The sequence below is a fragment of the Burkholderia territorii genome, assembly GCF_001718335.1.
Taxonomy (GTDB): domain Bacteria; phylum Pseudomonadota; class Gammaproteobacteria; order Burkholderiales; family Burkholderiaceae; genus Burkholderia; species Burkholderia territorii.
This window is the reverse complement of sequence record NZ_CP013366.1, coordinates 1,824,547-1,938,057: the sequence shown is the minus strand read 5'-3', so window position 1 is coordinate 1,938,057 and position 113,511 is coordinate 1,824,547. Positions and strand designations below refer to the sequence as shown.

At 67.1% G+C, this 113,511-nt stretch carries 106 protein-coding genes and 1 pseudogene (2 of these 107 cut by a window edge); 65 read left to right on the top strand and 42 right to left on the bottom strand.

The genetic code is table 11. The features are described 5' to 3' along the window. Positions 1-806 carry the 5' portion of an endonuclease/exonuclease/phosphatase family protein gene (locus WS51_RS19505; protein WP_069229669.1) on the bottom strand. The gene continues 49 nt to the left of window position 1, outside the view, so only the first 806 of its 855 coding nucleotides appear in the window; its start codon is at positions 804-806; its stop codon lies beyond the left edge, outside the window. A gap of 210 nt (positions 807-1,016) precedes the next feature. Here WS51_RS19505 and rlmD point away from each other — a divergent pair, with 210 nt between their 5' ends. Continuing rightward, positions 1,017-2,414, top strand: a complete 1,398-nt coding sequence (rlmD, locus tag WS51_RS19500; RefSeq protein WP_081053231.1) for a 23S rRNA (uracil(1939)-C(5))-methyltransferase RlmD — start codon at positions 1,017-1,019, stop codon at positions 2,412-2,414. A gap of 67 nt (positions 2,415-2,481) precedes the next feature. On the opposite strand, the gene WS51_RS19495 is transcribed toward rlmD, so the two are convergent. Then, the gene (locus WS51_RS19495) at positions 2,482-3,180 is read right to left on the bottom strand and encodes a Bax inhibitor-1/YccA family protein (RefSeq protein ID WP_006761414.1); all 699 of its coding nucleotides are present in this window, start codon (positions 3,178-3,180) and stop codon (positions 2,482-2,484) included. Positions 3,181-3,430: 250 nt separating this feature from the next. Here WS51_RS19495 and ndk point away from each other — a divergent pair, with 250 nt between their 5' ends. The 17 genes from ndk to WS51_RS19410 all read left to right on the top strand — a co-directional run bounded on the left by ndk (position 3,431) and on the right by WS51_RS19410 (position 22,125). Continuing rightward, positions 3,431-3,856, top strand: coding sequence for a nucleoside-diphosphate kinase (ndk, locus tag WS51_RS19490; protein ID WP_006478674.1), 426 nt, complete (start codon positions 3,431-3,433; stop codon positions 3,854-3,856). Between the two features lie 55 nt (positions 3,857-3,911). After that, positions 3,912-5,051, top strand: a complete 1,140-nt coding sequence (rlmN, locus tag WS51_RS19485) for a dual-specificity RNA methyltransferase RlmN (RefSeq protein ID WP_059449873.1) — start codon at positions 3,912-3,914, stop codon at positions 5,049-5,051. A 136-nt stretch (positions 5,052-5,187) separates the two neighbouring features. Further along, positions 5,188-6,219, top strand: a complete 1,032-nt coding sequence (locus tag WS51_RS19480) for a helix-turn-helix domain-containing protein (protein WP_059790364.1) — start codon at positions 5,188-5,190, stop codon at positions 6,217-6,219. Between the two features lie 106 nt (positions 6,220-6,325). Then, entirely contained in the window at positions 6,326-7,630 is a 1,305-nt protein-coding gene (gene ispG / locus WS51_RS19475) for a flavodoxin-dependent (E)-4-hydroxy-3-methylbut-2-enyl-diphosphate synthase (protein WP_059449871.1), read from the top strand. A 21-nt stretch (positions 7,631-7,651) separates the two neighbouring features. Next, the gene (gene hisS, locus WS51_RS19470) at positions 7,652-8,992 is read left to right on the top strand and encodes a histidine--tRNA ligase (RefSeq protein WP_059449870.1); all 1,341 of its coding nucleotides are present in this window, start codon (positions 7,652-7,654) and stop codon (positions 8,990-8,992) included. 55 nt (positions 8,993-9,047) lie between these two features. Then, positions 9,048-9,677 carry a tetratricopeptide repeat protein gene (locus WS51_RS19465; RefSeq protein WP_059449869.1) on the top strand — a complete coding sequence of 210 codons (630 nt, stop codon included), beginning with the start codon at positions 9,048-9,050 and terminating at the stop codon, positions 9,675-9,677. 40 nt (positions 9,678-9,717) lie between these two features. After that, positions 9,718-10,863 (top strand): outer membrane protein assembly factor BamB, encoded by a 1,146-nt coding sequence (bamB, locus tag WS51_RS19460; RefSeq protein ID WP_069229668.1) that lies wholly within the window; start codon positions 9,718-9,720, stop codon positions 10,861-10,863. A gap of 247 nt (positions 10,864-11,110) precedes the next feature. Continuing rightward, positions 11,111-12,448 (top strand): ribosome biogenesis GTPase Der, encoded by a 1,338-nt coding sequence (der, locus tag WS51_RS19455; protein WP_059449867.1) that lies wholly within the window; start codon positions 11,111-11,113, stop codon positions 12,446-12,448. Positions 12,449-12,589: 141 nt separating this feature from the next. Then, positions 12,590-12,829 (top strand): RNA chaperone Hfq, encoded by a 240-nt coding sequence (gene hfq, locus WS51_RS19450; RefSeq protein ID WP_006399927.1) that lies wholly within the window; start codon positions 12,590-12,592, stop codon positions 12,827-12,829. A 72-nt stretch (positions 12,830-12,901) separates the two neighbouring features. Further along, positions 12,902-14,077, top strand: coding sequence for a GTPase HflX (gene hflX, locus WS51_RS19445; RefSeq protein WP_174906025.1), 1,176 nt, complete (start codon positions 12,902-12,904; stop codon positions 14,075-14,077). A 47-nt stretch (positions 14,078-14,124) separates the two neighbouring features. Further along, positions 14,125-15,480, top strand: a complete 1,356-nt coding sequence (gene hflK / locus WS51_RS19440) for an FtsH protease activity modulator HflK (RefSeq protein WP_069229667.1) — start codon at positions 14,125-14,127, stop codon at positions 15,478-15,480. A gap of 15 nt (positions 15,481-15,495) precedes the next feature. Further along, entirely contained in the window at positions 15,496-16,395 is a 900-nt protein-coding gene (gene hflC, locus WS51_RS19435) for a protease modulator HflC (protein ID WP_059449864.1), read from the top strand. 36 nt (positions 16,396-16,431) lie between these two features. Next, on the top strand, positions 16,432-16,623 hold the full coding sequence (locus tag WS51_RS19430) for a DUF2065 domain-containing protein (protein ID WP_009687995.1): 192 nt from the start codon (positions 16,432-16,434) through the stop codon (positions 16,621-16,623). A gap of 101 nt (positions 16,624-16,724) precedes the next feature. After that, positions 16,725-17,873, top strand: a complete 1,149-nt coding sequence (locus WS51_RS19425) for an ATP phosphoribosyltransferase regulatory subunit (RefSeq protein WP_069229666.1) — start codon at positions 16,725-16,727, stop codon at positions 17,871-17,873. A gap of 113 nt (positions 17,874-17,986) precedes the next feature. After that, a complete protein-coding gene (locus WS51_RS19420) occupies positions 17,987-19,333 on the top strand; it encodes an adenylosuccinate synthase (RefSeq protein WP_059449862.1) in 1,347 nt (448 codons plus the stop codon). A gap of 8 nt (positions 19,334-19,341) precedes the next feature. After that, the gene (locus tag WS51_RS19415) at positions 19,342-19,938 is read left to right on the top strand and encodes a phosphoribosyltransferase (RefSeq protein WP_059449861.1); all 597 of its coding nucleotides are present in this window, start codon (positions 19,342-19,344) and stop codon (positions 19,936-19,938) included. 273 nt (positions 19,939-20,211) lie between these two features. Further along, the gene (locus WS51_RS19410) at positions 20,212-22,125 is read left to right on the top strand and encodes a potassium transporter Kup (protein ID WP_059952184.1); all 1,914 of its coding nucleotides are present in this window, start codon (positions 20,212-20,214) and stop codon (positions 22,123-22,125) included. A 112-nt stretch (positions 22,126-22,237) separates the two neighbouring features. On the opposite strand, the gene WS51_RS19405 is transcribed toward WS51_RS19410, so the two are convergent. Continuing rightward, entirely contained in the window at positions 22,238-24,562 is a 2,325-nt protein-coding gene (locus tag WS51_RS19405) for a Tex family protein (RefSeq protein ID WP_069229665.1), read from the bottom strand. Positions 24,563-24,722: 160 nt separating this feature from the next. On the opposite strand from WS51_RS19405, the gene WS51_RS19400 reads away from it, so the two are divergent. From WS51_RS19400 to WS51_RS19390, 3 genes are all read left to right on the top strand, one after another. Next, the gene (locus WS51_RS19400; protein WP_059449858.1) at positions 24,723-25,472 is read left to right on the top strand and encodes a hypothetical protein; all 750 of its coding nucleotides are present in this window, start codon (positions 24,723-24,725) and stop codon (positions 25,470-25,472) included. A 77-nt stretch (positions 25,473-25,549) separates the two neighbouring features. Next, complete coding sequence (locus WS51_RS19395; protein ID WP_059450027.1) at positions 25,550-25,765, top strand: YdcH family protein; 216 nt, start codon at positions 25,550-25,552, stop codon at positions 25,763-25,765. A gap of 55 nt (positions 25,766-25,820) precedes the next feature. Beyond that, entirely contained in the window at positions 25,821-28,064 is a 2,244-nt protein-coding gene (locus tag WS51_RS19390; RefSeq protein WP_069229664.1) for an ATP-dependent DNA helicase, read from the top strand. An 82-nt stretch (positions 28,065-28,146) separates the two neighbouring features. Here WS51_RS19390 and WS51_RS19385 read toward each other — a convergent pair whose 3' ends face one another. Beyond that, complete coding sequence (locus tag WS51_RS19385) at positions 28,147-28,971, bottom strand: outer membrane protein assembly factor BamD (protein WP_044848889.1); 825 nt, start codon at positions 28,969-28,971, stop codon at positions 28,147-28,149. Between the two features lie 41 nt (positions 28,972-29,012). Between WS51_RS19385 and WS51_RS19380 the strand changes: the two genes are divergently transcribed. From WS51_RS19380 to phaR, 6 genes are all read left to right on the top strand, one after another. After that, positions 29,013-30,218 (top strand): RluA family pseudouridine synthase, encoded by a 1,206-nt coding sequence (locus WS51_RS19380; RefSeq protein WP_059770082.1) that lies wholly within the window; start codon positions 29,013-29,015, stop codon positions 30,216-30,218. Positions 30,219-30,224: 6 nt separating this feature from the next. Further along, positions 30,225-31,064: a peptidoglycan editing factor PgeF gene (pgeF, locus tag WS51_RS19375; protein WP_069230019.1), complete on the top strand. Its 840-nt coding sequence runs from the start codon at positions 30,225-30,227 to the stop codon at positions 31,062-31,064. Positions 31,065-31,433: 369 nt separating this feature from the next. Continuing rightward, on the top strand, positions 31,434-33,308 hold the full coding sequence (gene phaC, locus WS51_RS19370; RefSeq protein ID WP_069229663.1) for a class I poly(R)-hydroxyalkanoic acid synthase: 1,875 nt from the start codon (positions 31,434-31,436) through the stop codon (positions 33,306-33,308). A gap of 99 nt (positions 33,309-33,407) precedes the next feature. Next, positions 33,408-34,589 carry an acetyl-CoA C-acetyltransferase gene (locus WS51_RS19365; protein ID WP_059806627.1) on the top strand — a complete coding sequence of 394 codons (1,182 nt, stop codon included), beginning with the start codon at positions 33,408-33,410 and terminating at the stop codon, positions 34,587-34,589. Between the two features lie 118 nt (positions 34,590-34,707). After that, complete coding sequence (locus tag WS51_RS19360; RefSeq protein WP_059451434.1) at positions 34,708-35,448, top strand: 3-ketoacyl-ACP reductase; 741 nt, start codon at positions 34,708-34,710, stop codon at positions 35,446-35,448. A 118-nt stretch (positions 35,449-35,566) separates the two neighbouring features. Beyond that, a complete protein-coding gene (phaR, locus tag WS51_RS19355) occupies positions 35,567-36,133 on the top strand; it encodes a polyhydroxyalkanoate synthesis repressor PhaR (RefSeq protein WP_011549704.1) in 567 nt (188 codons plus the stop codon). A 156-nt stretch (positions 36,134-36,289) separates the two neighbouring features. Here phaR and WS51_RS19350 read toward each other — a convergent pair whose 3' ends face one another. Next, positions 36,290-36,544 carry a hypothetical protein gene (locus WS51_RS19350; protein ID WP_059451433.1) on the bottom strand — a complete coding sequence of 85 codons (255 nt, stop codon included), beginning with the start codon at positions 36,542-36,544 and terminating at the stop codon, positions 36,290-36,292. Positions 36,545-36,759: 215 nt separating this feature from the next. Here WS51_RS19350 and rimO point away from each other — a divergent pair, with 215 nt between their 5' ends. From rimO to WS51_RS19330, 4 genes are all read left to right on the top strand, one after another. Then, positions 36,760-38,121 carry a 30S ribosomal protein S12 methylthiotransferase RimO gene (gene rimO / locus WS51_RS19345; RefSeq protein ID WP_059451432.1) on the top strand — a complete coding sequence of 454 codons (1,362 nt, stop codon included), beginning with the start codon at positions 36,760-36,762 and terminating at the stop codon, positions 38,119-38,121. A 3-nt stretch (positions 38,122-38,124) separates the two neighbouring features. Continuing rightward, positions 38,125-39,051 (top strand): sugar kinase, encoded by a 927-nt coding sequence (locus tag WS51_RS19340; protein ID WP_060360086.1) that lies wholly within the window; start codon positions 38,125-38,127, stop codon positions 39,049-39,051. A gap of 16 nt (positions 39,052-39,067) precedes the next feature. After that, the gene (locus WS51_RS19335) at positions 39,068-39,610 is read left to right on the top strand and encodes a hypothetical protein (RefSeq protein WP_059544752.1); all 543 of its coding nucleotides are present in this window, start codon (positions 39,068-39,070) and stop codon (positions 39,608-39,610) included. Between the two features lie 113 nt (positions 39,611-39,723). Then, positions 39,724-40,908: a cystathionine beta-lyase gene (locus WS51_RS19330; RefSeq protein WP_059502161.1), complete on the top strand. Its 1,185-nt coding sequence runs from the start codon at positions 39,724-39,726 to the stop codon at positions 40,906-40,908. Between the two features lie 84 nt (positions 40,909-40,992). Here WS51_RS19330 and serB read toward each other — a convergent pair whose 3' ends face one another. After that, positions 40,993-41,838, bottom strand: a complete 846-nt coding sequence (gene serB / locus WS51_RS19325) for a phosphoserine phosphatase SerB (protein WP_069229662.1) — start codon at positions 41,836-41,838, stop codon at positions 40,993-40,995. 189 nt (positions 41,839-42,027) lie between these two features. After that, positions 42,028-42,969, bottom strand: a complete 942-nt coding sequence (locus tag WS51_RS19320; protein ID WP_059502156.1) for a LysR family transcriptional regulator — start codon at positions 42,967-42,969, stop codon at positions 42,028-42,030. A gap of 123 nt (positions 42,970-43,092) precedes the next feature. On the opposite strand from WS51_RS19320, the gene WS51_RS19315 reads away from it, so the two are divergent. The 3 genes from WS51_RS19315 to WS51_RS19305 all read left to right on the top strand — a co-directional run bounded on the left by WS51_RS19315 (position 43,093) and on the right by WS51_RS19305 (position 45,643). Continuing rightward, positions 43,093-44,109, top strand: a complete 1,017-nt coding sequence (locus WS51_RS19315) for a zinc-binding alcohol dehydrogenase family protein (RefSeq protein ID WP_069229661.1) — start codon at positions 43,093-43,095, stop codon at positions 44,107-44,109. A gap of 249 nt (positions 44,110-44,358) precedes the next feature. Next, positions 44,359-44,910, top strand: coding sequence for a DUF6013 family protein (locus tag WS51_RS19310; protein WP_059951909.1), 552 nt, complete (start codon positions 44,359-44,361; stop codon positions 44,908-44,910). Positions 44,911-45,169: 259 nt separating this feature from the next. Then, positions 45,170-45,643 carry a PliI family lysozyme inhibitor of I-type lysozyme gene (locus WS51_RS19305; RefSeq protein WP_059502152.1) on the top strand — a complete coding sequence of 158 codons (474 nt, stop codon included), beginning with the start codon at positions 45,170-45,172 and terminating at the stop codon, positions 45,641-45,643. Between the two features lie 42 nt (positions 45,644-45,685). Here WS51_RS19305 and WS51_RS19300 read toward each other — a convergent pair whose 3' ends face one another. Further along, the gene (locus tag WS51_RS19300) at positions 45,686-46,489 is read right to left on the bottom strand and encodes an ABC transporter permease (protein WP_059502150.1); all 804 of its coding nucleotides are present in this window, start codon (positions 46,487-46,489) and stop codon (positions 45,686-45,688) included. Then, complete coding sequence (locus WS51_RS19295; protein WP_059849098.1) at positions 46,486-47,187, bottom strand: ABC transporter ATP-binding protein; 702 nt, start codon at positions 47,185-47,187, stop codon at positions 46,486-46,488. Before WS51_RS19295 ends, WS51_RS19300 begins: the two co-directional genes overlap by 4 nt. 152 nt (positions 47,188-47,339) lie before the next feature. Here WS51_RS19295 and WS51_RS19290 point away from each other — a divergent pair, with 152 nt between their 5' ends. Both WS51_RS19290 and WS51_RS19285 read left to right on the top strand, forming a co-directional pair. Further along, positions 47,340-49,637: an AsmA family protein gene (locus WS51_RS19290; protein ID WP_069230018.1), complete on the top strand. Its 2,298-nt coding sequence runs from the start codon at positions 47,340-47,342 to the stop codon at positions 49,635-49,637. 131 nt (positions 49,638-49,768) lie between these two features. Continuing rightward, positions 49,769-51,361, top strand: coding sequence for an ABC-F family ATPase (locus tag WS51_RS19285; protein WP_059451421.1), 1,593 nt, complete (start codon positions 49,769-49,771; stop codon positions 51,359-51,361). Between the two features lie 225 nt (positions 51,362-51,586). On the opposite strand, the gene WS51_RS19280 is transcribed toward WS51_RS19285, so the two are convergent. Next, positions 51,587-52,633 (bottom strand): zinc-dependent alcohol dehydrogenase family protein, encoded by a 1,047-nt coding sequence (locus tag WS51_RS19280; RefSeq protein WP_069229660.1) that lies wholly within the window; start codon positions 52,631-52,633, stop codon positions 51,587-51,589. Between the two features lie 133 nt (positions 52,634-52,766). On the opposite strand from WS51_RS19280, the gene WS51_RS19275 reads away from it, so the two are divergent. Beyond that, positions 52,767-53,231: an Lrp/AsnC family transcriptional regulator gene (locus tag WS51_RS19275; protein WP_059451419.1), complete on the top strand. Its 465-nt coding sequence runs from the start codon at positions 52,767-52,769 to the stop codon at positions 53,229-53,231. Between the two features lie 34 nt (positions 53,232-53,265). On the opposite strand, the gene WS51_RS19270 is transcribed toward WS51_RS19275, so the two are convergent. Further along, a complete protein-coding gene (locus WS51_RS19270; protein ID WP_059451418.1) occupies positions 53,266-53,631 on the bottom strand; it encodes a hypothetical protein in 366 nt (121 codons plus the stop codon). Positions 53,632-53,899: 268 nt separating this feature from the next. Here WS51_RS19270 and WS51_RS19265 point away from each other — a divergent pair, with 268 nt between their 5' ends. The 3 genes from WS51_RS19265 (at position 53,900) to WS51_RS19255 (ending at position 57,363) form a co-directional block, all read left to right on the top strand. Beyond that, a complete protein-coding gene (locus tag WS51_RS19265) occupies positions 53,900-55,336 on the top strand; it encodes an aldehyde dehydrogenase family protein (protein WP_059849096.1) in 1,437 nt (478 codons plus the stop codon). A gap of 129 nt (positions 55,337-55,465) precedes the next feature. After that, on the top strand, positions 55,466-56,656 hold the full coding sequence (locus WS51_RS19260; RefSeq protein ID WP_059451607.1) for an NAD(P)H-dependent flavin oxidoreductase: 1,191 nt from the start codon (positions 55,466-55,468) through the stop codon (positions 56,654-56,656). Between the two features lie 65 nt (positions 56,657-56,721). Beyond that, entirely contained in the window at positions 56,722-57,363 is a 642-nt protein-coding gene (locus WS51_RS19255) for an OmpW/AlkL family protein (RefSeq protein ID WP_059451416.1), read from the top strand. 75 nt (positions 57,364-57,438) lie between these two features. Here WS51_RS19255 and WS51_RS19250 read toward each other — a convergent pair whose 3' ends face one another. Further along, positions 57,439-57,642 carry a DUF1289 domain-containing protein gene (locus WS51_RS19250; protein WP_027784516.1) on the bottom strand — a complete coding sequence of 68 codons (204 nt, stop codon included), beginning with the start codon at positions 57,640-57,642 and terminating at the stop codon, positions 57,439-57,441. A 361-nt stretch (positions 57,643-58,003) separates the two neighbouring features. Between WS51_RS19250 and WS51_RS19245 the strand changes: the two genes are divergently transcribed. From WS51_RS19245 to WS51_RS19230, 4 genes are all read left to right on the top strand, one after another. Beyond that, entirely contained in the window at positions 58,004-59,098 is a 1,095-nt protein-coding gene (locus tag WS51_RS19245) for a polyamine ABC transporter substrate-binding protein (protein ID WP_059544735.1), read from the top strand. 86 nt (positions 59,099-59,184) lie between these two features. Continuing rightward, positions 59,185-60,345, top strand: coding sequence for an ABC transporter ATP-binding protein (locus WS51_RS19240; RefSeq protein WP_059451414.1), 1,161 nt, complete (start codon positions 59,185-59,187; stop codon positions 60,343-60,345). Then, positions 60,342-61,271 carry an ABC transporter permease subunit gene (locus WS51_RS19235; RefSeq protein WP_069229659.1) on the top strand — a complete coding sequence of 310 codons (930 nt, stop codon included), beginning with the start codon at positions 60,342-60,344 and terminating at the stop codon, positions 61,269-61,271. The genes WS51_RS19240 and WS51_RS19235 overlap by 4 nt, the downstream gene beginning before the upstream one ends. Beyond that, positions 61,268-62,089: an ABC transporter permease subunit gene (locus WS51_RS19230; protein ID WP_059451412.1), complete on the top strand. Its 822-nt coding sequence runs from the start codon at positions 61,268-61,270 to the stop codon at positions 62,087-62,089. Before WS51_RS19235 ends, WS51_RS19230 begins: the two co-directional genes overlap by 4 nt. Positions 62,090-62,174: 85 nt before the next feature. On the opposite strand, the gene WS51_RS19225 is transcribed toward WS51_RS19230, so the two are convergent. The 4 genes from WS51_RS19225 to WS51_RS19210 form a co-directional block, all read right to left on the bottom strand. Next, positions 62,175-63,785, bottom strand: coding sequence for an RICIN domain-containing protein (locus tag WS51_RS19225; RefSeq protein ID WP_069229658.1), 1,611 nt, complete (start codon positions 63,783-63,785; stop codon positions 62,175-62,177). 138 nt (positions 63,786-63,923) lie between these two features. Continuing rightward, positions 63,924-64,730, bottom strand: a complete 807-nt coding sequence (locus WS51_RS19220; RefSeq protein WP_069229657.1) for a sulfite exporter TauE/SafE family protein — start codon at positions 64,728-64,730, stop codon at positions 63,924-63,926. Between the two features lie 18 nt (positions 64,731-64,748). Continuing rightward, positions 64,749-66,440, bottom strand: coding sequence for a bifunctional protein tyrosine phosphatase family protein/NAD(P)/FAD-dependent oxidoreductase (locus WS51_RS19215; RefSeq protein ID WP_059979224.1), 1,692 nt, complete (start codon positions 66,438-66,440; stop codon positions 64,749-64,751). Positions 66,441-66,467: 27 nt separating this feature from the next. Then, positions 66,468-67,352, bottom strand: a complete 885-nt coding sequence (locus WS51_RS19210; protein WP_059451408.1) for an MBL fold metallo-hydrolase — start codon at positions 67,350-67,352, stop codon at positions 66,468-66,470. A 249-nt stretch (positions 67,353-67,601) separates the two neighbouring features. On the opposite strand from WS51_RS19210, the gene WS51_RS19205 reads away from it, so the two are divergent. Further along, positions 67,602-69,029, top strand: a complete 1,428-nt coding sequence (locus WS51_RS19205) for a sigma-54 interaction domain-containing protein (RefSeq protein WP_069229656.1) — start codon at positions 67,602-67,604, stop codon at positions 69,027-69,029. A gap of 69 nt (positions 69,030-69,098) precedes the next feature. Here WS51_RS19205 and WS51_RS19200 read toward each other — a convergent pair whose 3' ends face one another. From WS51_RS19200 to WS51_RS19185, 4 genes are all read right to left on the bottom strand, one after another. Next, positions 69,099-70,127, bottom strand: coding sequence for a MerR family transcriptional regulator (locus WS51_RS19200; RefSeq protein ID WP_059451406.1), 1,029 nt, complete (start codon positions 70,125-70,127; stop codon positions 69,099-69,101). Positions 70,128-70,250: 123 nt separating this feature from the next. Continuing rightward, on the bottom strand, positions 70,251-71,837 hold the full coding sequence (locus WS51_RS19195) for an efflux transporter outer membrane subunit (protein ID WP_069229655.1): 1,587 nt from the start codon (positions 71,835-71,837) through the stop codon (positions 70,251-70,253). 2 nt (positions 71,838-71,839) lie between these two features. Beyond that, on the bottom strand, positions 71,840-74,986 hold the full coding sequence (locus WS51_RS19190) for an efflux RND transporter permease subunit (RefSeq protein ID WP_069229654.1): 3,147 nt from the start codon (positions 74,984-74,986) through the stop codon (positions 71,840-71,842). Beyond that, positions 74,983-76,092, bottom strand: a complete 1,110-nt coding sequence (locus tag WS51_RS19185; RefSeq protein WP_059502128.1) for an efflux RND transporter periplasmic adaptor subunit — start codon at positions 76,090-76,092, stop codon at positions 74,983-74,985. Before WS51_RS19185 ends, WS51_RS19190 begins: the two co-directional genes overlap by 4 nt. A 195-nt stretch (positions 76,093-76,287) precedes the next feature. On the opposite strand from WS51_RS19185, the gene WS51_RS19180 reads away from it, so the two are divergent. After that, the gene (locus WS51_RS19180; RefSeq protein WP_059451402.1) at positions 76,288-76,908 is read left to right on the top strand and encodes a TetR/AcrR family transcriptional regulator; all 621 of its coding nucleotides are present in this window, start codon (positions 76,288-76,290) and stop codon (positions 76,906-76,908) included. A gap of 82 nt (positions 76,909-76,990) precedes the next feature. Here WS51_RS19180 and WS51_RS19175 read toward each other — a convergent pair whose 3' ends face one another. Together WS51_RS19175 and WS51_RS19170 are read right to left on the bottom strand one after the other, a co-directional pair. Then, entirely contained in the window at positions 76,991-78,724 is a 1,734-nt protein-coding gene (locus WS51_RS19175; RefSeq protein ID WP_208606678.1) for a ClcB-like voltage-gated chloride channel protein, read from the bottom strand. Positions 78,725-78,839: 115 nt separating this feature from the next. After that, entirely contained in the window at positions 78,840-79,916 is a 1,077-nt protein-coding gene (locus tag WS51_RS19170; RefSeq protein ID WP_059502124.1) for a YeiH family protein, read from the bottom strand. A gap of 111 nt (positions 79,917-80,027) precedes the next feature. Here WS51_RS19170 and WS51_RS19165 point away from each other — a divergent pair, with 111 nt between their 5' ends. The 8 genes from WS51_RS19165 to WS51_RS19130 all read left to right on the top strand — a co-directional run bounded on the left by WS51_RS19165 (position 80,028) and on the right by WS51_RS19130 (position 87,824). Beyond that, the gene (locus WS51_RS19165; protein ID WP_069229652.1) at positions 80,028-80,921 is read left to right on the top strand and encodes a LysR family transcriptional regulator; all 894 of its coding nucleotides are present in this window, start codon (positions 80,028-80,030) and stop codon (positions 80,919-80,921) included. 172 nt (positions 80,922-81,093) lie between these two features. Next, on the top strand, positions 81,094-81,858 hold the full coding sequence (locus WS51_RS19160; protein WP_059771311.1) for a sugar phosphate isomerase/epimerase family protein: 765 nt from the start codon (positions 81,094-81,096) through the stop codon (positions 81,856-81,858). Between the two features lie 28 nt (positions 81,859-81,886). Continuing rightward, entirely contained in the window at positions 81,887-82,879 is a 993-nt protein-coding gene (locus tag WS51_RS19155; RefSeq protein ID WP_059771308.1) for a sugar kinase, read from the top strand. A 109-nt stretch (positions 82,880-82,988) separates the two neighbouring features. Then, on the top strand, positions 82,989-84,269 hold the full coding sequence (locus WS51_RS19150) for an MFS transporter (RefSeq protein ID WP_059502117.1): 1,281 nt from the start codon (positions 82,989-82,991) through the stop codon (positions 84,267-84,269). Positions 84,270-84,274: 5 nt separating this feature from the next. Further along, positions 84,275-85,240 carry an NAD(P)-dependent oxidoreductase gene (locus WS51_RS19145; RefSeq protein WP_069230017.1) on the top strand — a complete coding sequence of 322 codons (966 nt, stop codon included), beginning with the start codon at positions 84,275-84,277 and terminating at the stop codon, positions 85,238-85,240. 321 nt (positions 85,241-85,561) lie between these two features. Then, positions 85,562-86,605, top strand: coding sequence for a LacI family DNA-binding transcriptional regulator (locus tag WS51_RS19140; RefSeq protein ID WP_059451395.1), 1,044 nt, complete (start codon positions 85,562-85,564; stop codon positions 86,603-86,605). 54 nt (positions 86,606-86,659) lie between these two features. Further along, complete coding sequence (locus tag WS51_RS19135; protein ID WP_069229651.1) at positions 86,660-87,448, top strand: YhfC family intramembrane metalloprotease; 789 nt, start codon at positions 86,660-86,662, stop codon at positions 87,446-87,448. Positions 87,449-87,461: 13 nt separating this feature from the next. Further along, positions 87,462-87,824, top strand: a complete 363-nt coding sequence (locus tag WS51_RS19130; protein ID WP_059451393.1) for a DUF3022 domain-containing protein — start codon at positions 87,462-87,464, stop codon at positions 87,822-87,824. Between the two features lie 45 nt (positions 87,825-87,869). Here WS51_RS19130 and WS51_RS19125 read toward each other — a convergent pair whose 3' ends face one another. Then, positions 87,870-88,301 carry a PGDYG domain-containing protein gene (locus WS51_RS19125; protein WP_059451392.1) on the bottom strand — a complete coding sequence of 144 codons (432 nt, stop codon included), beginning with the start codon at positions 88,299-88,301 and terminating at the stop codon, positions 87,870-87,872. 130 nt (positions 88,302-88,431) lie between these two features. Next, positions 88,432-88,956: a Spy/CpxP family protein refolding chaperone gene (locus tag WS51_RS19120; RefSeq protein ID WP_059502112.1), complete on the bottom strand. Its 525-nt coding sequence runs from the start codon at positions 88,954-88,956 to the stop codon at positions 88,432-88,434. Positions 88,957-89,295: 339 nt separating this feature from the next. On the opposite strand from WS51_RS19120, the gene WS51_RS19115 reads away from it, so the two are divergent. Together WS51_RS19115 and WS51_RS19110 are read left to right on the top strand one after the other, a co-directional pair. Further along, positions 89,296-89,760, top strand: a complete 465-nt coding sequence (locus tag WS51_RS19115) for an Lrp/AsnC family transcriptional regulator (protein WP_006481526.1) — start codon at positions 89,296-89,298, stop codon at positions 89,758-89,760. Positions 89,761-90,218: 458 nt separating this feature from the next. After that, the gene (locus WS51_RS19110; RefSeq protein ID WP_059451390.1) at positions 90,219-91,319 is read left to right on the top strand and encodes a saccharopine dehydrogenase family protein; all 1,101 of its coding nucleotides are present in this window, start codon (positions 90,219-90,221) and stop codon (positions 91,317-91,319) included. Between the two features lie 119 nt (positions 91,320-91,438). Here WS51_RS19110 and WS51_RS19105 read toward each other — a convergent pair whose 3' ends face one another. Together WS51_RS19105 and cydX are read right to left on the bottom strand one after the other, a co-directional pair. Further along, on the bottom strand, positions 91,439-92,056 hold the full coding sequence (locus WS51_RS19105) for a P-loop nucleotide/nucleoside kinase family protein (protein WP_059451389.1): 618 nt from the start codon (positions 92,054-92,056) through the stop codon (positions 91,439-91,441). After that, the gene (gene cydX, locus WS51_RS19100) at positions 92,053-92,199 is read right to left on the bottom strand and encodes a cytochrome bd-I oxidase subunit CydX (protein ID WP_069229650.1); all 147 of its coding nucleotides are present in this window, start codon (positions 92,197-92,199) and stop codon (positions 92,053-92,055) included. The genes WS51_RS19105 and cydX overlap by 4 nt, the downstream gene beginning before the upstream one ends. A gap of 181 nt (positions 92,200-92,380) precedes the next feature. Between cydX and corA the strand changes: the two genes are divergently transcribed. Next, a complete protein-coding gene (corA, locus tag WS51_RS19095; protein ID WP_059451605.1) occupies positions 92,381-93,358 on the top strand; it encodes a magnesium/cobalt transporter CorA in 978 nt (325 codons plus the stop codon). A 12-nt stretch (positions 93,359-93,370) separates the two neighbouring features. On the opposite strand, the gene WS51_RS19090 is transcribed toward corA, so the two are convergent. Next, positions 93,371-93,658 (bottom strand): YciI-like protein, encoded by a 288-nt coding sequence (locus tag WS51_RS19090; protein WP_059451388.1) that lies wholly within the window; start codon positions 93,656-93,658, stop codon positions 93,371-93,373. Between the two features lie 467 nt (positions 93,659-94,125). Here WS51_RS19090 and WS51_RS19085 point away from each other — a divergent pair, with 467 nt between their 5' ends. From WS51_RS19085 to WS51_RS19060, 6 genes and pseudogenes are all read left to right on the top strand, one after another. Continuing rightward, a complete protein-coding gene (locus WS51_RS19085) occupies positions 94,126-94,614 on the top strand; it encodes an aminoacyl-tRNA deacylase (RefSeq protein WP_059771298.1) in 489 nt (162 codons plus the stop codon). 301 nt (positions 94,615-94,915) lie between these two features. Then, positions 94,916-95,285 (top strand): annotated as a pseudogene (locus WS51_RS19080) (helix-turn-helix domain-containing protein); the annotation flags it as partial. A gap of 835 nt (positions 95,286-96,120) precedes the next feature. After that, positions 96,121-96,540: an organic hydroperoxide resistance protein gene (locus WS51_RS19075; RefSeq protein ID WP_059502201.1), complete on the top strand. Its 420-nt coding sequence runs from the start codon at positions 96,121-96,123 to the stop codon at positions 96,538-96,540. Between the two features lie 64 nt (positions 96,541-96,604). Next, positions 96,605-96,931, top strand: a complete 327-nt coding sequence (locus tag WS51_RS19070) for a DUF4148 domain-containing protein (protein WP_069230016.1) — start codon at positions 96,605-96,607, stop codon at positions 96,929-96,931. 71 nt (positions 96,932-97,002) lie between these two features. Next, complete coding sequence (locus tag WS51_RS19065) at positions 97,003-97,332, top strand: DUF4148 domain-containing protein (protein WP_069229649.1); 330 nt, start codon at positions 97,003-97,005, stop codon at positions 97,330-97,332. Positions 97,333-97,473: 141 nt separating this feature from the next. Continuing rightward, complete coding sequence (locus WS51_RS19060) at positions 97,474-98,235, top strand: GNAT family N-acetyltransferase (protein WP_069229648.1); 762 nt, start codon at positions 97,474-97,476, stop codon at positions 98,233-98,235. Between the two features lie 81 nt (positions 98,236-98,316). On the opposite strand, the gene WS51_RS19055 is transcribed toward WS51_RS19060, so the two are convergent. The 4 genes from WS51_RS19055 to WS51_RS19045 all read right to left on the bottom strand — a co-directional run bounded on the left by WS51_RS19055 (position 98,317) and on the right by WS51_RS19045 (position 100,680). Next, positions 98,317-98,772 (bottom strand): MarR family winged helix-turn-helix transcriptional regulator, encoded by a 456-nt coding sequence (locus tag WS51_RS19055; RefSeq protein ID WP_059502091.1) that lies wholly within the window; start codon positions 98,770-98,772, stop codon positions 98,317-98,319. A 127-nt stretch (positions 98,773-98,899) separates the two neighbouring features. Next, positions 98,900-99,043, bottom strand: a complete 144-nt coding sequence (locus WS51_RS32585; RefSeq protein WP_167357996.1) for a hypothetical protein — start codon at positions 99,041-99,043, stop codon at positions 98,900-98,902. Then, positions 99,040-99,411: a GFA family protein gene (locus WS51_RS19050; protein ID WP_059806532.1), complete on the bottom strand. Its 372-nt coding sequence runs from the start codon at positions 99,409-99,411 to the stop codon at positions 99,040-99,042. The genes WS51_RS32585 and WS51_RS19050 overlap by 4 nt, the downstream gene beginning before the upstream one ends. Before the next feature lie 168 nt (positions 99,412-99,579). Beyond that, a complete protein-coding gene (locus tag WS51_RS19045; protein ID WP_069230015.1) occupies positions 99,580-100,680 on the bottom strand; it encodes an NAD(P)H-dependent flavin oxidoreductase in 1,101 nt (366 codons plus the stop codon). Positions 100,681-100,868: 188 nt separating this feature from the next. On the opposite strand from WS51_RS19045, the gene WS51_RS19040 reads away from it, so the two are divergent. Both WS51_RS19040 and WS51_RS19035 read left to right on the top strand, forming a co-directional pair. Beyond that, positions 100,869-102,035 carry a hypothetical protein gene (locus WS51_RS19040; RefSeq protein ID WP_236872371.1) on the top strand — a complete coding sequence of 389 codons (1,167 nt, stop codon included), beginning with the start codon at positions 100,869-100,871 and terminating at the stop codon, positions 102,033-102,035. A 450-nt stretch (positions 102,036-102,485) separates the two neighbouring features. Continuing rightward, on the top strand, positions 102,486-103,943 hold the full coding sequence (locus tag WS51_RS19035; protein WP_060360103.1) for an MFS transporter: 1,458 nt from the start codon (positions 102,486-102,488) through the stop codon (positions 103,941-103,943). A gap of 77 nt (positions 103,944-104,020) precedes the next feature. Here the strand turns inward: WS51_RS19035 and WS51_RS19030 are convergent, their stop codons facing one another. From WS51_RS19030 to WS51_RS18980, 11 genes are all read right to left on the bottom strand, one after another. Beyond that, positions 104,021-104,914: a LysR family transcriptional regulator gene (locus tag WS51_RS19030; protein WP_069230013.1), complete on the bottom strand. Its 894-nt coding sequence runs from the start codon at positions 104,912-104,914 to the stop codon at positions 104,021-104,023. Positions 104,915-105,033: 119 nt separating this feature from the next. Then, on the bottom strand, positions 105,034-105,861 hold the full coding sequence (locus WS51_RS19025; RefSeq protein ID WP_069229647.1) for an alpha/beta hydrolase: 828 nt from the start codon (positions 105,859-105,861) through the stop codon (positions 105,034-105,036). Positions 105,862-106,122: 261 nt separating this feature from the next. Then, positions 106,123-106,506 carry a VOC family protein gene (locus WS51_RS19020; protein ID WP_060338685.1) on the bottom strand — a complete coding sequence of 128 codons (384 nt, stop codon included), beginning with the start codon at positions 106,504-106,506 and terminating at the stop codon, positions 106,123-106,125. A gap of 25 nt (positions 106,507-106,531) precedes the next feature. Then, positions 106,532-107,494 (bottom strand): hydroxymethylglutaryl-CoA lyase, encoded by a 963-nt coding sequence (locus WS51_RS19015; protein ID WP_069229646.1) that lies wholly within the window; start codon positions 107,492-107,494, stop codon positions 106,532-106,534. Positions 107,495-107,523: 29 nt separating this feature from the next. After that, positions 107,524-108,714 carry a CaiB/BaiF CoA transferase family protein gene (locus tag WS51_RS19010; RefSeq protein WP_069230012.1) on the bottom strand — a complete coding sequence of 397 codons (1,191 nt, stop codon included), beginning with the start codon at positions 108,712-108,714 and terminating at the stop codon, positions 107,524-107,526. Between the two features lie 349 nt (positions 108,715-109,063). After that, positions 109,064-109,276 carry a hypothetical protein gene (locus WS51_RS19005; RefSeq protein ID WP_059502077.1) on the bottom strand — a complete coding sequence of 71 codons (213 nt, stop codon included), beginning with the start codon at positions 109,274-109,276 and terminating at the stop codon, positions 109,064-109,066. A gap of 233 nt (positions 109,277-109,509) precedes the next feature. Then, positions 109,510-109,947: a hypothetical protein gene (locus WS51_RS19000; protein WP_059771004.1), complete on the bottom strand. Its 438-nt coding sequence runs from the start codon at positions 109,945-109,947 to the stop codon at positions 109,510-109,512. 179 nt (positions 109,948-110,126) lie between these two features. Further along, entirely contained in the window at positions 110,127-111,050 is a 924-nt protein-coding gene (locus WS51_RS18995) for an ABC transporter permease (RefSeq protein ID WP_059544685.1), read from the bottom strand. Continuing rightward, positions 111,050-111,922, bottom strand: coding sequence for an ABC transporter permease (locus WS51_RS18990; RefSeq protein ID WP_059771265.1), 873 nt, complete (start codon positions 111,920-111,922; stop codon positions 111,050-111,052). The genes WS51_RS18995 and WS51_RS18990 overlap by 1 nt, the downstream gene beginning before the upstream one ends. A gap of 46 nt (positions 111,923-111,968) precedes the next feature. After that, positions 111,969-113,048, bottom strand: coding sequence for an ABC transporter ATP-binding protein (locus tag WS51_RS18985; protein ID WP_069229645.1), 1,080 nt, complete (start codon positions 113,046-113,048; stop codon positions 111,969-111,971). A 49-nt stretch (positions 113,049-113,097) separates the two neighbouring features. Further along, positions 113,098-113,511 carry the final stretch of an ABC transporter substrate-binding protein gene (locus tag WS51_RS18980; RefSeq protein ID WP_069229644.1) on the bottom strand. It continues 753 nt past the right edge of the window, so only the last 414 of its 1,167 coding nucleotides appear in the window; its start codon lies off the right edge, out of view; the stop codon is at positions 113,098-113,100.

Sequence of the window (113,511 nt, the reverse complement as noted above, 5' to 3'; positions counted from 1 at the left end):
GCGTCGATCTCGCAGCGCGTGACGCGTGGCAGCAGCGTATCGGTCACGAACACGAAATCGCACGTGAGCGGTCCTTCCGACCATTGCACCGTGTCGTAGACGCCGGCTGTCGGCGGCGGCGTGCAGCCCGGGTGGCGGGCAAGCCACGCATCGACGAACGACGGCGCGTCCGCGATCGGCGCCAGCATGCGCTGGTACGCGTCGCTGCCGAACGCGCTGTTGAAATCGCCGCAGACGATTGCATCGCGCGGCTGGTTGGTCGCACTGAACGGCCCCGTCGCATTTTCCGCGGGCGCGGGCCGATCCGCGTGGGCGCACGCTTCGCGGTGCCGGTCACGCAACGCATCGACCTGCGCGAGTCGCTGGCGCGCCGAATAGAATTCGAGGTGCGTCGTGACGACCCGCAGCGGGCCCGACGGCGTCACCACCTCGACGTCGAGCGCGACACGCGGCATCGACGGCGCGCTTGCGTCGGCCGGCCATGGCAGCAGTTGGCGCAGTATGCGCCGAACGGGCAGCCGGGTGGCGATCGCATTGCCGAACTGGCGGCGCGGCGCGCCGGGTTCGAGCGCCGGCAGGTCGGCGCCGATCGCGTCGACGACCGTATAGCCCGGGAGCAACGCCGCCAGTTCGGCGAACTGGTCGGGGCCCGGCCGGCCGGGCAGTGCGCCGAAGCCGCGCGTGACTTCCTGCACACACAACACGTCGAAGTCGCCGAGCTGGCGGGCGGCGGCGATGGTGCGCGGGAGATCGACGACGCCATCGGCGTCCCGACCCCATTGAACATTCCAGTCGATCAGTCTCATGGTCGAGTCTCCTGAGTCTCGTGCGAGTGAGCAGGGCTTGTGCCGCCCGGTGGCCTGCGAGACGCCTCGCATGCAGGTGCCGACAGCGCCTTCGTGCATCACGCGATGCGGCAGACGTATCCGTATCGATGCTTGCGCGACGAAAGCGGGCGATGCGGGCTTTCGTCGTCTACAATCTCGCCTTCTTCAACGTTTTGTCAGGAAAAGCTGGTGTCCGAAGCCGTCCCCACTTCTGCGCGCAAATCGAAAAATGCGCCCGTCGCGCCCGGGCCTGCCCCGGTTCTAGAGATCGAATCGCTCGACATGGAAGCGCGCGGTGTCGGCCGCACGGCGACCGAGGACGGCTCGCCGGGCAAGGTGATCTTCGTCGAAGGCGCGCTGCCCGGCGAGCGCGTGACCTATTCGAGCTATCGGCGCAAGCCGAGCTACGAGCAGGCGACCGTTGTCGATATTCTGCGCCCGAGCGTGCTGCGCACGCAGCCGAAGTGCGAATTCTTCGGCACCTGCGGCGGCTGCTCGATGCAGCATCTCGACATGCGCGCGCAGGTGGCGATCAAGCAGCGCGTGCTCGAGGACAACCTGTGGCACCTGTCGAAGCTGCGCGCCGAAACGATGTTCGCGCCGATCCACGGCCCGTCGTGGGGCTACCGCTATCGTGCGCGCCTGACCGTGCGCAACGTCGCGAAGAAGGGCGGCGTGCTGGTCGGGTTTCATGAAAGGAAGAGCAGCTATGTCGCCGACATGACGAGCTGCGAAGTGCTGCCGCCGCACGTGTCGGCGATGCTCGTGCCGCTGCGTCGGCTGGTGGAAGGGCTGTCGATCCGTGACCGGATGCCGCAGATCGAGCTCGCGGTCGGCTCGCAAGTCACGGCGCTCGTGCTGCGCGTGCTGGAGCCGATCAATGCCGACGACGAAGCGTTGCTGCGCGCGTTCGCCGACGAGCACAAGGTGCAGTTCTGGCTTCAGCCGAAGGGCCCGGACACGGTCACGCCGTTCTATCCGCTCGACGTGCCGCTCGACTACACGCTGCCGGAGTTCGGTATCCGCATGCCGTTCAAGCCGACCGACTTCACGCAGGTCAACCATCAGATCAACCGCGTGCTGGTGGGCCGCGCGCTGCGCCTGCTCGCGCCGTCGCGCGACGATCGCGTGCTCGACCTGTTCTGCGGGATCGGCAACTTCACGCTGCCGCTCGCGCGGCTGTCGCGCGAGGTGATGGGCATCGAAGGCAGCGAGACGCTGACCACGCGCGCGCTGGCGAATGCGCGCGAGAACGGTGTCGACGGCCACACGACGTTCGCGTGCCGGAACCTGTTCGAGGTCACGGGTGACGACCTTCGTGCGCTCGGCGCGTTCGACAAGTTCCTGATCGACCCGCCGCGCGAAGGCGCGCTCGCGGTGTCGAAGGCGCTGGCCGAAATCGCGCAGAGCGGCGAAGGCCCGCTGCCGAAGCGTATCGTCTACGTGTCGTGCAATCCGTCGACGCTCGCGCGCGATGCAGGGCTGCTCGTGCACGAGGCCGGCTATCGGCTGAAGGGCGCCGGGGTCGTGAACATGTTCCCGAATACGTCGCACGTCGAGTCGATCGCGCTGTTCGAGCGGGACTGAGCGGACGGGCGGCGGACGTAAAAAAACCGGCCTTCGAGGCCGGTTTTTTCATGGGAGGCAGCGACCGTCAGTTGCGGTTGCCGCCGAAGATGCCGAGCAGCGCGAGCAGGTTCGTGAACACGTTGTACAGATCGAGGTAGATCGCAAGCGTGGCCGAGATGTAGTTCGTCTCGCCGCCGTTCACGACGCGCTGGACGTCGAACAGCATGTAGGCCGAGAAGATCGCGATCGCGAGCACCGACACGGTGAGCATCAGCGCCGGCAGTTGCAGGAAGATGTTCGCGACCGACGCAAGCAGGATCACGATCACGCCCATGAACAGCCACTTGCCGAGCCCCGAGAAGTCGCGCTTGCTGACCGTGGCGATCGTCGCCATCGCGGCGAAGATGATGCCGGTGCCGCCGAACGCGAGCATGATCAGCGACGGGCCGTTCGAGAAGCCGAGGATGAAGCTCAGCAGGCGCGACAGCATCAGGCCCATGAAGAACGTGAAGCCGAGCAGCACGAATACGCCGGCCGCGCTGTTTTTCGTTCGCTCGATCGCGAACATGAAGCCGAACGCGATCGCGAAGAACGCGAGCAGGCTCATCATCGGGCTCGTGGCCGCGAACAGCGAGAAGCCCGTCGCGACGCCGACCCATGCCCCCAGCACCGTCGGCACCATCGACAGCGCGAGCAGCCAGTACGTGTTCCGCAGCACGCGATTGCGAACCTCCGCGGTGCTGACGGAGCCGCCGCGGCCGAAATTGTACGGATAGTCGTTCATGGTTTCTCCTAACATTGAACGCGTGGGCGTCCGGGGCCGGTTCGGCGCACGCGGTGTGCGGCGCAGCAAACCGGAGCAGCTATGGCTAAGATACGTTCCGTGCCGCGAGGTTTCAATGGCCGCGCGGCGCAAAAACATATGGATTCTGAACCTTTCATTTGTGTAAGGGTTCAATCGCAATGATACACGGGATCGTGCTACAATAGCGGATTCATTTGAACCTGTAACTTCTTAATTTCTTGGAGTTTTTATGGCAATCGAGCGCACCCTGTCGATCATCAAGCCGGATGCGGTGGCAAAGAACGTGATCGGCCAGATCTACAGCCGTTTCGAAGGCGCCGGCCTGAAGATCGTCGCATCGCGCATGGCACACCTGTCGCGTGCGGACGCAGAGAAGTTCTACGCAGTTCACGCGGCACGTCCGTTCTTCAAGGATCTCGTCGATTTCATGATCTCGGGCCCGGTGATGATCCAGGTTCTGGAAGGTGAAGGCGCGATCCTGAAGAACCGCGACCTGATGGGCGCGACGGATCCGAAGAAGGCGGAAAAGGGCACGATCCGCGCCGACTTCGCCGACAGCATCGACGCGAACGCCGTGCACGGCTCGGACGCTGCCGAAACGGCCGCGGTCGAAATCGCGTTCTTCTTCCCGGAAATGAACGTCTACTCGCGCTAAGCCCTGGCTGGCAACACGTAGGCAGGATTCAGCGCACGCGGCAAGGCAGCACATCATGACGAGCGAAACTTCCGTCAATCTTCTCGACTTCGATGCCGAGGGCCTTGTCGCGTACTGCGGCAGCCTCGGCGAGAAGCCGTTCCGCGCCAAGCAGTTGCAGCGCTGGATCCATCAGTACAACGCCGCCGATTTCGACGGCATGACCGATCTCGCGAAGTCCCTGAGAGAAAAGCTCAAGGGCCGTGCGTCGATCGTGATGCCCGATATCGTCAGCGATCACGTTTCCACCGACGGCACGCGCAAGTGGCTGATCGACGTCGGAAACGGCAATGCGGTCGAAACCGTTTTCATCCCGGAAGAGACGCGCGGCACGCTGTGCGTGTCGTCGCAGGCCGGGTGTGCGGTCAACTGCCGCTTCTGCTCGACGGGCAAGCAGGGTTTCTCCCGCAACCTGTCGACAGCCGAAATCATCGGCCAGCTCCGGATGGCCGAATTTGCGCTGCGTGCGTCGCTCGGTCGCGCACCCGGTCCGAACGGCAAGGCCGAACGGGTCGTCACCAACGTGGTGATGATGGGCATGGGCGAGCCGCTGCTGAATTACAGCGCGGTCGTGCCCGCGATGCGGCTGATGCTCGACGACAACGCCTACGGGCTGTCGCGCCGCCGCGTCACCTTGTCGACGTCCGGCGTGGTGCCGATGATGGACCGCCTCGGCGCCGAACTGCCGGTTGCACTCGCCGTTTCGCTGCACGCGCCAAACGACGCGTTGCGCGACGAGCTGGTGCCGCTCAACAAGAAGCATCCGCTTCGCGAGCTGATGGCTGCGTGCCAGCGTTATCTGAAAGTTGCGCCGCGCGACTTCATTACTTTCGAATACTGCATGCTCGACGGCGTCAACGACACCGAAGCGCATGCGCGCGAACTGCTGGCCGTCACGCGCGACGTGCCCTGCAAGTTCAACCTGATCCCGTTCAATCCGTTTCCGGAGTCGGGCCTCATCCGCTCGAAGCCGGAGCAGATCAAGCGCTTCGCACAGGTCCTCATCGACGCGGGTGTCGTCACGACCGTGCGCAAAACGCGCGGCGACGACATCGACGCCGCGTGCGGCCAGCTGGCCGGCGCCGTGAAGGACCGCACGCGCCTGGCGGAGCGAACGGGCGCAGCAGCAAAAATCATCGAGGTTCGGGCGGTTTGACGGGGATGCCCGGACTTTTTGGCGGTACAACACGCGAATAGCGATCGGTCGCGGCGCCTCTGCGCCGCGCATGATATGGACGGTTGCGGGAGCCGGCGGCGCCCGCCAGTGAAGAAGAATCGACGCGAGGACAAGGATGAGTGAGCCGCAGCCGACAAACGGCGCAGAGACGAATGCCGCGAAGCCGGCGCAGGCAGGGCTTGAATCGCTGGCGGCCGTCGGCAGCCGGCTGGCGCAGCTCCGGGAAGCGAAGGGCTGGACGGTCGACGACGTGTCGGCGCGGCTCAAGGTCGCGCCGCAGAAGCTGCGTGCGCTCGAGGCAGGCGATATCAGCCATTTGCCGGGTGTGACGTTCGCGCTCGGTGTCGTGCGCAGCTACGCGAAGATGCTCGGTGTCGATCCCGAGCCGTTTGCGCAGGCATTGCGCCGGGAGCGCGGGGTGCCGGAAGTCGATCTGTCGATGCCCGCGTCGTCGGGCACCGATCTGCCGCGCGGCCGCGTGTCGATTCCGCTCGGCGGCTCGTCGCGCCATCACCCGTGGCTGTGGGGAACGGCGATCGTCGTCGTCGCGGTGATCGCGGTACTCATGTGGCACACTGGCGGCGACTCGTCGAGCTGGCTTGCGCGCTTCAAGGGCGGCGGCGAGACCGAACACGCATCGGCGGCGAGCGCGCCGGCGGCGTCTTCCGCCGAAGAGGCGGCCGCGGGCGGCGCATCGACGGCCGCCGGCAATGAAGTTCCGGCGCAGGGCGCAGCGTCCGCCGCGGCGCCCCAGGTCGTTGCTTCGGCTGCTCCGGTCGCCTCGGCGCCGGCGCCGGCCCCGACGGCCGCCGTACCTGCGTCGCAACCGGTCGTCGCGACGGCCGCGGCGAGCAGCGCGGCCGCGCCGGCGCAGCCCGCGAGCGTCGTCGTGGCGGCGGGCCAGTCGATGGTCGAACTGAAGGTCAAGCAGGATTGCTGGTTCAGCGTGCGCGACAAGAACGGCAAGGAGCTGTTCTCGGCGCTGGTGCGGGCCGGCGAAACGAAGCAGGTCGCCGGCGACGGGCCGTTCAAGGTCACGATCGGCAACAAGGCCGGTCTCGATACGGTCGCGTTCGACGGAAAGCCTGTCGATCCGGCGAAATATTCGGCAGCGCGGGGTAACGTGGCGCGGTTCACGTTGCCCTGACGTCAAGCGCCGTGACGCAGGCCCGTCCTGGACGGGTCGCTGGGGCACGGCGCTATTTCAATTCATGCGCCGCCTTGCGGCGCATTCCGCGTAAATGGATCTATCGATGCAATCCGAAGCTCAATCCCCACGCAGCAGTCAGATTTGTTCAACCGAGCCGGTGTTCGGCGGGCATCAGCCGCGTCGCGTGTCGCATGCGGTGGATGTTCGCTGGGGCGGGCAGCTCGTGACCATCGGCGGCAATGCGCCGGTGCGCGTGCAGTCGATGACGAATACCGACACGGCCGACGCGATCGGCACGGCGATCCAGATCAAGGAACTCGCGAATGCGGGCTCCGAGCTGGTGCGCATCACGGTCAATACGCCGGAGGCGGCCGCCGCCGTGCCGGCGATCCGCGAGCAGCTCGACCGGATGGGCGTGACCGTCCCGCTCGTCGGGGATTTCCACTACAACGGGCACCTGCTGCTGCGCGACTACCCGGGTTGCGCGGAGTCGCTGTCGAAGTACCGGATCAACCCGGGCAACGTCGGCCAGGGCGCGAAGCGCGACACGCAGTTCGCGCAGATGATCGAAGCGGCGGCGAAGTACGACAAGCCGGTGCGGATCGGCGTGAACTGGGGCAGTCTCGACCAGGACCTGCTCGCGCGCATGATGGACGAGAACGCCGCGCGTTCGCAGCCGTGGGACGCGCAGAGCGTGATGTACGAAGCGCTGATCCAGTCGGCGATCGGCTCGGCCGAGCGCGCGGTCGAGCTGGGGCTCGGCCGCGACCGCATCGTGCTGTCGTGCAAGGTCAGCGGCGTGCAGGACCTGATCGCCGTGTATCGCGAGCTCGCCCGCCGCTGCGGTTTCGCGCTGCACCTCGGCCTGACCGAGGCCGGCATGGGCTCGAAGGGCATCGTCGCGTCGACCGCCGCGCTTGGCGTGCTGCTGCAGGAAGGAATCGGCGACACGATCCGCATTTCGCTGACGCCGGAGCCGGGCGCATCGCGCACGGGCGAAGTGGTCGTCGGCCAGGAAATCCTGCAGACGATGGGCCTGCGCTCGTTCGCGCCGATGGTGATCGCGTGCCCGGGCTGCGGCCGCACGACGAGCACGCTGTTCCAGGAGCTCGCGATGCAGATCCAGACGTATCTGCGCGAGCAGATGCCGGTCTGGCGCAAGGAATATCCGGGCGTCGAGAAGATGAACGTCGCGGTGATGGGCTGCATCGTCAACGGCCCGGGCGAGTCGAAGCACGCGAACATCGGCATCAGCCTGCCGGGTTCGGGCGAAAACCCGGCCGCGCCCGTCTTCATCGACGGCGAGAAGGTCAGGACGCTGCGCGGTGAGCGGATCGCCGAGGAATTCCAGCAGATCGTCAGCGACTACGTCGCACGCAATTACGGCCGCACCGAGGCCCTGAATTAAATTCGTCCACACACACGAACGATGACTGAACAGAAACGCAAGATCGAGAAGCTCACCGGCGTCAAGGGCATGAACGACATCCTCCCGCAGGATGCCGGCCTCTGGGAGTTCTTCGAAGCTACCGTGAAATCGCTGCTGCGCGCGTACGGCTATCAGAACATCCGCACGCCGATCGTCGAGCATACGCAGCTCTTCACGCGCGGCATCGGCGAGGTCACGGACATCGTCGAGAAGGAGATGTACAGCTTCACCGACGCATTGAACGGCGAGAACCTGACGATGCGCCCGGAAAACACCGCGGCCGTCGTGCGCGCGTCGATCGAGCACAACATGCTGTACGACGGCCCGAAGCGCCTGTGGTACATCGGCCCGATGTTCCGTCACGAGCGTCCGCAGCGCGGCCGCTATCGCCAGTTCCACCAGGTCGGCGTCGAGGCGCTCGGCTTCGCGGGCCCGGACGCGGATGCCGAAATCATCATGATGTGCCAGCGCCTGTGGGACGACCTCGGCCTGACCGGCATCAAGCTCGAGATCAACTCGCTCGGCCTCGCCGAAGAGCGTGCCGCTCACCGCGTCGAACTGATCAAGTATCTCGAGCAGTTCGTCGATGTGCTGGACGAGGACGCGAAGCGTCGCCTGTATACGAACCCGCTGCGCGTGCTCGACACGAAGAACCCCGCGCTGCAGGAAATCGCGCAGAACGCGCCGAAGTTGATCGACTTCCTCGGCGACGAGTCGCGTGCCCATTTCGAAGGGCTGCAGCGCCTGCTGCTCGCGAACAACATCCCGTTCAAGATCAACCCGCGTCTCGTGCGCGGCCTCGACTACTACAATCTGACCGTGTTCGAGTGGGTGACCGACAAGCTCGGCGCGCAGGGCACGGTCGCGGCCGGCGGTCGCTACGATCCGCTGATCGAGCAACTCGGCGGCAAGCCGACCGCCGCGTGCGGCTGGGCGATGGGCATCGAGCGCATCCTCGAGTTGCTGAAGGAAGAGGATCTCGCGCCCGAGCAGGAAGGTGTCGACGTCTACGTGGTGCACCAGGGCGAGACGGCGCGCGAACAGGCGTTCATCGCGGCCGAGCGTCTGCGCGATACGGGCCTCGACGTGATTTTCCACTGCAGCGCCGACGGCGGCCCGGCAAGCTTCAAGTCGCAGATGAAGCGGGCCGATGCGAGCGGTGCCGCATTCGCGGTGATCTTCGGCGAAGAAGAGGTCGCGAACGGCACGGTGGGCGTGAAAGCGTTGCGCGGCACGGGCGAGGACGGGGAAAAGAACGTTCAGCAGACCGTACCGGTCGAAAGCTTGACCGAATTCCTAATCAATGCGATGGTTGCATCCGCCGAAGACGGCGACGACTGATCGCGCTGGCATTCGCTCGACAAGAAAAGCCTGAAAAGGAAGGAATCGCTCGCCGATGAGTTATCACGACGAACAAGAATCGATTGAAAGTCTGAAGGCGTGGTGGGCCCGCTGGGGCAATCTCACCACGTGGATCGTGCTTGCGGCGCTGGTCGTCGCGGCCGGTTTCAACGGCTGGAATTACTGGCAGCGCCGTCAGGCCGCCGAGGCTTCCGGGTTGTACGAGCAGGTGCAGAAGGCCGCCGCCGCGAACGACAAGGCGACGATGGCCCGCGCGGCCGCCGACATGGAGGACAAGTTCGGCAGCACGCCGTATGCGCAGATGACCGCGCTGACGGCCGCCAAGACGCTGTACGCGGCCGGCGACGCCGCGGGTGCGAAGGCGCAGCTGCAATGGGCCGTCGATCACGCCAAGGACGACGAATACAAGCAGATTGCGAAACTGCGTCTCGCATCGCTGCTGCTCGACGAGAAGGCGTACGATGCGGGCCTCGCACTGCTGTCCGGCACGCCGGTCGATGCATTCAAGGGCCTCGTGGCCGATCGCCGTGGCGATCTGCTTGCGGCGCAAGGCAAGACCGACGATGCGCGCGCCGCGTACAAGCTTGCGCTCGACGGCCTGTCACAGGACGACCAGTCCGCGCGTCAGCTCGTGCAGTTCAAGCTCGATGCGCTCGGCGGCTGATCCCGGCCCCCTCAACCTCTTAACTCTGCTTCGCTAACCGATGAATTTGCTGAAACGTTACGCTGTGCCCGTAGCCTGCGCGGCGGCTGTCCTGGCATTGGCGGCCTGCTCGTCGTCGAAGGACGCGCGCCGCGTGCCGACACCGCTCACCGAGTTCAAGCCCGTCATGGACGTGCAACAGGTCTGGAAGGCGAGCGTCGGCAAGGGCGGGCGCTACCTGTTCTCGCCGGTGGCCGTTGGCGACGCCGTCTTCGCGGCGGGCGAGAACGGTTCGGTCGAGAAGATCGATGCGAAGACGGGCCAGACGCTGTGGCGCACGAAGGTCGGTTCCGACCTGTCGGCCGGTGTCGGCAGCGACGGCAACCTGACCGCGGTCGGCGCGCTGAAGGGCGGTGTGTTCGTGCTGGGCGCGGACGGCAAGCAGTTGTGGAAGACGAGCGTGCAGGGCGAGATCTTCTCGCCGCCGCTGGTCGGCAACGGTCTCGTGATCGTGCGCACGATCGACGGCCAGGTGATCGCGTTCAACGCGCAGACGGGCGAGCAGAAGTGGAACTACCGCAACCGCGCGGTGCCGCTGAACCTGCGCGTGTCGGCCGGCATGACGTTCGCCGGCGATGCGGCCGTGCTGGCGGGCTTCCCCGGTGGCGGTCTCGTCGCGATCAACCTGCAGACGGGCGAGCCGTTCTGGCAGACGCCCGTGTCGTTCCCGAAGGGCGTGACCGAAGTGGAGCGCATCAACGACGTCAGCGGTCCGCCGACGCTCGTGGGTGCCGAAACGTGCGCGGTCACGTTCCAGGGTCAGCTCAGCTGCTTCGACGCGAACTCGGGTCGCCCGCTGTGGGAAAAGGCATTCTCGAGCCGAAGCGGCCTCGCACAGGACGATTCGGTCGTTGCCGGCGGCGACGACTGGTCTGTCGTGTCGGCTTATGATGCGGCGACCGGCAACCAGCTCTGGCGCAACGACAAGCTGAAGAGCCGCGACGTCGGCGTGCCTTACCTGCTCGGCCATGCGGTCGTGATGGGCGACTACCAGGGCTTCGTGCACTTCCTGTCGCGCGAAGACGGCAGCTTCATCGCCCGGATGAAGACCGACGGCAGCGCGATTACCGCGGCGCCGGTCCTGGCGGGCAACACGCTCGTCGTGCAGACGAAGGACGGCGGCCTGTACGGGTTCCGTCCGCGCTGACGCGCCAGGCAACGAGCGCAATCGCGGCGCGGCGGGCTGGTCCCGCGCGCGCGGTTGCGCGACATGAAGGCGGCCGGTGTCCCCGGCCGCTCGGTATTTGAAAGGCAGTTCGAAACGAAAGACGACGGCGCGCAACGCGCGCCCGGCGCGCGCATCCGGCGCGGCGCGAATTCGTGATATTTTCATTCAGCGCAGCCGCCCGCAGCAGCGGGCCTCCCGCTGCTGCGCATCACCGTAGAAAACACAGATGAAACCGGTCATTGCCCTCGTTGGGCGCCCCAATGTGGGGAAATCCACGCTGTTCAACCGGCTCACGCGCTCGCGCGATGCGCTGGTCGCCGACTTGCCCGGCCTGACGCGCGATCGCCATTATGGCGAAGGGCGGGTCGGCGCACGGCCTTACCTGGTCGTCGATACCGGCGGCTTCGAGCCTGTCGCGAAGGACGGCATCCTGCACGAGATGGCACGTCAGACGCGGCAGGCCGTCGAGGAAGCCGACATCGTCGTGTTCATCGTCGACGGCCGTAACGGCCTCGCGCCGCAGGACAAGTCGATCGCCGACTACCTGCGCAAGACCGGCCGTCCGATCTTCCTGGTCGTGAACAAGGCCGAGGGGATGAAGTACACGGCGGTCGCGACGGACTTCTACGAGCTCGGGCTCGGCGATCCGCGCGCGATCTCGGCCGCGCACGGCGACGGCGTGACCGACATGATCAACGAAGCGCTGGAAGTCGCATACGCGGGCCAGCCGGAGGAAGCGGACGAGGACGATCCGTCGCGCGGCATCAAGATCGCGATCGTCGGCCGGCCGAACGTCGGCAAGTCGACGCTCGTGAACGCGCTGATCGGCGAGGACCGCGTGATCGCGTTCGACATGCCGGGCACGACGCGCGATTCGATCTACGTCGACTTCGAGCGCAACGGCAAGAAGTACACGTTGATCGATACCGCGGGCCTGCGACGCCGCGGCAAGGTGTTCGAGGCGATCGAGAAATTCTCGGTCGTGAAGACGCTGCAGTCGATCTCCGACGCGAACGTCGTCATTCTTCTGCTGGATGCGCAGCAGGACATTTCCGACCAGGACGCGCACATCGCCGGCTTCGTCGTCGAGCAGGGCCGTGCGCTCGTGATCGGCGTCAACAAATGGGACGGCCTCGACGACCACGCGCGCGATCGTGCGAAAGCGGATTTGACCCGCAAGCTGAAATTCCTCGATTTCGCGAAATCGCACTACATTTCGGCCGCGAAGAAGACCGGCATCGGCGCGCTGATGCGCTCGGTCGACGACGCGTATGCGGCCGCGATGGCGAAACTGCCGACGCCGAAGCTCACGCGCGCGCTGATCGAGGCAGTCGAGTTCCAGCAGCCGCGTCGTCGCGGCCCGGTGCGTCCAAAGCTGCGCTATGCGCACCAGGGCGGCCAGAATCCGCCGCTGATCGTCATCCACGGCAACGCGCTCGACGCGGTGACGGAAACCTACAAGCGTTACCTCGAAAACCGATTCCGCGAAACTTTCTCACTGACCGGGACTCCATTGCGCATAGAGTTCCGTTCGTCGAACAACCCGTACGCGGACAAGGGCTGAAGCAGGTCTCGCAACGACCAGGCCGCATGGCCTATGCCCGGGCGGGGCATGCAAAATCAGCTATAGTGTAGCGATTGGCGCCGGATCTCTTTTTCTTCGTCGCCAATCCAGATCAACCTGCAAAAAAAGATGGAGTACGCCATGAGCAACAAAGGGCAATTGTTACAAGACCCGTTTTTGAACGCACTGCGCAAAGAGCACGTTCCCGTTTCGATCTATCTCGTCAACGGCATCAAGCTGCAAGGGAACATTGAATCGTTCGACCAGTACGTCGTGTTGCTCCGTAATACGGTGACCCAGATGGTTTACAAGCACGCCATCTCGACGGTCGTGCCGGCGCGCCCGGTGAATTTCCACCCGGACGCGGAAGCCTCGTCCTAACCCATCGCAGCGGCCGGCGTCCGGTCGCCGCGAGCGACCGATGCCAGCCGCCTTATCTTGACACCCGATAATTTGATCAACGCAGCGCTCGTCGGCATCGATTTCGGCAAGACCGATTTCGAAGCCAGTCTCGAAGAACTCAGTCTTCTCGCCTCCAGTGCGGGGGCCCGTCCCGCCGTCACCCTCACCGGTCGTCGCGCCAGTCCCGATGCCAAGATGTTCATCGGCAGCGGCAAAGCCGAAGAATTGCGGCTCGCGTGCGACGCGCACAACGTCGAAATCGTCATCTTCAATCACGCCCTGGCACCGGCCCAGCAACGCAATCTGGAGCAGGCGCTTAACAGGCGGGTGGTCGATCGCACGAGCCTCATCCTCGATATCTTCGCGCAGCGTGCCCGCAGCCACGAAGGCAAGCTGCAGGTCGAGCTCGCGCAACTGCAATACCTGTCGACCCGCCTGATTCGCGCGTGGACCCACCTGGAGCGGCAAAAGGGCGGTATCGGCCTGCGCGGCCCCGGTGAAACCCAGCTCGAAACCGACCGCCGGCTGATCGGCGAGCGCATCAAGATGCTCAAGTCGCGGCTCGACCGGTTGCGCCGGCAGCACAGCACGCAGCGACGCCAGCGCGCGCGCAGCGGCACGATGTCGGTGTCGCTGGTCGGCTATACGAACGCGGGCAAGTCGACGCTGTTCAATGCACTGACGAAAGCGCAGGCCTATGCGGCCGACCAGCTGTTCGCCACGCTCGATACGACGTCGCGCCGGGTGTACCTCGGCGACGAGGCGGGCCAGATCGTCGTGTCCGACACGGTCGGGTTCATTCGCGAACTGCCTCACCAACTGGTTGCCGCGTTCCGCGCGACCCTCGAGGAAACGATCCACGCGGATCTGCTGCTGCACGTCGTCGACGCGTCGAGCGCGGTGCGGCTCGAGCAGATCGAGCAGGTCAACGGCGTGCTGCACGAGATCGGTGCGGACACGATCCGGCAGGTGCTGGTGTTCAACAAGATCGATGCGGTGCCCGAGCTGGCGGCCCGGGGCGACGCGGTCGAGCGGGACGAGTATGGTAATATTTCGCGCGTCTTTTTGAGCGCACGCACCGGTCAAGGTCTGGATACGTTGCGTGCCGCCATCGCCGAGATCGCCTCCGCGGAACACCTTTCCGGCGCGACGTTACCCAACGGCGCGCTCGACGGCGCACCCGCTGAACCACGCGAAGACCACACGATTTCCGAACACGGGCGCTAACCGGTCCCGGCCGGTTCGCCGGCGTCCAATCTGGTGAACAAACTCTGGTGAACGAATACAACGAGCGGAGTACCTGGCGGCGGATGCGCGCCTTGCTGTCGATCAACGATCCCCGCTGGGGGCGCGGCGACGGCAAGGGCAACGACGGATCCCGTCCGCGTGCGAACGAATCGAAGCGTCCGCCCGGTGGCGACGGTGACGGTCCGCCCGATCTCGACGAGATGTGGCGCAACTTCAACCGGCGTCTGAGCGGCCTGTTCGGCGGCAAGGGCGGCAACGGCTTCCGGCCCGACAACGGCCGGGCCGCGCGCGTTGGCGTCGGCATCGTGATCGGCGTGCTGGTCGCGGTCTACGCGGGCAGCGGGCTGTTCGTCGTGCAGGACGGCCAGACTGGCGTCGTGCTGCAGTTCGGCAAGCTGTCCGGCACGGTTGGGCAGGGCGTCCACTGGCGCGCGCCGTATCCGTTTGCGTCGCACGAGATCGTCGACACTTCGCAGGTCCGTTCGATCGAGATCGGCCGCAACAATGTCGTGCGCCTCGCAAACGTGAAGGAAGCGGCGATGTTGACGCGCGACGCCGACATCGTCGACGTCCGTTTCATCGTCCAGTACCGGATTCGTTCCGCAACCGACTACCTGTTCCGCAGCGTCGATCCGGAGCGCAGCGTGTCGCAGGCCGCGCAGGCCGCGGTACGCGCGATCGTCGGCACGCGCAGCGCCGCCGACATGCTCAACCAGGATCGCGACGCCCTGCGCGAGCAATTGTCCGCCGCGATCCAGCGCGATCTCGATCGCTACCAGTCGGGGCTGGAGATCACGGCCGTCACGATGCAGAGCGTCGCGGCGCCCGAGCAGACGCAGGCCGCATACGCCGAAGTCGCGAAGGCGCGCGAGGATCGCGAGGCCGCGAAGCGTGCCGCGCAGGCCTATGCGAACGACCTGCTGCCGAAAGCGCAGGGCGATGCGGCGAAACTCGCCGACGAGGCGAAGGCGTATGCCGATCGCGTGGTCACGGAAGCGGAAGGCGATGCCGACCGGTTCAAGCAGGTCTATGCGCAGTACTCGAAGGCGCCCGCGGTGATCCGGGAGCGGATGTACCTCGAGACGATGCAGGACATCTATTCGAAAGCGACGAAGGTGTTCGTCGGCAACAAGGGCGGTAACAGCGTCGTGTATCTGCCGCTCGACAAGCTCGTCGAGCAGGGGCGGCAAAACGCCGCGAATGCCGCGCTGCCCGCCGGTGCATCGGCGCCCGATGCGGCGTCGGCTCCGGCCGCCGCGGCATCGAACGCACCCGCGAGCGCGCCTTCGGCTTCGGCCGCGGCGGCGCCCGCGCCGGGCAGCGATGTGCTGCGGTCGCGCGAAGCGTTCCGCAGCCGCTCGCGTGAAGACGATACGAAGTAACGGAGAGCGCAGAACATGAACCGAATCATTGCGCTCGTCGTCGCAATCGTGATCGCCGCCTTCGCGGCGTCGTCGACCGTCCTGACCGTCGACCCGCGCCACACTGCCGTGCTGTCGGGCCGCGATGGCGCGCAACCCGAACTCGCGGGCCCCGGCATCCATTTCAAATTGCCGCCGCCGCTGCAGACGGCGACGCTGATCGACACGCGCCTGCAATCGCTCGAGTCGTCGGATCCGCTGCAGCTGGCGACCGAAGACAAGCACGACCTGCTCGTCGCGTATGTGGTCAAGTACCGGATCAGCGATCCGATGAAGTATTTCACGGCGACGGGCGGCGACCCGGCGGCTGCCACCGAGCGTCTGGCCGGCGAGATGAAGAGCGCGCTCGGCGACGCATTCGGCAAGCGCGCGCTCGACGACGCGCTCGGCGGCCAGCGCGACGTCGCCAATGCGGTGCGCGAAGCGGTGCGCGCGACGGCGTCAGGCGTCGGTATCGACGTGGTCGACGTGCAGTTGACGCGCGTGGACTTGCCGGCCGCGCAGACGGATGCCGTCTATCAGCGGATGATCGCCGCGCTGCGCGACCAGGCCGCACAGGTGCGCGCGGAAGGCGCCGCCGATGTCGAACAGATCAAGGCCGACGCGGAACGCGAACAGCAGGCGGTGCTCGCGAATGCGTACAAGTCCGCGCAGACGATCAAGGGCGAGGGCGACGCGAAGGCTGCATCGATCGCCGCCGATGCATTCGGCCGCGATCCGCAGTTTTACCAGTTCTACGCGAGCCTGCAGGCTTACCGGAATACCTTCAAGCGCAACGACATCATCGTCGTCGATCCCGACAGCGAGTTTTTCCGTTTCATGCGCAGTCCGACGGGCGGTGCCGCACCGGCGGCACCCGCTCCCCGCAAACACTGACCTTGGGGCGCCGCGTCGAGCGGCGCCGTCGCTCGCATGGATCTGGCTGGCTCGTTGTTGCTCGCGGTAGCACTGATGCTGATCATCGAGGGGGCATTCCCCTTCGTGTTTCCCGTCGCCTGGCGCGACACGTTTCGTAGAATAGCGGAGCGGCCGCCGCATCATATCCGGATCGGCGGGCTCATCGTGATGGCGCTCGGGCTCGTCCTGCTGCTGCTCGCCACCTGATCCGGACGGCGCACCCGCCGTTCGTTCCGCCCGATTTCCAATTTCCGATTCATCTCGCGGCGCGCGTGTCGCGCCCTGTTTCCTGTCGTAGGACCGTACCGATGTCGACCTGGTTACTTCCCGAGAATATCGCCGACGTACTGCCGTCGGAAGCGCGCAAGATCGAGGAGCTGCGCCGCAGGCTGCTCGATCGCTTCCGTTCGTACGGCTACGAAATGGTGATGCCGCCGCTGCTCGAATATCTCGAGTCGCTGCTGACGAGCGGCGGCGCCGACCTGCGCCTGCGCACCTTCAAGCTGGTCGATCAGTTGTCGGGCCGCACGCTCGGCCTGCGCGCGGACATTACGCCGCAGGTCGCGCGCATCGATGCGCACCTGCTGAACCGCCAGGGCGTGACGCGCCTCTGCTATGCGGGCCACGTGATGCACACGCGTCCGCGCGGCCTGCATGCGACGCGCGAACAGATCCAGATCGGTGCCGAAATCTACGGGCATGCCGGGCTCGAAGCCGATCTCGAGATCCAGCAGTTGATGCTCGACGCGCTGCATCTTGCGGGGCTGTCGCGGATCCGTCTGGATCTTTGCCATGCGGGTGTGCTCGCGGCGCTGCTCGCACGCGACGCGCAGGCCGCCGAGCGTGGCGAGGCGCTGTACGACGCGCTGTCCGGCAAGGACGTGCCGCTGCTGAACGAACTCACCGACGATCTCGGGGCCGATACGCGCGCGGCGCTGCGTGCGCTGCCGCATCTGTACGGCGACGCGAGCGTGCTCAACGAGGCGCGCGCACGCCTGCCGGTGCTGCCGGAGATCACGCGCGCGCTCGACGATCTCGCGCAGCTCGCGGCGCAGGCGAAGGGCGTCGAGGTGGCGATCGACCTCGCCGACCTGCGCGGCTACGCGTACCACAGCGGAGCGATGTTTACGGCATACATCGACGGCGTGCCGAACGCGATCGCGCGCGGCGGCCGCTACGACCATGTCGGGCAGGCGTACGGTCGCGCCCGCCCGGCGACGGGCTTCTCGCTCGACCTGCGCGAGCTCGCCCGGATTTCGCCGATCGAGGCACGCGGCACCGCGATTCTCGCGCCGTGGGCGCAGGACGACGCGCTCAGCGCTGCCGTCGCGGCGCTGCGCGATGCGGGCGAGGTCGTGATCCAGGCGTTGCCGGGGCACGACCATGTGCTCGACGAATTCGCCTGCGACCGGTCGCTCGTCGAGCGTAACGGCGCATGGGTGATCGAACCCCGTTAAACAGGCGTTCGCGGGCCGTCGTTCGGCGTGCATATCGTTGAAGCGAAACGGAAAAATTCGGAATCGCCCGCGAACATAGGTAGAATACGTTTTTAACCAGCTAACGAATCAACATGTCTGCCAGCGCAGTGAACGTGACTCCCGGGCGCAATGTCGTCGTCGTGGGAACGCAATGGGGTGATGAAGGCAAGGGCAAGATCGTCGACTGGCTGACGGACCACGCTAAGGGCGTCGTGCGTTTCCAGGGCGGTCACAACGCCGGCCACACCCTCATCATCGGCGGCAAGAAAACCATCTTGCGCCTCATTCCGTCGGGCATCATGCGTGAAGGCGTCGCCTGCTACATCGGCAACGGCGTCGTCCTGTCCCCCGAGGCACTGTTCAAGGAAATCGGCGAGCTGGAAGAGGCCGGCGTCAACGTGCGCGATCGCCTGTTCATCTCCGAAGCCACGACGCTGATCCTGCCGTACCACATCGCAATCGACCAGGCGCGCGAAGCACGCAAGGGCGCGGGCAAGATCGGTACGACCGGCCGCGGCATCGGCCCCGCGTACGAAGACAAGGTCGGCCGCCGTGCGCTGCGCGTGCAGGACCTGTTCGACGCGAAGACGTTCGCGGATCGCCTGCGCGAAAACCTCGATTTCCACAACTTCGTGCTGACCCAGTACCTGGGTGGCGCGGCCGTCGATTTCCAGGCCACGCTCGACACGATGCTCGGCTACGCCGATCGCCTGAAGCCGATGGTGGCCGACGTGTCGCGCCGCCTGTACGACGCGAACAATGCCGGTCAGAACCTGCTGTTCGAAGGCGCGCAAGGCACGCTGCTCGACATCGACCACGGCACCTATCCGTTCGTGACGTCGAGCAACTGCGTCGCGGGCGCGGCATCGGCCGGCGCAGGCGTTGGCCCGCAGAAGCTGAACTACATCCTCGGCATCACGAAGGCATACTGCACGCGCGTCGGTTCGGGCCCGTTCCCGAGCGAGTTGTACGACGCGGACAATCCGCAGCGCCAGGATCAGGTCGGCGTCACGCTGGCGAACGTCGGCAAGGAATTCGGCTCGGTCACCGGCCGTCCGCGCCGCACCGGCTGGCTCGACGCGGCGGCACTGCGCCGCTCGATCCAGATCAACGGCGTGTCGGGCCTGTGCATGACGAAGCTCGACGTGCTCGACGGTCTCGACGAAGTGAAGCTGTGCGTCGGCTACAAGATCGACGGCAAGGACGTGGACATCCTGCCGCGCGGTGCGGCCGACGTCTCGCGTTGCGAGCCCGTGTACGAAACGTTCGCCGGCTGGAAGGAAAGCACCGTCGGCATCAAGACGTGGGATGCGCTGCCGGCGAATGCCCGGGCATACCTGACCCGTGTCCAGGAAGTGGCCGGCGTGCCGGTCGACATGGTCTCGACGGGGCCGGATCGCGACGAGACGATCCTGCTTCGCCACCCGTTCAAGGTGTAATTCTCAGCATGACGCAGCAAATCACGATGACGGCGGCAGACTTGATGACCGATCCGCGCAACGACGACAAGAACCTGTGGGTAGGCTGGGACGAATACCATCGTCTGATCGAGCTGCTCGCGCTCCAGGTGCATGCATCGGGCTGGAAGTTCGACCAGATCCTGTGCCTCGCGCGCGGCGGCCTGCGCGTCGGCGACCAGCTTTCGCGCATCTACGACGTCCCGCTCGCGATCCTCGCGACGAGTTCGTATCGCGAAGCGGCCGGCACCCAGCAGGGCGAACTCGACATCGCGCAGTACATCACGATGACGCGTGGCAACCTCGAGGGCAACGTGCTGCTGGTCGACGATCTCGTCGACTCGGGCGTTACGCTCGCGCGCGTGCAGGAGCACCTGAAGGAGCGCTATCCGGCGGTCAAGGCCGTGCGCTCGGCGGTGCTCTGGTACAAGGGGTGCTCCAAGGTCAAGCCCGACTATCACACGCAATATCTGCCGACGAATCCGTGGATTCATCAGCCGTTCGAAGAGTGGGACACGGTTCGTCCGCACAATCTCGAGGCATGGATCAAGCGCGGTCGCGCGCAGCGCGACGGCTCGGGCGCGTGAGCGGCCGGCCGATCGAAGGAAAGCCTTGTACGGCGCCGCTTGCGGCGCCGTTTTTTATTGCGGCGCCGGGCCGGCGGGCGCCACAATGGGGCCTCGTGATAGGCAGATTGCGCGGCCCCGGCTATGATGGCAGCCCTGCCACAGCTTGCGCAGGATTGCATGCGCAGCGTGGATCACGTGGCTTCAGGGCAACAGGGCAGGACGGTTTTTCAGGGGGGCGCGAGTAGAATAGCGCTCGTTTTGTCCGAACCGGACCCGATTATTTAGCTTCATATGAACGACACGATCCAGGCGACCGACGCAGCCCATGCGCATTCGACGCACCAACATTCGATGCGGGCGCTTGCGATAGCGGCCATCGGCGTCGTATTCGGCGACATCGGCACCAGCCCGCTGTATTCGCTGAAAGAGGCGTTCAGCCCCGCACACGGCATTCCGCTCACCGAAAGCTCGATTCTCGGCGTGATCTCGCTGTTGTTCTGGGCGATCATCCTGGTGGTCGGTATCAAGTATCTGCTGTTCGTGATGCGGGCCGACAACAATGGCGAGGGCGGCGTGCTTGCGCTGATGGCGCTGTCGTTGCGGCCGCTCGACTCGAAAACGCGTGTCGCGGGCGCTTTGATGGCGCTGGGTATCTTCGGCGCGTGCATGTTCTACGGCGACGCCGTGATCACGCCGGCAATTTCCGTGATGTCGGCGGTCGAAGGCCTCGAGATCGCGACGCCGCACCTGTCCCATCTCGTGATGCCGATCACGATCGTGATCCTGATCGCGCTGTTCTGGATCCAGCGGCACGGTACCGCGACGGTCGGCAAGCTGTTCGGGCCGATCATGGTGTTGTGGTTCATCGCGATCGCGGCGCTCGGCGTGTATCACATCGTGCGCGTGCCGGGCATCATCGCGGCGATCAACCCGTATTACGCGGCGTCGTTCATGTCGGAGCACGTGCTGCAGGCGTATGTCGTGCTCGGTTCGGTCGTGCTGGTGCTGACGGGCGCGGAAGCGCTCTACGCGGACATGGGTCACTTCGGCGCGAAGCCGATTCGGCTGGCCGCATACGGGCTCGTGATGCCGTCGCTCGTGCTGAACTACTTCGGCCAGGGCGCGCTGCTGATCCAGAACCCGAAGGCGATCGAGAACCCGTTCTTCCTGCTGGCGCCGGACTGGGCGCTGCTGCCGCTCGTGGTGCTGTCGACGGTCGCGACGGTGATCGCTTCACAGGCCGTGATCTCCGGTGCGTATTCGCTGACGTCGCAGGCGATCCAGCTCGGCTACGTGCCGCGCATGAAGGTGCTGCACACGTCCGAGCTGGCGATCGGCCAGATCTACGTGCCGGTCGTGAACTGGCTTCTGTTGTTCGTGATCCTCTGCATCGTGATCGGCTTCAAGAGCTCCGACAACCTCGCGGCCGCGTACGGTATCGCGGTGACGGCCACGATGGTGATCACGACCGTACTCGCGGCCGTCGTGATGGTGAAGGTGTGGAACTGGAACCGGTTGCTGGTCGGCGCGATCATCGCGGTATTCCTCGCGGTCGACCTGGGCTTTTTCGGCGCGAACCTGCTGAAGGTCGCGCAGGGTGGCTGGCTGCCGCTCGGCATCGGCGCGCTGTTGTTCTTCCTGCTGATGACCTGGTACAAGGGCCGTCACATCGTCAAGGAGCGTACGGCTGCCGACGGTATCCCGCTCGAGCCGTTCCTGCAGGGGCTGCTCGCGCATCCGCCGCACCGTGTGTCGGGCACCGCGATCTACCTGACCGGCAACGACAAGCTCGTGCCCGTCAGCCTGCTGCACAACCTGAAGCACAACAAGGTGCTGCACGAGCGTACCATATTCCTGACGTTCGTCACGCGCGACATCCCGTACGTGCGCGACGACAAGCGCCTGAGCGCGCGCGATGCGGGCGGCGGCCTGTACATCGTGAAGGCCGAATACGGCTTCAACGAGACGCCGGACGTGAAGGCGGTGCTCGAGGAGTTCGGCCGCACGCACGAGATGACGTTCGAACTGATGGACACGTCGTTCTTCCTCGCGCGCGAAACGGTCGTGCCGACGCATCTGCCCGGCATGTCGATCTGGCGCGAACGCGTGTTCGCATGGATGCATCAGAACGCGGCGAAGCCGACCGACTTCTTCTCGATTCCGGCGAACCGCGTCGTCGAGCTCGGCACCAAGATCGAAATCTGACCGGCGCGGGGGCGGCCCATGCGGCCCGTGCCCATCCGGCAGCACCTGTCGGAGCCAAGAAAAAGCCCGCCTTCCGGCGGGCTTTTTTCGTGCGGCGACAACCTTCGTGTGGTCAGCGCTTGAGCTTCGCGAACGCCGCGGCCATCGCGCCGGCCGGTTCCGGCTCGCGCGAACGCTGCACTCGTGCCGCACCGCGGCCGGCATTGCCGCGGTCCTGGACGCCGCGCGGCGCCATGCCGGGCGCGGCGGCTTCGTCGTCGAGGCGCATCGTCAGCGAAATGCGCTGACGCTTCACGTCGACGTCGAGCACCTTGACCTTTACGACCTGGCCGGCTTTGACGACTTCGTGCGGATCCTTGATGAACTTCGTCGACATCGCCGACACGTGGACGAGGCCGTCCTGGTGCACGCCGACATCCACGAATGCGCCGAACGCCGCGACGTTCGTCACGACACCTTCGAGCAGCATGCCCGGCAGCAGGTCGGAGACCTTCTCGACGCCGTCACGGAACGTCGCGGTCTTGAATTCGGGGCGCGGGTCGCGACCCGGTTTTTCGAGTTCGGCCAGGATGTCGCGCACGGTCGGCAGACCGAAACGTTCGTCCACGAATTCGGCGGGCGACAGGCCGGACAGCGCATCGCGGCTGCCGAGCACGTCGTCGATCCGCTTGTTGATCTTCGCGAGGATTCGTTCGACGACCGGATAGGCCTCAGGGTGGACCGACGAGCGATCGAGCGGATTCTCGCCGCCGTTGATGCGCAGGAAGCCGGCTGCCTGTTCGAAGGTCTTGTCGCCGAGGCGCGGCACCTTGCGCAGGTGATCGCGCGACGGGAACGGCCCGTTCGCGTCGCGGTAGTCGACGATGTTGCGCGCGAGCGTGGCGTTCAGGCCAGAAACGCGTGCGAGGAGTGCGACCGACGCGGTATTGGCGTCGACGCCCACCGCGTTCACGCAATCCTCGACCACCGCATCGAGCGAGCGGGCGAGTTCGCGCTGGTTCACGTCGTGCTGGTACTGGCCGACGCCGATCGCCTTCGGCTCGATCTTCACGAGCTCGGCGAGCGGGTCCTGCAGACGGCGGGCGATCGACACGGCGCCGCGCAGCGACACGTCGAGTTCCGGGAATTCCTTTGCAGCCAGCTCGGACGCCGAGTAGACCGACGCGCCGGCTTCCGACACGACGATCTTCTGCAGCCGCAGTTCGGGGTGCTTCGAAATCAGCTCGCTCGCGAGCTTGTCGGTTTCACGGGACGCGGTGCCGTTGCCGATGCTGATCAGCTCGGCCTGCGTCTGCGCGGCGATACGCGCGAGCTTCGCGAGCGAGCCGTCCCAGTCGCGGCGCGGCTCGTGCGGGTAGATCGTGTCGGTGGCGAGCAGCTTGCCGGTGCGGTCGACCACGGCAACCTTCACGCCCGTGCGCAGGCCGGGGTCGAGACCGATGACGGCCTTCGGGCCGGCCGGCGCGGCCAGCAGCAGGTCTTTCAGGTTGCGGGCGAACACGCGGATCGCTTCGGCTTCCGCCGTTTCGCGCAGTTGCGTGAGCAGTTCGTTCTCGATGTGCGGCTGCACCTTCACGCGCCAGCACCAGCGGCACACGTCGGACAGCCATTTGTCCGCCGGGCGGCCCTGGTTCGCGATCCCGAAATGGCGCGCGATCATCGCTTCGCCGGGATGCGGGACCTGTGCGTCGAGTTCCTCGCCGAGCCCGAGCTTGACGGTCAGCACGCCGGCATTGCGGCCGCGGAACAGCGCGAGCGCGCGGTGCGACGGCACCGTCCGGATGGTTTCCGCGTAGTCGTAGTAGTCGCGGAACTTCTCGCCTTCCTCGTTTTCCTTGCCTTCGACGACCGCGGAGGACACGACGCCCTGGCTGTGCAGGTAGTCGCGCAGCTTGCCGAGCAGTTCGGCCGTTTCGCCGAATTGCTCGGACAGGATATCGCGCGCGCCGTCGAGCGCGGCTTTCACGTCGGCGACGCCCTTGTCGGCATCGACGTACGCGGCGGCTTCCGTCTGCGGATCGAGCAGCGGATTCGCCAGCAGTGCCTGCGCGAGCGGCTCGAGGCCGGCTTCGCGGGCGATCTGCGCGCGCGTGCGGCGCTTCGGCTTGTACGGCAGATAAAGGTCTTCGAGCACCTGCTTGCTGTCGGCCGCGTCGATCGCGGCGCGCAGCTCGTCGGTCAGCTTGCCCTGTTCGTCGATGCTCGACAGGATCGCCGCGCGGCGATCCTCGAGCTCGCGCAGATACAGGAGGCGTTCCTCGAGCTGGCGCAGCTGCGTGTCGTCCAGGTTGCCGGTCACTTCCTTGCGGTACCGGGCAATGAACGGAACGGTCGAGCCTTCGTCGAGGAGTTGCACTGCCGCCGCGACCTGGCGCGGCTGGACGGACAGTTCGGTGGCGATGCGCTGTACGATCTTGAGTGCTACGGTTTCCGTCATGTCGTGGATGATCTGCCTGCTGAAATCGCGGCACGGGCCGGCAGGCCGCGTGCGGCGGGCTGCGAGACGGGCCCGCCGGCCCAGTTGCCGCGGGTGAGTGAAGCGGGGCATTTTGCCATAAATGGCGGAGCGTCCAGCCGGGGGTGATAGAATTTGACACATGTCCCGCAGCTTTCCTACGACGTTGCCAACTTCCCGCATTTCTCTCGTCGCGCTCGGCGCAGCGCTTGCCGCGGCTTTGTCCGCCGGGTCCACCGTCGCGTACGCGCAGGCATCGGGCGCAAGCGCGCCGGACGCCGCAGCGGCCGCGCCCGTCGCGCCCTCAGCCACGCAGGATTTTGACGCGCGTCAAAAAGTGCTCAATCAGCGTTCCGCGGAAAACGATTATCGTTATGCCGTGGCGGAGCACGATTGCTACAGCACGTTTTTCGTCAACCACTGTCTCGGCAAGGCGCGCGACCGGATGCGCGAGGAGCGGGCGAGCATCCGTCAGGAGCAGCTCGCGCTCGACGACGAACAGCGCGCGGTGCGGGCGCAGCAGCGTGACCAGCAGCAGGCGTTGAAGCAGGCGCAGAATGCGGCGGAAGCGCCGCAGCGCGCGGCGAACGATGCGGCGAACGCGGCTGCATTCCGCGACAAGCAGGAGCAGAATGCACTGAAGCGGGCGCAGCGCGGCGCCGAAGGGCCGCAGCGCGCCGCGAACAAGCAGGCATACGACCAGAAGCAGGCAGATTTTCAGCGCAAGCTCGACCAGGCGCGCCAGCAGGGCGCGCAGAAGGCGCAGGAGCGGGCGGACAACGCCGCGCGCTACGAGCAGAAGCAGAAGGAAGCTGCCCAGCACAAGGCCGATGTCGAGCGGCGTCAGCAGGAAGCGGCCGAGAAGGCCAAGCAGCAACAGCAGGGGCAGTAACGTGTCGGATTGATCCGGAGTCAGTCTCGTGCGTGCCGGCACGCCAGTCGGCGCGCTGCTTCGATGAGGAGGCGCATATGCAAAATCGTCCCACGGAACAGCAGCAGGAATTGCACAACCGTTTGGCTGCATTGCAGGAGCAGCACCGGCAGCTTGCTCGGGAGATCGAGCTGAAGGAAGGACACTCCGACATCGACGACATCACGCTGCACCGGCTGAAGAAGGAAAAGCTGGCCGCCAAGGACAAAATCATTTTGCTGCAATCGCAGCTGGAACCGGATAAGCGCGCCTGAGCGCGGCCTGGCAAGCGCCGGCGCCGCCCGGGCGCTGGACACAGGAACGCTTGCCTTGAATTCACCGCTTGAAGCCAACCCCGATGCCCGGCGTGACGCGTCGTCCGCCGGGCGCGTTCGTGCGCCCGAAGGCACGTTCGAGCTGAGCCGCAAGCGCGTCGACGAACTCGACACGATCTTCGGCGACGGCGGATTGCTCGCGCGCGCGCTCGACGGCTATCACCCGCGTCAGTCGCAGATCGAGATGGCGCGCGCGGTCGCGTCCGCGATGGAAGCGTCCGCGCGCCGGATGCCCGAGCCCGAAATCTTCGAGACCCGCAAGCGGCCGGCACGCCGCCTCGGCGAAGGCGACAAGGCGGGCGAATCCGCCGCGGAGGGGGCTGCGGTCGAAGCCGACGGCGACGCCGGCGACAACACGCTGATCGTCGAGGCCGGCACCGGTACCGGCAAGACCTACGCGTACCTGGTGCCCGCGATGCTGTGGGGCGGCAAGGTGATCGTGTCGACCGGCACGAAGCACCTGCAGGACCAGCTGTTCCAGCGCGACATCCCGACGGTGCGCAACGCGCTCGCGGTGCCGGTGACGGTCGCGATGCTCAAGGGCCGCGCGAACTACCTGTGCCACTACTACCTGCAACGCACGGCCGACAACGGCCGGCTGCCGTCGCGCCAGGACACCGCGTACCTGCAGGAAATCGTCCGGTTCGCGAAGATCACGAAGAGCGGCGACAAGGCCGAGCTCGCGAGCGTGCCGGAGACGGCGCCCGTGTGGTCGATGGTCACGTCGACGCGCGACAACTGCCTCGGCCAGGAGTGCCCGCACTACAAGGAATGCTTCGTGATGCAGGCGCGCCGCGAGGCGCAGCAGGCGGACATCGTCGTCGTGAACCATCACCTGTTCTTCGCGGACATCATGCTGCGCGACACCGGGATGGCCGAACTGCTGCCGAACGCGAACACGGTGATCTTCGACGAAGCGCACCAACTGCCGGAGACGGCCACGCTGTTCTTCGGCGAGACGCTGTCGACCACGCAGATTCTCGAACTCGCGCGCGACACGGTGGCCGAAGGCCTGAGCCATGCGCGCGATGCAGTCGAGTGGGTGAAGCTCGGCGGCGATCTCGAACGGGCGGCGCGCGACCTGCGTCTCGCGTTCGCGAACGACCAGATCGTGCGCATGTCGCTGGCGCAACTGGGCGACGATCATCCGATGTTCGGCGCGCTCGACGCGCTCGAAGTGGCGCTCGATGCGCTTGCCTCGGCACTCGCGAGCCAGGCCGAGCGGGCCGAGTCGCTCGGCGCGTGCCTGCGGCGCGCGCGCGAACTGCAGGACCTGCTCGCGGGCTGGGTCACGCCCGGTGCGGCGGAAGCGGCCGCGAAGGCCGATGCGGAGGCTGCCGGTGACAAGACGGCGACCGACGACCCGAACGAAAAGGTGCGCTGGGTGGAAGTATTCGCGCATACCGTCCAGCTGCACGAAACGCCGCTATCGGTCGCGCCGATTTTCGCGAAGCAGCGCGCCGGCGTGCCGCGCGCGTGGGTGTTCACGTCGGCGACGCTGTCGGTGCGTGGCGACTTCACGCACTACGCGGCCCAGATGGGCCTCAGCTCGCGGCGCTCGATGACCCTCGCGAGCCCGTTCGACTATCAGACGCAGGGCTTGCTGTATGTGCCGCGCAACCTGCCGCAGCCGTCGTCGCCGGCATTTACCGATGCCGTGTTCGATGCCGCGTTGCCGGCGATCGAGGCATCGGGCGGCGGCGTGTTCATGCTGTGCACGACGCTGCGCGCGGTCGACCGGATCGCGTCGAAGCTGCGCGACGTGATCGAGTCGCGCGGCTGGAACACGCCGCTGCTCGTGCAGGGCGATGCCAGCCGAACCGAACTGCTCGACCGCTTCCGCTCGTACGGCAATGCGATCCTCGTCGGCAGCCAGAGCTTCTGGGAAGGTGTCGACGTGCGCGGCGACGCGCTGTCGCTCGTCGTGATCGACAAGCTGCCGTTCGCACCGCCCGACGATCCGGTGCTGGCCGCGCGGCTCGACGCGCTGACGAGGAAAGGCTTGAGCCCGTTCGCGGTTCACCAGTTGCCCCAGGCCGTGATCACGCTGAAGCAGGGTGCAGGCCGCCTGATTCGCGCGGAGACCGATCGCGGCGTGTTGATGATCTGCGACACGCGGCTCGTCGACAAGCCTTACGGTCGGCGAATCTGGCAGAGCCTGCCGCCGTTCAAGCGCACCCGCGAGATCGCGGTCGTGCAGGACTTCTTCGACGAGCATCGCGCGGCGAAACGTGCGTGACGCGCGCGGCCGCCTGCTGCGGGCGGCACCAACAAAAAACCCGGCTCGATGGCCGGGTTTTTTGTTGATGCGCGGGCGCCGCTCAGAACTGCCACCACGACTTCTTCGTGCCGGGGCGCGAGTGGCCGGTGATGTACGGGCTGTCCGGGAAGGTGCCCGCGAGCACGCGCTTCGTGTCTTCCGCCAGTTCCGGCTGGTTCAGCTTGCCGTACGACAGGATCATGATGTGCAGCGCGTCCTCGATCGCCGGCGCGCCCTTGTAGTCCTTGATCGCGAGCTGCGCGCGATTGATCGCCGCGACATAGGCGCCGCGCCGATAGTAGTAGTCGGCCGCGTGCACTTCGTGCGACGCGAGCGCATTGACGATGTAGCGCATCCGGGCGGCGGCGTCGGGCGCGTACTTGCTCTTCGGGTAGCGGTCGACCACGACCTTGAATGCGTCGTACGATTCGCGCAGTGCCTGCGGATCGCGCTCGCTCATGTCCTGGCCGGAGAAGCGGCCGAACAGGCCGAGATCGTCGTTGAAGTGGATCATCCCCTTCAGGTAGTACGCGTACGGGATATCCGGGTGATCCGGATGCAGCTGGATGAAGCGGTCGACGGCCTGGTCGGCGGCTGCCGCTTCGTTGTCCTTCCAGTTGCAGTACGCGACGTTGATCTGCGCCTGTTGCGCGAAATGGCCGAACGGATCGCGGCCTTGCAGCGATTCGAAGTATTTCGCGCACTTGCCCCAGTCGCCGCCGGACAGTGCGTCCTGGGCCTCTGAGTATAATTTGTTGTTCGACCAGGTAGCCGTCTCGTCCTGCTTCTGCGGCAAGCCGTGGCAGCCGGCGATGAGGGCCGCGGCCGCTACCACCGCAGCTCGGGCGGCGACGGTTTTGGCCGTACGTTTGGTCGAATTCATCATGCTCGCATGTCCTAGCTTCAAGTCTCGGTGACCCAGTCTAAATGACCCGTTCAAGTTCGCAGAATGCCCCGCGGGGCAAGTCAAATCGCGAAGATTATAGCCCAAGCGATCGGCCCGCCGACGCTGCGTCGGGGGATTCCCCCGATGACGATCTGGCTGCAGACGCGATGCAGCCGCCTGTCGTGCCGTCCGCGGCGGCCGACGAGGCGCCTCGTGTCGTCGAAGTGCCGCTGTCGCTCGCGGGCGAACGCCTCGACAAGGCGCTTGCCCAGCTGTTTCCCGAATTCTCCCGCAGCCGCCTGCAGAGCTGGATCGAGGCGCAACGCGTGCTGGTCGACGGCGCGCCGGCGAAGATCCGCCAGCCGGTGCCGCTCGGCGCGAGAATCGAGCTCGTGCCCGACCTGCTGCCGGAACAACTGGCGTTCACGCCGGAGCCGGTGCCGCTCGACGTGATCTACGAGGACGACGCGCTCGTCGTCATCAACAAGCCCGCGGGCCTCGTCGTACACCCGGCCGCGGGCAACTGGAGCGGCACGATCCTCAACGGCCTGCTGCACCGCTACGGCGACGCGGCGGCCGGCCTGCCGCGCGCGGGCATCGTGCACCGGCTCGACAAGGAGACCTCCGGCCTGATGGTGGTTGCGCGCACGCTCGCCGCGCAGACCGACCTCGTGCGCCAGCTGCAGGCGCGCACGGTGAAGCGCCGCTATTTCGCGCTCGTGTGGGGCATGATGCCCGAAGACGGCACGATCGACGCGCCGATCGGCCGCGACCCGCGCGAACGCACACGCATGGCCGTCGTCACGGGTGCGTCGGGCAAGCCCGCGCGCACGCATTTCCGCACGGTTGACACATGCATGTGGCAACGTCAGCCGGTGTCGGCGATCCAGTGCGATCTCGAGACTGGCCGCACGCACCAGATCCGCGTGCACTGCTCGCATGTCGGGCATCCGCTGCTCGGCGATCCGGTGTACGGGCGCGCGCGCGGCAAGCGCTCGGTCGCGCCGCTGCCCGGCGGGTTCGCGCGGCAGGCGCTGCACGCGTGGCGGCTCGGCCTCGTGCATCCGGTCACTGGCAAGACGATGCAGTGGCGTTGTCCGCTGCCGGACGACATGAACGAGCTCGTCGCGGCGCTCGGCTTCGGGCAGGGTGACGAGGAGTTCGACGACGACGGCGTCTATGACGATGACGATTTCGCCGGCGAATATCAGGATCACGACGACGATTACGACGATGAGGAGGAGTGAGTGCCGATGACGAACCTGGCGCCGTTGACGTGGCAGGACTGCGTGCAGCCCGACTGGCAGGTGTCGTCGCGCGTGCGTGCACTGATCACGACGCGCGACGGTGGTGTGAGCGAGGGCCCGTACGGGCGCTGGCAGGACGGTGCCGCGTTGCCGGGCGGAATGAACCTCGGCCTGCACACCGGTGACGACCCGGCTCATGTCGCCACGAATCGCGCGCGCTTGCTCGCGCTGGCGGGCCAGTCGCGCGCGGCATGGCTCGAACAGGTTCACGGCGCGCGGATCGTGCGTGCGGACGAGGTGATCGCGGCCGCGCCGGGGGCGGAGGCGCTCGTGCAGGCCGACGCGAGCGTGACGGATCGCGCGGGCGCCGTCTGTGTCGTGATGGTCGCGGACTGCCTGCCGGTACTGTTGTGCGACGGGCGGGGCCGCGCGGTCGGTGCCGCGCATGCTGGCTGGCGCGGGCTCGCGGCCGGCATCGTCGAGCAGACCGCTGCCCGCGTCGCGGCGCTCGCCGGTGGCGCGACGGACGAGCTGCATGCGTACCTCGGGCCCGCGATCGGCCCGCGAGCCTTCGAAGTGGGCGCGGACGTGCGCGAGGCGTTTCTCGACACGGCCACGCAGTCGGAGCATGATGACACGCGGCAAGCGTTCGCCGCGATCGACGGCGCGCCCGGCAAGTACCTCGCCGACCTCTACGCGCTTGCACGCTTGCGCCTTGCGCGCGCGGGCGTGGCGCACGTGAGCGGCGGGACCGCGTGCACGGTCACCGAACCCGCGCGCTTCTATTCGTACCGGCGCGACCGCGTGACCGGCCGCATGGCTGCGGCCATCTGGCTGGCCGATTGACGGCAGACCGCGCGCATGCGCGCGCGGCCTGGTTTGTTGCGCTGCGAAATTGGTTATTGCGATTTTGGCGCGGCAATGCGGCGTTGCATGGACAACCGAATGGATAATCGCGAAGTCAAGTCGGTCAAAATGTTTTATGTCTCGCCGGAAGCCTTGTCCCGCTTGTTGCGCGCGGATTATCTCCCGGCAGAAATGTTCGCTTGTTTGACGCAGTGCTTCACATGGGGAAAACGATAATGATAAAAATACCGCACTGCGGCAGAATCTGGAGACGCCTCTCCAGAGCATGACGGCCCGGCTCGCAGCCGGCATGCCGCGCGCGAGCAGGATTTCACGATTGACGCTCACGAATCACCGGTAAGGCAGGTAATGACAGCATCGAAAAATTCGTCGACGTCCGCTCAGGCGGGCGCTTCCGCGGGCAGCACCGGATTCTCCCAGGCCACCCAGCCGATGCAGCAGATGTTCGAGGCATGGCTGAACGCCTGGCGCGGTTTCGCCGATCCGGCGCGCGCCGCAACGGCGGCGACCACCGCGAATCCGTTCGCCGCATTCCAGTTCCCCGCAGCGGTTCCGTTCCAGATGCCGTCGATGCCCGATCTGGGCGCCTTTGGCGGCCTGGCCTCGCCGTTCGCGGGGCTGAAGCTGCCGGTGGCCGCGATCCCGCCGGAACGACTCCAGAAGCTGCAGGCCGACTATGCGCGCGACTGCGTGACGCTGATGCAGCAGGCCGCCGCCGCGAAGCTCGAGCCGCCTGAACTGAAGGACCGGCGCTTCAGCGCGGATGCGTGGAAGGCATCGCCCGCTCATGCGTTCGCGGCCGCGTGGTACCTGCTCAACGCGCGCTACCTGCAGGAGCTGGCCGACGCGCTCGAGACCGATCCGAAGACGCGCGAACGCATTCGATTCTCGGTCCAGCAATGGACGGCCGCCGCCGCGCCGAGCAATTTCCTCGCACTCAATCCCGACGCACAGAAATCGATTCTCGAAACGCAGGGCGAAAGCTTGCGGCAGGGCATGATGAACCTGCTCGGCGACATGCAGCGCGGCAAGATTTCGCAGACCGACGAATCGCAGTTCGTGGTCGGCAAGAACCTCGGGTGTACTGAAGGCTCGGTCGTCTACGAGAACGACCTGATTCAGCTGATCCAGTACGCGCCGAAGACGGACAAGGTGTTCGAGCGGCCGCTCCTGATCGTGCCGCCGTGCATCAACAAGTTCTACATCCTCGACCTGCAGCCCGAGAATTCGCTGGTCGCGCATGCGTTGTCGAGCGGCCACCAGGTGTTCCTCGTGTCGTGGCGCAACGCCGATGCATCGGTCGCGCACAAGACGTGGGACGACTACATGAACGAAGGGCTGCTCGCGGCGATCGACGCCGTGCAGCAGATCAGCGGCCGCGAGCAGATCAACACGCTCGGCTTCTGCGTCGGCGGCACGATGCTCGCGACCGCGCTCGCGGTGCTCGCCGCGCGCGGCGAACATCCGGCCGCGTCGATGACGCTGCTGACCGCGATGCTCGACTTCACCGACACCGGCATCCTCGACGTATTCGTCGACGAGGCGCACGTGCAGATGCGCGAGCAGACCATCGGCGGCAAGAGCGGCGCGGCCCCGGGCCTGATGCGCGGCGTCGAGTTCGCGAACACGTTCTCGTTCCTGCGCCCGAACGACCTCGTGTGGAACTACGTCGTCGACAACTACCTGAAGGGCCGCACGCCGGCCGCGTTCGACCTGCTGTACTGGAACAGCGACTCGACGAGCCTGCCGGGCCCGATGTACGCGTGGTACCTGCGCAATACCTATCTCGAGAACAAGCTGCGCGTGCCGGGTGCGCTGACCGTGTGCGGCGAGCCCGTCGACCTGTCGCGCATCGACGTGCCGACCTTCATCTACGGGTCGCGCGAGGATCACATCGTGCCGTGGCAAACGGCCTACGCGTCGACGTCGATCCTGACGGGCCCGCTGAAGTTCGTGCTCGGTGCGTCGGGCCACATCGCGGGCGTGATCAATCCGCCGGCGAAGAAGAAGCGCAGCTACTGGGTCAACGACAACGACCTGCCCGAATCCGCGGACGACTGGTTTGCCGGCGCGACCGAACAGCCGGGCAGCTGGTGGACGACCTGGGTCGAGTGGCTCGACCAGTACGGCGGCCGCAAGGTGGCGCCGCCGGCCAAGGCCGGTTCGGCGCAGTTCCCGGTGATCGAGCCGGCGCCGGGCCGCTACGTGTTGCAGCGCGATTGACGAAAGCCGGGCAGCGGCGCACGCTGTCCGGTGCACCGCAGTTTTTTTAACAGGGCCGGTAGCGATGCGCCGTGTCGTGCGGGCCTGGAGGAAAGGGAAATGACGGACGTAGTGATCGTATCGGCCGCGCGGACCGCGGTCGGCAAATTCGGCGGCTCGCTCGCGAAGGTCGCGGCACCGGAGTTGGGCGCGACGGTGATTCGCGCGGTGCTGGAGCGTGCGGGCGTGAAGCCCGAGCAGGTGAGCGAAGTGATCATGGGGCAGGTGCTGACGGCGGGCTCGGGACAGAACCCGGCGCGCCAGTCGCTGATCAAGGCGGGCCTGCCGAGCGCGGTGCCGGGCATGACGATCAACAAGGTGTGCGGCTCGGGCCTGAAGGCGGTGATGCTGGCGGCGAACGCGATCATGGCGGGCGACGCGGACATCGTGATCGCGGGCGGCCAGGAGAACATGAGCGCGGCGCCGCACGTGCTGCCGGGCTCGCGCGACGGGTTCCGGATGGGCGATGCGAAGCTGGTCGACACGATGATCGTCGACGGCCTGTGGGACGTGTACAACCAGTACCACATGGGCATCACGGCGGAGAACGTCGCGAAGGAATACGGGATCACGCGCGAGGAGCAGGACGCGTTCGCGGCGCTGTCGCAGAACAAGGCGGAAGCCGCGCAGAAGGCGGGCCGCTTCGCCGACGAGATCGTGCCGGTGTCGATTCCGCAGCGCAAGGGCGAGCCGCTGCAGTTCGCGACCGACGAGTTCGTGCGTCACGGCGTGACGGCGGAATCGCTGGCGGGGCTCAAGCCGGCGTTCGCGAAGGACGGCTCGGTGACGGCGGCGAACGCGTCGGGGCTGAACGACGGCGCGGCGGCGGTGCTGGTGATGTCGGCGCAGAAGGCGGCGGCGCTGGGGCTGACGCCGCTTGCGCGGATCAAGGCGTACGCGAACGCGGGCGTGGATCCGAGTGTGATGGGCATGGGTCCGGTGCCGGCGTCGCGCCGCTGCCTGGAGCGTGCGGGCTGGACGCCGGGCGACCTGGACCTGATGGAAATCAACGAGGCATTCGCGGCGCAGGCGCTGGCGGTGCACAAGCAGATGGGCTGGGACACGTCGAAGGTGAACGTGAACGGCGGGGCGATCGCGATCGGTCACCCGATCGGCGCATCGGGCTGCCGGATCCTGGTGACGCTGCTGCACGAGATGGTCAAGCGCGATGCGAAGCGCGGGCTGGCGTCGCTGTGCATCGGCGGCGGGATGGGCGTCGCGCTCGCGGTCGAGCGTCCGTAACCGTTCTTCGTCACCGTCAAACCAATCCGGGCGCCGGCCGATTGCTGCTTCGGCCGGCGCCACGTGAAGTCAGAGGGGCCTGCGGCGGCTCTCGAAACCAAAAAATGGAGTGAGATTTATGTCTCAGCGAATTGCGTACGTAACGGGCGGGATGGGCGGCATCGGCACCAGCATCTGCCAGCGTCTGTCGAAAGACGGCTTCAAGGTGGTCGCAGGTTGCGGCCCGAATTCGCCGCGCCGGGTGAAATGGCTCGAGGAGCAGAAGGCGCTCGGCTACGATTTCATCGCGTCGGAAGGCAACGTGGGCGACTGGGACTCGACCAAGGCAGCATTCGACAAGGTCAAGGCCGAAGTCGGCGAGATCGACGTGCTGGTCAACAATGCGGGCATCACGCGCGACGTCGTGTTCCGCAAGATGACGCACGAGGACTGGACGGCCGTGATCGACACGAACCTGACGAGCCTGTTCAACGTGACGAAGCAGGTGATCGACGGGATGGTCGAGCGCGGCTGGGGGCGGATCATCAACATTTCGTCGGTGAACGGCCAGAAGGGGCAATTCGGCCAGACGAACTACTCGACCGCGAAGGCCGGGATCCACGGCTTCACGATGGCGCTTGCGCAGGAAGTCGCAACGAAGGGCGTGACGGTCAACACCGTGTCGCCCGGCTACATCGGCACCGACATGGTGAAGGCGATCCGCCCGGACGTGCTCGAGAAGATCGTCGCGACGATTCCGGTGCGTCGTCTTGGCGCGCCCGAGGAAATCGGTTCGATCGTCGCGTGGCTCGCGTCGAACGATTCGGGTTTCGCGACCGGCGCCGACTTCTCGCTGAACGGCGGCCTGCATATGGGCTGAACGCCCGGCTGCGCGCGCCGCTTCGGCCGCGCGGCCTGGTGTTTCCGAAGGCCCCCGCCTCCCGGAACCGGGCGGCGGGGATTCGTCACTTGCGCTACGCTGCACTCAAAGGCGTTACATGACTACTACAAAGAAAACGGCCGAGCGGCTCATCAAGAAGTACCCGAACCGCCGGCTCTACGATACCGAGACGAGCACGTACATCACGCTGACCGACGTCAAGCAGCTCGTGCTGGAACAGGAGGACTTCAAGGTCGTCGACGCGAAATCCAACGAAGACCTGACGCGCAGCATCCTGCTGCAGATCATCCTCGAGGAAGAGAGCGGCGGCGTGCCGATGTTCTCGTCGTCGATGCTGTCGCAGATCATCCGTTTCTACGGTCATGCGATGCAGGGCATGATGGGCACGTACCTGGAAAAGAACATCCAGGCGTTCATCGACATCCAGAACAAGCTCGCGGATCAATCGAAGAACCTGTACGAAGGCAACGCGATGAATCCGGAAGTCTGGTCGCAGTTCATGAACATGCAGGCGCCGATGATGCAAGGGATGATGACGAGCTACATCGAGCAGTCGAAGAACATGTTCGTGCAGATGCAGGAGCAGATGCAGAACCAGGCGAAGTCGATGTTCAGCACGTTCCCGTTCAAGCAACCGGGCGCGCCGGAGCCGGAAAAGAAGTAATCGCGACGCTTGCGCGGCAGGCCGGTCGGGGCGGCACATGCCGCCACCCGACGGCTCGCGTGCGCGACGCGCGGCGCCGTGATGCAGCCGCTCGCCGTTGCGTCTGGCCGCATCGCGATGCGTAGCGGCAAAGCCCGCGCGGTTCGCGGGGCGGCCTCAAAGTGCCGGATCGAAATCCTGGTGGTCGTCAGCCGGAGGAAGATCGAGCACGAGCTTTACCGCGCAGTAGTTCGCCTTCAGCGAAAACACGCGGCCGATCACCAGAAACGTCTGGTGTGAATTGTCGAGTTCGACGAAGTCGCCCGGCTGCGGCACGTGGGCGCCCTGGTCGTAGGAAAAGCTGGTGCTGGTCTGCTCGCCGATGGTCTCGGCGGCGTGCTCGGTGAATTCGATCGTGATATGGGTGGTCATGCGAACCCCGTTGGGTAAGTGAAGAGAAGTGACGGTGCGATTTTCGCATAGGGGCGTGGGGAGGCTTCGGCGATCGTTGTGCGCGACATGCGGTGATCGTGCCCGTCGTTTCGCCATCGTCGGTCTGAAAGGGCTCGATCAGCGGCCGGTTTTGCCTCGCTGACCCATAAATAGCTGTAAACTCACGCTTTTGCCGCCACGCCCCCACATTCCAGATGTCCCAGTCCCCCAAAGTAGGCTTCGTGTCGCTCGGGTGCCCGAAGGCGCTCGTCGATTCCGAACAAATCATCACCCAGCTGCGCGCCGAGGGTTATGAAATCTCCGGCACTTACGACGGTGCCGACCTCGTCGTCGTCAACACCTGCGGCTTCATCGACGAAGCGGTGCAGGAAAGCCTCGACGCGATCGGCGAAGCGCTGACCGAGAACGGCAAGGTGATCGTCACCGGCTGCCTCGGCGCGAAGTCGAGCGCCAGCGGCTCGAACCTCATCGAGGAGGTCCACCCGAAGGTGCTCGCCGTCACCGGCCCGCACGCGGTGGGCGAAGTGATGCAGGCCGTGCACTCGCACCTGCCGAAGCCGCACGATCCGTTCGTCGACCTCGTGCCGGCCGCCGGCATCAAGCTCACGCCGCGCCATTACGCATACCTGAAGATCTCCGAAGGCTGCAACCACCGCTGCACGTTCTGCATCATCCCGTCGATGCGCGGCGACCTCGTGTCGCGTCCGGTCGCGGAAGTGATGCTCGAGGCGGAGAACCTGTTCAAGTCGGGCGTGAAGGAACTGCTCGTGATCTCGCAGGACACGAGCGCGTACGGTGTCGACGTGAAGTACCGCACGGGCTTCTGGAACGGCAAGCCGATCAAGACGCGCATGACCGATCTGGTCGCCGCGCTCGGCGAACTCGCCGCGCAGTACGGCGCCTGGGTGCGCCTGCACTACGTGTATCCGTATCCGAGCGTCGACGAAGTCATTCCGCTGATGGCCGAAGGCCCGTTCAAGGGCCACGTGCTGCCGTATCTCGACGTGCCGTTCCAGCACGCGCATCCGGAAGTGTTGAAGCGCATGAAGCGCCCGGCGAACGCCGAGAAGGTGCTCGAGCGCGTGCAGAAGTGGCGCGAGATCTGCCCGGACCTGACGATCCGCAGCACGTTCATTGCCGGCTTCCCCGGCGAGACGGAAGCGCAGTTCGAAACGCTGCTCGACTTCATCCGCGAGGCGGAACTCGATCGCGTCGGCTGCTTTGCGTATTCGCCGGTCGAAGGCGCAACCGCGAACGAGCTCGACGGCGCGCTGCCGGACGACGTCCGCGAAGAGCGTCGCGCGCGCTTCATGGAAGTCGCCGAGGAAGTGTCGGCACGGCGCATCCAGCGCAAGGTCGGCAAGACGCTCAAGGTGCTGATCGACGAAGTCGGCGAGGAAGGCGGCATCGGTCGCACGGCGGCCGATGCGCCGGAGATCGACGGCGTGGTCTACGTCGAGCCGGCGACGAAGGCGTCGAAGCGCTACAAGGTCGGCGATTTCGTGTCGGTGAAGATCACCGGCGCGGACGGCCACGACCTGTGGGGCGAGGTCTAAGCGATGTCCGCAGCATTCCCGCAGATCCTCGCGCTCGGCGAGGCGATGATCGAGTTCAACCAGTCGCAGCCGGGCCGTCCCGAATTCCTTCAGGGCTTCGGCGGCGACACGTCGAACTTCTGCATCGCCGCGGCGCGCCAGGGTGCGTCGACGGGCTTCGTGTCCGCGATCGGCGACGATCCGTTCGGCCGCCTGCTGGCCGACATGTGGGCGGTCGAGCAGGTCGACACGACGTACGTGCGGATCGACCGCTCGGCGCCGACCGGCGTGTATTTCGTCACGCACGGCGCTAACGGCCATCAGTTCGACTATCTGCGCGCGGGCTCCGCGGCGAGCCGCTACTCGGTGGCCGACCTGCCGTTCGACGCGCTGGCCGCGGCGAAGGCCGTTCACCTGTCGGGCATCAGCCTCGCGATCAGCACGAGCGCATGCGACGCCGCGTTCGCCGCGATCGACCATGCGCGCAGCAACGGCGCGCAGGTCAGCTTCGACACGAACCTGCGCCTGAAGCTGTGGCCGCTGCCGCGTGCCCGCGCGGTGATGCGCGAGGCGCTGCGCCAGACGGACATCTGCCTGCCGAGCTGGGACGACGTCACGGCGCTCACGGGCGCGAGCGATCGCGACGCGATCGTCGATGCGATGCTCGAACATGGGCCACGGGTCGTCGCGCTGAAACTCGGCAAGGAAGGCGCGTACGTCGCGACGCCGAACGAACGGCGCGTGGTGCCGGGCTTCGCGGTCAAGGCCGTCGATGCGACGGGCGCGGGCGACTGCTTCGGCGGCGCGTTCGTCGCGCGGATCGTCGCGGGCGACGATCCGTTCGCGGCCGCGCGCTACGCGAACGCGGCCGCGGCGCTGTCGACGACCGGTTACGGCGCGGTCGCGCCGATTCCGTACCGCGACGCGGTGGAACGCCTGATGCAGGGCTAGCAAGGAGCAATACAACGTGGGTCGATATTCGGAATGGCAACGGGCGCTGGTGATCGCCGGGGCGTTGGCGGTGGGCTTCACGATGCCGGGCGTGGTCGCGGCGCAGGCCGGCGCGCCGAACGCGCAGCAGGATGAAGCGGCGCCCGCGCGGCCGCTGCGGCCGAATCCGGAGTTCGCCCGCCTGCCGCGCTACGAGGGCACGCTCGGCGACAGGCCGATCGTCGTGCATCTCGGACCGAAGACGGACGAGGAGGGCGTGCACGGCGAATACCAGTTCGCGGACACGGGCGAGGTGGTATTGCTCGCCGGCGATCGCGACGGCGACACGCTCGAAATCGAGGAATCGAACGACGGCACGAACATCACGGGCGTGTGGATCGGCCGCTTCGACGCGACGGGCGACCTGAAGGCCGACCGGATGAACTCGGACGAATCGGATCCGCAACCGGTCGTGCTACGCCTGGCGCCCGGCAAGCGGGCGGCGCTGCAGGTGCGCGATGGCCGCGTGCGGGAGATCGAGACGGTCGGCGGCATCGTCAACCTGCGCACCGACGACTGAGCGTGCGCTGGCTCGGTGCGCGCGGCGCGCATTGTACCGGGCCAAGCACGCCGATTTTGGCTACCCTAGCGCTATATTCCGCAACCGAACGGCCTTTCGCCGGGCCTCCTGCCATGACAGCATCCACTTCGAAGCGCGCACTCCAGACCCGCATCGTTCAACCCGACGACAACATTCCGGAAGGCTTCCGCTCGTTCGTCCCGCCGGTCGAGCGTGCATCGACGGTCGTATTCCCCGATCTCGCGACGATGCGCGCGCTGGTGTGGCACAACGACAACCAGTGGCGCTATGGACTGCACGCGACGCCGACGTCGCTCGCGCTCGCGCAGCGGCTCGCCGAGATCGAGGGCGGCACGCATGCGCTGCTGCAGCCGTCGGGCCTCGCGGCGATCATGAACGTCTATTTCGGGCTCGTGAAGGCGGGCGACGACGTGCTGATCCCGCACAACGTGTACGGGCCGAACGCCGATTTCGGCAACTGGCTCGCGAAGGATTTCGGCATCACCGCGCGCTTCTACGATCCGCTGGTCGGCGCGGGCATCGCCGAGCTGATCCAGCCGAACACGCGGCTGATCTGGATCGAGGCGCCGGGCTCGGTGACGATGGAAGTGCCCGACGTGCGCGCGATCACGACGGTCGCGCAGGCGCACGGCATCGTCACCGCGATCGACAACACGTATTCGGCCGGCCTCGCGTTCAAGCCGTTCGACCATGGCGTCGACATCTCGGTGCAGGCGCTCACCAAGTATCAATCAGGCGGCAGCGACGTGCTGATGGGCGCGACCATCACCGCGAACGCGGCGCTGCACGCACAACTGAAGCTCGCGCGCATGCGCTGCGGCATCGGCGTGTCGGTCGACGATTGCTCGCTCGTGCTGCGCAGCCTGCCGAGCATGCAGGTGCGCTTCGATGCGCATGGCAAGAGCGCGCTCGCGCTCGCGCAATGGCTGAAGGCGCGCCCGGAGATCGCGGCCGTGCTGCATCCGCAATTGCCGGACTGTCCGGGGCATGCGTCGTTCATGCGCGACTTCACCGGCGCGGGCGGGTTGTTCTCGGTGGTGTTCGACGAACGCTACAGCAGCGAGCAGATCGATCGCTTCGTCGAGGCGCTCGAGCTGTTCGCGATCGGCTGGAGCTGGGGCGGTGCATGCAGCCTCGCGATGCCTTACGACGTGGCGTCGATGCGTGCGGAGTGGCCGCATCGCGGCACGCTGGTGCGCTTCTACGTCGGTCTCGAAGACGAAGCCGACTTGCGCGCGGACATCGAGCGCGCGCTGCAGGCTACGCTCGGCAAATAACGGAACCGAAGCGAAAAACGAAACGCCCGCGCGATGCCATGTCGCGCGGGCGTGTTTTCATGGGCGGCGTTCGCCGACCGGAAATCAGAAGAGCCGCAGCAGCCCGTCGAGGCCGACGTGGTCGAATGCGACGGTAGCCGCGTCACGCACGACCGGCTTTGCGTGGAACGCGACCGACAGCCCCGCTTCGGCCATCATCTTCAGATCGTTCGACCCGTCGCCCATCGCGATCGCGCGGCTCGGCTCGATGCCAAGCGATGTGCAGGTATCGCGCAGCATGCGCGCCTTCACGTCCGCGTTGACGATTTCGCCGAGCACCTTGCCGGTCAGCTTGCCGTCGACGATCTCGAGCGTGTTCGCGTGTGCGTAGTCGAGGCCCAGGCGCGCCTTCAGGCGCTCGGTGAAGAACGTGAAGCCGCCCGATACGAGCAGCGTCTTCAGTCCCGCGGCCTTCACGCCGGCGAGCATCGTCTCCGCGCCCGGCGACAATTGCAGCCGCTCCTCGTACACGCGTTCGAGTGCCTGCGCGTCGAGGCCCGCGAGCAACGCGACGCGGCGCGTCAGGCTCTCGTTGAAGTCGCGGATCTCGCCGCGCATCGATGCCTCGGTGATCTCCGCGACCTGCGTCTTCAGCCCGCAGAAATCGGCGATCTCGTCGATGCACTCGATCGTGATCAGCGTCGAATCCATGTCCATCACCACGAGCCCGAACTCGCCAAGCGTGCGGCCTGCTTCGACGAAACCGAAGTCGAGCGCGTGCGTGCCGCAGTACGCGTCGATGTCGAGCCGCTGCGCGGGGTTTGCGTTCTCGATACGCAGCGCGTGATCGTCGGTCTGCACGATGCGGGTGCCGCGCGACAGCGCGAGCAGCGGTTTGTGGTGCGCGTCCGACAACGGCGCGAGACTCTGGATGACGAGGTTGTGGGTCATGACGGAATGATTGGAAGCGAATGAAACGCGTGCGTGGCCGGTGTGCGGCCGCCTGCGAGCGCGGGGCTGGTCAGGGGTTGGCCCGGCGCGTCGCGAACGCGCCATTGTAGCCGGTTGGTGTCCGCGCGCGACCGGATTGCCGCCGATGCCCGGCCGGGGCCGCCGCATGCTCTGCTCACGGGATGGCGCCTAGCGTGCGTCCGCGCGATCCCAGTACGGCGGATCGCCGAAATGCTCGGCCAGGAACGCGATGAACGCGAGCGTCTTGAGCGGCACGTGCGCGCGGCTCGGATAGACGGCCCAGATCGCGACGTCGTTCGCGAACGGGTAGTCGTCGAGCACCGTGACGAGCGCGCCGCTCGCGAGCAGCGGGCCGACGTCCCAGGTCGACTTGATCGCGATGCCGAAGCCGTCCACGAGCGCCTCGCGGATCGCCTCGCCGTTGCTCGCGACGAGGCGGCCGCCGACCCGCACGGTGAGCGGGCCCTGCGGCGTGACGAACGACCAGTCGCGCTGGTCGCCGAGGATCACGCATTCGTGCTGCGCGAGGTCGGCCGGGTGGCGCGGCATCCCGTGTTCGGCGAGATACGCGGGCGAGCAGCACAGCACGCGCCGGTTCGTGGCGAGCTTGCGCGCGACCAGCGTCGAGTCCTTCAGTGCGCCGAGGCGGATCGCGACGTCGTAGCCGTCGTCGACCAGGTCGACGATCTCGTCGGACAGCCGCAGGTCGAGCGACACGGACGGGTAGCGCCGCAGGAACGCGGGAATCACGGGCGCGACGTGCTGGCGTCCGAACGACGACGACATCGACACCTTCAGCCGTCCGTAGGGCTCGCTGCGGCCGCGACCGACCGATGCGCGCGCGGCGTCGGCCGCCGACAGCAGCGCCTCGGCGCGCGCCATGAAGACCTCGCCGTCCTGCGTGAGGCTGATGCGGCGCGTGGTGCGATGCAGCAACCGCGCGCCGAGCTGGCGTTCCAGCTGCGCGATGCGCGCGCTCGCGACCGCGGCCGACACGCCGAATTCGCGGCCGGCCGCGCTGACGTTCGCGAGCAGCGCCGCGCGCACGAACAGGCCGACGTCGAGCAGGTCGAGCGGCTTGTCGGGGGCCGGAATCGGATCGGATGCCATTGTTCTGAAATTCCTGAAAATGTTTCAGGAAATATAGCGGTTTTCTCGAAGGATCGGGCAGCCTACGATGGCATGCAAGGGGTCGCGCCGCGGCCCGCCCGATTATCGTGAAGGAGTTTCGTGATGAAAGCCGTTGGACTGACCCGTTATCTGCCGATCGACGACCCGCAGGCGCTCGTCGACGTTGAACTGCCGCAACCCGTGCCGGGCCCGCGCGACCTGCTGGTGAAGGTCGAGGCGATCTCCGTGAACCCGGTCGACACCAAGGTGCGGGCGCCGAAGCCGCAGGTCGAGCAAACCCCGCGCGTGCTCGGCTGGGATGCGGCCGGCACGGTCGTCGCGGTCGGTGCCGAGGTGACGATGTTCCGCCCCGGCGACGAGGTGTTCTACGCGGGCAGCATCACGCGCGCCGGCGCGAACAGCGAATTCCACACGGTCGACGAGCGGATCGCGGCGATCAAGCCGCGCTCGCTCGACTTCGCGGCGTCGGCCGCGTTGCCGCTCACCGCGCTGACCGCGTGGGAGGCGCTGTTCGACCGGCTGCGCGTATCGCCGCAGGGCGCGGACGCGGGCAAGTCGGTGCTGATCATCGGCGGCGCGGGCGGCGTGGGCTCGATCGCGATCCAGCTGGCGAAGACGCTCGGCAAGCTGCGCGTGATCGCGACCGCGTCGCGGCCGGCATCGGCCGAATGGGTGCGCTCGCTCGGCGCTGACGACGTGGTCGACCATTTCGGCGACCTGCCTGCACAACTGCGCGAAATCGGCCATGCGAACGTCGACTACGTGCTGATCTTCAACGACACGGATCGTCATTTTCCTGCCGCGGCGGAAATAATCCGGCCGCAGGGCGGCATTTGCACGATCGTCGAGAACGACCAGCCGATTCCGGTCGAGTTGCTGAAGGCGAAGAGCGCCGCGTTTCACTGGGAGTTCATGTTCACGCGTGCGATGTTCGAGACGCCGGACATGATCGAGCAGCACAAGATCCTGAGCGAGGTGGCGAGGCTCGTCGACGGCGGCACGCTGCGCACGACGCTCGGCGAGCAGCTCGGCCCGATCAACGCTGCGAACCTGCGGCGCGCGCACCAGCTGCTCGAGGCCGGGCGTGCGATCGGCAAGCTGGTGCTCAGCGGCTTCTGAGTGCTTCCGGGCCGGTTGCTTTTCGCCCGGCCGACGAAGGGACTTCCTTCGCGGCGGAAACCTCGACGCGGCCCTGCGTTTTTCCGACACGCGAGCTCGCCCGTACGGGATAGGGCGTCGCGAACGCAAGCGGGGTAACACCCGATGCGTTTGCGGCGCACTGCATGCCGCTTGGCGGTAGACTGACGACGCATCATGCATCGAAAACCGCGCGGCACGCGCGTGCCGCCGCATTACAAGGAGGTCAGCATGAGCCATCGCAGCTTGTCAGTCGCCGTATCGTGGTCTGCCGTGTTCGCGGCGGCGTGCGTGAGCGCGAGCGTATTCGCGGCGCCGCCGGTCAAGGGCAGCCTGAAGGGCGGCGGCACGGGGCAGCTCGAATACACCGTCAAGGTCGACTCGAAGACCTTCGGCAATACGCAGGAGACCCGCAAGATCCGCTCGGGCGAAACGGACGACTTCAACTGGAAGTCGGTGCCGCCGGGCGGCGCGGTCGCGATGCCTGACGGTTGTCCTAACGCCGACAACCTGCCGCGCGACGCGAACGGCGCGATGGTGCGCCAGACCCAGGTGCGGCTCGCGCCGTCGGTCGACGCGAAGGGCATCGCGAACGTGCAGATGAGCTTCCAGGCTGCCGCGCCGAAAGGCGCGCGCAACGTGAGCGCGGGCGGCAAGTCGCTGCAGTGCCCGGACGTCGTGTCGGTGAGCCAGGTCAAGTGGGTGTCGATTTCGACCAATGGCGGGTCCAAGTCCGTCACGATGAGCGACGGCACGAAGGTGACAGTGTCGATCAAGCGCTGAGCGGGCGCGCGGGCCGGTGACGCACCCGGTGCGCGCGCAACCAGTCGCGGTGCGCATTCACGCGATTCGGGCATGGTTGCGCGTGGCGGTTTCGTGGCGCGCGCGTCGGACCTTTCCACCGACGGACCTTCGATCTCGTCACGCCTGGTACGCCTGGTGCGGCCCGGCAGCGCGGCCACACGCGCGCGGCGGTCTGCGTGACGTCACGCGGATGTCACGTTATCCTGCCGCATTCTCCATCTTCCCTGAACGACATTCCATGAAACATTGCATGCGCGTGCTGCTGTCGGCTGCTGCGTTCGTTGCCGCCCATGCGCAGGCGGCCGACGATTGCAGCTTCGTGAAGAAGGTCGAACTGCCGTCGCGACAGCAGATTGCCGTCGTGTCGAGCGGCGCGCTCGAACCGTGCTCGACCGGCAGTTATGCGGTGCGCGTGTATTCGACCGCGCATGCCGCACCGGGCTTCGATACGGACGACTACGTAACGGGCGTGCTGCATGCGCGCGACGGCACCGTCGCCGATGCATTCACGGCCGACCTCGGCGCGCGTGCGCCGCAGGCGCTCGTCGTCACGACGCGCTCGGCCGGCAGCGGCGGTTACGTCGGTGCGCAGGCCTATGTGACGACGCCGCGCGCGGTGCGGCTCGTCGCGTCCGTCGACGGGCTGGCGCCCGACGCGGACGTCACGGCCGCGTTGCGTCAGGCCATCGGCAAACGCCGCGCCGCGCGCTGAGCGCACGCCACGCGGATGCCGCGGGGATCGCGGCGGCGCCGGTCAATGCGCGCGTTCCTCGAGGCGCGATGCAAGAAAGCGGTGATCGGCCGAGAACAACCGGCGATACGTCATCAGCACCGCGCCAACGGTGCCGAGCGCGGACGCCGCGGCGATCAGGAACATGATCACGATCTGGTAGCGCACGGCCTGCAGCGGCGACTGGCCCGCCAGCACCTGGCCGGTCATCATGCCCGGCAGGCTCACGACGCCGACGACGGCCATCTGGTTGAGCGTCGGCAGCATGCCCGCGCGCACGGCCTGCCGCGCGGCGTCCTGCGCGGCTTCCCAGCGTGTCGCACCGAGCGCCAGCGCCGTCTCGACGCGGTCGCGTCGTGCGGTCAGTTCTTCCATCATCCGTTCGACGCCGAGCGACACGCCCGTGAGCGTATTGCCGAGGATCATCCCGAGGATCGGGATCGCATATTGCGGCGTGTACCAGGGATGGATGCGGATCACGACGAACAGGCCGACGGCTGCGACGAACCAGCTGCTGAACCAGATCGACGCGATGCTGTCGACGCGCTGTCCGCGATAGGTGCGCTTGCCTCGGCCGGCGCCCGCGAAGCCTGCAATGAGCGTCATCAGCGCGGTGAGCGGCAGCACGACGGTCCAGTGCGGATGGCCGAACACCCAGCCGAGCACGTAGCCGATCGCCAGCAACTGCACGACGGTGCGCACGGCGGCGAGCGCGAGCTTGCGCCCGAGGCCCAGCGACAGCGCGGCCGAGATTGCGCCGTTGACCGCGACGAGCGCGGCGGCGATGCCGACGTCGACGAGACTCAGGTCCTGGAGTGCCGGGCTCATGGCTGCGCCTCCGTCGCGTTCGCGGCGTGCAGCACGCCGGCCTGCATCACGAGCCGCATCGTGCCGATCCGCGCGGCTTGCGCCGGATCGTGCGAGATCCACATGTACGCGCGTGCATCGGATGCCGCATCGAACCACGCGCCGACGAGCGCTTCGATCGCGCGCGTCGAGTCGGGGTCGAGCGCGGACGTCGGCTCGTCGAGCAACAGCACGTCGGGGTCGAGCTGCAGCACGCGCAGAAGTGCGGCGATCTGCGCTTCGCCGCCCGACAGTTCGCTCGCCCGCTTGTCGAGGAAATCGGCGCCGCGACCGGCGCGTGCCGCGAGCGCTTCCGCGCGGGCGCGGTCGAACGTCACGTCGCGATAGATCGCGAGTGAATACGGATAGCGCAATTGCGCTTCGACGGTCCCGTCCATCTGCGCGGGCCGCTGGCGCACGTAGGCGACGCTGCGCCGGTAGCGCGGAATTGCCGCGCGCCTGATCCGCTTGCCGCGCCACAGGATATGACCGCCGTCGAGCGGGTCGAGCAGCGCGAGCGCGCGCAGCAGCACGCTCTTGCCGGAGCCCGACGGTCCCGTGATAGCAATTCGCGATCCCGCGGCGAGGCTGAAATCGGTCGGCGCGAGCAGCGTCTTGCCGCTGCTGGCGTCGCGGCGCGTAATGTGCTGCGCATCGATGATGCCGTTCGAGGCTGTCATGTCACAGATGAAAAAAAGCGTTAACGGCGCCGAAGCGTTGCCGCGGCGTGCGCCATAATACCCATTGAAAAGCCGCCGGTGTCGTGCTTCGTTCGCTCACGCAAGTGGCCCGACATGGCGTGCAAACTTTGCAGAACAACAACGGAACCGCCATGACGCTAGCACGAGCCATCGGCAAATCGGCTGCCTGGATCGTCGGTATCGTCGCACTGATCATCGCGGCGGCCGGCATCTTCATCGTCACGTTCGACTGGAACCGCGCGAAACCGTGGGTCAACGAACATGTGAGTACCGCACTTGGCCGCCCGTTCGCGATCAACGGCGATCTCAAGGTCGGCTGGCGCCGCCCCGACGGCGAGACCGGCTGGCGCGCATGGGTGCCCTGGCCGAGCTTCTCCGCCACGCAGCTCGAGATCGGCAACCCCGACTGGGCGAAAGGGCCCAAGTTCGTCACGCTCGATGCCGCGCATTTCGATCTCGCGATTCTTCCGCTCCTCGCGCACGAAATCGTCATTCCGTCGATCAACGTCGTCAATCCTGCCGTCGACCTCGAGCGGCTCGCCGACGGCCGCAATACGTGGACTTTCCAGTTCAAGCAGTCGTCGCAGCCGTCGCCGTGGAAGGTGCGGCTCAACAGCTTCGGCTTCGCGAAGGGCGTCGTCACGTATCGCGATGCGATCACGAAGGCCGATCTGACGGTCGCGATCGATACGCTCGGCCAGCCGATTCCGCTGGGCGACGTGCTGAAGGAGCAGGAGCAAACGTCGCGCGCGGCATCGGCGCAGCGCATCGGCAAGAGCGGTGCCGCGCGAATGAGCGCGAAGGCGAAGGCCGAGGCCGCGTCGGGTGCGTCGGCGGCGCAAGGCACGAGCGGGGCATCGGCCGCGGCGGCGCCGGGTGCGTCCTCTGCCGCGCCGGCTGCTTCGGGTTCGTCCGCGTCGAAGGCCGCAACGGCGTCCGGCGCGAGCGGTGCGTCCGGTGCGTCGGGCGCCGCTGCGCCCGCGAAGCCGGCGGGCCCGACGTATGCGTTCGGGTTCAAGGTCGACGGCCGGTACAAGAACGTGCCGATCAGCGGCACCGGCAAGGTGGGCGGCGTGCTGGCGCTCGAGAACACGACGCAACCGTTCCCGCTGCAGGCCGACGTGAAGGCCGGCGACACGAGGCTCGCAATCGTCGGCACGCTCACCGACCCGACGCATCTCGCGGCACTGGACCTGCGTCTGTGGCTGCAGGGCACGTCGATGTCGCACCTCTACCAGATCACCGGCATCACGCTGCCGGACACGCCGCCGTATGCGACCGAGGGGCGCCTGATCGGCAACATCAAGCAGCACGCGAGCACGTTCCGCTACGAGGACTTCAACGGCCGCGTCGGCGGCAGCGACCTGCGCGGTACGCTCACCTGGGCGCAGCGCGAGCCGCGGCCGAAGCTGTCGGGCGAACTCGTGTCGAATCTGTTGCAGTTCTCCGATCTTGCGCCGGTCATCGGCGCCGACTCGGCCGCGAGCAAGGCCAAGCGCGGCGACACGACGCGCCAGCCGCCGGACCGCGTGCTGCCGGTCGCGACGTTCCGCACCGAGCGCTGGAGCGCGATCGACGCGGACGTGAAGTTCACCGGGCGCAAGCTCGTCAAGAGCGCACAGCTGCCGATCACGAACCTGTACACGCACATCCTGCTGCAGGACGGCGTGCTGTCGCTCGAACCGCTGCAGTTCGGCGTCGCCGGCGGCACGCTCGCGACGAACGCGCAGCTCGACGGCAGCCGCACGCCGCTCAAGGGCCGCTTTACGCTGGCCGCGCGTCACCTGAGGCTCAAGCAGTTGTTCCCGACGCAGAAGGTGATGCAGACCGCGCTCGGCGAAATCAACGGCGACGCGTCGCTGTCGGCGACCGGCAACTCGCCGGCCGCGCTCGCGGCGACATCGACCGGCGAAGTGAAGGCGCTCGTCACGAATGGCCGCATCAGCCTGCTGCTGATGGAGGCGGCTGGCCTGAACGTCGCCAACGTCGTGTACGAAAAGCTGTTCGGCACCCGCGACGTGAACATCAACTGCGCGGCGATGGACTTCGTCGCGAACGACGGCATGCTCGAGCCGAAGGTGTTCGCGCTCGATACGGACGACGCGCTGATCAACGTCGACGGTCCGATCAACCTGCGCGACGAATCGCTCGATCTGAAGATCCATCCGCATACGAAGGGTTTCCGTGTCTTCTCGTTGCGCTCGCCGTTGTACGCGAAGGGCACGTTCAAGAACCCGAAGGTCGGTGTCGATGCCGGCGCGCTCGCGCTGCGCGCCGGCGCGATGGTCGGGCTGGGCCTGATCAACCCGTTCGCGGCGCTGATTCCGCTGATCGCGCCGAGCAACAACCGCGACGTGCCGTGCTCGGAGCTGTTCGGGCAGATGAAGGCCAAGGCGGCGCAGAAGGCGGCGGTGAAGGCCGGCAAGTGACGTGGGCGAGGCAGGGTCGGTGCCGTACGCGCCGGCCCGGCTGGCGGGGCCGGATCGGGGTGGTCGGCAGTTTCTCCGACACCTGCTAAAATACACGGTTTTCCGTCGATTTCTCTCTTACGGGACCTGCCGTGCTTTCTACTGCCAACATCACGATGCAATTCGGGCCGAAGCCCTTGTTCGAGAATATCTCGGTCAAATTCGGCGAGGGCAACCGCTATGGTCTGATCGGCGCGAACGGCTGCGGCAAGTCGACCTTCATGAAGATCCTGGGCGGCGACCTCGAGCCGAGCGCCGGCAACGTCGCGCTCGAGCCGAACGTGCGCCTGGGCAAGCTGCGCCAGGACCAGTTCGCGTATGAAGACGTGCGCGTGCTCGACGTCGTGATGATGGGCCACACCGAGATGTGGGCCGCGATGACCGAGCGCGACGCGATCTACGCGAATCCGGAAGCCACCGACGACGACTACATGCACGCGGCCGAACTCGAAGGCAAGTTCGCCGAATACGGCGGCTACGACGCCGAGGCGCGCGCGGGAGCGCTGCTGCTCGGCATCGGCATCGAGGAGAAGTTCCACAACGGCACGATGGCCGACGTCGCACCGGGCTGGAAGCTGCGCGTGCTGCTCGCGCAGGCGCTGTTCTCGAAGCCGGACGTGCTGCTGCTCGACGAACCGACCAACAACCTCGACATCAACTCGATCCGTTGGCTCGAGCACACGCTCAACGAGTACAACTCGACGATGATCATCATCTCGCACGATCGTCACTTCCTGAACTCGGTGTGCACGCACATGGCCGACATGGACTACGGCACGCTGAAGGTCTGGCCGGGCAACTACGACGACTACATGCTCGCATCGGCACAGGCGCGCGAGCGCCAGGCCGCGGCGAACGCGCGCGCGAAGGAGCGCGTGGCCGAGCTGCAGGACTTCGTGCGCCGCTTCTCGGCGAACAAGTCGAAGGCTCGCCAGGCAACGAGCCGCGCGAAGCAGATCGACAAGATCAAGATCGAGGAATTCAAGCCGTCGTCGCGCCAGAACCCGTTCATCCGCTTCGAGTTCGACAAGAAGCTGCACAACGTTGCGGTGGTGGCCGAAGAGATCACGAAGAAGTACGAGCGCACGATCTTCCAGAACTTCAACCTGTCGGTGCAGCCGGGCGAGCGCATCGCGATCATCGGCGAGAACGGCGCGGGCAAGACGACGCTGCTGCGCTCGCTGCTCGGCGCGCTGCCGCTCGATCACGGCACGGTGAAGTGGTCCGAGAACGCGAATGTCGGCTACATGCCGCAGGACACGTACGAGGAGTTCCCGGACGACATCACGCTGATGGACTGGATCGACCAGTACCGCAAGGACGGCGACGACGAAACGATGGTGCGCGGCACGCTGGGCCGCCTGCTGTTCTCGTCCGACGACATCAAGAAGTCGGTGAAGGTGCTGTCCGGCGGCGAGAAGGGCCGCATGATCTGGGGCAAGCTGATGCTCGGCCGCCACAACGTGCTGCTGATGGACGAGCCGACCAACCACATGGACATGGAGTCGATCGAGTCGCTGCAGATCGCGCTCGAGCAGTTCGAAGGCACGCTGATCTTCGTGTCGCACGACCGCGAATTCGTCAGCGGCCTCGCGAACCGGATCATCGAAGTGCGCACGGACGGCACGCTGTTCGACTTCGGCGGCAATTACGAGGATTTCCTCGCGAGCCAGGGGCAGGAGTAATTGCCCGGGCTGCCAGGCCCGATCTGATGTACCGGAAGCCCGCCACGCGCAAGCCTGGCGGGCTTTTTCGCATCCGGGCGCGGCCACCCGTCGAGCATCGTCGAATCCATGGCGAATGGGCGTTGCGAACCGTTCGTGCGCGAAATGCAAAACGCGGAACAGGCAGCCGCGGCGACGGCGACGGAAGCACGCTGTCGCCATCGCCGGCGTTAACGCCCGGCCGCGTCAGTCCGAAAAGTCCGTCACGACCGTTACGCCGGCGCCTTCGAACCGGTTCATGTTCATCAGCGCGTCGATCGACTGGCCGAGACTGATTTCCTTGCCGATCAACCGGCTCGGCGCGAGCGTGCCGGCATGAATCATGTCGAGCATCGCGTCGTATCGATGCGCCTGCATCCCGTGGCTGCCGAGAATCTCCAGCTCGTGCGCGATGACCTTGCTCATCGGCACGGCCGGTGTCGCATGCTCACCGAGCATCAGCCCGACCTGCACGTGCTTGCCGCGCCGGCGCAGATTGCTGATCGAATTGAAGCAGGTGGTCGGATGACCCAGCGCATCGAGCGACACGTGTGCGCCGCCGCGTGTGATTTCCCTGACCGCATCGACGACGTCGGCGACTTGCGACGCATTGACGGTCGCCGCTGCGCCGACCGATCGCGCGAGCGCGAGCGCCTCGTCCGAAATGTCGATCGCGACGACGTTCGCACCGATCGCATGCGCGATCATGATCGCCGACAGACCCACGCCTCCGCAGCCGTGCACGGCGACCCATTGGCCGGCGGACGTGCAGCCCTGGTCGACCACCGCGCGAAACGACGTCACGAAGCGGCATCCGAGGCTTGCCGCGGTCGGAAAGTCGAGCGCATCGGGCAGGCGCACGAGATTCAGGTCCGCGTGATGGATGCCGACGTATTGGGCGAACGAGCCCCAGTGCGTGAAACCCGGCTGGAACTGCTGCTCGCAGACCTGCTGGTTGCCCGAGTGGCACTCCGGGCAGCGGCCGCAGCCGGCGACGAACGGCACCGTGACGCGGTCGCCGGCTTTCCACCGCGTGACGGCCGCACCGGTCGCGACCACGACGCCGGCCAGTTCGTGGCCCGGCACATGCGGCAGCACGATGTCCGGATCGTGCCCCATCCAGCCGTGCCAGTCGCTGCGGCACACGCCGGTCGCCTTCACTTCGATCACGACGCCGTCGGGTGCCGGCGTCGGATCGTCGACGTTCATCAGCCGCGGCGCGGCGCCGAACGCTTCATAGATAACTGCTTTCACGATCTCCTCCTGAGTCGAATGACTCTTTCAATATATCGTGGCAGAAACGGGTTTATCTTTCGTTTTTCGATTGAGAAGCGGCGGTTTGTGAGATAGCCTTGCGATCATCGCGCGATTGCCGCAAGGAATTTTCATGGAACAACTCGACAGGATCGATCGCGGCATGCTCGACATGCTGCAGCAGGACGGGCGCGTGTCGAATGCGCGACTCGCCGAAGCGTTCTCGCTGAGCGAGACGTCCTGCTGGCGCCGCCTCAGGCGGCTGGAGGAGGCGGGGTTGATCGCGGGATATCACGCACGGCTCGACCGCAGAAAGCTCGGGTTTGGCGTGATGGCGTTCGTGCAGATCGTCTGCACGCAGCACGGCGAAGAAGTGACGGCCGAGTTCGAGCGCCTGATCCAGGCCAGCCCCAACGTGCTCGCGTGCGACAACACGACCGGCGAGGCGGATTTCCTGTTGCAGGTGGTGGCAGCCGATCTCGACGACTACAGTCACTTTGTCGAACGGGTGCTGCGCAAACTGCCCGGTGTGCTGAGCATTCGGTCGAACCTGTCGCTGCGGCAGCTGAAGTCGACGCAGCGGTTGCCGATCGCGTGACGGCGCGCAACGGCGCTCGCGCGTGCGCGAGCGGTCAGTCGGCCAGTCGCTTGTCGGCGAGCGCCTTGCAGCAGTCGTCGTACACCCACTGCACGAGCTTCGCCCGGTAGTCGAGATCGTCGGTATCGACGATTTCCTCGACCGCGTCGCGCGCCCACGACGCGTCGACGAAATCGGCGTGCCGCTTGGCGATGTCCTGTGCCAGCGCGGCCAGCTTCGCGATCGCGAGCCAATCGCATTGCCGATGGTGGCGGTCGAGCCAGCGGTGCGCGGCCTTCACCTGGAACGATGCGTCCGGCCAGGATTCGTTCAGGTAAAACGCCCCGAGATTGCCGCAGGTGAGCCAGCACAGCAGCTCCAGGCGATCTTGCGAACCGAGGTTGTTGGGTGCATCGGTCATGGCAGCGCTCACGAAAGCATCGATTCCGGATGGCGCGGGCTGCAGCAGCCGGCGCCGATAGTAAAAACATAGCACGATGGTGGCCGCGTGGCGCGGCCTCGTGGTGCCAAGGCGTGGCGCGGATGCCGCGGTTGCCGGCGGCGGGCGCCCGCCGCTCGATCGCTGGCGTCCGCGCGGGCCGTTCGGCGACGCGCGAGGCCCCGTTTCGCGTCGTCGCCGCGCCATGCCGCAGTCGTTAGAATGGCCGTTTTCCGGGAGACAGGAAGCGATGAAAATCTACGATCAGTTCTATATCGACGGTGCATGGCGCAAGCCGGCCGGAACGGGCACGATCGACGTGATCGACTCGGGCACCGAAGCCGTGATCGGCCGGATTCCCGAGGGCGTGGCGTCGGACGCGCAGGACGCGATCCGTGCGGCGCGCGCGGCGTTCGACGCATGGGCCGCGACGCCGGCCGCGACGCGCGCGGGCTATCTGCGCAAGATCGTCGAGCGTCTGCAGGCGCGCAGCGAGGAACTTGCGCAGTCGATCACCGGCGAAGTCGGGATGCCGATCAAGCTGTCGCGCGCGATCCAGGTCGGCGGCCCGATCTACAACTGGAAGGCCTACGCGAAGCTCGCCGAATCGTTCGAATTCGAAGCGACGGTCGGCAACTCGCTGGTCGTGCGCGAGCCGGTCGGCGTCGTCGCGGCGATCACGCCGTGGAACTACCCGCTCAACCAGATCACGCTGAAGGTCGCGCCGGCGCTCGCGGCCGGCTGCACGGTCGTCCTGAAGCCGTCCGAAGTCGCGCCGCTCAACGCGTTCATGCTCGCCGAGGCGATTCACGAAGCGGGGCTGCCGCCGGGTGTGTTCAACCTCGTGTGCGGTTATGGCCCGGTGGTCGGCGAGGTGCTGGCGAGCGATCCGGACGTCGACATGGTGTCGTTCACGGGTTCGACGCGCGCCGGCAAGCGCGTGGCCGAGCTGGCGGCCGCGGGCGTGAAGCGCGTCGCGCTCGAGCTGGGCGGCAAGTCGGCATCGGTGATCCTCGATGATGCGGATTTCGCGGCGGCGGTGAAGGGCACGGTGAACGCGTGCTACCTGAACGCGGGCCAGACCTGTTCGGCGCACACGCGGATGCTGGTGCCGCAGGCCCGCTACGACGAGGCGCGCGCGATCGCCAAGGCGGCAGCCGAAGCGTATGTCGCGGGCGATCCGCGCCTGGAAACGACGCGCCTCGGCGCACTCGCATCGGCCGCGCAGCAGCAGCGCGTGCAGGCCTACATCCAGCGCGGAATCGACGACGGCGCGGAACTCGTGACCGGCGGCACGGGCCTGCCGGAAGGGCTCACGAAGGGCTTCTTCGTGAAGCCGACGGTGTTCGGCCGCGTCGATCCGAAATCGACGATCGCGCAGGAAGAGATCTTCGGGCCGGTGCTGTCGATCATCACGTATCGCGACGAGGACGAAGCCGTGCGCATCGCGAACGATTCGCCGTACGGGCTCGGCGGCGCGGTATGGGCCGGCAGCGACGAACGCGCGATGCGCGTGGCGCGCCGCATCCGCACGGGCCAGGTCGACATCAACGGCGGCACGTGGAACGGCGCCGCGCCCTTCGGCGGCTACAAGCAGTCGGGACACGGCCGCGAGAACGGCGTGTACGGGCTCGAAGAGTATCTCGAGTACAAGTCGATGCAGTTCAAGCCGGCCAGTCCCGCCTGAGCGTTTCGCAGCGCATGACCCGCAACGGCACGCTCGCGTGCCGTTTTTTTATTGACGGCCGTCAAGGTGCGCGCCGGTGGATGCGTCGATCATCGCGTTTCCGATTTCCGATGTTTCGACGAGGTTCAGATGACCGCACGCACTTCCTTCCCGCCGCTCACGATTCGCGGCCGCACCTTGCTGCCCGTGGTGCAGGGCGGCATGGGCGTCGGCATCTCCGCGCACCGCCTCGCGGGCAGCGTCGCGCGCGAAGGCGCGCTCGGCACGATCGCGAGCATCGACCTGCGCCACCATCACGCGGATCTGCTCGCGCGCTGTCGCGCGAACCCCGACCGGGCGACGCTCGAGGCCGCGAACCTCGACGCGCTCGCGCGCGAGATTCGCCTCGCGAAGACGTACAGCGAAGGGCGCGGGATGATCGCGGTCAACGTGATGAAGGCGGTGAGCGCGCATGCGGACTACGTGCGCGTCGCGTGCGACGAAGGCGCGGACGCGATCGTGATGGGCGCCGGCCTGCCGCTCGATCTGCCCGATCTCACGCACGGCCACGACATCGCGCTGATCCCGATCCTGTCGGACAGCCGCGGGATCGCGCTGGTGCTGAAGAAGTGGATGAAGAAGGGCCGGCTGCCCGATGCGATCGTGATCGAGCATCCCGCGCATGCTGGCGGCCATCTCGGCGTCACGCAGATCGACGACATGCACGATGCGCGCTTCGATTTCGCGCGCGTGCTCGACGAGACCGCGCAGGTAATGGCGTCGCTCGGCCTCGCGCGCGATGCGATCCCGCTGATCGTCGCGGGCGGGATCAACAGCCACGACACCGTGCGTGCGGCGCTTGCGGCCGGCGCGAACGGCGTGCAGGTGGGGACGCCGTTCGCGGTGACGGAGGAAGGCGATGCGCATCCGAACTTCAAGCGCGTGCTGGCCGATGCGCTGCCCGAGGACATCGTCGAATTCGTGAGCGTGACGGGGCTGCCGGCGCGCGCGGTGAAGACCCCCTGGCTCGATCGCTACCTGCGCAACGAAACGCGCATTCGCGACAAGCTCGGCGCGTTCAAGCAGCGCTGCCCGACCGCGCTCGAGTGCCTGAGCGTCTGCGGGCTGCGCGACGGCATCGAGAAGTTCGGCCATTTCTGCATCGACACGCGGCTCGCAGCCGCGCTGCGCGGCGATGTCGCGAACGGGTTGTTCTTCCGCGGCCGCGAAGCGCTGCCGTTCGGCAATGCGATCCGCAGCGTGCGCGATCTGCTCGACCTGCTGCTGACCGGCCGTGCGGCGGAGCCTGCGACAAACCGTCCAATGTTTACGCTGGCTTGACGGATATCAAGACGGCCCAAAGACCCTACGTGGAGAATGGAATACATTCTACAGGGGTCCGTATCATGCAAAAAACGATTCGAACATGTGTCACCGCTGCCGCAGTCGCGGCGAGCCTCGCCACGATGCCGTCGCTGTCGCACGCGGCGTCGCCGGGCGACGGGATCAACCAGGGTGACGTACTGGTCCGGCTGCGCGCGATCAGCATCCAGCCGAACGAGCGCGGCAGCGACACGCTCGGCGCGATCAACACCGGCGTGAACAACGCGATCGTGCCGGAGCTCGACTTCACCTACATGATCCGCGACTACCTCGGCGTGGAGCTGATCCTCGGTACGTCGCGGCACCAGATGACGTCGAGCCTCGGCAATCTCGGCGGCGTGGGCGTGCTGCCGCCGACGCTGCTGCTGCAGTACCACTTCAATCATGCCGGCAAGGTGCGGCCGTACGTCGGCGCGGGCCTGAACTACACGTACTTCTACAACAACGGGCTCAACGTCGGCGGGGAGGGCGTGTCGATCAACAAGAGCAGCTTCGGTCCCGCGCTGCAGTTCGGCGTCGACGTGCAGTTGACGAAGAAGGTGTTCATGAACGTCGACGTGAAGAAGATCTGGATGAGCACCGATGCAACGCTCGGCGACAAGGGCATCGGCACGCTGCACATCGATCCGCTGATCGTGGGCGTGGGCGTCGGGATGAAGTTCTAGACGCGAGCGAAAAAGAACAGAGTTGGGGTTGGCGGCATGGCAGTCGGCATGCCGCTCTTTTTTTGTCCGGCGGGTTTACAGCTTGTCGTACTGAAAGCGCATCGCGGTGCCTTCGCGCGTGATGCGTTCCCACACCGCGCGTTTCTCGTCGTCGCTCAGGAACACCCAGTTCGACACTTCGCCGGCCGTGCGGCCGCAGCCCTTGCAGACTTCGTCGAAGAGGGTCGAGCACACGCCGATGCAGGGGCTGTCGGGCAGGTCGTGGAGATTGGAGGCCATCGGAAGGGTTCGCGCGTTGAATCGTCAGGGCGTCATTTTAATGCATCGGGATGACGCGGCCCGGCCGCGATGCCGGCGGTGCGGCGGCGGCCCGTCCGGACGGTTTCGCGGCCGCCTTCTTTTCCCGATGGACAGACGCCGATTACCCGATAGAATTCCCCCGGAGCGCCCCGCTGCGCGGGCCGTGCGAGCGGCCGGCGGCGCGAATCTGTTCCGTTTGCGCGACACCGGCATGATTTTTTTGTGACGGAGCGCGAATGGTGGTAGCGTTCGGGGTTTTCGAGGGGCGGCGCGCCTGAATGCGCCGCCATGACGAGGCAGACGGCAGCCGGGCGACGCGTCCGGCCGGAGGGAGAACGGGATGAAAGCAAAGGTAGTGGGCCGGTTCGCAGCGCTTGCGCTGTGTGTGGGTGCATCGGCGGCGGCGGCGAAGGATACGCAGCTCAATGTCTATAACTGGTCCGACTACATTGCGAAGGACACGATCCCGAACTTCGAGAAGCAGACGGGCGTCAAGGTTCGCTACGACAACTACGACAGCGACGACACGCTGCAGGCGAAGCTGCTGACGGGCAGCTCGGGCTACGACATCGTCGTGCCGACCAGCAACTACGCGGGCAAGCAGATCGCGGCGGGCATCTTCACGCCGCTCGACAAGTCGAAGCTGCCGAACCTCAAGTACCTCGATCCGCAACTGATGGCGCTCGTCGCAGGTGCGGACCCTGGCAACAAGTACGCGGTGCCCTGGGCGTACGGCACGACCGGTCTCGCATACAACCTGACGAAGGCGCAGCAGGCGCTCGGCAAGGTTCCGCTCGACAACTGGGACATCCTGTTCAAGCCGGAAAACATCTCGAAGCTGAAGACCTGCGGCGTATCGGTGCTCGACGCGCCGGACCAGATGTTCGCGGCGGCGCTGCACTACATCGGCAAGGATCCGATGAGCACGAACCCGGCCGACTACAAGGCCGCGATGGACGTGCTCAAGAAGATCCGCCCGTACATCACGCAGTTCAACTCGTCGGGCTACATCAACGACCTGGTCGGCGGCGACATCTGCTTCGCGTTCGGCTGGTCGGGCGACGTCGTGATCGCGAAGCATCGCGCGATCGAGGCGAAGAAGCCGTACAAGGTCGAGTACTACATTCCGAAGGGCGGCGCGCCGGTGTGGTTCGACGTGATGGCGATCCCGAAGGACGCGAAGAACAAGGAAGCGGCGCTGCAGTGGATCAACTACATCGAGGATCCGAAGGTGCACGCGGCGATCACGAACGCCGTGTACTACCCGAGCGCGAACGCCGAAGCCCGCAAGTACGTGCGCCCGGACGTCGCCAACGATCCGGCCGTCTACCCGCCGGCCGACGTCGTGAAGACGCTGTTCCTGCTCAAGCCGCTGCCGCCTGAAATCCAGCGCCTGCAGACGCGTCTGTGGACCGAGTTGAAGTCGGGCCGCTGACGCGAGCCGGAGTGAGCCAGCAGTCATGAAGCCCCTGGTGCCCCCGGGGGCTTTGTTCGTCAAACGCAGGAGAGAAGCAGCACATCATGAATAGCCAGTCGGGCGTGCCGGTTGCGGGCGCGCCGTCCTTCGTTCCTTCGTCCGGCGCCGATGCGCGCGCCGAGAACTTTGTCCAGATCGTCGACGTCGTCAAGAAATTCGGCGAGACCGAAGTGGTGCGCAACGTGAACCTGACGGTTCGGCAGGGCGAGCTGTTCGCGCTGCTCGGCAGCTCGGGTTCCGGCAAGTCGACATTGCTGCGGATGCTTGCCGGCCTCGAGACGGTCACGTCGGGCAAGATCCTGATCGATGGCGAGGACCTCGCGCAGATGCCGCCGTACAAGCGGCCCGTAAACATGATGTTCCAGTCTTATGCGTTGTTCCCGCACATGTCGGTGGAATCGAACGTCGCATACGGCCTGAAGCAGGAAGGCACGCCGAAGGCCGAGCTGAAGGAGCGCGTGGCGGCTGCGCTCGAGCTCGTGCAGATGAGCAAGTACGCGAAGCGCAAGCCGCACCAGCTGTCGGGCGGCCAGCAGCAGCGCGTCGCGCTCGCGCGCTCGCTCGTCAAGCGCCCGAAGGTGCTGCTGCTCGACGAGCCGATGTCGGCGCTCGACAAGCAGATCCGCCAGCGCACGCAGATCGAGCTCGTCAACATCCTGAAGAAGGTCGGCGTCACCTGCATCATGGTCACGCACGACCAGGAAGAGGCGATGACGATGGCGAACCGGCTCGCCGTGATGAGCGAAGGCCAGATCGTGCAGATCGGCACGCCGAACGAAGTCTACGAATATCCGAACAGCCGCTTTTCGGCCGAATTCATCGGCTCGACGAACCTGTTCGACGGCGTCACGGTCGAGGACGAACCCGACCATGTCTACATCGAATCGCCGGAGCTGCCGAGCCGGCTGTACGTGAGTCACGGCATTACGGGCCCGCTCGGGATGCCGGTCACGGTGTCGGTGCGCCCCGAGCGGATCGCGCTCACGCGCAAGCCGCCCGAAGGCGCGTTCAACTGGGCGCGCGGCAAGATCACCAACGTCGCGTACATGGGCGGCTATTCGCTGTATCACGTGAAGCTCGACGCGGGCAAGACGGTGATCGCGAACGTGTCGAGCCTCGCGATCACCGAGCTCGACACGCCGGCGCTCGGCGACGAGATCTACGTGCGCTGGAGCGCGACCGCAGGCGTGGTGCTGACGTCATGAACGCGCTCAAGTCCCTGCTCGCATGGCCGGTGCGGCGCTTCAACCTGACCGGCGGCTCGGCGGTCATCGCGGGGCCGTATACGTGGCTTGTGCTGTTCTTCCTCGTGCCGTTCGTGCTGGTCGTGAAGATCAGTTTCGCGGAGCTGCAGCTCGGCATTCCGCCGTATACGGAACTCGCGTCGTACGCGGACGGCGTGGTGCACATCGCGCTGAACCTGTCGCACTACGCATTCCTGCTGTCGGACAGCCTGTATTTCGCGACCTACGTGAATTCGGTGGTGGTCGCCGCGATCACGACGCTGCTGTGCCTGCTGATCGGCTATCCGATGGCGTACTACATCGCACGTTCGAACCCCGCGACGCGCAACCTGCTGATGATGGGCGTGATGCTGCCGTTCTGGACGTCGTTCCTGATCCGCGTGTACGCGTGGATCGGGATCCTGAAGAACAACGGTCTCCTGAACAACTTCCTGATGTGGATCGGCCTGACGCACACGCCGATCGAGCTGTATCGCACCAACTACGCGGTGTACATCGGGATGGTGTATTCGTACCTGCCGTTCCTCGTGATGCCGCTGTACGCGCATCTCGTGAAAATGGACCTGCGTCTGCTCGAAGCCGCGTACGACCTCGGCGCGAAACCATGGAAGGCGTTCGTGCAGATCACGCTGCCGCTGTCGAAGAACGGGATCATCGCGGGCTGCCTGCTGGTGTTCATCCCGGCGGTCGGCGAGTACGTGATCCCGGAACTGCTCGGCGGCGCGAACACGCTGATGATCGGCCGCGTGATGTGGAATGAATTCTTCAACAACGCAGACTGGCCGATGGCGTCGGCCGTGACCTGCGCGATGGTGCTGCTGCTGCTCGTGCCGATGGCGATGTTCCAGCACTTCCAGGCGAAGGAGCAGGAGGGCCGCCGTCGATGAAGCCGAATCGTTACCTGCAGTTCGCGGCGCTGTTCGCCGGCTTCGCGTTCCTGTACATCCCGATCATCAGCCTGATCGTCTATTCGTTCAACGAGTCGAAGCTCGTCACCGTGTGGTCGGGCTTCTCGTTCCGCTGGTATTCGGCACTCGTGGAGGACGACGAACTGTTGACGGCCGCATGGCTGTCGCTGAGGATCGGCGTGCTGACCGCGTTCGCGTCGGTGTTCATCGGCACGTGGGCCGGCTTCGTGCTCGCGCGGATGGGCCGCTTTCGCGGCTTCGCGCTGTTCAGCGGGATGATCAACGCACCGCTGGTGATCCCCGAGGTGATCCAGGGCATCTCGTTGCTGCTGCTGTTCATCGAACTGGCGAAGTGGATCGGCTGGCCGGCCGAGCGCGGCGTGTTCACGATCTGGCTGGGCCACGTGATGCTGTGCATCTCGTACGTCGCGATCATCGTGCAGTCGCGCGTGCGCGAACTGAACCCGTCGCTCGAGGAGGCCGCGCTCGATCTCGGTGCGACGCCGCTGAAGGTGTTCTTCACGATCACGCTGCCGCTGATTTCGCAGGCGTTGATCGCGGGCTGGCTGCTGTCGTTTACGCTGTCGATCGACGACCTCGTGCTGTCGGCGTTCCTGTCGGGCCCCGGCTCGACGACGCTGCCGCTCGTCGTGTTCTCGCGCGTGCGCCTCGGCCTGAACCCGGAAATGAACGCGCTCGCGACGCTGTTCATCGTCGCGGTGACGGCCGGCGTGGTGATCGCGAACTTCGTGATGCTGCGCCAGGAACGCAAGCGGACGATGTCGTTCGCGACGTAACGCGCGCGGCTGTCGCCATAAGAAAACGCCCGGTGCCGATGTCGAGTCGGCCCGGGCGTTTTCCTTGTGTACCGCGCCGAGGCGCTCAGTACGTGAAGCTCTTGCCGGGCGTCCTCCACACGGCCGTGGCCGCCGAGCATGCCTGCAGCGTCAGCGCACTGCCGGCCGGCGCGAGGCAGCGACCGGTGGCCTGCGACACGAGTTGCGCGGTGCCCGGCAGCGTGCCGGCCTTGACCTGCCACTGCTGGCTCGCCGTACCGGGCACGCAGGTGCGCAGCAGCGCGCCGTTGGCCGAGCCGGGCGCCTGCGCGGTGAGGCAGTAGCTGTACTTGGTCTGCAGCGTGCCGTCGCCCGCGACGACCCACAGTTGCGGATTGAAGTGCGTGCCGCCGGATGCGCGCACCGATGCGAGCGTCGGGCACGTGCCGAGCGTCGCGACGCTGCCGTCGGCCAGGCCGCCCGACGCCGTCAGGCACGCGCCGCCGCTTTTCAGGAGGCCGGCGGCCGATTGCTGCGGCCCGCCGATGAGCGTGGCGACGCCGTTCGCTTGCGACGCGTTTGCATAGCTCGCCGGACACGACTTGTTGACCGTGACCGAGGGTACCGGGACCGGCACCGCGTTGCCGATCGCGTCATACGCGCGAATGCTGAACTGCGCGTCCGTATGCGCGATCGACGCGCAGCTCGTGCGGCTCGAGTTCCAGTCGAAATATTCGACCCACTGGCTGATCCAGCCGACGGGCACCTGCGTCTGCGTGGTGCCGACGTAGATGCTGCCTATATCGAAGCTGTCGCCGGTTGCACCGTTCGTCACGTCGGTCACGTTGCTCCTGAACCAGCCGGGGCCCTGGCTCGTGTCCGGCGTGATGCGGAACCGGTACGTGTGGCCCGCGTGCCACTCGTAGCGATAACGGCATTGCGCGCCGGCGCTGCCGTCGGTTGCCGAGCCGCTGACCGTGCAATAGCTGCCCGCGCCGATGCCCGCGCTCGCGGGCGTGCCGGGTTTGGCGGCGGTCGCGCCCCACAGGCTGAACAGGAACTGCTTGCCGACGCCTTCGCTGGCCGACACCAGCTCGGTCGACTGCAGGCCGGTGTAGCCGTTGAGCGAACCGATCTGGTTCGACCAGAAGACGTTCGAGTTCGGGCCCGGGTCCGTTGCCGGCGTGATGAACAGGTCGAGCGTGCCGACGCTGCGTACCGTCGACGGGAACCACGTGTCGCTGTAAAGCCCCGGCGTCGAGCCGAGGAAGCCGGACAGCGTCGGCGCGCTGGCGGCCGTCAGCGTCGCGAGCCCTGCGGCCGTATCGGCCGTGATCGTGAAGCTGCGCGCGCCTGCCGGCGGCAACGCCGAGACCGGCGGCACACCCAGCGTGAAGCCGAGCGTGCACGTGCCGCCCGCCGGCACCGTCATGCCCGACAACGCGATGCGCGACGTGCCGTCGTCGGTGAGCGTGCCGCCGCACGTGCTGGTGAGGCTGCTCGCGCTGAAACCGGATGGCATGCCGATGAAGAGCCCGGCGGCAGCGGGCGCCGTGCCGGTGTTGGCGAGCTTGAGCGTTGCCTTGTCGGTTCCGCCGACCGACGGGGAGAGACTGGCGAGCGTCAGCGTCGCCGTATAGGCGGATGCGGCTAGCGCGGTGAGCGGTGTCAACAGCAGTGCGGCAAGGGCCGCGCTTCCTCGTTTACCGATGTGCATGACCGGACTCCGTTGTTCTTGTTGATGTTGACGCGCCGGGCAGCGGCGCGCGGGGAGTCTAGCATGCGGATCGCGGCGGTTTTGCGACGGCGGGGGCGGCTCCGGCGCCGGACGCGGAGGCGATTGCCGCGCCCAGGTTCATGCGCCGAACGCCGCCTTCGCGAGCAGCCCGAGCGCGACGCAGACAAGCACGGCCGCGAAACCTGCCTGCACCTGTCGCGCGGACAGGTGCCGCGACGCGTTGCGGCCGATCGCCATCCCGACGGCGGTCGCGACGGTGAACCACAGCATCATGTCGAGCGGCGCGCGCGTGCCCGACACGAGCGTCGCGAGCACGCCGCCGGTGCCGACCAGCGCGATCACCATCAGCGACGTCGCGACCACGCCGTGCATCGACACGTTCGTGAACTTGCGCAGCATCGGCACGATCACGAAGCCGCCGCCGACACCGAGCAAGCCCGTCATCAACCCCGTCACCGCGCCGGTCGACGCGAGCGCGAGCCCGACCGGCCAGGACCACACGAGCCGGCCGGTATCGGGATTCACGCGGCCGACGCACAACCGCGACTCGTCCGCGTCGCCGGGCGCGCGGCGCAGTGCCTGCCGCAGCAGGCGGCCCGCGACGACCAGCATCGTCAGCGCGAACAGCGCCAGCAGCACGCGTTGCGGCAGCACGTGCGCGAGTTTCACGCCGAGCGTCGTGAGCGGCACGCCGGCCACGGCCATCAGCAGCGCCGCCCGATAGCGCACGAGCCCGCGGCGAAACCCTTCCAGCGCGCCGAGTGCGGCGCTGCCCGCGACCGCGACGAGCGCGACGGGCGTGGCCTGCTGCATCGGCCAGCCCATCCCGACGACGAGCGCGGGCACCGCGAGAATGCCGCCGCCCGCGCCGGTGAGGCCGAGCACGGCGCCGACGAGGCTGCCGAGTACGAGGGAAATCAGCATGGTGTCATCGAGCTCCGGTCACCGGGCGATCGCGGGCTTCGCGAGCCATTCGCGGCCTTTGAGCATCGCCTTCCAGTAGAGCGGCGGCAGCAGGCGCTCCTTGAGCAGCCACGCGAGCCGGGACGGACGCCTGCCGTCGATCAGCCACGCGGGGAAGGTCGGCGCGACCTTGCCGCCGTACAGGAATTCGGCGAGCACGATCTTGCCGCGCTCGACGGTGAGCGGGCACGACCCGTAGCCGTCATACGTAGCGTCGCCGCGCACGCGGCCGAGCGACGCGAGCACATTGTGCGCGACGACCGGCGCCTGCTTGCGCGCGGCCGCGGCGGTCTTCGCGTTGGTCGTGTTGGTGACGTCGCCGAGCGCGAAGATGTCCGCGAACTGCTTGTGCCGCAGCGTCGCCGGATCGACGTCGATCCAGCCGGCTGCATCGGCGAGCGGGCTCGCGCGCACGAAATCGGGCGCCTTCTGCGGCGGCACGACGTGAATCATGTCGAAGGTTCGCTCGACGGTTTCCGTGCCGCCGTCGGGCAACGCGCGCCGGAACGTCGCACGCCGCGCGGGCCCGTCGATCGCGACGAGGTTGTGGCCGAACGACAGCGCGATGTCGTAGCTTTTCACGTATTCCATCAGCGCGGGCACGTAGTCGGCGACCCCGAACAACGCGGCGCCCGCATTCAGGAACTCGACGTTCGCGGCACCGAGACGGCCCGTGCGCCGCCAGTGATCGCACGACAGGTACATCGCCTTCTGCGGCGCGCCCGCGCACTTGATCGGCATCGGCGGCTGCGTGAACAGCGCGTTGCCGCCGCGGAACGCCTGCACCAGTTCCCACGTGTACGGGGCGAGATCGTAGCGATAGTTCGACGTGACGCCGTTGCGGCCAAGCGTTTGCGCGAGACCGTCGATCGCGTGCCAGTCGAGCTTCAGCCCCGGGCACACGACCAGCTTGCGGTAGCCGATGCGCCGGCAGCCGTCGAGGACGACCGCATGCGCGTCGGGCTCGAAACCGGCGACGGCGGCCTGGATCCATTTCACGCCACGCGGCAGCAGGTCGGCGATCCGGCGCGCCGTCGTGTCGGGCCGGAACACGCCCGCGCCGACCATCGTCCAGCCGGGCTGGTAATAGTGCGTATCGGCCGGGTCGATCACCGCGATATCGAGCGATGCGTCGCGCGCCAGCAGGCTCGACGCGACCGCGACGCCGGCCGCGCCGGCGCCGACGATCACGATGTCGTGCCGTGCGTCGACGGCGGGCGCGGCCTGGCCCCCGTCATGCGCGACATCTTGCGTCGAACCGCGTGTCAGACGCGGCGCGAGCGCGCCGAGGTCGTAGCCGGCCGCGGCGGCGATCGCGACGATGTCGCCGACCGGACGCCTGCCGGCCTGCGACAGCGCCCACAGCGTCGCCGAACGCGTGCCGCTGCGGCAGTATGCGAGCACCGGGCCGGCGAGCGACGCGACGAGCGCGTCGAATTGCAGGGCCTGCTCGTCGGTGACCTTGCCGGTATCGACGGGCAGGTAATGGACGGCGATGCCGAGCGGTGCGGCGGCGGCGCGGATCTCGGCGACGTTCGGCTGGTCGGCACCTTCGCCGTCCGGACGATTGCAGACGATCGTGCGGATGCCGGCCGCGTGAAGCGCGGGCAGGTCGGTCGCGGCGATCTGGGGCGAGACCGACAGCAGGTCGGTCAGCGGGCGGATGGTCATGTCGGGGTCTCCGGTCGGGGTGGCGCGTCAGATCGCGTCGAGCGGGATCTTCAAGTAACGCACGCCATTGTTTTCGGGCTCGGGCAGGTGCCCGGCACGCATGTTCACCTGCACGGACGGCAGCATCAGCACCGGCATGTCGAGCGTCGCATCGCGCGCGGTGCGCATGGCGACGAAGTCGTCCTCGGTCACGCCGTCCTTCACGTGCACGTTCGCGCGACGTTGCTCGGCCACCGTCGTCACGAACTGCACGTCGCGGCCGCCCGGCTGGTAGTCGTGGCACAGGTAGAGCCGCGTGTCGGGCGGCAGGGCGAGCACGCGTGCGATCGAGCGGTACAACGTGCGCGCGTCGCCGCCCGGGAAGTCGCAGCGGGCGGTGCCGTAGTCGGGCATGAACAGCGTGTCGCCGACGAATGCCGCGCGCTGCGTCGCGTCGTCGACGCAATAGGTCAGGCACGCGGGCGTGTGGCCCGGCGTGTGCAGCGCGCGGATCGTCAGCGCGCCGAGCGCCAGCGTGTCGCCGTCGTCGAGCAGGCGGTCGAACTGGCTGCCGTCCTGCGCGAAGCCCGGGCCCGCGTTGAACAGCGTGCCGAACACATGCTGCACGCGGCGCACGTGCGAGCCGATCGCGATCTGCCCGCCGACATGCGCCTTCAGATACGGCGCGGCCGACAGGTGGTCGGCGTGCACGTGCGTCTCCAGCAGCCAGTGCACGGTCGCGCCGAGCTCGGCGACGCGCGCGATCAGCCGGTCGGCGCTGGCGGTGCGCGTGCGGCCCGATTTCGGGTCGTAGTCGAGCACGCTGTCGATCAACGCGCACGCGCGGCTCGCGGTATCGAGCAGCAGATAGCTGACGGTGTGGGTGGCCGGGTCGAAAAAGCCTTCGACCGACAACTTGGGGGTTGGGCTCACGGGAGGTCCTCGATCGGGTTCTGCATCTGCAATCGGGAATTCCATGATCAAGAAGCATGCCAAGCGGCGACGCGATGCCGGGCGATCTCGCAGGTGTTTGATTCGGTTCGGATTTCAGGCGCGTGCTGCGGATGCGGCGCACATCGCAGGCAGCGCGTCGCCGATGTCGACTGCCACATCTGGCAGTGATGTGGCAGAATTGGCAGTCATTCTGGCAGTCCGGCTGCCCATCCGCTCCCGAGCCTCCTCATGAATCCGCATGCCACCATTCCGATCGTCCCCGCGCCGCCGCGCGACGTGATGCCCGACGTGCGCGCGCTCGTCGCGTATCTGGAGCATGACCCGCAGCCGATGATCGTCGTCGATCCCGACTACCGCATCCTCGCGGCGAACGATGCGTACCGGCGCCAGTTCGGCGTGGCGGGCGTCGAGCATGTCGGCCGGCGCTGCTTCCAGGTCTCGCATCACTACGACGTGCCGTGCGATCAGGCGGGCGAGCATTGCCCGATGAAGCAGGCGCTCGAGTCACGCAGCCTGAACCGCGTGCTGCACATTCACCATACGCCGCGCGGCCCCGAGCACGTCGACGTGGAGTTGCGGCCCATCTTCGATGCGCGCGGCGACGTGATCGCATACGTCGAGCGGCTGACGACCGTGCGCAGCGCGTCCGCGCAGCCGAGCGCGGAAGGGCTCGTCGGCGGCGCCGAAGCGTTCAACGCGGCACTCGGCGCGCTGCAGCGTGTTGCGCCGTCGATGCTGCCCGTGCTGCTGCTCGGCGAATCGGGTACCGGCAAGGAACTGTTCGCGCGGGCGCTGCACGAGGCGAGCGAGCGTGCGCTGGGGCCGTTCGTGGTCGTCGACTGCTCGGGCATTGCCGAGACGCTGTTCGAGAGCGAACTGTTCGGCTACGAGAAGGGCGCGTTTACCGGCGCGAACCAGCGCAAGCCGGGCCTCGTCGAGACCGCGCAGGGCGGCACGCTGTTTCTCGACGAGATCGGCGACGTACCGCTGCCGATGCAGGTGAAGCTGCTGCGGCTGATCGAGTCGGGGACGTTCCGGCGCGTCGGCGGCGTCGAGGCGCTGCGCGCGGATTTCCGGCTCGTCGCGGCGACGCACAAGCCGCTGCGCGAGATGATCGACGACGGCCGGTTCCGGCAGGATCTGTACTACCGGATCAACGCGTTTCCGATTCCGCTGCCGCCGCTGCGCGAGCGGCGCGGAGACGTCGCGCTGCTGGCCGAATCGATTCTGCGGCGCATCGCGAACGCGCGTGCCGGCGCGGGTGATGCGGGCGCCCGGCCGTTCGCGGCCCGGCCATTCGCGGCCCGGCCATTCGCGGCCCGGCCATTCGTGCTGACCGAGCAGGCGCGTGCGTGCCTCGACGCGTATGCATGGCCGGGCAATATCCGCGAGCTGCGCAACGTGCTCGAACGTGCGTGCCTGTTCGCGGACGACGGGACGATCCGCGTCGAGCATCTGCCGGCCGAGCTGGTCGCGGCGTCGGCTGCGCCGCAGCCGCGCGCGGCTGCGGCGCGCGGCCTATCGGACGCGGAGCTCGTGCGGATCGCGAGCACGTTCGCCGGCACGCGCAAGGCGTTGGCCGAGCATGTCGGAATGAGCGAGCGCACGCTGTACCGGCGGATGAAGGCGCTCGGGCTCGGGGTACGTGACCGGTGAGCGCGGGCCGCTCCGGCCCGCGCGGGCAGCGCGTGAAACCGCCATGCGCTGCCCGCGGCGGCTACGACATCAACGCGCCGGCGCCGACTGCGCCATCGCCTCGCGGATGAAACCGATCAGCGTGTCGTCGACCCACGAATCCTTGGTCAACGCCGGCTCGGTCATCATCGCATGCCGGAATTTCGCGTGCGTGGCCGGATCGTTGCCCGCATAGCTGCGAAACAGGTCGAGCCAGCGTTGCGCGAGCGCGCGGCCTTCCGGTGAATCGGGCGTCGCGCCCGCATCGATCGCGTCGCGCACGTCGGCCATCAGTTGCGGCCATTCCATCGCGCGTTCGCCGTAGTGTGCCCGCATGAAGCGGATCTCGTCCGGCGCCAGATACTTCTCGAAGATCCGCATCTTCGTTTCGGCGGACGCGCGCAGCACATAGTCGCGCAGCGCGGTCGAGATGCCGAGCTTCGACTGCATCGCCGGCTCGCGCTCGTGCATCAGGTTCAGCTTCGCGAGCATCCGCGGATCGTTGTTCGTGTCGCGCACCAGCAGCGCCATCCAGCGGCCGGCAAGCGCACGCGCGCGCTCGTCCTCGGGCGGCACGCCCGCGTCGTGCAGCGCACGCACGTCGGCGACGAGCGCGATCCATTCTGCGTCGCCCGTCTGGCTCTTGCGGTACATCGGCAGGCGCGCGAGTTCTTCCTCGGAAAAATATTTGTCGTACACGGTCATCAACTCCAGTGTGGTGAGCCAATCGGCCAGCTCCGGCTCGGTGCCCGCGGCGAGTTGCGCGTGCAGGTGCACGAGCCGCTCGCGCAGCTGCGCGGCCTGCGCGAGCTGGTGGTCGAGCGACGCGATCTGCTTCGCGACGAGCTCGACGAGCGGGGTGCCGGGCTGGTTCAGGTAGTCGCCGATTTCGGCGAGCGACAGTCCGAAGCGACGCAGGGCCTGGATCTGGTGGAGCCGGGCGACGTCGTCGCGGTCGTACAGCCGGTAGCCGTTGTCGGCACGCGCCGAAGGCGTCAGGAGGCCGATCGCGTGATAGTGATGAAGCGTGCGGACGGTCAGGCCGCTGCGTTTCGCCAGTTCTCCCACTTTCAGCCGCATGATGTCCTCCGTTCGGTGCGCACACTGGAGTCTCGAACGTTACGCTACGTGAGGGTCAAGCGGAAGATTGCGGATCGGCGCGCGGGGCGATTCCGCGCGCCGTGCGCCCGGTGTCCGGGCGAGTCATTGCGATGACGGCGGCGCGTCGGACGTGGCCGCGCGTGCCTGCATGGCGGCGCGTTGCTCCGCGCTGCCGGTGTGGGCCGCCGTGTCGGCATTCGCGGGCGTCGCAGCGTTGCCGGCCGGCGCCGGCGGCGGCGTGCCCATCGCCTGATAAAGCCGTGCGGTATCCGCCAGCCGCGCGCCGGTCGCGCGAATCTCGTCGAGCCGCGCGTTGCGGTACTGCAGCTCGCTCGCGCGCGCGGCCGATGGCGGCAACGCGCCGAGCCGCACGCGCGCGGCGGCGTCGTCGTACGCGCCGCGCGCGGACAGCGCGGCACGCGACGACGCATCGAGCGCCTCGGCGTCGTGCTCGAGCGCGGCGAGCGAATCGGCGACGTTCTGGAACGCGCCCAGCACGGTCTGCTTGTACTGGTCGACCGCGGCTTCGTAGCTCGCCTTCGCCGCACGGCGCTGCGCGAGCAGCGCGCCGCCGTGGAACAGCGGCTGGCTCAGCGACGCGCCGACATTCCAGATCGCGCCGGCGCCCGACAGCATCGTCGGCCAGCTGAAGCCGCCTTTGCCCATGGCCGCCGACAGCGACAGCTGCGGGAACAGCTGCGCGGTCGCGACGCCGACTTCGGCAGCAGCCGCCTTCAGCCCTGCGTCGGCGGCCTGGATGTCGGGGCGGCTTTGCAGCAGGTCCGACGGCACGACCACGGGCACCTGCGCGGGCAGGTGCAGGTCGGCGAGCGCGAGATCGGCGGGCGGTTGGTCGGGCGTGCGGCCGACCAGCACGGCCAGCGCGTGGCGCGCGGAATCGCGCTGCTGGCGCAGCGCGGGCAGGCTCGCGGCGAAGGTGTCCGCGCTTTGCCGTGCGCTCAGCGCGTCGCTGCGCGATGCCGAGCCGAGCGCATGGCGGCGTTGCGCGTCGTGCGCCTGGTCGTTCGCGAGCGCGACGAGCCGCTCGGTCGTCGCGATCTGCGCGTTGAGCACCGCCACCGTGATCGATGCGGTGACGATGTTCGCGGCGAGCGCGCGGCGTGCCGATTCGAGCTGGAACGCGCTGACGTCGACGCGTTTCGCGAGCGCGCGGTTCGCGAAGCGCGACGCACCGAACAGGTCGATCGTATAGCTCGCCTGCAGTTGACCGACGAACGTGTCGTACAGCAGCGTCGGCGCGCCGAGCGCGGGAATCGGCACGCCGAGCGCGCGCTGGCGCGCGGCCTGAGCGCCCGCGTCGATCGACGGCAGCATCGAGCTGCCGATCTGGGCGCGCAACTGCTCGCGCGCGGCATCCAGCGAGTGCGAAGCCGCGCCGAGCGTCGGGCTGTTGCGCAGCCCTTCGTCGACGAGTGCCGTCAGCGCATCGGAGCGATACTGCGTCCACCAGTCGGGCACCGGCTGTGCGCCGACATCGAACTGCTGCGCGATGCCTTGCGCCGCGACGGTCTGCTGCACTTGCGGCGCGGCGCCGTAATGCGCGGGCGACGGCATCGCGGGCGGCTCGCCGCTCGGCGCGAACCATGCGCAGCCGGCGAGCGGGCCGGCGAGGCTTGCGGCCGCGAGCGCGCGCGCGGCCTTCGTTTTCAGGTTCATCGACAAATCCATGATCAGGCTCCCGACGGCGCGGCAGGCGTGCCGTCGTGCGGCGGGCCGTCGCGCGGATCGCGTTCGTCGCGCTTCACGCGGAACCACGCGGCGTACAGCGCGGGCAGGTAGAACAGCGTCAGCACGGTCGCGCTCGTGATCCCGCCCATCAGCGCGGTCGCCATCGGCCCGAAGAAGTTCGAGCGCAACAGCGGGATCAGCGCGAGCACGGCGGCCGCGGCCGTCAGCGTGATCGGCCGGAAGCGGCGCACGGTCGCGCCGACGATCGCGTCGAAACGGCCGTGGCCGGCCGCGATGTCCTGCTCGATCTGGTCGACGAGAATCACCGAGTTGCGCATGATGATCCCGAACATCGCGATCACGCCGAGCATCGCGACGAAGCCGAACGGCTGCCCGAACAGCAGCAGCGTGCCGACCACGCCGATCAGCCCGAGCGGCGCGGTCAGCACGACCATCAGCACGCGCGAGAAGCTTTGCAGCTGGATCATCAGCAACGTGAACACGGCGATCGCCATCAGCGGCATCTGCGCGTTGATCGACGTCTGCGCCTTCGCGCTTTCCTCGACCGACCCGCCGATGTTGATCTGGTAGCCGACCGGCAATTGCGCGCGCAGCGCATTCAGCTTGCCGTCGATCGCATGCGTGACGTCGATGCCCTGCGCGCCGGCGCGTACGTCGGACTGCACGGTGATGGTCGGCTGGCGATCGCGCTCCCACACCACGCCGTATTCGAGCGTCGGCGTGAAGCGGCCGAGCGAGCCGAGCGGCACGGCGCCGTTCGGCGTCGGCATCGCCTGGCCCGCGAGCTTCGCGGGATCGACGCGATCGGCGCGCGGCGCACGCAGGTCGACCGCGATCAGCTTGTCGCGTTCGCGATACTGCGTGACGGTCGTGCCCGACAGCGTCATCGCGAGGAAGCTCGACACGTCCTGCGACGTGACGTTCAGCTCGCGCGCCTTCTTCTGATCGAGCTCGAAGCGCACCGAGCGCTCGGCCGGCTCGTCCCAGTCGAATTGCACGTTCACCGTGCGTGCATCGCCGCGCATCGTTGCCGCGACCTTCTCGGCGATCGCGCGGACCGTCGCGATGTCGTCGCCGCTCACGCGGAACTGCACCGGGTAGCCGACGGGCGGCCCGTTCTCGAGCCGCGACAGGCGCCAGCGCACCGCCGGGAAGCGGTCGCGCAGCGTGGTCTCGAGCCAGGTCGCGAGCTTCTCGCGATCCTCGACGGATTTTGCGGTGACGACGAACTGCGCGAAATTGGGCAATTGCAGCTGCTGGTCGAGCGGCAGGTAGAAGCGCGGCGCGCCGCTGCCGACGAAATTCACCGAATGGTCGATCTCGGGCCGCTTGTCGAGCACTTTTTCGAGGCGTTCGGTCTCGCGCAGCGTCGCCGCGAACGACGCACCTTCGGGCAGCCGCAGGTCGACCAGCAACTCGGGGCGGTCGGAGCTCGGGAAGAACTGCTGCGGCACGAGCGAGAAGCCCATCAGCGCGACGACGAAAAGCGCGCCGGTGATCAGCAGCACGACGAAGCGGCGCTCGATGCACCAGTCGATCCAGCCGCGCAGGCGCGCGTAGAAGCGCGTGTCGTAGATGTCGTGCTCGTGATCGTCCGGCAGGTGGGCTTCGTGCGCGTGCTTCTTGCGTTCGGGCAGCAGGTGATAGCCGAGCAGCGGAATCAGCACGACGGCCGCGAACCACGACGCGATCAGCGCGATCGCCGACACCTCGAAGATCGAGCGCGTGTACTCGCCGGTGCTCGACTTCGCGAGCGCGATCGGCAGGAAGCCCGACACCGTGACGAGCGTGCCCGTCAGCATCGGGAACGCGGTGCTCGTGTACGCGAACGCGGCGGCACGCGCGCGGCTGTAGCCCTGTTCGAGTTTCACGGCCATCATTTCGACCGCGATGATCGCGTCGTCGACGAGCAGCCCGAGCGCGAGCACCAGCGTGCCGAGCGATACCTTGTGCAGGCCGATGTCGAACAGGTACATGAACAGGGCCGTGACGGCCAGCACGACCGGAATCGAGATCACGACGACCATCCCGGTGCGCAGGCCGAGCGACACGAGGCTCACGACCAGCACGATCGCGACCGCTTCGGCCACCGCTTCGAGGAAGTCGTCGACCGAATGCGACACCGCGTGCGGCATGCTCGACACCAGCGTCAGCTTCAGGCCGGCCGGCAGTTGCGCCTGCAGGTTCTTCGATTCGGCATCGAGCGCCTTGCCGAGCCGGATCACGTCGCCGCCCGGCTGCATCGTCACGCCGATGCCGAGCACGGCGTGGCCGTTCGCGCGCATCTGCGTGACGGGCGGATCGTCGTAGCCGCGCGTCACGGTCGCGAGATCGCCGAGCCGGAACGTGCGGCCGTTGATGCGGATCAGCGTGTCGGCGATCGCGGCGACGTTGTCGAACTGGCCGCTCGGCCGCACGAACACGCGGTCGTCGGCGGTCGTGAGCACGCCGGCCGACGAGATGTCGTTCTGCGCGTTGATCGCCTGCGCGAGCTGCTGCGGCGAGATGCCCAGGCGCGTGAGCTTCGTGTTGTCGGCCTCGATGAAGATCCGCTGGTCCGGGTCGCCGAAGTAGTCGACTTTCCCGACGCCCGGCACGCGCAGCAGCACGGTACGCAGCTGGTCCGCGTAGTCGTGCAGTTGCGCGGGCGAGAAGCCGTCGCCTTCGAGCGTCCAGATGTTGGTGTAGACGTCGCCGAACTCGTCGTTGAAGAACGGGCCCTGCACGCCGGGCGGCAGCGTGTAGCCGATGTCGCCGACCTTCTTGCGGATCTGGTACCACGTCTCGGGCACGTCCTTCACGGGCGCCGAATCCTTCATCGTGAAGAAGATCAGCGATTCGCCGGGCCGCGAATAGCTGCGCAGGAAGTCGATGGCCGGCGTTTCCTGCAGCTTGCGGCCGATCCGGTCGGTCACCTGCTCCTGCACCTGCCGCGCACTCGCGCCGGGCCAGAACGTGCGGATCACCATCACGCGGAACGTGAACGGCGGGTCTTCGGATTGCGCGAGCCGCGTGTACGCGAGGATGCCCGCGAGCGTCGCGAGCGCGATCAGGTAGACGACCAGCGCCTGGTGGCGCAGCGCCCATGCCGACAGGTTGAACCGGCCTTCTTCGCGGGGGCCGCTCATGACGCGAAGTCCTCCGGGTGCAGCGGTGCGATCGGCCGCACCTTCTCGCCGGCGCTCACCGTGTGCACGCCTTGCAGCACGACGCGCTCGCCAGGCTGCAACCCGCGCGACACGGTGACGGTGCGTTCGTTGAAGCGCGCGACGTCGACGCGGCGCAGCTCGAGCGTGTCGTCTTTCGCGCGCACGACCCACACGGCCGGATGCGGGCCGTCGTGGAACAGCGCGGTCGCGGGCAGCGTGACGCTCGGCGCGTTGCCGTCGATCGGCGCACCGTCGAACGCGACGTTCGCGGTCATCCCGAGGCGCACGGCCGGATCGGGCGCGGCGAGCGTGAGCTTCACGCGCCAGGTGCGGCTTTGCGGATCGGCGGCCGGCGCGATTTCGCGGACCTTCGCATCGAACTGGCGGCCCGGCAGCGACGGCAGCGTGACGCGTGCCGCATGACCGGGCGCGAGCGATGCGAGCGCGGCCTCGGGCACGTCGCTGACGACATCGACGTCGCCCGACCACGCGAGCTGGTAGACGGCCTGACCGGCCGAGACGTTCTGGCCGGTGTCGGCCTGTTCGGCGGTGATGGTGCCCGCGTGATCGGCGACGAGCGTCGCATAGCGGAGCTGGTTCTTCGCGAGCGCGAGCTGCTGCTGCGCCTGGTCGCGCTGCGCGAGCGCGGACGTGTAGCTGTTCTCGGTCTGTTCGAGCTGCGCGGTCGCGATCAGGTTCTCGCGCGCCTGCGCGCGATCGCGGTCGAGTTGCTGCTTCGCGAACGCCAGGCTGTGCGACGCCGCATCGAGTTGCGCCTGCGCGCTCGCGACGTTCTTCTCGACGTCGGACGGATCGAGCAGCGCGACGATCTGGCCGGCCTTGACCGTGTCGCCGAGCCGCACCTTGCGCTCGACGATCTTGCCCGCGATGCGGAACGACAGCGGTGTCGCATAGCGCGGCTGGATCTCGCCGGGCAGCGTGGCGACGGCCGGCGCGCCGTCGGCGTGCGCGGGCAGCGCGACGACCGGGCGCGGTGCGGGCGGCGCGGCTTCCTTCGGGTGACAGGCGGAGAGGACGAGCGCGGTGCCGACCAGCAGCACGGCGCGGGAACCGGAGCGATTCACGAAACCCCCAAGATGAGGTGAGAGCGGAACGAAGCCGGCAAGCGCGGCGGGCGCTTGCCCCGAGTGGCGCCGGCCCGGCGCACACGAATACAGCCGAACGGGACCGTCGTTCGGAAACTGTGGCGGATTCTAATACACACCTGTATCCGAATGCAAAGATGAATTCGAAAGGGAGTTGGTGCTAGACTGCGCGCCATGAAACCACAGCGCTTAACTCGCGAGCAGAGCAGGGACCAGACGCGCGAACGTCTGCTGACTGCCGCGCACCGCATTTTTATGAAGAAAGGCTATGTCGCCGCGAGCGTCGAGGACATCGCGGCGGCGGCCGGCTACACGCGCGGCGCGTTCTACTCGAATTTCCGCAGCAAGTCCGAACTGCTGCTCGAGCTGCTCGAGCGCGATCATGATTCGGTGCGTGCCGATTTCGAGGCGATCTTCGAGGAAGGCGGGCCGCGCGAACAGATGGAGTCGATGGCGCTCGCGTACTACCGGACGCTGTTTCGCGACGACGAATATTCGCTGCTGTGGGGCGAGGCGAAGCTGCAGGCGGCGCGCGACGCGAAGTTTCGCGTGCGTTTCAACCAGTTCCTGCACGGCAAGCGGTTGCAGATGGCCGAATTCATCCAGCGTTTCGCCGAGCGCGCGGGCACGCCGCTGCTGCTGCCGGCCGACACGCTTGCGTTCGGGCTGATGTGCCTGTGCGACGGCGTGCAGTCGTACTACACGGCCGATCCGCAGCACGTGTCGGCCGACGTCGCCGAAGCGGTGCTCGCGGGGTTCTTCGCACGGGTCGTGCTCGGGCGCGCGCCGGACTGAACGAGCCGGTGGCGCTCGGCGCCGGGTGGCGCCGCGAGCGACGCTGCGGCGACGCCGTATCGCGTGCCGCACGCCGCATCGGTCAGCGCTCGCCGGTCATCCGCCGGTATGCGTCGAGCAGCGACGTTTTGTACACGACGCCCGCGAGCGTCGGCTCGGCCTCGCTTTCGATCACCGGCAGCCGTTCGCCCTGGAATGCCATGAAGCGTTCGAGTGCGGTCGCGAGCGGCATGTCGGGCGTGAGCAGCGGAAACGGCGTGTGCGCGTAGTGCGCCGCCGTCTTGTCGGTCGTGTCGCGCTTCTCGAGCAGGTCGGACGTGATGTCCTTCAACGCGACCGCGCCGCGGAAGCGCCCGGCGTCGTCGGTCACGTACAGATACTTCACCGGATACTCTAGAAACACACGCGTCATGTCGGCGACGCTCGCGGTGAGCGGCACGACCGTCTGCGCGGGCTGGATCAGCTCGCGCATCTGGGTGGTGCGCAGCCGCAGCCGTTCCTGCGCATCCTGGTGGTGGCGCAGCGTGATCTCGTACATCGACGTCGTGCCGGTCGCGCGCGCGACGAAATACGCGAACACGCACGACACCAGCAGCGGCAGCACGACCTGATAACTGAGCGTCATCTCGAAGATCATCAGGATCGCCATCAGCGGCGCCTGCGTGGCGCCGGCCATGAACGCACCCATGCCGACCATCGCATAGGCGAAATACGCGGACGTGTGGCCGGGCCAGAGCGCGTTCATCGCGAGCCCGAACAGCGAGCCGAACACGGCGCCGACGAACAGCGTCGGCGTGAACACGCCACCGACCGCGCCCGAGCCGGCCGTCGCGGCGGTCGCGATTACCTTGAACACCAGCACCGCGACGAGCGCCTGCCAGGTCCACGGCGAATGCAGGATGTGGTTCACCACGCTGTAGCCGTTGCCCCATACGTCAGGAATCCACACCGAGATCACGCCCACTACGAGCCCGCCGAGCGCGAGCCGCACCGGCAGCGGCACGGGCAGGCGCTTGAACTGGTTCTTCGACGCATCGAGCAGGTGCAGGAACTGCGGCGCGAGCACGCCGCACAGCGCGCCGAGCACGACGAACAGCAGCACCTCCGGGCCCGTCACGGCGGGGAACACCGGCATCTCGTACGGCGGCCGGTAGCCGGCGAACTCTCGCATCACGATGTTCGCGACGACGGAGGCGACGACCATCGGCCCGAAGCTCTCCATCGCGATCGTGCCGAGCACGATCTCGGAGACGAAAAACGCGCCGGCGATCGGCGCGTTGTACGCGGACGTAATGCCGGCCGCCGCACCGCACGCGACGAGCAGGCGCAGGCGCGGCGGGTCGAAGTGCACGAAGCGGCCGACCAGCGACGCGGCGAGCGCGGCAAGCTGCACCATCGGGCCTTCGCGGCCGATCGAACCGCCGCTGCCGATCGTCAGCAGCGACGATACGCTGCGCCACAGGCTCTGCCGTACCGGCACGACGCCGTCGCCGAGCGCGACGGCTTCCATGTAATCGGTGTTGCCGGATTTCCGGACGCCGCGCGTCGCAAGCAGCAGCACGCAGCCGGCCAGGAAGCCGCCGGCGGCCGGCATCCAGAACCGCACGTACCAAGGCAGGCTTCTCGCCATCTGCACGAAGCTGCCGCTGTGCCCGGAGATCAGGCGCTGCATCAGGTCGATGCCTTCGCGAAAGCCCATGGTGGCGAAGGCGCCGCCGACGCCGACGATGGCCGACCAGATCAGCATCGTGTGGGCGTCCGACAGGCGGAACAGCGTCTGGGCGCGGGTGCGCAGCTTCAGCAGGAACGAGAGCACGGCTGAAAGTGGGTGATGAAGAGGACGAAGGAAAACGACGCGAAGCATAGCACTGCGCCGCGCCCGCGGGACCTTCCCGTCGGGCGCGGCGCGTGTCGCGGCGTGGATGCGCGGCTCAGCCAAGCCAGTGCTGCACGGCCCAGGTGATCGCGTAGCCGCCGGCGATCAGCCAGACGTACAGGATCAGGCCGGTGGTCAGCGCGCGCGGGCCGGCTTCGCGAATCTGCGATACGCGGGTCTCGATGCCGAGCGCGGTCATCGCCATCGTCAGCGCGAAGGTGTCGAGCACGTTCAGCGTGTGGGTGACGTCGGCGGGCAGTACGTTCAGCGAATTGACGATCACGAAGCCGAGGAAGCCGAGCGCGAACCACGGCACCGCCACCTTGCGCTTGCCTTGCGTGCCGCCGGCGCTCGCGTCGGCCGAGCGGGCGGCGCGGGCGAGCCACCAGCCGAGCGCGAGCAGCACCGGCACCAGCAGCATCACGCGGGTCATCTTCACGATCGTCGCGACGTGCGTGACCTGCGGGCTGATGTCGCTCGCCGCGCCGACCACCTGCGCGACCTCGTGGATCGTGCCGCCGAAGAACAGGCCGAGGCCGTTCGCGTCGAGATTGAGCAGGCCGGCGTGATACGCGAGCGGGTAGAGGAACATCGACAGCGTGCCGAACAGCACCACGCTGCCCACGGCCATCGCGCTCTGGTGCGGCTTCGACTGCAGCGTCGACTCGAACGCGAGCACGGCGGCCGCGCCGCAGATCGCGCTGCCGGCGGCGGTCAGCAGCGCCGCGTCGCGATCGAGCTTCATCACCTTCATGCCGACCCAGGTGCCGATCGCAAGCGTGCTCACGACGACCAGCACCGACACCGTCAGGCCCGGCAGCCCGACCTGCGCGATTTCCTGCAGGCTTACGCGCAGGCCGAAGAACGCGACCGCGATGCGCAGCAGCTTGCGCGCGGAAAAGTTGACGCCGGCCGCCCAGCTCGCGGGCATTCCGTCGCGCAGCGCGTTGCCGTACAGCGCGCCCGCGACGATGCCGACGATCAGCGGCGACAGGCCGAGCCCCGCGATTGCCGGAAGTTGCGACAGGCTGGTGACGGCGGCGGCGAACAGCGCGACGAACAACACGCCGTTCAACTGGCCGCGCATCGACGGCGCGGCGTGGTGGAGCTGGGGAGTCGGGGCAGTGGACATGGGGCACCGTGATGAAACGGGTTGCGATGGCCTAATCCTAATTTGGTTATATCGATATGAGAAATTGTGATTTGTGACGTAAACTATCCGGAAAGCCGATAATTCATCTCCATGACCCCGGATCAACTGATAACGTTCGCGGCTGTCGCCGAACACCTGAACATCAGCCGCGCTGCCGTGGCGCTGCATCTGTCGCAGCCGGCCGTGTCGGGCCAGCTGCGCCTGCTGCAGGACGAGTTCGGCGAGCCGCTGTACCAGCGCGAGGGCCGCGGCATCCGCCTGACGCCGATCGGCGAACAGCTTGCGCAGTACGCGTACGCGCAGCGCGATACCTTCGCGCAGGCGCGCGCGTTTCGCGACGCGGTGCGCGGGCTCGATGCCGGCACGCTGCGCATCGGCGCAAGCACGACGCCCGCCAGCTACCTGCTGCCGTACCTGATCGCGGCGTTCCAGCCGCGCGTGCCGCGCGTGGCGATCCACACGATGAGCGGCAACACGGCCGACGTGGTGGCCGCGCTCGCGTCGCTCGACATCGCGATGATCGAAGGGCCGCCCGGCGAGGCGCTGCCGCCCGGCACCGCGGTGCACGCGTGGCACGAGGACGAGATCGTCGCGGTCGTGCCGGCCGGCCATCCGCTCGCCGCGCCCGAATACGAAACCGGCGTCACGCTCGACGCACTGGCCGCCCATCCGCTCGTGCTGCGCGAGGAGGGCTCCGGCGTGCGCCAGCTCGTCGAACGCGCGTTCGCGCATGGTGGCGCGCCGATGCGCGTCGCGTTCGAGATCGCGGGCGTCGAAGCGGTGAAGGAGGCCGTGCGCGCCGGGATGGGCGTCGGGTTCGTGTCCGCGATGTCGCTGCGTCACGAGGACGCGGCGCTCGTGCCGCGCTCGCTGGCCCCCGCGCCGCTTACGCGTCATTTCTCGATCCTCGTGCCGCATGGCAGCGCGCCGTCGCGGGTGGCGGCCCGGTTTCTCGACATGTGCGACGCGCACCGCGACGAATAGGCGCCTGCGGGGCCGGGAACGCGGGATGCATGTGCGTGGGGCACGTATAGGGGGCACGTATTCATGCAGCGGCCCGTCCTAGGGATTTCCTCTATGGCGCGTACCGAACGCGAAGCGCACCATCCGTCTCAAGCAAATGGAACCGGTTCCATTCCGGTAAAAAAGGGCAGAAATGGCAGACATCGTGATCGTGGCGAGCGCATTCGGGATCGACCGCGTGCGCCAGGAGGGCCACCGGGCATTCATCGCGACCGCGGCCGCAGCCGGCGCGGCCGGGTTCGAGGTGCGGCGCGAGCTGTTCGTGTCGGACGATGACGCGACGCCCGCCGCGCTCGCCGAGCTCGGCAAGGCATTGGCCGCGCATGGGCTGTGGTCGGTCTATTCGACGCCGGCCACGCTGTACACGGAAACCGGCGCGCTCGATGCCGACGCGTTGCGCGACACGCTCGTCGAAGCCGACGCGCTCGGCGCGCGCTTCGTCAAGTTCCAGCTCGGCGGCTTCGCCGGCGACGCGCATGCATCGGAGATCGTCGCGCTGTCGCGCGGCGCGCGTGCCCGCGTGGTGGTCGAGAACGGCCAACTGCCGGTCGGCGGCGCGCTGGCTCAATTCAGCGGGCTGTTCGCCGCGCTGACGCAAGCGGGCGTGCCCGGTGCGCTCGGCATGACGTTCGACATCGGCAACTGGCAGTGGCCGGGCGAAGCGCCGCTCGCGTGCGCGCACGCGCTTGCGCCGCACGTGGAATACATTCATTGCAAGGCAGTCGCGGGCGATGGCGCGCGCCGTTTCGCGGTGGCGCCGGCGTCGGGGGACCCGCTCGTGACCGGCGTGCTCGCGGCCCTGCCGCAAGCGGCGCCACGCGGTATCGAATTTCCGTTCGATGCCGCCGACCTGGCGGGCGACGCCGGCCGGCGCGTGGCGTGGCTCGCCGCCGCGTGAAGCAGGACGGATACGGAGGAATTCACTCATGAAGGCAGCACTCGATGTCGTGACCTACGGCGAAGCGATGGCGATGTTCGTCGCCGCCGAGCCCGGTCACCTCGCGCACGCGTCGCAATTCACGAAACGGATCGCGGGCGCGGACCTGAACGTCGCGATCGGCCTGTCGCGGCTCGGCTTCCGGGTCGGCTGGATGAGCCGGGTGGGCCGCGATTCGTTCGGCGGTTACGTGCTCGACACGCTCGCGCGCGAAGGCATCGACGCGTCGTGCGTGACCGTCGATCCGCGCTATCCGACCGGTTTCCAGCTGAAGTCGCGCAACGACGACGGCAGCGACCCGACCGTCGAATATTTCCGCAAGGGTTCGGCCGCGAGCCACCTGTCGTGCGACGACTACGTGGCCGACTACGTGCTCGGCGCGCGCCACCTGCATCTGACTGGCGTCGCGCCGGCGATTTCCGCGACATCGTGCGAACTCGCGTTTCAGCTGGCGCGCGAGATGCGCGCGGCGGGCAAGACGATCTCCTTCGATCCGAACCTGCGCCCGACGCTCTGGCCGTCCGCCGACGTGATGGCGAAGACGCTGAACGCGCTCGCGGCGTTTGCCGACTGGGTGCTGCCGGGCCTCGCCGAAGGGCAGCAGCTCACCGGGCACGATACGCCGGCCGATATCGCGGGCTTCTACCTCGCACAGGGGGCGCGCGGCGTCGTGATCAAGCTGGGTGCCGACGGCGCGTACTTCCGCACGGCCGACGGCCGCGAGGGCACGGTCGCGGGCGAGCGCGTCGCCAACGTGGTCGACACCGTCGGCGCCGGCGACGGCTTCGCGGTCGGCGTGGTCAGCGCGCTGCTGGAAGGGCGTTCCATCGAGCAGGCGGTCGCGCGCGGCAACCGCATCGGCGCGCTCGCGATCCAGGTGATCGGCGATTCGGAAGGCTTGCCGACCCGCGACGCACTCGATCGGCTCGAAAACGTCAGCAATGGCGCCGATCGCGTAGAGGAAACCGTCACCGCGCAATGAGAGGCCGGACACGGCACAATCCGCGGACCATTTCGTCGTGCACGCGCACGGCAACGCAAGGAACCGGGACACGCGCCGACGCGTTCGTTCCGACACAGGAGACATTCTCATGGCCAACACGCTCGCAGCCCGACGCTGGTGGACGATCATGCCGATCGTTTTCATCACCTACAGCCTCGCTTACCTCGACCGCGCGAACTACGGGTTCGCGGCCGCGGCCGGCATCAACCAGGACCTCGGGATCAGCAAGGGCCTGTCGTCGCTGATCGGCGCGCTGTTCTTCCTCGGCTACTTCTTCTTCCAGATTCCGGGCGCGATCTATGCGGAGCGCCGCAGCGTCAAGAAGCTCGTGTTCGCGAGCCTCGTGCTCTGGGGCGCCTGCGCGGCGCTCACGGGCGTGGTCACCAACATTCCGTCGCTGATGGCGATCCGCTTCGTGCTCGGCGTGGTCGAAGCGGCCGTGATGCCCGCGATGCTGATCTACATCAGCAACTGGTTCACGAAGAACGAACGCTCGCGCGCGAACACGTTCCTGATTCTCGGCAACCCGGTCACCGTGCTGTGGATGTCGATCGTGTCGGGCTATCTGGTGCACGAATTCGGCTGGCGCCACATGTTCATCGCCGAAGGCGTGCCGGCCATCGTCTGGGCCGTGTGCTGGTGGTTCCTCGTGCAGGACAAGCCGGCCGACTCGCCGTGGCTCACCGCCGAGGAAAAGCTCGACCTCGACGCGGCGCTCGCGGCCGAACAGGCGGCGATCAAGCCCGTGCGCAACTACGGCGAGGCGTTCCGCTCGCCGGCCGTGATCAAGCTGTGCGCGCAGTACTTCTGCTGGAGCATCGGCGTGTACGGCTTCGTGCTGTGGCTGCCGTCGATCGTCAAGAATGGCTCCGAGCTCGGGATGGTCGCGACCGGCTGGCTGTCGGCGCTGCCGTATCTCGCGGCGACGATCGCGATGCTCGCCGCGTCGTGGGCGTCAGACAAGGTCGGTTCGCGCCGCGGCTTCGTGTGGCCGTTCCTGCTGATCGGCGCGGCCGCGTTCGCGGCGTCCTATGCGCTCGGCTCGTCGCATTTCTGGATCTCGTATGCGCTGCTGGTCGTCGCGGGTGCCGCGATGTACGCGCCGTACGGCCCGTTCTTCGCGATCGTCCCCGAACTGCTGCCGAAGAATGTCGCCGGCGGCGCGATGGCGCTGATCAACAGCATGGGCGCGCTCGGCTCGTTCGTCGGCTCGTATTTCGTCGGCTACCTGAACGGCGCGACCGGCTCGCCCGTTGCATCGTACGCGTTCATGAGCGCCGCGCTGGTGGCCGCGGTGATCCTCACGCTGTCCGTCAAACCCCAGGCGCGCGATGCGCACCCGCTCGCGACGCCGCTGCAAGGAAAATGAAAACGATGAAGCCTCGTATCGTCGCGTACAAGCCGCTGCCCGATGACGTGCTCGCGTATCTGCGCGAGCAGGCGGACGTCGTGCAGGCCGACGGCGCCGACGCGCTTGCCGATGCCCTCGGCGACGCGGACGGCGCGATCGGCGCGAGCCTGAAGGTCACGCCGCAGATGCTCGATCGCGCGCCGCGCCTGAAGGCCTGGTCGACGATCTCGGTCGGCTACGACAACTTCGACGTCGCGGATCTCACGCGGCGCGGCATCGTGCTCGCGCATACGCCGGACGTGTTGACGGAATCGACCGCCGATACCGTGTTCTCGCTGATCCTCGCGTCCGCGCGGCGCGTGGTCGAACTGGCGGAGTGGGTGAAGGCCGGCAACTGGCACCGCAGCATCGGCCCGGACCTGTACGGCACCGACGTGCAGGGCAAGACGCTCGGCATCGTCGGGCTCGGGCGGATCGGCGGCGCGGTCGCGCGGCGCGCGGCGCTCGGCTTCCGGATGCAGGTGCTGTACACGAATCGCTCCGCGCATGCCGAAGCCGAGGCTCGGTACGGCGCCCGTCGCGTGTCGCTCGACGAACTCCTCGCGCAGTCGGATTTCGTGTGCCTGCAGGTGCCGCTGTCGCCGCAAACGCATCACCTGATCGGCGCGGCGGAATTCGCGAAGATGAAGCGCGGCGCGATCCTGATCAACGCATCGCGCGGCCCGGTGGTGGATGAGGCCGCGCTGATCGAGGCGCTTCAGGCGGGCACGATTCGCGGCGCGGGGCTCGACGTGTTCGAGAAGGAGCCGCTGGCGGCGGATTCGCCTTTGCTGCGGATGAGCAACGTCGTCGCGCTGCCGCATATCGGTTCGGCGACGCACGAGACGCGCCATGCGATGGCGCGCTGCGCCGCGGAAAACCTGATCGGCGCACTGACCGGCACGCTGCGCACGAACCTCGTGAATCCCGACGCGCTCGCGCGCGGCTGAGCGGCGGCGATCGGCCGGCGGGGCGCCGGCCGGGTTAGAGGCGATGATCTTGGTGCGGGAGGGCAGGCTGCGTTATGATCGCCCGCTCGTCGCATCGACGAACCGGCCGCGCGGCCGGCGGCGTCCGGCGGCGGGCATCCGTGCCAGCTCCGGCGCGGCCGATCGCCGTGCGGTTCGGGCGAGCGGGGCGGGCGCGAACGCGCCGGCTTCGATCGACCGCGAAGCAGGGAAGCGGCGGCGTCCGCCGGGTGGCTTCCGTATCCAACAACAAAGGTCCGTCCGCACACGAAGCGGCGCGGATCGTACGTCGCGAGGCACGACTTGAGCGATTCGCAACCTTCCACGCAGCGTCCGGCGACGATCAGCGACGTCGCCCGCGAAGCCGGCACGGGCAAGACCAGCGTTTCGCGCTATCTGAACGGCGAGACGCACGTGCTGTCCGCCGATCTGCGCCAGCGGATCGAGACGGCGATCGCGCGTCTGAACTATCGGCCGAACCAGATGGCGCGCGGGCTGAAGCGCGGCCGCAACCGGCTGCTCGGCATGCTCGCGGCCGACCTGACCAATCCGTACACCGTCGAAGTGCTGCAAGGCGTCGAGGCCGCGTGCCACGCGCTCGGCTACATGCCGCTCATCTGTCACGCGGCCAACGAGGTCGAGATGGAGCGGCGCTTCCTGCAGCTGCTTACGACGTACCGGGTCGAGGGGCTGATCGTCAACGCGCTCGGCGCGGAGGAAGACGTGTTGCGCCCGCTGCGCGGCGCCGGCATTCCGGCGGTGCTCGTCGACCGGACGGTCGAGGGCTTCGAGGCCGACCTGATCGGCCTCGACAATACCGACGCGATCGAGACGGCGATCGCCCATCTGGTCGCGAGCGGTTTCGACGCGGTCCATTTCGTCGTGCAGCCGTTCGAGCGTGTCAGCTCGCGGCGCCTGCGCGAGGCCGCGTTCCGCGCGGCGCTCGGCGCGCGCGGGCTGCCGGTGCCGCCGACGGTCGTGCTCGACCTGAACGAGCCCGCCGCGGTCGGGGCGGCGCTGGCCGACCTCGACGCGCGCATCGACGACGCCTCGCGGCGCGGCGTGCGTGCCGCGCTGTTCGCCGCGAACGCGCCGGTCGCGCTCGCGATCGCGCGCCATCTGCGCGCGCGGTTCGGCGCGGCGTGGCAGGAAAAGGCCGCGCTGCTGTCGATCGACGATCCGGAGTGGGCCGAGCTGATCGGCATCACGACGATTCGCCAGCCGACCTACGAGATCGGCTACAAGGCCGTCGAATTCGTGCACGAGCGCATCGACGGCGCGGTGGGCGACGTGCGCGTCGCGTTGCTGCCGGGCGAGCTGATCGCGCGCGCGTCGACCGCAAGCTGAGTATCATTCGGGGCACGCAGCGCGTCAGGTGCGCTGCCTCGAACAAGGAAATTCATGATTGTCGCTCCCGTCACGCTGGCGGTGCTGATCGCCGCCACGCTGATCATCGCGCTACTGCCGTTCGTTCTGTTCCGCTTCCTGCGCAAGCCACTCTCGCTCGACCGCCGCGACACGATTGTCGGGGTCGCCGTCTTCACGCTGTTCGCGATGATCGTCGAACGTGCATTTCACGGCCTCGTGCTGAGCCAGACGCCCGCCGGCGGCTGGCTCACGCAGCCGCTCGCGTTCGTCGCGTACAGTGCGCTCGCGACGGCCGTGTTCGAGGAGCTCGGCCGCTATCTCGGGATCCGGTTCCTGAACCGCCGCTACGGTGCATCGGCCGGCGACGGGCGCGGTATCGGCTACGGAATCGGCCATGCCGGCGCCGAAGCCTGGTTCGTCGGCGTGCTCGTATGGGGTCAGTGGTCGTATCTGGCATGGCTCGCGAGCCGCGGCCAGCTCGAGACGCAGCTCGCGGACCTGCCGGGCGATACCGTCGTGAGGCTGCACGTGATGCTGGCGACGCTGTCGGCGCAGTCGATGCTGCTGTTGCTGCTCGAGCGCTGCTCGGCGTTCGTGGTGCAACTCGCGCTGTCGGTGCTGGTCTGGCGCGGCGTGCGCGCCGGCCGCGCGGGCGTGCTGCCGCTCGCGATCGTGCTGCATGCGCTCGCGGTCGCGCCGGCGCTGCTGTATCAGGTGCGCGTGCTGCCTGCTGGATGGCTTGAGGCCGTGTATTTCGTGCTGGCCGCGATCCTGGTCGCCGTGCTGGTGAAGACGTGCCGGTCGCCGCGTGCGGCGGCCTGACGGGAGAGGCGAAATGGACGACTATCTGATCGACTGCCAGAGCGCCGAATTCGACGCGCTCGCGCGCGTGATCTGCGATCTCTTTCCGGAGCAGACGCGTTTTGTCGAAAGCAGCGACGAACGCGGGCGTTTCCTGTCCGTGCAGTGGCTCGCGATGCGTTTCGGATCCACGCCGAAACGGATGACGCTCGACATCCGCATCGTGCCGGCCGCGCTGGCGCGCTATCTGGCGCTCAGGCCGATGCAGCGCGCCCGCAGCCATGCGGTGCTGCATGCCTATACGGAAGCGATGCTGGGCTCGCTCGAGGAGCGGCACGCAGCCGGCGAGGCCGTCGAGCGTGAAGCGGAGCTCGAGCTCGACGAAGACTTCGCCTGAATGTCGACGTGAACGCGCGCGCCGGCGCGATGCCGGCGTTACGCGTTATGCGTCGCGATAGACCTGCGCGAAACGCTGCGCCTGGACGACGCCGTAGTCGCCGGGCGCATACTGCATCACCCAGTCACCGGCGACGCCGCGCAGCGTGTCGCCGTTTTCCGAGCGGGCGATCGTGAACGGTTCGTCCATCCGGCGGGCGAGCACGACGGCCGGCCGGTTGCGGTAGGCGCCCGGCGCACCGTGCGCGAGCGTGTCATCGGCGGGCAGGTACTTCGCATCGAAGCGTGCGCGCGACACGACCCAGCGGTCGCCGGTCGAGCCGGTGATCAGCGCGTCGCCCGCGACATAGCGGTTCGGGCCTTCGAGGCTCATCAGTTCACCGTCGGCCTGCGCGAATGCGACCGTGACGGTTTCGTCCTTCACGACGCGACGGGCCTGCGGGTCGGTACGCAGATCGATGTGCTTGAGTTCGAGCATGGCAGCGGGGAGTGCGGGAAAAGGCGGGAGCTTATCCCGAATCCGGCGTGCCGTGTGGCTCGCCGGGTTCCTGCGGGATGCGCGACGCCGTTCGGCCCCGACGGGCAGTGCGACGCCGGCGCGGGGCGCGTCAGGGTTGCGCGGGCGCGCTGGCGGCCGGCGCGGCGGCTGCCTTGCCTTCCTTGCTCCCCGTCTTGCCCTTGCCTCGGTGTTCGCCGCCATGATGCAGCCAGCTGCGGAACGTCGTGTCGGCGAGTGCCTTCTGGTCGGCCGGGAAGCTGTCGTACAGCGGCGCGAATGCGTCGGCGAGCTTTTTCGCGCCATCCGCGTTCGCCTGCGCGAGCTCCGCGTACTGCTTCATGTCGTCGACGGCGGACACGTTGCGGCTTTCCATTCGCGCGCGGTAGAGGCGACCCATCGTGTCGCCGTTTTCACGCATCGTGTCGGCGAACGTCTTCCATTGCGGCTCCTGCGCCGACGTGATCTTCAACTGGTCGTGCAGGTATTGGATGCGCTGCTCGATGCGCGCTTCGTGGCGCGCCGCGCGCTGTTCGGCGCTCGGGGCAGACGCGGGCGTCTGCGGTTGCGGCGGAGTTTGCGCGAATGCGCTGGCCGCAACGGCGAGCGTGGCGAGGGTGAGCGAGATCTTCTTCATGGTTGGCTCTCCGGGGTGGTGTCGTGCGAGCGGGCGCGGCGGCCGATGCCGCGAGCGCGCAACTCGTGTCGCCCGTTATTAGTAGCACGTTGCGTATCGTGCGGCAGCGAAAGCGACACTTGCTTACATCCGAAACGAATCGAAATTGAAAGGGACATGGCGGGTTGGCGACCATCGACGGCGTTCGATCGACACGTCGGCCGCCGCACGCGAACGAGGCGGGCGATGCGAATGCGCGGGCCCGGGACCGCGTGCGATGCCGATTGGGCGCACCGGCGTTCGGCGCTATCATCGCGTCACGTTCTACTTCGCCGGTGCGATGCTCGCCGGCCCAGCCTCATGCGTCCACCTCGCCTCGACCAACTCGACGACCTCGACCGGCAACTCGTCGCGCTGCTGCAAGCCGATGCGCGCGCAAGCGTCGCCGATCTCGCGCGACAGCTCGACGTCGCACGCACGACGGTCGTCGCGCGCATCGCGCGGCTCGAGCGCACCAACGTAATTGCCGGATATAGCGTGCGACTCGGGCAGGACGTGCTCGATGCAAGCATTTATGCGTACGTCGGCATCATCCTGACGCCCAAGTTCGGCAAGGACGTGTTGCGCAAGCTCGACCGGATGCCCGAGGTGCAGCTGTTGTGCGCGGTGAGCGGCGAATACGACTACGTCGCGTGGCTGCGTGCGGATTCGCCGGAGCGGCTCAACGATCTGCTCGACCAGATCGGCACGCTCGAAGGCGTCGAGCGCACGACGACGTCGATCATCCTGTCGCGCAAGATCGATCGCGGCACCATCGGCGGATGATGCGTCGCATGCGGTGTCGCCGCGGGTGTGGCGCGTGACGCCGCAGTGCGATTCGCTTCATCGCGCAGGTTTCTCTTCCTTTCCCTTTCCTTGATGTCCGCCGCCGGCGCACGCTGCGTGGTGGAGCATTGCGTCGCGCATCTGCGCGCGAGCGTCGTTGCGCCGGATGCCGGGCTGGGCGCGCGCAACGATTGATTTGCCGGCGCATGTCCCGCGTTGCGTGGTCGTTCCTTCCTGCCTGCCCGTCCAAACGCGCTCGCCACGGTCCGTTTCCGACCCGCCATATGCGCGATTTTCAGATGATTTGGTCGTTATGACGAAATACGTAGTCATATCGTCGAATTAAACGGTCGTTTCGCATCATTCTTCGTCTTGGAACTGATTTTGAGCGTCCCTAAACTGTGTTCATGGCTCGACGCCGTACACCAACACCAAACTCATCATCAGGAGATAAGCGCATGAAAATCGCCATCGTCGGCGCAGGTCTGATCGGTCACACCATTGCTCACATGCTGCGTGAAACGGGCGACTACGAAGTGGTCGCGTTCGACCGCGACGCGGATGCGCTCGCCAAGCTGTCGCGTGAAGGCATCGCGACGCAGCGTGTCGATTCGGCCGACGCCAATGCGATCCGCGAAGCCGTGAAGGGCTTCGATGCGCTCGTCAACGCGCTGCCGTACTACCTCGCGGTCAACGTTGCCGCAGCGGCCAAGGCTGCCGGCGTCCATTACTTCGACCTGACCGAAGACGTGCGCGCGACTCACGCGATCCGCGAACTGGCGGAAGGTTCGGATCGCGCGTTCATGCCGCAGTGCGGCCTCGCGCCGGGCTTTATCGGCATCGCCGCGCACGAACTCGTGAACGGCTTCAGCGAGGTGCGCGACGTGAAGATGCGCGTGGGCGCGCTGCCCGAGTATCCGACCAACGCGCTGAAGTACAACCTGACGTGGAGTGTCGACGGTCTGATCAACGAATACTGTCAGCCGTGCGAAGCGATCCGCGACGGCCGCAAGCAGTGGGTGCAGCCGCTCGAAGGCCTCGAGCACTTCTCGCTCGACGGCACCGAATACGAGGCGTTCAACACGTCGGGTGGCCTGGGCACGCTGTGCGAGACGCTGTCGGGCAAGGTCGAGACGCTCGACTACAAGTCGGTGCGCTATCCGGGCCATCGCGAACTCGTGCAGTTCCTGCTCGAGGACCTGCGCCTGTCGAGCGATCGCGACACGCTGAAGTCGATCATGCGCCGCGCGGTGCCGTCGACGAAGCAGGACGTCGTGCTCGTGTTCGTCACGGTGACGGGCGTGAAGGATGGCCAGCTCGTGCAGGACGTGTTCACGCGCAAGATCTTCGCGAAGGACGTGTGCGGAATGCACATGAGCGCGATCCAGATCACGACGGCCGGCGCGATGTGCGCGGTGCTGGATCTGTTCCGCGAAAAGAAGCTGCCGCAGAACGGTTTCATCCCGCAGGAAAAGGTGTCGCTGAAGGCGTTCCTTGCGAACCGTTTCGGCAAGCTGTACGAAGGCGGCACGATGGAGCGCGTGCACGAAGTCGCCTGACGACGGATCTAAGGCACGAGGGCCGTACGACGCCGGGAGCGCAACAGCGCTTCCGGCGTTGTTTTTTTGCGCGCGTCGAAGCGCATGGCGGCAGGCAAGAGCAGGGAGATGCGCGCCGCTCAGGCGGGCAAGGGCGGGACGATCGTCGACTGCGGCGTGGGCGGTGCGATGCGGCGCAGCAGTGCATCGATGTCCGCGTCGGACGGCGCGGTGTTGTCGAACATCACGATGCCGTCGCACTCGCGGCCGGTCGGCACGAAGCGGCGTTGCCGGTATTCGTCCCAGTGCGCGAGCTTGTATGCGTCGTTCGGATTGCCGCGCGCGACGATCCGCTCGCGCGCGACGTCTTCCGCGGTATGAACCCACACGACCGTCAGCACGACCTCCGGCCCGATGCCGAGCCACCTGCGGTCGAGGATGCGGCGATCCCGCACTTCGCGCGACAGCGGGCCGACCACGAGCACGCCGATGCCGAGCGCGAGGTTCTCGCGGGCCGTGTCGAGCAGGCCCTGGTACTCGGGGTCCCGCAGGTGCTTCAGGTAGAGCGGGCTGTCGCGATCGTTCGGATCGGAGGTGAGGGCGCCCATCGCGGCCGAGCTGTAGCGGCCGTAGAGCGTGTCCTTGTCGAGCAGGCAGAATGCTTCGCCGGTCGCGCGCATCAGCGGCCCGATCAGCCGCTTCGCGAGCGTGGTCTTGCCGGTGCCGGCATGACCGCAGAAGAACACCAGGTGCGTCACGAACGCCGGCTCCCCGGATCCGTTCGCGATGTGGCGGCGCGCTTGTCGCCGCGCGAGAAGACTTCCGCCTCCAGCCACATCGCGTTGATGATGCCGAAGCCGAGCGCCACGCCGATGCCGAGTATCCACGAGAAATACCACATGGGTCTGTCTCCTTGACGGTTGGACCGCACGGGCGTGCCGTGCGTGTCTGTCGAAGCGATGCCGTGCGCGTGCCGCGGTGCACGCAATCCGATCATGACCAATATCGGCGTGTCGCGCAAGCCGGGCCGCCCGCGCTTCAAACCGGTAAACTGATGCGAAAACGGCAACATGACGGACAACATGCTGATCAACTGTGCTGCATACCAGGACGGCCGCAAGCTGGCCGAAATCGATATCGACGCCATCAGCGACTACGTGTCGAAGCCCGAGTGTTTCGTGTGGGTCGCGCTGAAGGACCCGACACCGGACGAGATCGAGCTGATGGGCGAGGAATTCGGGCTGCACGAGCTCGCGCTCGAGGATGCCCGCAAGGGGCACCAGCGGCCGAAGATCGAGGAGTACGGCGATTCGCTGTTCGCGGTGCTGCATATGGTCGAGCTCGACGACGACGGCGAATTCAAGGTCGGCGAGCTGAACGTGTTCGTCGGCCCGAACTACGTGCTGTCGATCCGCAATCATACCGAGCAGGACTTCCGCGACGTGCGCAAGCGCTGCGAGCGCGAGCCGCATCTGCTGCAGGAAGGTTCGGCGTTCGTGTTCTATGCGTTGATGGATCAGGTCGTCGACCGCTATTTCCCGATCCTCGAGACGCTCGGCAACGAGCTCGAGGAACTCGAGGACCGCATCTTCACGAAGGCCTCGCCCGCGTCGTCGCGCGCGATCATCGAGGATCTCTATTCGCTGAAACGCCGGCTCGTGATGCTGTACCAGCACACGGCGCCGCTGATCGAGCCGCTCGCGAAGCTCACCGGCGGACGCATCCCGCAAGTGTGCAGCGGGATGGAACATTACTTTCGCGACGTGTACGACCATCTGCAGCGGATCGTGAAGACAATCGAAGGGCGGCGCGAGATGGTCGTGACCGCGATCCAGGTCAACCTCGGAATGATTTCGCTCGCCGAGAACGAAGTGACCAAGCGGCTCGGCTCGTTCGCCGCGCTGTTCGCGATACCGACGATGATCGCCGGCATCTACGGGATGAACTTCGCGAACATGCCCGAACTGCACCTCAAGTACGGCTTCTACGGCTGCATCGGGGTGATGGTCGTCGCCGATCTCGCGTTGTGGTGGCGCTTCAAGCGGGCGGGGTGGCTGTAGTCGAGAGCGCCGCTAGCGCGGCGCGTGCTTGCCGACCACGACGCGCCACGGACGCACGCACCAGGATTTGACGAGGCCGTGCTGCACGTACGGGTCGGCGCGGGCGAACGATTCGGCGGCTTCCGGCGAGTCTCCTTCGAAGACAAGCACGGCGCGGTCGGCTGGATCCTGCAGGGCGCCGGCGAGCATGAGCTCGCCGCGCTCGGTTGCGGCCTGTGCGAGCGCGAGGTGTTCGGCGCGGTACTGCTCGCGCCGGGACAGATAATCGTCGACGAGTTCGTAGATCAACTGGTAATGCATGGTCGCTCCCGGAGTCGGCCGCCGCAGGATCGCGGGCGGTTGGCTCAGTATAGGGCGCGGTGCGACCTTTGTCGGGGCGGTATGCGATGGCTTTGTCGGCGCTTGGCCCGTGGATTCCGGGCGGCCAATGTCGATGATTTTTGGGGCATCACGCACTTCCCTAAAATGCAACTAACGGTCTGGCGTGAATCCGCCATCGCATGGGTTTGCAGCCGTCGGTCCCGAGTGGTTGCCGCTCTTTTTGTCTTCAGGAAAGGCCCGGGGGACCAGCATGCCTCGTGCATATTCCAGGTCCCGGTTTCGCATGCCGGCGAGGGCGTCCGCATCGATCGGAAAAGGGGCGCAAGCCAGCGGCGGCCATCCGTGCGGGCACCGTGCTCTGGCATTTCCATTGGCCGCAATGCGACCTATGCTGAACGAATCCGGAGTGAGCTTCGGTCATCCGATTCGTCCAGACGAGGTGTGCCATGCCAGTATCAGCCACCCTGCAGGATTGCCTGCGCCAGAAGTCATCGCGGTACGAAGTCGTGTACCACCCGTATAGCCATACCAGCATGGAGACGGCCGCCGCCGCGCACATTCCCGGCGACCGCCTCGCGAAAACAGTGTTGCTCGAGGACGACGAAGGCTACGTCGCCGCCGTGCTGCCGACGTCGCACGCGGTGCGCCTGTCGGACCTCTGGGTCAAGACCGGCCGCCATCTCGTGCTCGCCAAGGAGATGGAACTGCGCGAACTGTTCAAGGATTGCGACCTCGGTGCATTGCCGCCGGTGTGCATGGCGTACGGGATGAAGACGTTCCTCGAGGAACATCTCGCGCAGCAGCCGGAAGTGTATTTCGAGGCCGGCGATCACGAAGCGCTGATCCACATGACGCAGGACGAATTCCTGTCGCTGATGGAGACGGCCGAGCGCGCGCATTTCTCGCACAAGATGCAGGGGATGTGGTTGTCTTGAGCGTTCGTGTCGGTTTGCTTGCGGCGGTTGGAGACGGAGTCTTGCGGGCGAGCCGTCGGGGAAATTGCGTGTCGTCGGTTTTGCCCGTGGGTGCGGGATCGCGCTGGCGTCGGGCTGCGAGCGGCCGTGAGGCGGGATTTTGGTGGCGTCGGTTCAGGATTTCAGTGGAGTGTTTGGGTGAATTTCATATTTGACATAATCATAATTATCGATAATTTCTGTTGTAGTGGCTAGATTGAAATGTCCGCTTTCGGGCCGCGTCAGCTGTCCGGTTGCCGGGTATCCGGCGCCGGAGGCTGCGATGGCTGCAACGGAACGGATCACGATGACGATGCGCGAACCGGACCGATTCAAGGTCATACAGGACGTGGCGGACGGCAAGCTCAAGCCATGGCGTGCGGCAGAACGGCTGGAACTGACGAGCCGGCAGGTTCGCCGACTGGTCGCCAGATTGCGGGAACACGGACCTCAAGGTCTTGTGTCGGGACGGTATGCGAAGCCCAGCAACAACCGGCTGGACGAGGTAATTGTGGACCGGGCGCTGTCGATCATCCGTGATCGCTACGCCGATTTCGGGCCGACACTGGCCTGCGAGAAGCTCTGGGAGTGTCACGGCATTCGGCTGGCCAAGGAAACGGTCAGGAAGCTGATGACGGAGGCTGGGTTATTTCATTGCGGGCAATGCGCGCCGGCGTACGTGTTCGTCGGCGTCGTCCGCCCGGCTCAATGGCAGTGCTTCGGCTTTAGCAGCATGCGAACCCGGGCCGGGAAACCGCGCGGCCCAGTTGCCCTTTGGCGTTCGACTCCGAGGCATCGACACGCGATTGCGGATGGAGCCAGTGTTGGCCGTGTTCGGACAGCCGGATAACGCATCAAGCATCCACATGCGACGGCATGCCCTGCCCGGAGCCGCCAGGCAGCCGCTGGACAATGCGTACGTCAGTCAGCTCGGGCGCGTTTTCGTATCCCAGAGTTTTCATGAAAAACAAGGCTATTGTGATAAGAAAAGTTATCCGGACATTAGTGGTAAAGTGCGGAAACTGTCCGGCGCGTGGCGAACGCTCCGGCCATTTCGCTGGGCAATCCTCGAATTCACAACGCTCGACGCATGCCGCCCGGCATTAATGAAGGCGCATTGGCCGTCGCGTCGGCTCATCTCCGCAGGAGACCGTCGCCGCTAAGACGGTCTCCCTGTTTTCTCCGCACCTGTTCCCCCAACTCCGGCGTACGCGAGTTGTCGCAGGCCGCAGCCGCGATCCCGAGGGCGACCTGCCCTGCCATCGACGAAACTTCAGATCCGAGCCGCCTCTTGAATTTTTAATATAGGGGCGCGATCAACCAAGAGCCCTGCACAGCAAGGCTCGGCACGATTCAGATACATTGAAATACACAATATCGCATGCGATTTAATCGAATGCGCTTGACGTGGTTCGCTGTCTCGACGAAACTGCATCGCATGCGATCGAATCGCATCAGACAAAACCTTCCTACCTGACGGAGTGCACGATGAGCAAGATCGAAAAAGTGCTGTACACGGGCAAGACCCATACGACTTCCGGCGGCCGCGACGGCGCGGCTCGCAGTTCCGACGGCCGCCTCGACATCCAGCTGTCGTCGCCCGGCAGCGCCGGTACCGGCACGAATCCGGAGCAACTGTTCGCGGCCGGCTGGTCGGCCTGCTTCATCGGCGCGATGCAGCTCGCGGCGCGCGCGGCGAAGGTCACGCTGCCGGCCGATCTCTCTGTCGATGCCGAAGTGGACCTGGGTACGGGCAACAACGCGTACTTCCTGCAGGCTCGCCTGAACGTGAGCGTGCCGGGGCTCGATCGTGACATCGCGCAGCACATCGTCGATACCGCCCACCAGACCTGCCCGTATTCGAAAGCGACGCGCGGCAACATCGACGTCGAGATCCGCATCGTCTGAGCCATGTCCGGGCGGTCACTTGCCGCCCACCCAACGTTCCGCCATTTTCTTGTCGAGGTGAATGATGAAAACCCAACTGATTACCGCTCTTCTCGTTGCCGCGTCCGCCGCCGTTTCCGTGCCGGCCCTTGCCCGTGAAGCCGTCGTGACGCGTGCACAAGTGCATGCCGAACTCGTCCAGTTGCAGCAGGCCGGATACGTGCCAGGCCGCGCGAACGATCCGCATTACCCGGACGACCTGCAAGCCGCGCTGACGCGCATCCACGCACACGACACCGCCGCAGCCGACACGGCGGCGTCCGGTTACGGCGCCGACGCTGCAGCCCCCACGCAATCGGGCAGCCGTGCTGTCGCGCGCGTCGCCGAGCGCTCGATCTACTTCGGCCATTGAACGAAAGCGCAAGCGACGCCTGCTCCTGGCATGCGGCGTCCACATTCCGATCACTTTTTCCATCGAGGTAAATGATGAAGACCCAACTGATTGCAGCCTTGCTCGTCGCCGTGTCGGCTTCCGTTGCCGCACCGGCCTTCGCGACCGAAAGCACCGTGACGCGTGCGCAAGTGCGTGCGGAGCTGGCCGCGCTCCAGCAGGCCGGCTACCTGCCGAATCGCCCGAACGACGCCAACTATCCGGACAACCTGCAGGCAGCGCTGAAACGAGTCCGCGACAACGCAGCGACGGCGGCCGACACCCAAGCCGCGGGTTACGGCAGTGACGCTGTCGGTGCGACGCAATCCGGCAGTCACATCGCGATGCGCACCGCCGAGCGCTCGATCTATTTCGGTCGTTGAGGGTCGCGCCGTAATCGGCACCGTCGTTCATCAAATAAGGCGCATGCGATGTAATCGCATGCGCCTTATTGTTTGCCTCCACCGTGTTCTGGCGATCGCGTCTATGCTGTGCGACGGCAGCCTTCAATCAAGGAGCGGGCGATGCGGGCAGGAACGACGGAGCAGGAAGAAAGCGGATCGCATCCGCTCGACAACGCCGTATGGCATGCGCTCACCGGCGAGCAGCATCGCTTCGCCGTCGGCGACGCGCGTGCGCGCCGGTTTGCTCCGGCGCTTGCGCCATTTGCCGGGATGCCCGACCGCAGCCCTGCCGCTTTCGACGCGTTGCACGGCCTGATCGCCGCGCACGGCCCCGCGGCCCTCGTCACGCCGGACGAGATCCCGACGCCAACCGGTTCTTCCGTGATCCGGCGTGCGGTGCTGCATCAGATGATCTGGCGGGGAACGCTTGACGGCGTGCATCCTTTGGAGCATGTCCGGCTCACCGCAGCCGATGTGCCGGAGATGCTCGAATTGATCGCGGCGACGGAACCGGGGCCGTTCGGCCCGCGCACGGTCGAATTCGGCGGCTATATCGGTGTACGCAGACAAGGCCGACTGGTGGCGATGGCCGGCCAGCGCCTGAGGGTCGACGGTCATGCGGAGATCAGCGCCGTGTGCGTGGATGCGGCTTTCCGCGGCCAAGGCCTAGCGGCCGGACTGATCCGGTCGTTGATCGCGGCCATCTGCGCGCGGGCGGAAACACCCTTCCTGCACGTGCTCACGTCGAACCAAGGCGCGATCGAGCGCTATCGCGCACTCGGCTTCGAGACGCGTCGCGACATGCATTTGCTGGTGCTGGGGCGCGAGGAGATCGGGACCGTCCAGCGATCCGGGCAGGTCGCGCCGGTGCATCGGCCCTGAACGCGGAAAACGGACTGAAATTGCGGAACGCGCCGGCGGCTGCCGCTTCGCCGGCTCGATATCGAGCCGGCGTTCACTTGTCTATTCGTTGATCGAGTCGATCAGGTTGCCGCGCAGCGTGACGATGGCCTTCTGCATCTTCGCGAACTCGTCGGGTTTCAACCCGGTGGCTTCGACCAGGTCCATGTCGAGTCCCTTCTCGCGCACGCGGCGGCCGCTCTTCGTCAGGCTTACGAGCACCTGGCGCTCGTCGGACGGATCGCGGTGCCGCTCCAGATAACCCATCGCCTCGAGCTTCTTCAGGATCGGCGTCAGCGTGTTCGATTCGAGGAACAGCTTTTCGCCGAGTTGCCCGACCGTCTGGTTGCCCTCCTCCCACAGCGCAATGATCGTGATGTATTGCGTGTACGTGAGGCCGAGCTCTTCGAGGATCGGTTTATACGCCTTGCCGAATGCGAGATTCGTCGAGTAGATCGCAAAACACAGAAACTCGGACAGCTTCGGTGCGGCGGGCGATGGTGCTTCGGTCGGTTTCATGAGCGTCCTCCAGCGACGGTCATTCGTGTCGCAGATGGATGCATTATATATCGCGTGCGATCTTATCGGAAGCGTTGATATGGTTTGAGGATCGACACGATGCGAGCGCCACGGCAGCTGCCAGGACTCAGTCACGCTCATCGTCGTTCCGACCCCGCCGATTGCTGGTCCGCTGCCGGCTGACGGTCAGCAGCGAGCACTGCATCGGATGCGCGATTTCGGTCGCGAGGCCGCCCGCGGCGAACAGCAGGATCATCAGCCAGCGCATCATGCGTCCTCCACGACCGAGAGGCTTGCGCCATCGGCAACGCCCGCATCGAGCGCGTATGGATCGACGCCGTCGAGACAGCCGAGATTGACGCGCCAGCATGCGGGATCCTTGCGCGTCTGATGGAACGGATAGACGCCGCAGCGGCTGCAGAAATAGTGGCGGGCCGTATGCGTGTTGAAGCTGTACAGCGTCAGCGCGCCCTCGCCTTCGACGATCTTCAGGTCGGCCGCGGGGAACATCGGGCTCATCAGTGCGCCGCGCCGGCGGCACAGGCTGCAGTTGCAGCGGGCCGCCGGCTCGATCGCGGTCCGGACTTCAAATTTCACGGCGCCGCAATGGCAGGAGCCGTTGAACCACCTAGCAGACATGTCGTGCTCCTCGAAAGGTCATGTCCGCTTTATAACGGGCCTTCGCCGATGCGTTGTATCACGCTGTATCCGGGCCGCCGGCGGATACACAACGTTGCAATTTTGTACCGGGCCACGTGCATGGCCGCGCATTCGCCGTGTGCCCGCGCGCCGCATGTGGCCGGAAGATCAGTCCAGCGCGTGCTGCAAACGGGCGATGGCCGCCCTCGTTTCGCGCTCGAGCGTCGCGAACAGTTCGGCTGCCGGCAGCGACCGCGCGAGCGGCGCCGCCTGCCCGGCCCATTGCGCGCCGTAGCCGAACTCGCCGTTTGCCTTCGCTGCTGCGTGCAGTGCCTTGCCCGCGTCGTATGCGATCGGATAGGCCGGCGTGGCCGGGGCGCGCGGATCGTCGCCGAGCGCGGTCAGCCGGTTCGCGATGCCGCGCGCGATCCGTCCGGAGATCGCCGTCGTCAAGGTCGTGCGCCGTGCCCCGTCGCCGAGGAGCGCGCGGCGATAACCGTCGTCGATCGAGGTCTCCGGGCACGCGACGAAAGCGGTGCCGAGCTGCGCGGCCTGCGCACCGAGCGCGAGCGCGGCCGCGATGCCGTCGCCGTCCATGATGCCGCCCGCGGCGATCACCGGCAGCGCGCATTCGCGCACCAGCAGGCGCGTGAGCGCGAACGTGCCGAGCCGGTCGTCGTGCGCCGCCGGGTCGAATACGCCACGGTGTCCGCCGGCCTCGATGCCCTGCGCAACGATCGCGTCAATGCCGGCCGCGGCGATCTGCCCGGCTTCGTCGAGGTTCGTCGCGGACGCGAACAGCGTGACGCCCGCGCGCTTGAGCACGGCGATGGCGTCATCGGACGGCAAGCCGAAATGAAAGCTGACGACCGCCGGCTTTTCTTCGACCAGCATCGCGAGCATTGCATCGTCCACGACGAAGCTCGTGTAGATCTCCGACAGCGACGCCGGAGGCGTCGCGCCCTGTTCACGGAACGCGGGCGCGAGCCAGTCGAGCCACTCGCGTTCGAGGGCTGCGTCGGCGCGGGCCGGCTGGTGGCAAAACAGGTTGATGTTGAACGGCCGGTCGGTGAGCGCGCGGGTGTCGCGGATCATCTTGCGCGCGCCGTCGGCGTTCGTCGCACCGACGCCCAGCGAGCCGAGCCCGCCCGCATTCGACACGGCGGCCGCCAGCGCGGGTGTGCTGACGCCGGCCATGGGCGCCTGGATGATCGGGGCGCGGATACCGAGCGTGCGCAACAGCGTCCGGTTGTCGGGCGAGGGAATCATGTCGTGCATCTCCAGTGGGCGGCTTGAACGCAAGCCGGACGCGTGCCGGCGGGCTCGGCTTCGGAATTCAGCGCTCAGGATAGCGGACCGGGACAACGCATCCAAGTCTGCCGAACGGCATATGCCCTAACGAGCCGGTTCGTGAAATACTGCGGCCACGCATGCCTCCCGAACCGACGATCTGTGAAATGCCCGCCATGCCCTCGTTCCGTTGCTCGATCTTGCGTTTCGCGACGGCGTGCGCCGTCGCACTGCTGGTTGCCGGGGCGGCCATCGCCGATCCTGCAGCCGATGCCGCGCACCTGCCGAGTGGGTCGCCCGCACCGCCAACGCGCACGCCGCAACGCATCCTGTTCGTCGGCGACAGTCTCACGCATGGCCGCTACACGCCCGTGCGCTCGTATGGCGCGATGCGCTCCGGCAGCAACGACGTCGACGGCGCCGCGCAGGTCGTCGACGAAAACTTCGGGCAGACCGGGGCCCGCGCCGAACGCGAGCCGGGGCCGTGGGGCGGGATTCCGGGGATCTTCGCGCGCTTCGCCGCGCAAGCCGGACTCGACTACGAGGTTCATCTGGAAGCGATGTCGGCGACGAGTCTCGCGAAGCATGACCGCCTCGCATCGGACGTGATCGACCGGCCGACGTGGGATGTGGTGGTCCTGCAGGAGCTGAGTGCGAAGCCGCTGCCGTTTACGCTCACCCACAGCCGTGCCAGCGATCCGGCCGGTTTCCGTGCGAGCGTCGCGAAGCTCGCGCGCGGTATTCATGCGGCAGCGCCGCAAGCGCGTGTCTATCTGTATGAAACCTGGCCGCGTGCCGATCTCGCGAAAGCGCTGGCGGGCGAGCCGGACAGCGCCGGTTTTCACGCACGGTACGTCGCTCGCCTCACCGGCCTCGTCGCCGCATATCGCGATGCATACGAAGGCGCGCGCCGCACCGATCCGTCGATCGTCGCCGTCGCGCCGGTCGGTCGCGCGTGGCAGCAAGCGTGGGCGACCGGCGTCGCCGATCCCGACCCGTATGCGCGGTCCGGTGCGCCGCTGCTGTGGTACGGCATGCATGCGCGGAACGACCCGCCGATCTCGCGGCCCGATTATCTGCATCCGGGTGTGCTGGGCGCTTACCTGAGCGCGCTGGTGCTGTTCGAGCAGATCACTGGCGTCGACGTCCGTACTTTCGGCCCGCAGGAGCAAGCGGCCGCGCAGCTCGGCATCGCGCCGGACATGGCGGCAAGGTTGCAGGCAGTTGCGTCGGATACGGTCCGCCGGGCGCGCACCGAAGGCGCCCCCGTGCACGATGTCGATGCCGGTCGTACGTCGACAGCCGGGTGCGCCGTTTCGTGTGCATCGCAATGACCGCCAATGCGGCGCGGCCCTTGGGCCATATCGAGCAGCGGTGAGCACACGATAAATACATAGATGGAGCGTGACCCCCGGTTGCGTAGCGCCGGCCCTGCCGACACCGAGCCACTCCGTACGGCATCGCGAAGCCCGGAACGCCGAACGCCCGCAGCGCCACGCATGGTTTTCCCTCCCCTTCCACTCCCGCAGCCGCTGGATTTGCATCCGGAGCCCGCCCGCCACGCGTTCAGCAGCCTTTCCGCGCGGGAAAGGATGCTTGAAGCATCCGCAATTATCGCGTCTCGCGAATTCGTCGACCATGTTTCGGACGACCGGCGTTACCCGCGGAGCCGGCTTTTTCCAGGGCCGGGCGGGCACGCGCGCCGCGTCGTGCGACCGGACCCGCATGGCCGGCCGCGAACGGCCGGGCGTCGCGCCACGGCGAATACATAATCAGGAGACACGATGAACAGCCAATCCCTCGACCTCGGCGGCACCGCGGGCGGAGCCGCGTCCCCCATACCGTCCGCGGCCCGGGCCGGCGCCGGTGCGCCGGCGGCGCCCGTGCGCGGCATCACGCTCGGCGAATTCATGGACGATCTGCCGGTCGGTTCACTGCACCGGTTCGTCGTCTGGGTGATCGGCATCGGGCTGTTCTTCGACATGTACGAGATCTTCCTCGTCAGCACGATCGGCTCCGCGCTGCAGAACGAATACGGGTTGAGCCGGCAAAGTGCCGATTTCAAGCTGCTGCTGGCATCGGCATTCATCGGGATGTTCGTCGGCGCGATGTGCCTGGGCAGCCTCGCCGACCGGATCGGGCGGCGCAAGGCGTTCTTGCTGACGCTCGTGTGGTACAGCGCGTTTTCGCTGATCGGCGCGTTCTCGGTGAATGCCGACATGCTGGTCGCATGCCGGTTCCTGACGGGCATCGGCGTCGGTGCGATCTACCCGGTCGCCGACAGCTTCCTGTCGGAAATCCTGCCGAAGGACAAGCGCGGACGGCTCGCCGCGTGGGCCTATACGACTTCGTACGTCGCGGTGCCGCTGGTCGGTTTTCTCGCGCTATGGCTCAATCCGCTGCATGTCGCGGGCGTGGCCGGCTGGCGGATCATCCTCGCGATCGGCAGCCTCGGTGCCGTGTACGTGCTGCTGGTGCAGCACCGGCTGCCGGAAAGCCCGCGCTGGCTGCTCGCACAGGGCCGCATCGCGGATGCACATGACGCGGCGCGACGCTTCGCCGACAGCGCTGGCGTGCGCATGCCCGAGCAGTTCGCGGCGTCGGCCGAACCGCAGCGGCCGCTGGGCCTCGGCGAGCGCGTCGCACTGCTGCGCCGCCGGCCTTACGGCGCGCGTTATCTGATGCTCGTCGTGTTCCATCTGTTCCAGGGCTTCGGCTATTACGGCTTCGGCACGCTCGCCGGCACGGTCGTCAAGAGCCGCGGGTTCGACGTGACGGACGGTACGCTGTTCATTGCACTGTCGTTCATTGGTTATCCGATCGGCTCGCTGCTGTCGATCCCGCTGTTGAACTGGATCGAACGCCGCACGCTCGTGATCGTGTCGATCCTGTCGATCGCCGTGTTCGGGCTGGGCTTCGCGTATTCGGGCAATACGGCGTTGATCGTCTGCTTCGGTTTCCTGACGACCTGCGCATCGAACGTGTTCAGCAACGCGTATCACGTGTATCAGGCGGAAATTTTTCCGGCACGCGTGCGCTCGACCGCGATCGGCAGCACGTACGCGCTGTCGCGCATCGTCAGCGGCGGGCTGCCGTTCGTTTTGTTGCCGGTGCTCGCAACGTATGGCGCCGGCGCGATGTTCGGCGTGATCTCGGTCGCGCTCGGCATCGTTGCCGTCACGCTGCGCGTGTTCGGGCCGCTGACCACCCGGCGCAGCCAGGACGACATCAACCCGGTATGACGGCGACCAGCGCGGGGTGCGCGAATGCGTGCGCCGTGCCCGATGCATCGCGTCTGCGGCCCGCTGCCGAGCACGTTTCAGCGCGCCGACATGAAATCGAACAGCTTCGCGATGTCGTTGGTCAGCACGGCGCCGGCCTTCACGCCGACCCACAATGTGCGCGTCGCCCACGCGTCGTCGAGCTTCACCACCCCGAGCCGCGCTGCGCGCTCGCCCGTCACCGCGTCGCGCGGCAGCACGCCGATCCCGAGCCCGGCCTCGATCATCCGGCTCACGCCGTCGAAATTCGACACCTGGATGCGCAGCTTCAGCGAGCGCTCGGCCGCGAACGCGGCATCGGTCATCCGCGCGAGCAGCGAACTGCCGTCGCTCAGGCCGACGTAGTCTTCATCGAGCGTCTCGGCGAAACGGATGCTGTCGCGCGCGGCGAAGCGATGCCCGCGCGGCACGAGGAGCACGAGCTCGTCGCGCCGGTACAGGCGGCGCTCGATGCCAGGTGCCGGCACGTTGTCCGCGAACACGCCGAGATCGGCCTTGCCGGACAAGAGCGCGTCGACGATTTCGTGACTCAGCCGCTCTTCGAGACTGACCTTGATGCCCGGGTTGTCGGTGAGAAATGCGGCAAGATCGGCCGGCAGGAACTGCACGATGGCCGACGTATTGGTCCATACGTGAATGTGGCCGCGCACGCCCGCGACGTAGTCGCTCATCTCGTGCGCCATCCGGTTGACCTGCTCGATCACCTTCGCCGCATGGTCGAGCAGCGCACGGCCCGCCGGCGTCAGCTCGACGCCGCGCGCATGCCGGACGAACAGCGCGCTGCCGGTCGTGCCCTCGAGTTCGGCGATCCGCTTGCTGACGGCGGACAACGTGAGCTGGCCGTGTTCGGCCGCCTTGGTCAGGCTGCCGTGCTCGGCCACGAGCGCGAATACACGCAGCGACTGCAGATCGAAATGAAGCGGGTTCACCATGATGAAGGTCCCGGGAAGCGCCATGCGGCGGGCGCGAACGGCGCCGGCCGGCCTGACGGCGATCATACGCCCGGCCGCGCGCGGCGCGCGATCACGCCACGCGATGCAATACGGCGCGCTCAGTGCGGCGCGATCGCCTGCAACGCCGCGAGCATCGTGCTGTCCGGTTTCGCGAGATCGTCGAGCACCGTGAAGTGCTGCATGCCGGGCAGCCATGCGCGGGCGATCCGTTCGCCGGCCGCTTCGCATGCGTCGGCGTATTCGTGCGCGTGACGCACGAGTTCCGGTAGCTCGGCTGCGCCGACGGCGACGACGGTCGGTGCGCCGGGTCCGATGTGATACAGCGGACTGTATGCGGCGATTTCCTGCGCGGTGAGCTTCAGCTTGTCGTCGAGCACGCAAAGCGAGATCGGTTCGAGATCGACGAGCGGGCTGATCGTGAGCGCCGATACGACGGCCGGGTGCGCACGATGCACGGCCGTCAGGTGGCCGCCGGCCGAGTGACCGCTCAGGTGGATCGGTCGTCCTGCGGTGCCGATGCGATCCGGGTCGGCCGCGAGATGGTCGAGCAACGCGCCGATCTCGCCGACGATGTCGGTCATCGATGCCACCGGCGCGAGCGTGTATTCGGCAAGTACGACGTCGAAGCCGCGTGCGAGCGGCCCGGCGGCCGCGTACGCGAAATCTTCTTTCGCGCAGTGCTGCCAGTAGCCGCCGTGAATGAACACGAACAGCGGCGCGTCGGGCCTGTCGCACCGAAGCCAGTCGAAGCGCTGCGCCGCCCGCTCGCCGTAACGCAGGTCGCGCTGCCCGGGCGTCGCGTCGTAAAGCGCTGCGCTGCGCGCCTGGCAGGACGCGAGCACCGCCGGGAAATCGGGAATGGCCTTCGTGTTCAGGTAGGCGGCGTCGAGCGCCGCGCGGTCCATGCCGCGATAGAGGATCGTCATTCGGAAGTGCCTCGGTCGGATTTCCAAAGTGCGGGACGTTCGCGGTGCCCGCGGCCGACGCGCCGGACGGGCCGACGCCGTTGCACCATTATGCGCAGTGCAACCGGGGCCGGCTATCCGGAATCGGCGGTGGGCGGCGCCCCTCTGTCCGCTTTCGGCGGCGGACCACGGCGTGCCCGCAATGCGCGAATGCGCGGTCGCATGACGAAGCGGCACGTCGAAGCCGCACGACGGTCGCGACGCGATGCAACTTGACGTCAGTCAGATCAATTCGGATATCTCGATCAGGTTCAGGTCCGGGTCGCGCACATACACCGACCGGATCTTCTGCGTCGCACCGGTGCGCTCGACGGGCCCTTCGACGATCGGCCAGTCGACGCGTCGCAGATGCGCGATCACGTCGTCGAGCGGCACCGACGCGATGAAGCACAGGTCGAGCGCGCCGGGCACGGGCACGTGCGCTTTCGGCTCGAACTCCGCGCCGCGCACGTGCAGGTTGATCTTCTGGTTGCCGAAGCGGAACGCGAGCCGGCCCGCGCCGAAGGTTTCGAGCTGCATCCGCAGCACTTCCGTGTAGAAGTGCTTCGTTCGTTCGGGATCGACGCAGGTCAGCACGAGGTGGTCGAGGTGATCGATCAGCGCCATGTGGTTCGCTCCTGGTTTCATGCATTCACGCGAAAGCCCGCTGCGCCGGCATGTCGCCGGCTTCGGCGCGCGGCGGCGGATGAAGGTCCGAGCGGCGCCCGGCCTTCAGGATCTGGCTCGGCACGTCATGCCCGATCAACGCGGGCAGCCGCGCTGCCGCGGCAAGCACGGCCGCGAGGTCGATGCCCGTGTCGTATCCGTCGAGCGCCAGCATGTGGACCAATTCCTCGGTGCACACATTGCCGGTCGCGCCCGGCGCGTACGGACAACCGCCGAGCCCGCCGAGCGACGCGTCGAAGCGGTCGATGCCGGCGTCGAGCGCGGCGAGCGTGTTGGCGAGCGCCATGCCGCGCGTGTTGTGAAAGTGCAGCGTGAGCTGTAGCGCGCCGAAGCGTTCGCGCGCGCGTTCGGCCAGCTTGCGCACCTGCGACGGGTATGCCATCCCGGTCGTATCGCACAATGTGAAGCCGTGCACGCCGAGATCAGCGAAGCGCTGCATCCACGCGAGCACGGTGTGTGCGCGCACGTCGCCTTCCATCGGGCAGCCCATCGCGGTCGACAGCGACACGTTGATCGCGACGCCCGTGCCGCGCACCGCATCGATCACGTCGCGCAGCTGCGCGAACGACTGCTCGCGGGTCATCCGCAGGTTCGCGCGGTTGTGGCTCTCGCTCATCGACATCACGAGGTTCACCTCGTCGACGCCGCACGACAGCGCGCGCTCCGCGCCGCGCACGTTCGGCACGAGCACCGTATAGACGACGCCCGGCGCGCGCACGATGCCGTGCATCACGGCCTCCGCGTCGCGCAGCGCCGGGATCGCCCTCGGCGACGTGAACGACGTGACCTCGATCTTCGCGTAGCCGCATGCGCTCAATGCGTCGACGAGCGCGATCTTGTCGGCGGTGTCGACGAACGCGGCCTCGTTCTGGAAACCGTCACGTGTCGCGACTTCGTGGATGTAGAGTCGTTGGGGAGGCTTGCTCATGTCGTCGTTCCGTGGGCTGGCGGGCCGGTTCAGATCACGCCGCGCGAGCGCCAGTCGTCGCGCGTCGCGGCATCGATGCCGATCGATTCGAGTACCGCGTCGGTATCGGCGCCGAGCGCGGGGGCCGGACGCTCGATGCGTCCCGGCGTCGCGCCGAGCTTCGGCACGATGCCCGGCACGAGCACGGGCGTGCCGTCGGGCAGCGCGGCGTCGGCGATCATGTCGCGCGCGCGGTAATGCGGATCGGCCGCGATGTCCGCGACGTCGTAGATGCGCCCGGCCGGGATGCGCGCGTCGTTCAGCGCGGCGAGCACGTCGTCGAGATCGTGCCGCGCGCTCCATTCGCCGATCGCCGCGTCGATGCGCGCGACCTGCGCGACGCGTCCGTCGTTGTGCGCGAGCGCGGGATCGCAGCCCAGGTCGGGGCGCCCGATCAGCTCCATCAACCGCCGGAAGATGCTGTCGCCGTTGCCGGCGATCAGCGCGTACTTGCCGTCGCGGCAGCGATACGCGTTGGTCGGCGCGATGCCGGGCAGGCTGCTGCCGGCGGCCTCGCGCACCGCGCCGAACACCGCGTATTCGGGCAGCAGGCTTTCCATCATGTTGAACACCGATTCATAGAGCGCGACGTCGACGACCTGTCCTCGGCCGCCCTGCTGCTCGCGATGGCGCAGCGCGAGCAGGACGCCGATCACGCCGTGCAGTGCCGACAGCGAATCGCCGAGCGACACGCCGACGCGCACCGGCGTGCGCCCGGGCTCGCCGGTCAGGTGACGAAGGCCGCCCATCGCCTCGGCGATCACGCCGAAGCCGGGACGGTCGCGATACGGGCCGGTCTGGCCGAAACCTGAGACGCGCAGCATCACGAGCCCCGGGTTGATCGCGGACAGCGTCTCCCAGCCGAGCCCCCAGCCTTCGAGCGTGCCGGGCCGGAAGTTCTCGATCAGCACGTCGGTCTCGGCGACGAGGCGGCGCACGACGTCCTGCCCTTCCGGCGTGCGCAGGTCGAGCGCGAGCGAGGTCTTGTTGCGCGACTGCACGGCCCACCAGACCGACGTGCCGTCGTGCAGCAGCCGCCATTTGCGCAGCGGGTCGCCGACGTCGGGCGGCTCCACCTTGATCACGTCCGCGCCGAATTCGGCGAGCATCCGGCCGGCGAACGGCCCGGCGATCAGTTGACCGAGTTCCAGCACGCGGATGCCGTCCAGGGGGCGCGTCATGGCTGTCTCCGAGGAAATCGAGTTGTCGATGACGGCGATCATGACGGTGTTCGCATCCGGCGAAAATCGATCGATACTCAACCAGCCTTTCCCGAACGGAAAGGCATGGATGGCAGCGAGCCGGTGGCGCGACGCGCCCGTCCGGAGGCGCGATCACGCAGCCCTTTCCGCGCGGAAGACAGGCTGCCGCCGCGGAATCGGAGAAGAGAAGAATCGGGAAAGCAGGGTTCAGGCGGTGCGCGACCGGCACCGGTACGCGTTGATGCGCGATGCGCACCGCCGGCGCGGGTCGGCCAGCGGCCGCGCGTCGGCGGGAATCAGCGGGGATGTGTCAGCGGGGAGGCGAGACTCAGTAAGCGGACATCTCGACGCAAGGATCGACCTTGGACGGCGAGCAGATGACCGAATACTTCGCGCTTTCGCGCATCAGTGCTTCGCCTTCGTGCAGGGCGACCTTGATCTCGGGGTGACGCTCGTACGCAAGGAATGCGGAGCAGAAGACCGCGGACATCACGACAAGGGAAAACACAAATTTTTCAAGGGACTGGAAACGTTCGGGCATGGTTCGACCTTTCTTCTAGGTCGCCATTATAACTGCGAATAAGGGTTTTCCCTATATATCGGCCTCTATACCGAGGATGGCTTCGATCCATTGCGGGCAGCGTTCGTGCCCTTTTTCTTTACGCAGGGTTCGAGCGTGGGTTCAACCGAAGGCCGCCGATGTTGTCGCACGCATCGTCCGCACGGCATTTAGGCAGACGCGTCGACGAAAGCCGGCGACGACGCGTCACCGCGTCACTGCGGCGCCGATGCACCGCTCGCCGCATTGCCGGGCCACGCGTTGCCGATCTTGTCGATCAGCGACTTGGCGGCGCCCGTCGCGATGGCGGCGTCGACGCCCGACGTCTGCCACGAGCCGTCGGCAGCCTTCACGAAGGTCAGGTTCGCGCGCGACGGCGCGTAGTCGGTGTTGCGCCACGTGAGCACGACGTCGCACGTGTAGGTGCGTTCGCCAACCTTCCTGCAGTCGCCGTCCGGTTTCGCGGAGATCACGTCGGCCGACACGGGCAGCGGCTGGCCGAACAGCGCATTCAGGCCACCGTGGTTTTCGGCTTCGAGCGCGCGGCGCACCGCGGCATCGACATCGCTCGATCCGGGACCGTCGTGGAGCAGGTTGCAGGCGGCGAGCAGCGTGGCGGTACAGCCGAGTGTCAGCAGCGTGTGAAGCTTCATGGATATCCGTGAATCGGGTGAACGTCGGATGGCGCCGGCGGTGCATGCGAACGCATCGCCGAAGCCTTACGCCGCGTAGTCTGCAACGTCCGCGTGCCGCACGCGGTATCCATTTGTAACGAATTGCATGCACGGCCGGCACGGCGCGAATATCCGCTCCCCGCCGCTTGCATGCGCGCCTACTGCCGCTCCTGCTTCACGCGACTCACCAGTTGCGTCGGGCTCACGAACTGCAGCGCGATCACGACCCACACGAGCGTGATGGCCATGTAGATCATCGCCATCGCGTCGATCGACTGCGGTGCGCGCACGCCCGTCGAGAACACCGCGTAGTACAGCGCGACGACGAGCGTCTGCGTGCTCGGGCCGGCGGTGAAGAACGTCAGCTCGAACATCCCGATCGTGCGCACCAGCACGAGCAGCCCCGCGGCGAGCATGCCGGGCACCAGCAGCGGCAGCAGCACGTGGCGGAAATAGCGCCACGTGTTCGCGCCGAAGATGCGCGCGGCGGCTTCGAGGTTCGGATCGATCTGTTCGATGAACGGCGTCATCACGAGGATCACGAACGGCAGCGCCGGCACGAGGTTCGCGAGGATCACGCCGGGCAGCGTGCCGGCAAGCCCGACCTTGTACATCACCGTCGCCATCGGGATCCCGTACGTGACGGGCGGCACCATCAGCGGCAGCAGGAACACCAGCAGTGCGAAGCGCTTGCCGCGGAACTGCACGCGCGCGAGCGCATAGGCGGCCGGCACGCCGAGCGCGACCGACAGCAGCACGACCGAGCCGACCACTTCGACGGTCACCCACAGCACGCTGGCGAGCTGGAAGTCTTCCCACGCCTTCGCATACCAGTGCAGCGTGAAGCCCTGCGGCAGCGGCGTGCCGAACCAGCGCGTCGCGATCGAGTTCACCGCGACGGTCGCGATCAGCAGCATCACGTTCAGCAGGAAGAACGTCATCAGCCCCCACACGAGCGCTTTCCACGCGCGGGCGGCGAGGCTGTCGCGCCGCTTGCGCGGCTTCATCGCGTCGACCGGCTGCGCGCCGGGCGGGCGGTGCTTCGGCGGCCACGCCGGCGCGGCATGATTGTCGGTCGCCATCAGCCCTTGCCTCCCGTGACCGGACCGGTATAGAAGAAGCGGCGCGCGCCGAGCATCGACGCGACCACCAACAGCTGCACGAAGCCCATCACGATCGCGATCGCCGATGCGAGCGAATAGTCGTAGCTCTCGAACGCGGCTTCGGCGGCTGCGATCGAGATCACGCGGGTCGGGCCGGCCGGCGCGCCGAGCAGCACGGCCGACGGGAATACCGAGAACGCCTGCACGAACGACAGGCACGCGGCCATTGTGAGCCCCGGCACGAGCAGCGGCAGGTAGATCCGCCGGAACTGCTGCCACGGGTTTGCGCCGAGCGTCGCCGCGGCGCGCGCGAGCGTCGGGTCGATGCCGCTGATGTACGACAGCATCAGCAGGAATGCGAATGGAAAGCCCGACACGATCAGCGACAGCAGCACGCCCCAGTAATTGTGGGTAAGGCGTACTTCGTCCGTGTACAGATGCAGCCCGTGCAATGCTTGCGGAAACCAGCCGTTCGGGCCGAAATACGTGAGCATCCCGTCGGCGACGAGCACCGTGCCGAGCGTGACGGGAATCACGAGCAGCGTCGTGACGAACTTCTGGTACGGCGAGTTGCGGCGCAGCGCGAACGCGACGGGCACCGAGATGCCGACGTTGATCAGCGTCGCGGGCACCGCGAGCTTCAGCGTGACCAGCACGGTCGGCCACATCGCGGTGTCGGTGAAGAATTGCACATAGTTCGCAAGCACGCCGCCGCCGTTCATCGGCTGGAACGACAGCACGAGGCCATACGCGAACGGATAGATGAACAATGCGACGATGAACGCGAGCGCCGGCGTGACGAGCCATGCCTTCGCGTCGCGCGGCGCGCCGCCGGTCGCGAATGTGCTCATGCGGCCTCCGGGCGGCGAGCTGCCGCGCTCGCGGCGCAGCCGCCGTTCATTGCGCGTCTCCCGCATAGACGAGCGTGCGCGCCGGCGCCACGCGCAGCCGCAGTCGCTCGCCCTCCGCGAATTCGCCGGCGATCCGCGCCCAGATCGGCCCGAACGGCGCGATCGCGCGGACGAGGGAGTCCCGGCCGCCGTATTCGACCGTTTCGACGGTCGCGTCGAATGCGTTGTCGGCGCCCTCTTCCGCCCGCTCGATGTCGTCGGGGCGCAGCGCGACCACGACGTCCTTGCCGTCGAAACCGGCCATCGGCACACCCGCGACGCGCACGCCGCCCGCCGTGACGTTCACGTAATCGCCGGCCATCCCTTCGAGCGTGAACGGCAGCACGTTGCGATAGCCCATGAAGCGCGCGACGTGCAGGTTGCGCGGGCGCGTATACACGTCTTTCGGCGACGCCACCTGCTGCACGACGCCCTCCTTCATCACGACGATCCGGTCGGCCATCGACAGCGCCTCGTCCTGGTCGTGCGTCACGTAGATCGTCGCGCGTTCGAGCTGCGTGTGGATGCGGCGGATCTCGGCGCGCATCTCGATCCGCAGCTTCGTGTCGAGGTTCGACAGCGGCTCGTCCATCAGCACGAGCGGCGGCTCGATGACGATCGCGCGCGCGATCGCGACGCGTTGCTGCTGCCCGCCCGACAACTGCCCGGGCAGCTTGCCCTCGTGGCCGACGAGTTGCACGAGCTCGAGCGCCTGCTGCGCGCGCCGCCGCGTTTCCTGCTTCGGCACGCCGCGCATCTTCAGCCCGAAGCCGACGTTCTCGAGCACCGACATGTGCGGAAACAGCGCGTAGTTCTGGAACACCATGCCGAAGCCGCGACGCTCGGGCGGTAGCACGTCGATGCGCGTGTCGTCGAGCCAGATGCCGCCGCTCGTGAGCGGTTGCAACCCGGCGATGCAGTTCAGCGCGGTCGACTTGCCGCAGCCCGACGGGCCGAGCAGCGCGATGAACTCGCCGCGCCTGATGTCGAGATCGAGCCCGTTCAGTGCGGCGACCTGCACGCCCTCCGCATTGGTGAAGCTGCGGCATACGCCGTCGAGCCGCAACCGTTCGAAACTGTGCTTCATTACGCGAACTCCGTCGGCGCGGGCGCTGCGGCGCCCGCGCGTTCATCCGTCATTTCGACTTCTGCGAACCGATTTCGCGGTCCCACTTCTGGAACGCGGCGACCATTGCCTGGGCGTTGAGCGGCTGCACGTGCGGACGATCCGCGAGCAGCTTCGCATACTCCGGGCGGCCGAATTTCCGGATCACCTCCTGGCTGTGCGCGGGCGCCATCTCGAGCGTCACGCCCTTCACGGCCGGGCCCGGATAGAAGTAGCCGTCGTCGTAGGTCATTGCCTGCTGCGCCGGTTCAAGCAGGAAGTTCATCAGCTTGAACAGCACGTCGAGCTTCTCCTTCGGCACGCCCTTCGGGATCACCATGTAGTGCGCGTCGTTGACCCACGTCATGTTGTCGAACGCCTGGATCCGGAACTCGGCCGGCACGATGCCGAGCGCGCGCGGGTTGAGATCCCAGCCGGTGACCGT

Bases quoted from the DNA above. Each gene is read 5' to 3' on its own strand.
- WS51_RS19495 (WP_006761414.1), bottom strand. From the start codon at position 3,180: ATGAACGACTATCCGTACAATTTCGGCCGCGGCGGCTCCGTCAGCACC.
- ndk (WP_006478674.1), top strand. From the start codon at position 3,431: ATGGCAATCGAGCGCACCCTGTCGATCATCAAGCCGGATGCGGTGGCA.
- rlmN (WP_059449873.1), top strand. From the start codon at position 3,912: ATGACGAGCGAAACTTCCGTCAATCTTCTCGACTTCGATGCCGAGGGC.
- WS51_RS19480 (WP_059790364.1), top strand. From the start codon at position 5,188: ATGAGTGAGCCGCAGCCGACAAACGGCGCAGAGACGAATGCCGCGAAG.
- ispG (WP_059449871.1), top strand. From the start codon at position 6,326: ATGCAATCCGAAGCTCAATCCCCACGCAGCAGTCAGATTTGTTCAACC.
- hisS (WP_059449870.1), top strand. From the start codon at position 7,652: ATGACTGAACAGAAACGCAAGATCGAGAAGCTCACCGGCGTCAAGGGC.
- WS51_RS19465 (WP_059449869.1), top strand. From the start codon at position 9,048: ATGAGTTATCACGACGAACAAGAATCGATTGAAAGTCTGAAGGCGTGG.
- bamB (WP_069229668.1), top strand. From the start codon at position 9,718: ATGAATTTGCTGAAACGTTACGCTGTGCCCGTAGCCTGCGCGGCGGCT.
- der (WP_059449867.1), top strand. From the start codon at position 11,111: ATGAAACCGGTCATTGCCCTCGTTGGGCGCCCCAATGTGGGGAAATCC.
- hfq (WP_006399927.1), top strand. From the start codon at position 12,590: ATGAGCAACAAAGGGCAATTGTTACAAGACCCGTTTTTGAACGCACTG.
- hflC (WP_059449864.1), top strand. From the start codon at position 15,496: ATGAACCGAATCATTGCGCTCGTCGTCGCAATCGTGATCGCCGCCTTC.
- WS51_RS19430 (WP_009687995.1), top strand. From the start codon at position 16,432: ATGGATCTGGCTGGCTCGTTGTTGCTCGCGGTAGCACTGATGCTGATC.
- WS51_RS19425 (WP_069229666.1), top strand. From the start codon at position 16,725: ATGTCGACCTGGTTACTTCCCGAGAATATCGCCGACGTACTGCCGTCG.
- WS51_RS19420 (WP_059449862.1), top strand. From the start codon at position 17,987: ATGTCTGCCAGCGCAGTGAACGTGACTCCCGGGCGCAATGTCGTCGTC.
- WS51_RS19415 (WP_059449861.1), top strand. From the start codon at position 19,342: ATGACGCAGCAAATCACGATGACGGCGGCAGACTTGATGACCGATCCG.
- WS51_RS19410 (WP_059952184.1), top strand. From the start codon at position 20,212: ATGAACGACACGATCCAGGCGACCGACGCAGCCCATGCGCATTCGACG.
- WS51_RS19405 (WP_069229665.1), bottom strand. From the start codon at position 24,562: ATGACGGAAACCGTAGCACTCAAGATCGTACAGCGCATCGCCACCGAA.
- WS51_RS19400 (WP_059449858.1), top strand. From the start codon at position 24,723: ATGTCCCGCAGCTTTCCTACGACGTTGCCAACTTCCCGCATTTCTCTC.
- WS51_RS19395 (WP_059450027.1), top strand. From the start codon at position 25,550: ATGCAAAATCGTCCCACGGAACAGCAGCAGGAATTGCACAACCGTTTG.
- WS51_RS19385 (WP_044848889.1), bottom strand. From the start codon at position 28,971: ATGATGAATTCGACCAAACGTACGGCCAAAACCGTCGCCGCCCGAGCT.
- WS51_RS19380 (WP_059770082.1), top strand. From the start codon at position 29,013: ATGACCCGTTCAAGTTCGCAGAATGCCCCGCGGGGCAAGTCAAATCGC.
- pgeF (WP_069230019.1), top strand. From the start codon at position 30,225: ATGACGAACCTGGCGCCGTTGACGTGGCAGGACTGCGTGCAGCCCGAC.
- phaC (WP_069229663.1), top strand. From the start codon at position 31,434: ATGACAGCATCGAAAAATTCGTCGACGTCCGCTCAGGCGGGCGCTTCC.
- WS51_RS19365 (WP_059806627.1), top strand. From the start codon at position 33,408: ATGACGGACGTAGTGATCGTATCGGCCGCGCGGACCGCGGTCGGCAAA.
- WS51_RS19360 (WP_059451434.1), top strand. From the start codon at position 34,708: ATGTCTCAGCGAATTGCGTACGTAACGGGCGGGATGGGCGGCATCGGC.
- phaR (WP_011549704.1), top strand. From the start codon at position 35,567: ATGACTACTACAAAGAAAACGGCCGAGCGGCTCATCAAGAAGTACCCG.
- WS51_RS19350 (WP_059451433.1), bottom strand. From the start codon at position 36,544: ATGACCACCCATATCACGATCGAATTCACCGAGCACGCCGCCGAGACC.
- rimO (WP_059451432.1), top strand. From the start codon at position 36,760: ATGTCCCAGTCCCCCAAAGTAGGCTTCGTGTCGCTCGGGTGCCCGAAG.
- WS51_RS19340 (WP_060360086.1), top strand. From the start codon at position 38,125: ATGTCCGCAGCATTCCCGCAGATCCTCGCGCTCGGCGAGGCGATGATC.
- WS51_RS19330 (WP_059502161.1), top strand. From the start codon at position 39,724: ATGACAGCATCCACTTCGAAGCGCGCACTCCAGACCCGCATCGTTCAA.
- serB (WP_069229662.1), bottom strand. From the start codon at position 41,838: ATGACCCACAACCTCGTCATCCAGAGTCTCGCGCCGTTGTCGGACGCG.
- WS51_RS19320 (WP_059502156.1), bottom strand. From the start codon at position 42,969: ATGGCATCCGATCCGATTCCGGCCCCCGACAAGCCGCTCGACCTGCTC.
- WS51_RS19315 (WP_069229661.1), top strand. From the start codon at position 43,093: ATGAAAGCCGTTGGACTGACCCGTTATCTGCCGATCGACGACCCGCAG.
- WS51_RS19310 (WP_059951909.1), top strand. From the start codon at position 44,359: ATGAGCCATCGCAGCTTGTCAGTCGCCGTATCGTGGTCTGCCGTGTTC.
- WS51_RS19305 (WP_059502152.1), top strand. From the start codon at position 45,170: ATGAAACATTGCATGCGCGTGCTGCTGTCGGCTGCTGCGTTCGTTGCC.
- WS51_RS19300 (WP_059502150.1), bottom strand. From the start codon at position 46,489: ATGAGCCCGGCACTCCAGGACCTGAGTCTCGTCGACGTCGGCATCGCC.
- WS51_RS19295 (WP_059849098.1), bottom strand. From the start codon at position 47,187: ATGACAGCCTCGAACGGCATCATCGATGCGCAGCACATTACGCGCCGC.
- WS51_RS19290 (WP_069230018.1), top strand. From the start codon at position 47,340: ATGACGCTAGCACGAGCCATCGGCAAATCGGCTGCCTGGATCGTCGGT.
- WS51_RS19275 (WP_059451419.1), top strand. From the start codon at position 52,767: ATGGAACAACTCGACAGGATCGATCGCGGCATGCTCGACATGCTGCAG.
- WS51_RS19270 (WP_059451418.1), bottom strand. From the start codon at position 53,631: ATGACCGATGCACCCAACAACCTCGGTTCGCAAGATCGCCTGGAGCTG.
- WS51_RS19265 (WP_059849096.1), top strand. From the start codon at position 53,900: ATGAAAATCTACGATCAGTTCTATATCGACGGTGCATGGCGCAAGCCG.
- WS51_RS19260 (WP_059451607.1), top strand. From the start codon at position 55,466: ATGACCGCACGCACTTCCTTCCCGCCGCTCACGATTCGCGGCCGCACC.
- WS51_RS19255 (WP_059451416.1), top strand. From the start codon at position 56,722: ATGCAAAAAACGATTCGAACATGTGTCACCGCTGCCGCAGTCGCGGCG.
- WS51_RS19250 (WP_027784516.1), bottom strand. From the start codon at position 57,642: ATGGCCTCCAATCTCCACGACCTGCCCGACAGCCCCTGCATCGGCGTG.
- WS51_RS19245 (WP_059544735.1), top strand. From the start codon at position 58,004: ATGAAAGCAAAGGTAGTGGGCCGGTTCGCAGCGCTTGCGCTGTGTGTG.
- WS51_RS19240 (WP_059451414.1), top strand. From the start codon at position 59,185: ATGAATAGCCAGTCGGGCGTGCCGGTTGCGGGCGCGCCGTCCTTCGTT.
- WS51_RS19235 (WP_069229659.1), top strand. From the start codon at position 60,342: ATGAACGCGCTCAAGTCCCTGCTCGCATGGCCGGTGCGGCGCTTCAAC.
- WS51_RS19230 (WP_059451412.1), top strand. From the start codon at position 61,268: ATGAAGCCGAATCGTTACCTGCAGTTCGCGGCGCTGTTCGCCGGCTTC.
- WS51_RS19225 (WP_069229658.1), bottom strand. From the start codon at position 63,785: ATGCACATCGGTAAACGAGGAAGCGCGGCCCTTGCCGCACTGCTGTTG.
- WS51_RS19220 (WP_069229657.1), bottom strand. From the start codon at position 64,730: ATGCTGATTTCCCTCGTACTCGGCAGCCTCGTCGGCGCCGTGCTCGGC.
- WS51_RS19215 (WP_059979224.1), bottom strand. From the start codon at position 66,440: ATGACCATCCGCCCGCTGACCGACCTGCTGTCGGTCTCGCCCCAGATC.
- WS51_RS19205 (WP_069229656.1), top strand. From the start codon at position 67,602: ATGAATCCGCATGCCACCATTCCGATCGTCCCCGCGCCGCCGCGCGAC.
- WS51_RS19200 (WP_059451406.1), bottom strand. From the start codon at position 70,127: ATGCGGCTGAAAGTGGGAGAACTGGCGAAACGCAGCGGCCTGACCGTC.
- WS51_RS19195 (WP_069229655.1), bottom strand. From the start codon at position 71,837: ATGGATTTGTCGATGAACCTGAAAACGAAGGCCGCGCGCGCGCTCGCG.
- WS51_RS19190 (WP_069229654.1), bottom strand. From the start codon at position 74,986: ATGAGCGGCCCCCGCGAAGAAGGCCGGTTCAACCTGTCGGCATGGGCG.
- WS51_RS19180 (WP_059451402.1), top strand. From the start codon at position 76,288: ATGAAACCACAGCGCTTAACTCGCGAGCAGAGCAGGGACCAGACGCGC.
- WS51_RS19170 (WP_059502124.1), bottom strand. From the start codon at position 79,916: ATGTCCACTGCCCCGACTCCCCAGCTCCACCACGCCGCGCCGTCGATG.
- WS51_RS19165 (WP_069229652.1), top strand. From the start codon at position 80,028: ATGACCCCGGATCAACTGATAACGTTCGCGGCTGTCGCCGAACACCTG.
- WS51_RS19160 (WP_059771311.1), top strand. From the start codon at position 81,094: ATGGCAGACATCGTGATCGTGGCGAGCGCATTCGGGATCGACCGCGTG.
- WS51_RS19155 (WP_059771308.1), top strand. From the start codon at position 81,887: ATGAAGGCAGCACTCGATGTCGTGACCTACGGCGAAGCGATGGCGATG.
- WS51_RS19150 (WP_059502117.1), top strand. From the start codon at position 82,989: ATGGCCAACACGCTCGCAGCCCGACGCTGGTGGACGATCATGCCGATC.
- WS51_RS19145 (WP_069230017.1), top strand. From the start codon at position 84,275: ATGAAGCCTCGTATCGTCGCGTACAAGCCGCTGCCCGATGACGTGCTC.
- WS51_RS19135 (WP_069229651.1), top strand. From the start codon at position 86,660: ATGATTGTCGCTCCCGTCACGCTGGCGGTGCTGATCGCCGCCACGCTG.
- WS51_RS19130 (WP_059451393.1), top strand. From the start codon at position 87,462: ATGGACGACTATCTGATCGACTGCCAGAGCGCCGAATTCGACGCGCTC.
- WS51_RS19125 (WP_059451392.1), bottom strand. From the start codon at position 88,301: ATGCTCGAACTCAAGCACATCGATCTGCGTACCGACCCGCAGGCCCGT.
- WS51_RS19120 (WP_059502112.1), bottom strand. From the start codon at position 88,956: ATGAAGAAGATCTCGCTCACCCTCGCCACGCTCGCCGTTGCGGCCAGC.
- WS51_RS19115 (WP_006481526.1), top strand. From the start codon at position 89,296: ATGCGTCCACCTCGCCTCGACCAACTCGACGACCTCGACCGGCAACTC.
- WS51_RS19110 (WP_059451390.1), top strand. From the start codon at position 90,219: ATGAAAATCGCCATCGTCGGCGCAGGTCTGATCGGTCACACCATTGCT.
- cydX (WP_069229650.1), bottom strand. From the start codon at position 92,199: ATGTGGTATTTCTCGTGGATACTCGGCATCGGCGTGGCGCTCGGCTTC.
- corA (WP_059451605.1), top strand. From the start codon at position 92,381: ATGCTGATCAACTGTGCTGCATACCAGGACGGCCGCAAGCTGGCCGAA.
- WS51_RS19090 (WP_059451388.1), bottom strand. From the start codon at position 93,658: ATGCATTACCAGTTGATCTACGAACTCGTCGACGATTATCTGTCCCGG.
- WS51_RS19085 (WP_059771298.1), top strand. From the start codon at position 94,126: ATGCCAGTATCAGCCACCCTGCAGGATTGCCTGCGCCAGAAGTCATCG.
- WS51_RS19075 (WP_059502201.1), top strand. From the start codon at position 96,121: ATGAGCAAGATCGAAAAAGTGCTGTACACGGGCAAGACCCATACGACT.
- WS51_RS19070 (WP_069230016.1), top strand. From the start codon at position 96,605: ATGAAAACCCAACTGATTACCGCTCTTCTCGTTGCCGCGTCCGCCGCC.
- WS51_RS19065 (WP_069229649.1), top strand. From the start codon at position 97,003: ATGATGAAGACCCAACTGATTGCAGCCTTGCTCGTCGCCGTGTCGGCT.
- WS51_RS19060 (WP_069229648.1), top strand. From the start codon at position 97,474: ATGCGGGCAGGAACGACGGAGCAGGAAGAAAGCGGATCGCATCCGCTC.
- WS51_RS19055 (WP_059502091.1), bottom strand. From the start codon at position 98,772: ATGAAACCGACCGAAGCACCATCGCCCGCCGCACCGAAGCTGTCCGAG.
- WS51_RS32585 (WP_167357996.1), bottom strand. From the start codon at position 99,043: ATGATGCGCTGGCTGATGATCCTGCTGTTCGCCGCGGGCGGCCTCGCG.
- WS51_RS19050 (WP_059806532.1), bottom strand. From the start codon at position 99,411: ATGTCTGCTAGGTGGTTCAACGGCTCCTGCCATTGCGGCGCCGTGAAA.
- WS51_RS19045 (WP_069230015.1), bottom strand. From the start codon at position 100,680: ATGATTCCCTCGCCCGACAACCGGACGCTGTTGCGCACGCTCGGTATC.
- WS51_RS19040 (WP_236872371.1), top strand. From the start codon at position 100,869: ATGCCCGCCATGCCCTCGTTCCGTTGCTCGATCTTGCGTTTCGCGACG.
- WS51_RS19035 (WP_060360103.1), top strand. From the start codon at position 102,486: ATGAACAGCCAATCCCTCGACCTCGGCGGCACCGCGGGCGGAGCCGCG.
- WS51_RS19030 (WP_069230013.1), bottom strand. From the start codon at position 104,914: ATGGTGAACCCGCTTCATTTCGATCTGCAGTCGCTGCGTGTATTCGCG.
- WS51_RS19025 (WP_069229647.1), bottom strand. From the start codon at position 105,861: ATGACGATCCTCTATCGCGGCATGGACCGCGCGGCGCTCGACGCCGCC.
- WS51_RS19020 (WP_060338685.1), bottom strand. From the start codon at position 106,506: ATGGCGCTGATCGATCACCTCGACCACCTCGTGCTGACCTGCGTCGAT.
- WS51_RS19015 (WP_069229646.1), bottom strand. From the start codon at position 107,494: ATGAGCAAGCCTCCCCAACGACTCTACATCCACGAAGTCGCGACACGT.
- WS51_RS19010 (WP_069230012.1), bottom strand. From the start codon at position 108,714: ATGACGCGCCCCCTGGACGGCATCCGCGTGCTGGAACTCGGTCAACTG.
- WS51_RS19005 (WP_059502077.1), bottom strand. From the start codon at position 109,276: ATGCCCGAACGTTTCCAGTCCCTTGAAAAATTTGTGTTTTCCCTTGTC.
- WS51_RS19000 (WP_059771004.1), bottom strand. From the start codon at position 109,947: ATGAAGCTTCACACGCTGCTGACACTCGGCTGTACCGCCACGCTGCTC.
- WS51_RS18995 (WP_059544685.1), bottom strand. From the start codon at position 111,050: ATGGCGACCGACAATCATGCCGCGCCGGCGTGGCCGCCGAAGCACCGC.
- WS51_RS18990 (WP_059771265.1), bottom strand. From the start codon at position 111,922: ATGAGCACATTCGCGACCGGCGGCGCGCCGCGCGACGCGAAGGCATGG.
- WS51_RS18985 (WP_069229645.1), bottom strand. From the start codon at position 113,048: ATGAAGCACAGTTTCGAACGGTTGCGGCTCGACGGCGTATGCCGCAGC.